103 protein-coding genes, 1 tRNA gene and 2 pseudogenes (2 of these 106 only partly in view) are annotated in these 112,894 nt (G+C 64.5%); 56 read left to right on the top strand and 50 right to left on the bottom strand.

Going from position 1 to position 112,894, the window contains the following annotated elements; translation table 11 throughout:
- The 3 genes in view from L1F06_RS01615 to L1F06_RS01605 are tightly spaced (at most 14 nt apart) and all read left to right on the top strand, a layout consistent with a single transcriptional unit that may run on beyond the window.
- Nucleotides 1-580: the 3' portion of a DUF484 family protein gene (locus L1F06_RS01615; RefSeq protein ID WP_011920559.1), read on the top strand. The gene continues 119 nt to the left of window position 1, outside the view; the window shows 580 of its 699 coding nt (coding positions 120-699); its start codon lies beyond the left edge, outside the window; the stop codon is at nt 578-580.
- A gap of 14 nt (nt 581-594) precedes the next feature.
- Nucleotides 595-1,542 (top strand): tyrosine recombinase XerC, encoded by a 948-nt coding sequence (gene xerC, locus L1F06_RS01610; RefSeq protein ID WP_129482020.1) that lies wholly within the window; start codon nt 595-597, stop codon nt 1,540-1,542.
- Nucleotides 1,539-2,240 carry an HAD family hydrolase gene (locus L1F06_RS01605; protein ID WP_003242368.1) on the top strand — a complete coding sequence of 234 codons (702 nt, stop codon included), beginning with the start codon at nt 1,539-1,541 and terminating at the stop codon, nt 2,238-2,240. The genes xerC and L1F06_RS01605 overlap by 4 nt, the downstream gene beginning before the upstream one ends.
- 133 nt (nt 2,241-2,373) lie before the next feature.
- Here L1F06_RS01605 and sutA read toward each other — a convergent pair whose 3' ends face one another.
- From sutA to glnK, 4 genes are all read right to left on the bottom strand, one after another.
- Nucleotides 2,374-2,697, bottom strand: coding sequence for a dormancy-specific transcriptional regulator SutA (gene sutA / locus L1F06_RS01600; protein WP_003242366.1), 324 nt, complete (start codon nt 2,695-2,697; stop codon nt 2,374-2,376).
- A 77-nt stretch (nt 2,698-2,774) separates the two neighbouring features.
- Nucleotides 2,775-3,200 carry a secondary thiamine-phosphate synthase enzyme YjbQ gene (locus L1F06_RS01595; protein WP_003242364.1) on the bottom strand — a complete coding sequence of 142 codons (426 nt, stop codon included), beginning with the start codon at nt 3,198-3,200 and terminating at the stop codon, nt 2,775-2,777.
- Between the two features lie 98 nt (nt 3,201-3,298).
- Nucleotides 3,299-4,549 (bottom strand): ammonium transporter, encoded by a 1,251-nt coding sequence (locus tag L1F06_RS01590; protein WP_011920556.1) that lies wholly within the window; start codon nt 4,547-4,549, stop codon nt 3,299-3,301.
- Between the two features lie 329 nt (nt 4,550-4,878).
- On the bottom strand, nt 4,879-5,217 hold the full coding sequence (gene glnK / locus L1F06_RS01585; RefSeq protein ID WP_003096476.1) for a P-II family nitrogen regulator: 339 nt from the start codon (nt 5,215-5,217) through the stop codon (nt 4,879-4,881).
- 410 nt (nt 5,218-5,627) lie between these two features.
- Here glnK and L1F06_RS01580 point away from each other — a divergent pair, with 410 nt between their 5' ends.
- Complete coding sequence (locus L1F06_RS01580) at nt 5,628-5,888, top strand: accessory factor UbiK family protein (RefSeq protein ID WP_003242360.1); 261 nt, start codon at nt 5,628-5,630, stop codon at nt 5,886-5,888.
- 34 nt (nt 5,889-5,922) lie between these two features.
- Complete coding sequence (locus L1F06_RS01575) at nt 5,923-7,416, top strand: YifB family Mg chelatase-like AAA ATPase (protein WP_129482021.1); 1,494 nt, start codon at nt 5,923-5,925, stop codon at nt 7,414-7,416.
- A 95-nt stretch (nt 7,417-7,511) separates the two neighbouring features.
- Here the strand turns inward: L1F06_RS01575 and L1F06_RS01570 are convergent, their stop codons facing one another.
- Nucleotides 7,512-8,429, bottom strand: coding sequence for a LysR substrate-binding domain-containing protein (locus L1F06_RS01570; RefSeq protein ID WP_129482022.1), 918 nt, complete (start codon nt 8,427-8,429; stop codon nt 7,512-7,514).
- 139 nt (nt 8,430-8,568) lie between these two features.
- On the opposite strand from L1F06_RS01570, the gene L1F06_RS01565 reads away from it, so the two are divergent.
- Nucleotides 8,569-9,960 carry a NorM family multidrug efflux MATE transporter gene (locus L1F06_RS01565; protein WP_129482023.1) on the top strand — a complete coding sequence of 464 codons (1,392 nt, stop codon included), beginning with the start codon at nt 8,569-8,571 and terminating at the stop codon, nt 9,958-9,960.
- 34 nt (nt 9,961-9,994) lie between these two features.
- On the opposite strand, the pseudogene L1F06_RS01560 reads toward L1F06_RS01565, so the two are convergent.
- A pseudogene (locus L1F06_RS01560) lies at nt 9,995-11,667 on the bottom strand (putative bifunctional diguanylate cyclase/phosphodiesterase).
- A gap of 270 nt (nt 11,668-11,937) precedes the next feature.
- Between L1F06_RS01560 and rep the strand changes: the two are divergent.
- The 3 genes from rep (at nt 11,938) to L1F06_RS01545 (ending at nt 15,309) form a co-directional block, all read left to right on the top strand.
- Nucleotides 11,938-13,947 carry a DNA helicase Rep gene (gene rep / locus L1F06_RS01555; protein ID WP_129482024.1) on the top strand — a complete coding sequence of 670 codons (2,010 nt, stop codon included), beginning with the start codon at nt 11,938-11,940 and terminating at the stop codon, nt 13,945-13,947.
- Between the two features lie 172 nt (nt 13,948-14,119).
- Nucleotides 14,120-14,602 (top strand): UPF0158 family protein, encoded by a 483-nt coding sequence (locus L1F06_RS01550; RefSeq protein ID WP_003242354.1) that lies wholly within the window; start codon nt 14,120-14,122, stop codon nt 14,600-14,602.
- 134 nt (nt 14,603-14,736) lie between these two features.
- Complete coding sequence (locus tag L1F06_RS01545; protein WP_003242352.1) at nt 14,737-15,309, top strand: xanthine phosphoribosyltransferase; 573 nt, start codon at nt 14,737-14,739, stop codon at nt 15,307-15,309.
- A gap of 60 nt (nt 15,310-15,369) precedes the next feature.
- Here L1F06_RS01545 and L1F06_RS01540 read toward each other — a convergent pair whose 3' ends face one another.
- From L1F06_RS01540 to dadA, 6 genes are all read right to left on the bottom strand, one after another.
- On the bottom strand, nt 15,370-17,505 hold the full coding sequence (locus L1F06_RS01540) for an acetyl-CoA hydrolase/transferase C-terminal domain-containing protein (RefSeq protein WP_129482025.1): 2,136 nt from the start codon (nt 17,503-17,505) through the stop codon (nt 15,370-15,372).
- Between the two features lie 413 nt (nt 17,506-17,918).
- The gene (locus L1F06_RS01535) at nt 17,919-18,338 is read right to left on the bottom strand and encodes a c-type cytochrome (RefSeq protein WP_003242347.1); all 420 of its coding nucleotides are present in this window, start codon (nt 18,336-18,338) and stop codon (nt 17,919-17,921) included.
- Between the two features lie 113 nt (nt 18,339-18,451).
- The gene (locus tag L1F06_RS01530; RefSeq protein ID WP_003242346.1) at nt 18,452-19,000 is read right to left on the bottom strand and encodes a cupin domain-containing protein; all 549 of its coding nucleotides are present in this window, start codon (nt 18,998-19,000) and stop codon (nt 18,452-18,454) included.
- A 103-nt stretch (nt 19,001-19,103) separates the two neighbouring features.
- Nucleotides 19,104-20,177 (bottom strand): alanine racemase, encoded by a 1,074-nt coding sequence (alr, locus tag L1F06_RS01525; RefSeq protein WP_129482026.1) that lies wholly within the window; start codon nt 20,175-20,177, stop codon nt 19,104-19,106.
- A 143-nt stretch (nt 20,178-20,320) separates the two neighbouring features.
- Complete coding sequence (locus tag L1F06_RS01520; protein WP_129482027.1) at nt 20,321-20,671, bottom strand: RidA family protein; 351 nt, start codon at nt 20,669-20,671, stop codon at nt 20,321-20,323.
- A 37-nt stretch (nt 20,672-20,708) separates the two neighbouring features.
- Entirely contained in the window at nt 20,709-22,007 is a 1,299-nt protein-coding gene (gene dadA / locus L1F06_RS01515) for a D-amino acid dehydrogenase (protein WP_003242341.1), read from the bottom strand.
- Nucleotides 22,008-22,164: 157 nt separating this feature from the next.
- Here dadA and dadR point away from each other — a divergent pair, with 157 nt between their 5' ends.
- The gene (gene dadR / locus L1F06_RS01510) at nt 22,165-22,653 is read left to right on the top strand and encodes a transcriptional regulator DadR (protein ID WP_011920545.1); all 489 of its coding nucleotides are present in this window, start codon (nt 22,165-22,167) and stop codon (nt 22,651-22,653) included.
- A 6-nt stretch (nt 22,654-22,659) separates the two neighbouring features.
- On the opposite strand, the gene aroE is transcribed toward dadR, so the two are convergent.
- Together aroE and hemF are read right to left on the bottom strand one after the other, a co-directional pair.
- Entirely contained in the window at nt 22,660-23,481 is an 822-nt protein-coding gene (aroE, locus tag L1F06_RS01505) for a shikimate dehydrogenase (RefSeq protein WP_129482028.1), read from the bottom strand.
- 107 nt (nt 23,482-23,588) lie between these two features.
- Nucleotides 23,589-24,503: an oxygen-dependent coproporphyrinogen oxidase gene (hemF, locus tag L1F06_RS01500; RefSeq protein WP_003242335.1), complete on the bottom strand. Its 915-nt coding sequence runs from the start codon at nt 24,501-24,503 to the stop codon at nt 23,589-23,591.
- A gap of 144 nt (nt 24,504-24,647) precedes the next feature.
- Here hemF and L1F06_RS01495 point away from each other — a divergent pair, with 144 nt between their 5' ends.
- Nucleotides 24,648-25,625: an NADPH:quinone reductase gene (locus L1F06_RS01495; RefSeq protein WP_003242333.1), complete on the top strand. Its 978-nt coding sequence runs from the start codon at nt 24,648-24,650 to the stop codon at nt 25,623-25,625.
- 50 nt (nt 25,626-25,675) lie between these two features.
- On the opposite strand, the gene tsaC is transcribed toward L1F06_RS01495, so the two are convergent.
- The 3 genes from tsaC to L1F06_RS01480 form a co-directional block, all read right to left on the bottom strand.
- Nucleotides 25,676-26,233 (bottom strand): L-threonylcarbamoyladenylate synthase type 1 TsaC, encoded by a 558-nt coding sequence (gene tsaC, locus L1F06_RS01490; protein ID WP_129482029.1) that lies wholly within the window; start codon nt 26,231-26,233, stop codon nt 25,676-25,678.
- A 66-nt stretch (nt 26,234-26,299) separates the two neighbouring features.
- Nucleotides 26,300-27,406 (bottom strand): DNA-processing protein DprA, encoded by a 1,107-nt coding sequence (gene dprA / locus L1F06_RS01485; protein ID WP_129482030.1) that lies wholly within the window; start codon nt 27,404-27,406, stop codon nt 26,300-26,302.
- 86 nt (nt 27,407-27,492) lie between these two features.
- Nucleotides 27,493-28,530 (bottom strand): LysM peptidoglycan-binding domain-containing protein, encoded by a 1,038-nt coding sequence (locus L1F06_RS01480; protein WP_003242328.1) that lies wholly within the window; start codon nt 28,528-28,530, stop codon nt 27,493-27,495.
- 153 nt (nt 28,531-28,683) lie between these two features.
- On the opposite strand from L1F06_RS01480, the gene def reads away from it, so the two are divergent.
- From def to L1F06_RS01455, 5 genes are all read left to right on the top strand, one after another.
- Nucleotides 28,684-29,190, top strand: coding sequence for a peptide deformylase (def, locus tag L1F06_RS01475; protein ID WP_003242326.1), 507 nt, complete (start codon nt 28,684-28,686; stop codon nt 29,188-29,190).
- A gap of 52 nt (nt 29,191-29,242) precedes the next feature.
- Nucleotides 29,243-30,187: a methionyl-tRNA formyltransferase gene (gene fmt, locus L1F06_RS01470; protein WP_129482031.1), complete on the top strand. Its 945-nt coding sequence runs from the start codon at nt 29,243-29,245 to the stop codon at nt 30,185-30,187.
- Complete coding sequence (gene rsmB / locus L1F06_RS01465; protein WP_129482032.1) at nt 30,184-31,497, top strand: 16S rRNA (cytosine(967)-C(5))-methyltransferase RsmB; 1,314 nt, start codon at nt 30,184-30,186, stop codon at nt 31,495-31,497. The genes fmt and rsmB overlap by 4 nt, the downstream gene beginning before the upstream one ends.
- A gap of 11 nt (nt 31,498-31,508) precedes the next feature.
- A complete protein-coding gene (trkA, locus tag L1F06_RS01460) occupies nt 31,509-32,882 on the top strand; it encodes a Trk system potassium transporter TrkA (RefSeq protein ID WP_003242320.1) in 1,374 nt (457 codons plus the stop codon).
- Nucleotides 32,883-32,970: 88 nt separating this feature from the next.
- Nucleotides 32,971-33,285 (top strand): tetratricopeptide repeat protein, encoded by a 315-nt coding sequence (locus tag L1F06_RS01455; protein ID WP_129482033.1) that lies wholly within the window; start codon nt 32,971-32,973, stop codon nt 33,283-33,285.
- A 216-nt stretch (nt 33,286-33,501) separates the two neighbouring features.
- Here the strand turns inward: L1F06_RS01455 and L1F06_RS01450 are convergent, their stop codons facing one another.
- Nucleotides 33,502-34,413 carry a LysR family transcriptional regulator gene (locus L1F06_RS01450; RefSeq protein ID WP_129482034.1) on the bottom strand — a complete coding sequence of 304 codons (912 nt, stop codon included), beginning with the start codon at nt 34,411-34,413 and terminating at the stop codon, nt 33,502-33,504.
- Between the two features lie 226 nt (nt 34,414-34,639).
- Here L1F06_RS01450 and L1F06_RS01445 point away from each other — a divergent pair, with 226 nt between their 5' ends.
- Both L1F06_RS01445 and L1F06_RS01440 read left to right on the top strand, forming a co-directional pair.
- The gene (locus L1F06_RS01445; RefSeq protein WP_129482035.1) at nt 34,640-35,092 is read left to right on the top strand and encodes a PaaI family thioesterase; all 453 of its coding nucleotides are present in this window, start codon (nt 34,640-34,642) and stop codon (nt 35,090-35,092) included.
- Nucleotides 35,089-36,105 carry a zinc-dependent alcohol dehydrogenase gene (locus L1F06_RS01440; RefSeq protein ID WP_129482036.1) on the top strand — a complete coding sequence of 339 codons (1,017 nt, stop codon included), beginning with the start codon at nt 35,089-35,091 and terminating at the stop codon, nt 36,103-36,105. Before L1F06_RS01445 ends, L1F06_RS01440 begins: the two co-directional genes overlap by 4 nt.
- A gap of 6 nt (nt 36,106-36,111) precedes the next feature.
- On the opposite strand, the gene L1F06_RS01435 is transcribed toward L1F06_RS01440, so the two are convergent.
- Nucleotides 36,112-36,579, bottom strand: a complete 468-nt coding sequence (locus tag L1F06_RS01435; protein WP_003242311.1) for a MarR family winged helix-turn-helix transcriptional regulator — start codon at nt 36,577-36,579, stop codon at nt 36,112-36,114.
- Between the two features lie 80 nt (nt 36,580-36,659).
- Here L1F06_RS01435 and L1F06_RS01430 point away from each other — a divergent pair, with 80 nt between their 5' ends.
- Both L1F06_RS01430 and L1F06_RS01425 read left to right on the top strand, forming a co-directional pair.
- Nucleotides 36,660-37,265: a glutathione S-transferase gene (locus L1F06_RS01430; protein ID WP_129482037.1), complete on the top strand. Its 606-nt coding sequence runs from the start codon at nt 36,660-36,662 to the stop codon at nt 37,263-37,265.
- 247 nt (nt 37,266-37,512) lie between these two features.
- Nucleotides 37,513-39,096, top strand: a complete 1,584-nt coding sequence (locus tag L1F06_RS01425; protein WP_129482038.1) for an aldehyde dehydrogenase (NADP(+)) — start codon at nt 37,513-37,515, stop codon at nt 39,094-39,096.
- 67 nt (nt 39,097-39,163) lie between these two features.
- Here L1F06_RS01425 and L1F06_RS01420 read toward each other — a convergent pair whose 3' ends face one another.
- On the bottom strand, nt 39,164-39,937 hold the full coding sequence (locus L1F06_RS01420) for an alpha/beta fold hydrolase (protein ID WP_129482039.1): 774 nt from the start codon (nt 39,935-39,937) through the stop codon (nt 39,164-39,166).
- 100 nt (nt 39,938-40,037) lie between these two features.
- Here L1F06_RS01420 and L1F06_RS01415 point away from each other — a divergent pair, with 100 nt between their 5' ends.
- The 3 genes from L1F06_RS01415 to L1F06_RS01405 all read left to right on the top strand — a co-directional run bounded on the left by L1F06_RS01415 (nt 40,038) and on the right by L1F06_RS01405 (nt 42,136).
- Nucleotides 40,038-41,462: an HD domain-containing phosphohydrolase gene (locus tag L1F06_RS01415; protein ID WP_129482040.1), complete on the top strand. Its 1,425-nt coding sequence runs from the start codon at nt 40,038-40,040 to the stop codon at nt 41,460-41,462.
- A 102-nt stretch (nt 41,463-41,564) separates the two neighbouring features.
- On the top strand, nt 41,565-41,864 hold the full coding sequence (locus L1F06_RS01410) for a YceK/YidQ family lipoprotein (RefSeq protein WP_049767415.1): 300 nt from the start codon (nt 41,565-41,567) through the stop codon (nt 41,862-41,864).
- Complete coding sequence (locus L1F06_RS01405; protein WP_041772777.1) at nt 41,861-42,136, top strand: hypothetical protein; 276 nt, start codon at nt 41,861-41,863, stop codon at nt 42,134-42,136. The genes L1F06_RS01410 and L1F06_RS01405 overlap by 4 nt, the downstream gene beginning before the upstream one ends.
- 95 nt (nt 42,137-42,231) lie before the next feature.
- Here L1F06_RS01405 and L1F06_RS01400 read toward each other — a convergent pair whose 3' ends face one another.
- From L1F06_RS01400 to L1F06_RS24900, 5 genes and pseudogenes are all read right to left on the bottom strand, one after another.
- The gene (locus L1F06_RS01400) at nt 42,232-42,417 is read right to left on the bottom strand and encodes a hypothetical protein (protein WP_041772778.1); all 186 of its coding nucleotides are present in this window, start codon (nt 42,415-42,417) and stop codon (nt 42,232-42,234) included.
- A 579-nt stretch (nt 42,418-42,996) separates the two neighbouring features.
- Entirely contained in the window at nt 42,997-44,268 is a 1,272-nt protein-coding gene (locus tag L1F06_RS01395; protein ID WP_252576722.1) for an IS4-like element ISPa45 family transposase, read from the bottom strand.
- A 274-nt stretch (nt 44,269-44,542) separates the two neighbouring features.
- A complete protein-coding gene (locus tag L1F06_RS01390) occupies nt 44,543-45,463 on the bottom strand; it encodes a cation diffusion facilitator family transporter (protein WP_129484230.1) in 921 nt (306 codons plus the stop codon).
- 403 nt (nt 45,464-45,866) lie between these two features.
- A pseudogene (locus L1F06_RS01385) lies at nt 45,867-46,301 on the bottom strand (transposase); the annotation flags it as partial.
- 348 nt (nt 46,302-46,649) lie between these two features.
- Nucleotides 46,650-46,772: a hypothetical protein gene (locus tag L1F06_RS24900; protein ID WP_047283398.1), complete on the bottom strand. Its 123-nt coding sequence runs from the start codon at nt 46,770-46,772 to the stop codon at nt 46,650-46,652.
- Between the two features lie 236 nt (nt 46,773-47,008).
- On the opposite strand from L1F06_RS24900, the gene L1F06_RS01380 reads away from it, so the two are divergent.
- The 13 genes from L1F06_RS01380 to L1F06_RS01320 all read left to right on the top strand — a co-directional run bounded on the left by L1F06_RS01380 (nt 47,009) and on the right by L1F06_RS01320 (nt 62,522).
- On the top strand, nt 47,009-47,476 hold the full coding sequence (locus tag L1F06_RS01380; RefSeq protein WP_047283399.1) for a hypothetical protein: 468 nt from the start codon (nt 47,009-47,011) through the stop codon (nt 47,474-47,476).
- A complete protein-coding gene (locus tag L1F06_RS01375; protein WP_252576721.1) occupies nt 47,473-49,920 on the top strand; it encodes a hypothetical protein in 2,448 nt (815 codons plus the stop codon). The genes L1F06_RS01380 and L1F06_RS01375 overlap by 4 nt, the downstream gene beginning before the upstream one ends.
- Nucleotides 49,917-51,245, top strand: a complete 1,329-nt coding sequence (locus L1F06_RS01370; protein WP_252576720.1) for a hypothetical protein — start codon at nt 49,917-49,919, stop codon at nt 51,243-51,245. Before L1F06_RS01375 ends, L1F06_RS01370 begins: the two co-directional genes overlap by 4 nt.
- A gap of 41 nt (nt 51,246-51,286) precedes the next feature.
- The gene (locus tag L1F06_RS01365) at nt 51,287-52,984 is read left to right on the top strand and encodes an AAA family ATPase (RefSeq protein ID WP_129483315.1); all 1,698 of its coding nucleotides are present in this window, start codon (nt 51,287-51,289) and stop codon (nt 52,982-52,984) included.
- On the top strand, nt 52,984-54,786 hold the full coding sequence (locus tag L1F06_RS01360) for a hypothetical protein (RefSeq protein WP_129483314.1): 1,803 nt from the start codon (nt 52,984-52,986) through the stop codon (nt 54,784-54,786). Before L1F06_RS01365 ends, L1F06_RS01360 begins: the two co-directional genes overlap by 1 nt.
- Before the next feature lie 819 nt (nt 54,787-55,605).
- The gene (locus L1F06_RS01355) at nt 55,606-56,433 is read left to right on the top strand and encodes a zinc-ribbon domain-containing protein (protein ID WP_129483312.1); all 828 of its coding nucleotides are present in this window, start codon (nt 55,606-55,608) and stop codon (nt 56,431-56,433) included.
- 24 nt (nt 56,434-56,457) lie between these two features.
- The gene (locus L1F06_RS01350) at nt 56,458-56,601 is read left to right on the top strand and encodes a hypothetical protein (RefSeq protein ID WP_168355687.1); all 144 of its coding nucleotides are present in this window, start codon (nt 56,458-56,460) and stop codon (nt 56,599-56,601) included.
- Between the two features lie 140 nt (nt 56,602-56,741).
- On the top strand, nt 56,742-57,512 hold the full coding sequence (locus tag L1F06_RS01345) for a YaaW family protein (RefSeq protein WP_043106517.1): 771 nt from the start codon (nt 56,742-56,744) through the stop codon (nt 57,510-57,512).
- Nucleotides 57,505-58,458: a hypothetical protein gene (locus L1F06_RS01340; RefSeq protein ID WP_043106516.1), complete on the top strand. Its 954-nt coding sequence runs from the start codon at nt 57,505-57,507 to the stop codon at nt 58,456-58,458. The genes L1F06_RS01345 and L1F06_RS01340 overlap by 8 nt, the downstream gene beginning before the upstream one ends.
- A gap of 248 nt (nt 58,459-58,706) precedes the next feature.
- Nucleotides 58,707-59,735, top strand: a complete 1,029-nt coding sequence (locus L1F06_RS01335; protein ID WP_129483311.1) for a radical SAM family protein — start codon at nt 58,707-58,709, stop codon at nt 59,733-59,735.
- Nucleotides 59,732-60,598, top strand: coding sequence for a histidinol-phosphatase (locus L1F06_RS01330; protein ID WP_129483310.1), 867 nt, complete (start codon nt 59,732-59,734; stop codon nt 60,596-60,598). The genes L1F06_RS01335 and L1F06_RS01330 overlap by 4 nt, the downstream gene beginning before the upstream one ends.
- Nucleotides 60,599-60,600: 2 nt before the next feature.
- Nucleotides 60,601-61,725, top strand: coding sequence for a hypothetical protein (locus L1F06_RS01325; protein WP_129483323.1), 1,125 nt, complete (start codon nt 60,601-60,603; stop codon nt 61,723-61,725).
- Nucleotides 61,722-62,522 carry a glycosyltransferase gene (locus tag L1F06_RS01320; protein WP_043105837.1) on the top strand — a complete coding sequence of 267 codons (801 nt, stop codon included), beginning with the start codon at nt 61,722-61,724 and terminating at the stop codon, nt 62,520-62,522. The genes L1F06_RS01325 and L1F06_RS01320 overlap by 4 nt, the downstream gene beginning before the upstream one ends.
- Here L1F06_RS01320 and L1F06_RS01315 read toward each other — a convergent pair.
- Together L1F06_RS01315 and L1F06_RS01310 are read right to left on the bottom strand one after the other, a co-directional pair.
- A complete protein-coding gene (locus L1F06_RS01315; protein ID WP_129483309.1) occupies nt 62,477-64,006 on the bottom strand; it encodes a glycosyltransferase family 9 protein in 1,530 nt (509 codons plus the stop codon). The genes L1F06_RS01320 and L1F06_RS01315 overlap by 46 nt on opposite strands.
- A gap of 499 nt (nt 64,007-64,505) precedes the next feature.
- A tRNA-Arg gene (locus L1F06_RS01310) sits at nt 64,506-64,582 on the bottom strand.
- Nucleotides 64,583-65,031: 449 nt separating this feature from the next.
- Here L1F06_RS01310 and gabD point away from each other — a divergent pair.
- The 5 genes from gabD to L1F06_RS01285 all read left to right on the top strand — a co-directional run bounded on the left by gabD (nt 65,032) and on the right by L1F06_RS01285 (nt 71,605).
- Entirely contained in the window at nt 65,032-66,483 is a 1,452-nt protein-coding gene (gene gabD / locus L1F06_RS01305; RefSeq protein ID WP_129483308.1) for an NADP-dependent succinate-semialdehyde dehydrogenase, read from the top strand.
- Between the two features lie 139 nt (nt 66,484-66,622).
- Nucleotides 66,623-67,903 carry a 4-aminobutyrate--2-oxoglutarate transaminase gene (gene gabT / locus L1F06_RS01300; RefSeq protein ID WP_003242299.1) on the top strand — a complete coding sequence of 427 codons (1,281 nt, stop codon included), beginning with the start codon at nt 66,623-66,625 and terminating at the stop codon, nt 67,901-67,903.
- A 263-nt stretch (nt 67,904-68,166) separates the two neighbouring features.
- Nucleotides 68,167-69,852, top strand: coding sequence for an HrpF/NolX family T3SS translocon protein (locus tag L1F06_RS01295; RefSeq protein ID WP_129483322.1), 1,686 nt, complete (start codon nt 68,167-68,169; stop codon nt 69,850-69,852).
- A gap of 92 nt (nt 69,853-69,944) precedes the next feature.
- The gene (locus L1F06_RS01290) at nt 69,945-70,472 is read left to right on the top strand and encodes a TetR/AcrR family transcriptional regulator (protein ID WP_011920539.1); all 528 of its coding nucleotides are present in this window, start codon (nt 69,945-69,947) and stop codon (nt 70,470-70,472) included.
- On the top strand, nt 70,469-71,605 hold the full coding sequence (locus L1F06_RS01285) for an MFS transporter (protein ID WP_129483307.1): 1,137 nt from the start codon (nt 70,469-70,471) through the stop codon (nt 71,603-71,605). Before L1F06_RS01290 ends, L1F06_RS01285 begins: the two co-directional genes overlap by 4 nt.
- Before the next feature lie 74 nt (nt 71,606-71,679).
- Here the strand turns inward: L1F06_RS01285 and L1F06_RS01280 are convergent, their stop codons facing one another.
- Nucleotides 71,680-72,039 (bottom strand): cupin domain-containing protein, encoded by a 360-nt coding sequence (locus L1F06_RS01280; protein WP_003242293.1) that lies wholly within the window; start codon nt 72,037-72,039, stop codon nt 71,680-71,682.
- A gap of 252 nt (nt 72,040-72,291) precedes the next feature.
- Between L1F06_RS01280 and L1F06_RS01275 the strand changes: the two genes are divergently transcribed.
- The 3 genes from L1F06_RS01275 to L1F06_RS01265 all read left to right on the top strand — a co-directional run bounded on the left by L1F06_RS01275 (nt 72,292) and on the right by L1F06_RS01265 (nt 76,275).
- Nucleotides 72,292-73,785, top strand: a complete 1,494-nt coding sequence (locus tag L1F06_RS01275) for an aldehyde dehydrogenase (protein WP_129483306.1) — start codon at nt 72,292-72,294, stop codon at nt 73,783-73,785.
- Between the two features lie 300 nt (nt 73,786-74,085).
- A complete protein-coding gene (locus L1F06_RS01270) occupies nt 74,086-75,234 on the top strand; it encodes an MFS transporter (RefSeq protein ID WP_129483305.1) in 1,149 nt (382 codons plus the stop codon).
- 87 nt (nt 75,235-75,321) lie between these two features.
- Nucleotides 75,322-76,275 (top strand): OmpA family protein, encoded by a 954-nt coding sequence (locus L1F06_RS01265; protein WP_129483304.1) that lies wholly within the window; start codon nt 75,322-75,324, stop codon nt 76,273-76,275.
- Here the strand turns inward: L1F06_RS01265 and L1F06_RS01260 are convergent, their stop codons facing one another.
- The gene (locus tag L1F06_RS01260; RefSeq protein ID WP_129483303.1) at nt 76,276-77,697 is read right to left on the bottom strand and encodes an aminotransferase-like domain-containing protein; all 1,422 of its coding nucleotides are present in this window, start codon (nt 77,695-77,697) and stop codon (nt 76,276-76,278) included.
- A 161-nt stretch (nt 77,698-77,858) separates the two neighbouring features.
- Here L1F06_RS01260 and L1F06_RS01255 point away from each other — a divergent pair, with 161 nt between their 5' ends.
- On the top strand, nt 77,859-78,077 hold the full coding sequence (locus tag L1F06_RS01255) for a DUF1127 domain-containing protein (RefSeq protein ID WP_011920543.1): 219 nt from the start codon (nt 77,859-77,861) through the stop codon (nt 78,075-78,077).
- 11 nt (nt 78,078-78,088) lie between these two features.
- Here L1F06_RS01255 and L1F06_RS01250 read toward each other — a convergent pair whose 3' ends face one another.
- Nucleotides 78,089-79,402, bottom strand: a complete 1,314-nt coding sequence (locus L1F06_RS01250; RefSeq protein WP_129483302.1) for an NAD(P)/FAD-dependent oxidoreductase — start codon at nt 79,400-79,402, stop codon at nt 78,089-78,091.
- A gap of 236 nt (nt 79,403-79,638) precedes the next feature.
- On the opposite strand from L1F06_RS01250, the gene L1F06_RS01245 reads away from it, so the two are divergent.
- Nucleotides 79,639-79,992, top strand: coding sequence for a YkgJ family cysteine cluster protein (locus L1F06_RS01245; protein WP_003242280.1), 354 nt, complete (start codon nt 79,639-79,641; stop codon nt 79,990-79,992).
- 26 nt (nt 79,993-80,018) lie between these two features.
- On the opposite strand, the gene L1F06_RS01240 is transcribed toward L1F06_RS01245, so the two are convergent.
- From L1F06_RS01240 to betC, 3 genes are all read right to left on the bottom strand, one after another.
- Complete coding sequence (locus tag L1F06_RS01240) at nt 80,019-81,590, bottom strand: SulP family inorganic anion transporter (protein WP_096824939.1); 1,572 nt, start codon at nt 81,588-81,590, stop codon at nt 80,019-80,021.
- Between the two features lie 115 nt (nt 81,591-81,705).
- Nucleotides 81,706-82,626: a choline ABC transporter substrate-binding protein gene (locus L1F06_RS01235; protein WP_129483301.1), complete on the bottom strand. Its 921-nt coding sequence runs from the start codon at nt 82,624-82,626 to the stop codon at nt 81,706-81,708.
- Between the two features lie 43 nt (nt 82,627-82,669).
- Nucleotides 82,670-84,178, bottom strand: a complete 1,509-nt coding sequence (betC, locus tag L1F06_RS01230) for a choline-sulfatase (protein WP_129483300.1) — start codon at nt 84,176-84,178, stop codon at nt 82,670-82,672.
- Nucleotides 84,179-84,292: 114 nt separating this feature from the next.
- Between betC and L1F06_RS01225 the strand changes: the two genes are divergently transcribed.
- Both L1F06_RS01225 and pbpG read left to right on the top strand, forming a co-directional pair.
- Nucleotides 84,293-85,246: a choline sulfate utilization transcriptional regulator gene (locus L1F06_RS01225; RefSeq protein WP_129483299.1), complete on the top strand. Its 954-nt coding sequence runs from the start codon at nt 84,293-84,295 to the stop codon at nt 85,244-85,246.
- Nucleotides 85,247-85,361: 115 nt separating this feature from the next.
- Complete coding sequence (gene pbpG / locus L1F06_RS01220) at nt 85,362-86,264, top strand: D-alanyl-D-alanine endopeptidase (RefSeq protein WP_036986992.1); 903 nt, start codon at nt 85,362-85,364, stop codon at nt 86,262-86,264.
- 95 nt (nt 86,265-86,359) lie between these two features.
- Here the strand turns inward: pbpG and L1F06_RS01215 are convergent, their stop codons facing one another.
- Nucleotides 86,360-87,268 (bottom strand): LysR substrate-binding domain-containing protein, encoded by a 909-nt coding sequence (locus tag L1F06_RS01215; protein WP_129483298.1) that lies wholly within the window; start codon nt 87,266-87,268, stop codon nt 86,360-86,362.
- A 210-nt stretch (nt 87,269-87,478) separates the two neighbouring features.
- Between L1F06_RS01215 and dkgB the strand changes: the two genes are divergently transcribed.
- On the top strand, nt 87,479-88,282 hold the full coding sequence (gene dkgB, locus L1F06_RS01210) for a 2,5-didehydrogluconate reductase DkgB (RefSeq protein ID WP_011920413.1): 804 nt from the start codon (nt 87,479-87,481) through the stop codon (nt 88,280-88,282).
- A 103-nt stretch (nt 88,283-88,385) separates the two neighbouring features.
- On the opposite strand, the gene madM is transcribed toward dkgB, so the two are convergent.
- The 10 genes from madM to L1F06_RS01160 form a co-directional block, all read right to left on the bottom strand.
- A complete protein-coding gene (gene madM, locus L1F06_RS01205; RefSeq protein ID WP_003242271.1) occupies nt 88,386-89,150 on the bottom strand; it encodes a malonate transporter subunit MadM in 765 nt (254 codons plus the stop codon).
- 5 nt (nt 89,151-89,155) lie between these two features.
- Nucleotides 89,156-89,557, bottom strand: coding sequence for a malonate transporter subunit MadL (gene madL, locus L1F06_RS01200; protein ID WP_003242268.1), 402 nt, complete (start codon nt 89,555-89,557; stop codon nt 89,156-89,158).
- 53 nt (nt 89,558-89,610) lie between these two features.
- Nucleotides 89,611-90,537, bottom strand: a complete 927-nt coding sequence (mdcH, locus tag L1F06_RS01195) for a malonate decarboxylase subunit epsilon (protein ID WP_129483297.1) — start codon at nt 90,535-90,537, stop codon at nt 89,611-89,613.
- Nucleotides 90,534-91,169 (bottom strand): malonate decarboxylase holo-ACP synthase, encoded by a 636-nt coding sequence (locus L1F06_RS01190; RefSeq protein ID WP_129483296.1) that lies wholly within the window; start codon nt 91,167-91,169, stop codon nt 90,534-90,536. The genes mdcH and L1F06_RS01190 overlap by 4 nt, the downstream gene beginning before the upstream one ends.
- A 95-nt stretch (nt 91,170-91,264) precedes the next feature.
- Complete coding sequence (gene mdcE / locus L1F06_RS01185; protein WP_129483295.1) at nt 91,265-92,071, bottom strand: biotin-independent malonate decarboxylase subunit gamma; 807 nt, start codon at nt 92,069-92,071, stop codon at nt 91,265-91,267.
- Between the two features lie 2 nt (nt 92,072-92,073).
- Nucleotides 92,074-92,925, bottom strand: coding sequence for a biotin-independent malonate decarboxylase subunit beta (locus L1F06_RS01180; RefSeq protein WP_129483294.1), 852 nt, complete (start codon nt 92,923-92,925; stop codon nt 92,074-92,076).
- Nucleotides 92,918-93,217, bottom strand: a complete 300-nt coding sequence (locus L1F06_RS01175) for a malonate decarboxylase subunit delta (RefSeq protein WP_129483293.1) — start codon at nt 93,215-93,217, stop codon at nt 92,918-92,920. Before L1F06_RS01175 ends, L1F06_RS01180 begins: the two co-directional genes overlap by 8 nt.
- A gap of 1 nt (nt 93,218) precedes the next feature.
- Nucleotides 93,219-94,097, bottom strand: coding sequence for a triphosphoribosyl-dephospho-CoA synthase (locus L1F06_RS01170; protein ID WP_129483292.1), 879 nt, complete (start codon nt 94,095-94,097; stop codon nt 93,219-93,221).
- A complete protein-coding gene (gene mdcA, locus L1F06_RS01165) occupies nt 94,097-95,764 on the bottom strand; it encodes a malonate decarboxylase subunit alpha (RefSeq protein ID WP_129483291.1) in 1,668 nt (555 codons plus the stop codon). Before mdcA ends, L1F06_RS01170 begins: the two co-directional genes overlap by 1 nt.
- Nucleotides 95,765-95,869: 105 nt before the next feature.
- Entirely contained in the window at nt 95,870-96,847 is a 978-nt protein-coding gene (locus L1F06_RS01160) for a GGDEF domain-containing protein (RefSeq protein WP_129483290.1), read from the bottom strand.
- A 309-nt stretch (nt 96,848-97,156) separates the two neighbouring features.
- On the opposite strand from L1F06_RS01160, the gene L1F06_RS01155 reads away from it, so the two are divergent.
- The 7 genes from L1F06_RS01155 to L1F06_RS01125 all read left to right on the top strand — a co-directional run bounded on the left by L1F06_RS01155 (nt 97,157) and on the right by L1F06_RS01125 (nt 106,825).
- Complete coding sequence (locus tag L1F06_RS01155; protein ID WP_096824954.1) at nt 97,157-98,968, top strand: DUF1302 domain-containing protein; 1,812 nt, start codon at nt 97,157-97,159, stop codon at nt 98,966-98,968.
- Between the two features lie 20 nt (nt 98,969-98,988).
- Entirely contained in the window at nt 98,989-100,350 is a 1,362-nt protein-coding gene (locus tag L1F06_RS01150; RefSeq protein ID WP_129483289.1) for a DUF1329 domain-containing protein, read from the top strand.
- A gap of 135 nt (nt 100,351-100,485) precedes the next feature.
- A complete protein-coding gene (locus L1F06_RS01145) occupies nt 100,486-101,409 on the top strand; it encodes a LysR family transcriptional regulator (protein ID WP_003242247.1) in 924 nt (307 codons plus the stop codon).
- Between the two features lie 126 nt (nt 101,410-101,535).
- The gene (locus L1F06_RS01140; RefSeq protein ID WP_003242245.1) at nt 101,536-102,831 is read left to right on the top strand and encodes an MFS transporter; all 1,296 of its coding nucleotides are present in this window, start codon (nt 101,536-101,538) and stop codon (nt 102,829-102,831) included.
- Between the two features lie 17 nt (nt 102,832-102,848).
- The gene (locus tag L1F06_RS01135) at nt 102,849-104,318 is read left to right on the top strand and encodes a CapA family protein (RefSeq protein WP_129483288.1); all 1,470 of its coding nucleotides are present in this window, start codon (nt 102,849-102,851) and stop codon (nt 104,316-104,318) included.
- Nucleotides 104,319-104,460: 142 nt separating this feature from the next.
- The gene (locus tag L1F06_RS01130; RefSeq protein ID WP_129483287.1) at nt 104,461-105,612 is read left to right on the top strand and encodes a M14 family metallopeptidase; all 1,152 of its coding nucleotides are present in this window, start codon (nt 104,461-104,463) and stop codon (nt 105,610-105,612) included.
- Between the two features lie 232 nt (nt 105,613-105,844).
- A complete protein-coding gene (locus L1F06_RS01125) occupies nt 105,845-106,825 on the top strand; it encodes a DctP family TRAP transporter solute-binding subunit (protein WP_129483286.1) in 981 nt (326 codons plus the stop codon).
- A 93-nt stretch (nt 106,826-106,918) separates the two neighbouring features.
- Here L1F06_RS01125 and L1F06_RS01120 read toward each other — a convergent pair whose 3' ends face one another.
- The 6 genes in view from L1F06_RS01120 to flgH are tightly spaced (at most 30 nt apart) and all read right to left on the bottom strand, a layout consistent with a single transcriptional unit that may run on beyond the window.
- Nucleotides 106,919-107,941: a hypothetical protein gene (locus tag L1F06_RS01120; protein WP_177491205.1), complete on the bottom strand. Its 1,023-nt coding sequence runs from the start codon at nt 107,939-107,941 to the stop codon at nt 106,919-106,921.
- 15 nt (nt 107,942-107,956) lie between these two features.
- On the bottom strand, nt 107,957-108,871 hold the full coding sequence (gene flgL / locus L1F06_RS01115; protein WP_177491203.1) for a flagellar hook-associated protein FlgL: 915 nt from the start codon (nt 108,869-108,871) through the stop codon (nt 107,957-107,959).
- 30 nt (nt 108,872-108,901) lie between these two features.
- Complete coding sequence (gene flgK / locus L1F06_RS01110; protein WP_129483283.1) at nt 108,902-110,269, bottom strand: flagellar hook-associated protein FlgK; 1,368 nt, start codon at nt 110,267-110,269, stop codon at nt 108,902-108,904.
- Nucleotides 110,270-110,272: 3 nt separating this feature from the next.
- On the bottom strand, nt 110,273-111,403 hold the full coding sequence (locus tag L1F06_RS01105; protein ID WP_129483282.1) for a lytic transglycosylase domain-containing protein: 1,131 nt from the start codon (nt 111,401-111,403) through the stop codon (nt 110,273-110,275).
- Nucleotides 111,404-111,406: 3 nt separating this feature from the next.
- Nucleotides 111,407-112,501, bottom strand: a complete 1,095-nt coding sequence (locus L1F06_RS01100) for a flagellar basal body P-ring protein FlgI (RefSeq protein ID WP_129483281.1) — start codon at nt 112,499-112,501, stop codon at nt 111,407-111,409.
- 9 nt (nt 112,502-112,510) lie between these two features.
- Nucleotides 112,511-112,894, bottom strand: the 3' portion of a protein-coding gene (gene flgH, locus L1F06_RS01095) for a flagellar basal body L-ring protein FlgH (protein WP_011920519.1). The gene runs 279 nt beyond the window's last position; only the last 384 of its 663 coding nucleotides appear in the window; its start codon lies beyond the right edge, outside the window; the stop codon is at nt 112,511-112,513.

Here is a 112,894-nt window from a genome sequence, read left to right as displayed (position 1 = left end):
GCACCAGCCCGGCAATGCCGTGTCGCTGGTCGAACGCCAGGTCAAGCTGCTGCGCGAACGCAACATCGAGATGCGCCACCGCCTCGGCCAGCTGATGGACGTGGCCCGCGACAACGACCGTCTGTTCGACAAGACCCGTCGCCTGGTGCTCGACCTGCTCGATGCCGGCAGCCTGGAAGAGGTGGTCGGCGCAGTGGAGGACAGCCTGCGTCGCGAGTTTCAGGTGCCTTTCGTCGGCCTGATCCTGTTCAGCGACAGCAAGCTGCCGGTGGGCCGCTCGGTTAGTTCGGCCGAAGCCCACCAGCAGATCGGCGGCCTGCTCAGCGGCGGCAAGACCATCTGCGGCGTGCTGCGTCCGCACGAGCTGGAATTCCTCTTCGGCAAGGACGAGGCCGCCCAGGTCGGCTCCGCTGCCGTGGTCAGCCTCAGTCACCAGGGCCTGCATGGCGTGCTGGCCATCGGCAGCGCCGACCCGCAGCATTACAAGAGCTCGCTGGGCACCCTGTTCCTCGGCTATATCGCCGAAGTGCTGGCGCGCGTGGTGCCGAGTTTTTCCACACCGCTGCGCTCGGTACGCTAGATCGTGTAGGGTGGATGGCGCACAGCTCATCCACCATCGGTCCGTTCGGAACCCGGCACGTGACACTTGAAGCCCATCTCGACGCCTACCTTGAACACCTGCGCCGCGAGCGCCAGGTGTCGGTGCATACCCTCGACGGCTACCACCGTGATCTCGGCAAGCTGCTGGCCTTCTGCGAAGCGGAAGGCCTGAGCGACTGGGCCGCGCTGGATACCCGCAGCCTGCGCCGCCTGATCGCCCGCCTGCATGCCCAGGGCCTGGCCAGCCGCAGCCTCGCACGCCTGCTCTCGGCCACCCGCGGCCTGTACCAATACCTGCTGCGCGAGGGCCTGTGCCGCCACGACCCGGCCGCCGGCCTGAGCCCGCCGAAACGCGAACGCCGCCTGCCGCGCACGCTGGACGCCGACCGCAGTGCGCAGCTGCTCGACGGTGCGGTGGAGGACGACTTCATCGCCCGCCGCGATCAGGCCATGCTCGAGCTGTTCTATTCCTCCGGCCTGCGCCTGTCGGAGCTGGTCGGCCTCGATCTCGATGGTCTCGACCTGCCGGCCGGCCTGGTGCGCGTGCGCGGCAAGGGCAACAAGACGCGCGAGCTGCCGGTCGGCAGCATGGCGCGCCAGGCCCTGGAGCAGTGGCTGCCGCTGCGCAAGCTGGCAGGCCCCAGCGATGGCGCCGTGTTCATCAGCCAGCAGGGACGCCGCCTGGGGCCGCGCGCGGTGCAGCTGCGCGTGCGCCAGGCCGGCGTACGCGAGCTGGGCCAGCACCTGCATCCGCACATGCTGCGCCACAGCTTCGCCAGTCATATGCTGGAATCCTCACAGGACCTGCGCGCGGTGCAGGAGCTGCTCGGCCACGCCGACATCGCCACCACGCAGATCTACACCCACCTGGACTTCCAGCACCTGGCCACTGTCTATGATCAGGCCCATCCGCGCGCCAAGCGCAAAGGCGGTTCCGAATGAGCATTGAACTGATCACCTTCGACCTCGACGACACCCTGTGGGACGTCACGCCGGTGATGCAGGACGCCGAGGCGGCCCTGCGCAACTGGCTGGCCCTGCATGCGCCGCGCCTGGGCGCGGTGCCGGTCGAGCACCTGTGGACGGTACGCAGCCGCCTGCTCAACGCGGAGCCCATGCTCAAGCACCGCCTGAGCGAGCTGCGCCGGCGCATTCTGTTTCATGCCCTGGAAGAGGCGGGTTATCCGCACGGTGAGGCACAGGCACTGGCCGAAGCCGGCTTTCAGGTGTTTCTCAACGCCCGCCATCAGGTCGAGCTATTCGCCGAAGTGCACCCGACGCTGGAAGCCCTGGCCGAGCGCTTCATGCTCGGGGTGATCACCAACGGCAATGCCGATGTGCGCCGCCTGGGACTATCGGAGTATTTCCGCTTCGCCCTGTGCGCCGAAGAGCTGGGCATCGGCAAACCCGATCCGAAACCCTTCCGCGAAGCCCTCAGCCGCGCAGGCGGCGTGGCCGCCGAACGCGCCGTGCATATCGGCGATCACCCCAGCGACGATATCGCCGGTGCCCAGGCGGCCGGCATGCGGGCGATCTGGTTCAACCCGCAAGGGCGCATCTGGGAAGGCGAAACCACGCCGGATGCGCAGATCGCCAGCCTGGCCGAGCTGCCGGCGCTGCTGGGCAGCTGGACACGCTGACTCCCGTAGGGTGCGCCGTGCGCACCGCCTGATAGACAAACAAGACCGGTGCGCACGGCGCACCCTACGCGACCCCGCACCACTGAACACAAAAAACCCGCCACAGGGGCGGGTTTCTTGTGGCGTGCCGTCCTCAGATGGGGCGGCTGCCGTATTTGCTGTCGGGCTTCTTGGGTGGGTCGGCGACCACGTTGGGCTCCACCTCCTGCACCTTGCCGCCACGGGCGAGGAACTCCTCCATCGCTCGAGCCAGGGCATCGCGCTCCTTCTGCTTGGCCTCGATGCTGGGCATCTCGTCGACTTCGACGGCCTTGGCCTTGCTCTTCTTGCCGCTGGCTACGATCTCGCCATCGCCGTCGTCGTCGCCACTGTCACCGTCGTCGGCGGCAGCCAGCTCCTCACCGTCGTCCTCGTCAGCCCCTTCCAGATCGTCTTGTTCCAGGTCTTCGTCGCTCATGTTCAACCTCATGACTTGCGAAAAGCAGGTTAGTTATAGCCCAGCCGTGCAGCCTTCACTGCCCGGCCGGAAAAAATTCAAATAGCCTCCCCGTACAGGGTCGCCACCACTCGCCGACTACCGCCATGATCGCGGTGCTCGCCCAGGTAGATGCCCTGCCAGGTGCCCAACGCCAAGCGTCCATCCTGTATCGGCAGCTGCAGCGCACAGCCCAGCAGACTGCTCTTGAAGTGCGCGGGCAGATCGTCCGGCCCTTCGTAATCGTGTTCGTAGCCCGCCTCACCCTGCGGTACCAGGCGGTTGAAGAAGCGTTCGAAATCGCGACGCACCGCAGGGTCGGCATTCTCGTTGACGCTCAAGGACGCCGAGGTGTGCTGCAGCCACAGATGCAACAGACCGACACGCACTTGCGACAGTTCCGGCAATAATTCCAGCACTTCCTCGGTCACCAGATGGAAACCTCGCTCACGCGGACGCAGACTGATAATGCGTTGCTGCCACATCCCAGGTTCACTCCCGTTGGCTCCAGCGCGCGCATTCTAGCGCGGCGCCGGAAAAAACAAAGGGCGCCCGAAGGCGCCCTTTGTGATTTACCGGCGTGTCACTTGTTGGTGAATTCCGGGTAGGCCTCCATACCGCACTCGGCGATATCCACACCCTCGTATTCTTCCTCTTCGCTGACGCGCAGGCCGATCACCGCCTTGATGATGCTCCAGACGATCAGGCTGGCGACGAAGACCCAGGCGAAGATGCTGGCGATGCCCAGCAGCTGAGCGCCCAGCGTGGCGTCGCTGTTGGTCAGGCAGACCGCCAGCAGACCCCAGACGCCGACCACGCCGTGTACGGAGATGGCGCCGACCGGATCGTCGATCTTGACCTTGTCCAGACCGAGGATGGAGAACACCACCAGCGCGCCACCGACGCCGCCGATCAGGGTGGCCTGCAGGGCGCTCGGGGTCAGAGGTTCAGCGGTGATGGCCACCAGGCCGGCCAGAGCACCGTTGAGGGCCATGGTCAGGTCGGCCTTGCCGAACAGGATGCGTGCCACGATCAGTGCGGCGATCAGGCCACCGGCGGCGGCCATGTTGGTGTTGACGAACACCTGAGCCACGGCGTTGGCATCCTCGATGGTGCTCATCTTCAGCTGCGAGCCGCCATTGAAGCCGAACCAGCCCATCCACAGGATGAAGGTACCCAGGGTCGCCAGCGGCAGGTTGCAGCCAGGAATGGCGTTGACCTGACCGTTCGAGCCGTACTTGCCCTTGCGTGCACCGAGCAGCAGGACACCGGCCAGCGCAGCGGAAGCACCGGCCATGTGCACCACGCCGGAACCGGCGAAGTCGAGGAAGCCGGCTTCGTTGAGGAAGCCCGAACCCCATTTCCAGAAGCCCTGAACCGGGTAGATGAAGCCGGTCATGACCACGGCGAAGGCGAGGAAGGCCCACAGCTTCATGCGCTCGGCAACGGCGCCGGAAACGATCGACATGCAGGTCGCGGCGAATACCACCTGGAAGAAGAAGTCCGAACGGGTCGAGTAGTAGGGGGCGTCGTCGCCACCGGCCAGAACGGCCTCGGCCGTGTTCTCGTCACCGATCAGGAAGCCCAGGCTCGGCAGGATGCCGCCTTCCGGGCTGGAATACATGATGTGGTAGCCGATCACCAGGTACATGACGCTGGCCACGGCGTACAGCGCGACGTTCTTGGTCAGGATCTCGGTGGTGTTCTTGGCGCGCACCAGGCCGGATTCGAGCATGGCAAAACCCGCCGCCATCCACATCACCAGGGCACCACAGATCAGAAAGTAGAAGGTATCGAAGCCGTACTGCAATGCAGTCAATGCTGTGTTATCCATTTTTCACCTCTTGCCGGCGCTTTTGTTGTGCGCTATTCGGTTGAAACGTCCAGGTTGGCGCCGGACGCGTTCCGCATGCTTTACAGGTAGTTGTCACGCTCGATCTGGATCGCTGAACCCCTTGCGCCGCAAGGCGACCAGGCGTTCCCATCATGGAGCGCGAGACCTGAGAGGGTCTGGCACAGCAGAGCGGCGACGGCATCGCCAGCTCCGGCATCCGCCCTCGAACACAGCGCATGGCCGGAATTCGAGGACAAAAGGGCTCCTAGCCCTGCGAAAGTTCGCAGAGTCATGGGTTTTACTCCTGGGGCTTGGGGTTCGGAGGCGGCTTAGATCGCGTCGGTATCGGTTTCGCCGGTACGGATGCGAATCGCCTGTTCCAGGTTGACCACGAAGATCTTGCCGTCACCGATCTTGCCGGTGTTGGCCGCCTTGGTGATGGCCTCGATCACGCGATCCAGCTGGTCGTCAGCGATGGCCACGTCGATCTTCACCTTGGGCAGGAAGTCGACCACGTACTCGGCGCCGCGATACAGCTCGGTGTGGCCTTTCTGGCGGCCGAAGCCCTTGACCTCGGTGACGGTAATGCCCTGCACGCCGATCTCCGACAGCGACTCGCGCACGTCGTCCAGCTTGAACGGCTTGATGATGGCAGTGACTAGCTTCATGAAACTCTCTCCCGTGTAAGGTGGACTTGCCCCAGGAATTACGAACCCGGCTCAAGTCTAAGCGCAGTGTCTGGCTTTTGTAATGCACCGGCCGCCCCAGCCTGGCGTGGCCGATACCCACCAACCGCTCCCGACGAAACACTCCCCCGCTTCGCCTGCCGCACCGGAACTGCATCGGTGCATGCGTCGCTGGGCTCCAAGCAGAAAGCTTGCCAGCTCCCGTAAAAGTGCCGCGTATCAAGCTTTTAACGGCAAACCGCGGCATCGGGCTCAGGCTGGAGGCAAGTCATACGCACAAATTTGGTGCGTCGCCCGTCTTGGCGATGCTCAAAAATTGTGCAGCTCGCCCCGGAACGTCTCATGTACAGCTGCGTGCTACACTGCCGGCCGTCTGTACTCGGAACCCGACCATGCTGCCGCCCAAAGCCCTGCTCGACACCCTCAGTAGCCACGCCTCGCGCCTGTTCAGCGGCGACAGCCCGCTGCCGCGCGCCGAACTGGAGGCTCAGTTCAAAGCGCTGCTGCAAAGCGGCTTCAGCAAGCTGGAGCTGGTCAGCCGTGAAGAATTCGACAGCCAGATGGTGGTCCTGGCCCGAACCCGCGCCCGCCTCGAAGCGCTGGAAGCCAAGGTTGCCGAACTGGAAGCCAAGCTGAACCCACCCACCGACTGATCCAACAGGAGGTGGGACCGATCAAGGAGCGATCATGTCCCTGGCCATCGTTCACAGCCGCGCCCAGGTCGGCGTCGAAGCCCCGGCCGTTACCGTCGAAGCGCACCTGGCCAACGGCCTGCCGGCACTGACCCTAGTCGGCCTGCCGGAAACCGCGGTCAAGGAAAGCAAGGACCGCGTGCGCAGCGCCATCCTCAACGCCGCCTTCGAATTCCCCAATCGACGCATCACCCTCAACCTGGCCCCGGCGGATCTGCCGAAGGACGGCGGTCGCTTCGATCTGGCGATCGCCCTGGGGATTCTTGCCGCCAGCGGCCAGGTGCCGGCAGCCAGCCTCGATGAATACGAATGCCTGGGCGAACTGGCGCTGTCCGGCGCCGTGCGTCCGGTACAGGGCGTACTGCCGGCTGCACTGGCCACGCGCGCGGCCGGCCGCACTCTCTTGGTGCCGGCGGCCAATGCCGAGGAAGCCAGCCTGGCCTCGGGCCTGAAGGTGATCGCCGTCGATCACCTGCTGCAGATCGCCGCGCACCTCAACGGCAGCGCCCCGCTCGCGCCCTATCAGGCGCAGGGGCTGCTACGCCAGAGCCTGCCATACCCGGACCTCGCGGAAGTCCAGGGCCAGCTGGCGGCCAAGCGCGCCCTGCTGGTCGCCGCTGCCGGCTCGCACAACCTGCTGCTCAGCGGCCCACCCGGCACCGGCAAGACGCTGCTGGCCAGCCGCCTGCCCGGCCTGCTGCCGCCGCTGGACGAAAGCGAGGCACTGCAGGTCGCCGCGATCCATTCGGTGGCCAGCCATACGCCTTTGCAGCACTGGCCGCAGCGCCCCTTTCGCACACCGCACCATAGCGCCTCGGGGCCGGCCCTGGTCGGCGGCGGCAGTCGCCCGCAGCCCGGCGAAATCACCCTGGCGCATCAGGGGGTGCTGTTCCTCGACGAGTTGCCCGAGTTCGACAGGAAGGTTCTGGAGGTGCTGCGCGAACCCTTGGAGAGCGGCCATATCGTCATCGCCCGGGCCCGCGACAAGGTACGCTTTCCCGCGCGCTTTCAACTGGTGGCGGCGATGAACCCCTGCCCCTGCGGCTACCTGGGCGATGCGAGCAACCGCTGCCGCTGCACCCCGGAGCAGATCCAGCGCTACCGCGCCAAGCTGTCCGGACCGCTGCTCGACCGCATCGACCTGCACCTGACCGTGGCGCGCGAAAGCACGGCGCTGGAGGTGCCGGCGCAGGATGGCGAAAGCACCGCGGAGGCGGCGGCCAAGGTGGCGCGGGCGCGCGAGTTGCAGTTGCAGCGCCAGGGCGTGGCCAACGCCTTTCTCGACCTGCCGGGGCTGCGCCAGCACTGCGCCCTGAGCGAGACGGATCGTCACTGGCTGGAAAATGCCTGCGAACGCCTCGGCCTGTCGCTGCGCGCCGCGCACCGGGTGCTCAAGGTGGCGCGCACCCTGGCCGACCTGGCCGACGAGCGGCAGATCGCACGCACGCATCTGGCCGAGGCGCTGCAGTACCGACCGGGGATGGGATGAGAGCTTGCCGGTGCGCACGGCGCACCCTACGGTTCCGAGCGCGGCCCATCCCGTAGGGTGGCCGTGCGCACCAGGGACCGACTAGGCCGCAGCCGTTACAGCCGCTCCACCTCCGGCAAACGCATCGCCGCCACCTCCGCCAGCAGGTAGTCGCGCAGCCGTTGCAGGCGCGCCTGGGCGCGGTGCGTCCTGGGCCATACCAGGTAGTAGCTGGCCCCGCTGAACACCGCCTGACGCCAGGGCAGGCCGAGCCGGCCGGCATTGACGTCCTCCGCCACCATCAGCAGATCGCCGATGGACACGCCATAGCCGCGCGCCGCCGCGACTATGCCCAGCTCGAGCATGTCGAACAGCTGACCGGTCTTCAGCGGTATGCGCTCGCCCAGGCCGGTGACCTGCAACCAGCGCCGCCAGTCGCGGCGATCCGGGGTCGGGTGCAGTTGCTCAGCCGCCTGCAGACGCGCCAACGACCAGGGGCCGGCTTCGGTGTCCGCGGCCGCGCACACCGGGGTCAGCCATTCCTCGAACAGCAGCACGCTTTCCCATTCATCCGGAAACTGGCCATCGGACAGCAGCACCGCGCAGTCGAAGGGCTCGTGGCGAAAGTCCACCTTGTCGACATCCATCCAGGCGCTGGTCAGCTGCACCTCGCTGTCGGGGTTGGCCAGGCGAAAGTGCGACAGGCGCGCCAGCAGCCAGCGCATGGTCAGGGTCGAGGGCGCCTTCAGACGCAGCACCTGATCATCGACGCGCAGCGCCGCACTGGCACGCTCCAGGGCATCGAAGCCCTCGCTCAGCCCCGGCAGCAGCGCACGCGCAGGGTCGGTCAGTTGCAGAACGCGGCCACGTCGCTCGAACAGGCGGCAGCCGAAGTAGTCCTCCAGCGTGCGGATATGCCGGCTCACCGCACTCTGGGTGATGGCCAGCTCTTCGGCGGCGCGGGTGAAGGACGCGTGGCGGGCCGCGGCCTCGAAGGCGCGCAGCGCATACAGCGGTGGCAGGCGACGATTCATGGCATCCATCCATGAGTTTTAGTCATGCCTCGCATGGCTTTTTTCCTTTTGTGAGCATCCGACTAAAACCACAGAATAGCTGTCATCACGCATTCCCCGACAGTCCGGGGCTGCTTATCCTGCCGAAGTTTTACTCATCATGAAGAATTCTCTTGGTCACGAGCTGGGCGCGCTGCTGCGCCTGGCCGGCCCGCTGATCTCCGCCCAGCTGGCCCACGCGCTGATGATCTTCACCGATACGCTGATGATGGCGATGCTCGGCCCCAAGCAGCTGGCTGGCGGCGCGCTGGGCGCCACCTGCTACTTCATCTTCTCGATCTTCTGCACCGGGGTGATCGCCGCCGTGGGCAGCCTGGTCGCCATCCGCCATGGCGCCGGCGATCCGCAAGGGGTCACCCGCCTGCTGCAGAACGGCCTGTGGCTGGCGCTGCTGCTGGGCATGGTCAGCGCGCTGTGCCTCAATGGCCTGGGCCCGCTGCTGCCGCATCTGGGCCAGGCGCCCGATGCCGCGGGTCTGGCCATGGAGTTCCTGCGCCCGCTGTCGCTGGCCCTGCCCGGCTACCTGTGCTTCATGGCCCTGCGCGGTTTCACCAGCGCCATCGGCCATCCCGGCCCGGTGATGGCCATCAGCATCGCCGGCACGGCGGCCAACTTCGTCATCAACTATGCACTGATCAAGGGCTGGTTCGGCCTGCCCAGCCTGGGCCTGGGCCTGGGCGGCATCGGCATGACCACGGCGCTGGTCAGCACCGGCATGGCCCTGGCCTTGGCGCTGTACATCCTGCGTGCGCCGCACTACCGCCTGTACGGCTTGCGCAGCGGCCTGGGCCGCCCGCAGCGCGCGCAGATGCGCTCATTGCTGCGCCTGGGCCTGCCCATCGGCGGCACCTACGCCGCCGAGCAGGGGCTGTTCACCTTTGCCACCCTGTGCATGGGCGCTTTGGGCAGCGTACAGCTGGCGGCGCATCAGATCGCCATGCAGACCGTGGCACTGGCCTTCATCGTGCCGCAGGGCCTGTCCTATGCCGTGACCTTCCGCGTCGGCCTGCACTACGGTGCCGGGCGTCTGCCGCTGTCGCGCCTCAGCGGTCATCTGGGCATGGGTCTGGGCGCGGCGCTGATGCTGCTGTTCGCCCTGCTGTTCTGGCTGCTGCCGGAATGGATCATCGGTTTGTTTCTCGACCGTCACGATCCGGCCTTTGCCGAGATCGTGACCCTGGCGGTCAGCCTGCTGGCGATCGCCGCCTGGTTCGAGCTGTTCGATGGCCTGCAGAGCATCGCCATGGGCGCCATTCGCGGGCTGAACGACGGTCGCACGACCCTGGTGATCGGCCTGGCCGGCTACTGGTGCGTGGGCGCGCCGCTGGCCTGGCTGCTGGCCTTCGCCCTCGGCTGGGGCGCACAGGGCGTCTGGTGGGGGCTGGCGGCCGGCCTGGCGGTGACCGCGAGCGGCCTGGTGCTGGGCTTCCAGTGGAAGACGGCACGCCTGCAGCGGCAGGACAGGGTCGACGGCGAAGTTTGCCTGTCCTGATGGCATGGGCGGTGCGCGCGGCGCACCCCTGGTGTCAGGACGGCGTTACCGCCAGCAGCGGCTGGCGCTGACCGAACACCAGGAAACGCGCCAGCTCGGCCAGCGGCACGGCCTTGCTGATCAGGTAGCCCTGAACCTGATCGCAACCGAACTGGCGCAGCATGTCCAGTTGCTCGATGTTTTCCACCCCTTCGGCCACCACTTCCAGATTGAGGTTGTGCGCCAGGTTGATCATCGCCCGCACCAACTGGCGATTCTCGGCGCGCGCGCCCATGCCGCCGACGAAACTGCGATCGATCTTCAACAGGGTGATGGGCAGGCTGTTGAGATGGACGAAGGAAGAGAAGCCGGTGCCGAAGTCGTCCAGCGAAAAACGCACGCCCAGCCGCCCCAGGGCCAGCATGGTCTGCTGCACCTGATCGCTGCGCCGCATCACCGCGGTCTCGGTCAGTTCGAACTCCAGCCACTGCGCATCCACCCCGCGCTCCTCGATCAGGCGGCTGAGGGTCGGCAGCAGCTGACTGTCCTGGAACTGGCGGAACGACAGGTTGATCGCCATGTGCAGGGCCGGCAGGCCACGCCCGCGCAGCCACTGCATGTCGCGCAGGGCGCGGGAGATGACCCAGTAGCCGAGCGGCACGATCAGCCCCGTTTCCTCGGCCAGCGGCACGAATTCGTTGGGCGAGAGCAGGCCTCGCTCGCCGTGCTGCCAGCGCACCAGCGCCTCCAGGCCGACGATGCGCCCGCTCTGCAGGCACAGGCGCGGTTGATAATGCAGCTCCAGTTCGTCGCGGCGCAGGGCGCGGCGCAGCTCGCCTTCCAGATCGGCCTGACTGCGCGCACTGCGGTTGAGGCGCTCGTCGTAGACATGGAACACGCAGCCCTGCTGACTCTTGGCCTGCTGCATGGCGATGTGCGCGTGCCACAGCAAGGGATCGGCCCCCTCGCCCGCACGGGCATGGGCCAGGCCCAGGCTGCAACCGATCAGCAGGCTCTCGCCATCGACCCAGTAGGGCTCGGCCAGCACCTCGGTGATGCGCTCGGCCAGGCTCTCGACCCGCAGCGGATCGCGGCGCACATCGAGCAGCAGGGCGAATTCGTCGCTGCCCAGGCGGGCGATCTGATCGCAGGGCTGCAGCAGGCTCTTCAGGCGCGCCACCACCTGCAGGATCAGGCGATCACCAGCCTGATAGCCGAGGGCGTCGTTGGCGTGGCGGAAGTTGTCCAGATCGAGATGGCCGAGCACCAGGCCGCGACCGTTGCATTCGGCCAGGCGCGCGGCGAGCAGGGTCTGGAAACCCTGACGGTTGGCGATGCCGGTCAGCGGGTCCTGCTCGGCCAGGCGCTGCAGGGTCTGACGCAGATTGCCCTGCTCGCGCACGTAGCGCAGGCAGCGGCGCAGCACGTCGAGGTTGAGGCTGCCGCGCACCAGCCAGTCACTGACGCCGCTGGGCTCTTCGACGGGTTCCTCGTCGAGCAGCAGGACGATCGGCAAGGGGCATTGATGAGGGTCGGGAAGGCGATCGGCGGTGGTCAGCAACAAGCCGCTGGCGTGGTCGTCGAACAGCGTGCTGGCAGCCGCCCAGACGGCGCCGTGATCAGCGGAGATGGGCTGCCCAGGGCGCTGAGTTGCTCGCGCAACAATTCGGCCCAATCGGACGTATCCGCCAGCAGGACTAACCGCGAGGGTTCGACGAGCGTGGACAAGCAACCTCCCCCAACAACACTGAAGTGATGGCGAATCGCGTCGCCTGAGCGCGTCGTAATCGACGTCTAATCAACCACATCCGTGTGAAAGGTAGAGCACATCCTGAGGTATAGCCAAAAAACCGGCAAGTGCCACCAGAGTACTGCAATCGGCTGAATAACCAAGCGCGCCGCCCATCAAATACGTGCACCAGGCCACAGTTCCGGACGGTCGCGGCACAAGCGGCCAGGCCTGTTAAAATGCGCGGCCTTTTCCCAGTGATCGATCCCATGTCCCGACTGAATCCCCGGCAACAAGAGGCCGTGAACTACGTCGGCGGCCCACTTCTGGTGCTCGCCGGTGCAGGCTCCGGCAAGACCAGCGTGATCACCCGCAAGATTGCCCATCTGGTGCAGAACTGCGGCATCCAGGCGCGACACATCGTCGCCATGACCTTCACCAACAAGGCCGCGCGCGAGATGAAGGAGCGCGTCGGCACCCTGCTGCGCGGCAGCGAGGCGCGCGGGCTGACCGTGTCCACCTTCCACAACCTGGGCATGAACATCATCCGCAAGGAGTACGCGCGCCTGGGCTACAAGCCCGGTTTCTCGATCTTCGACGACGGCGACATCAAGGCGCTGCTCACCGACATCATGCAGAAGGAATACGCCGGCGACGACGGGGCCGACGAGGTGAAGAACCTCATCGACAGCTGGAAGAACGACCTGATCCTGCCCGACGAGGCGCTGGCCAAGGCGCGCGGGCCCAAGGAGCAGACCGCGGCCATCGTCTACCTGCACTACCAGCGCACGCTCAAGGCGTACAACGCGGTGGACTTCAACGACCTTATCCTGCTGCCGGTCAAGCTCTTCCAGGAGCACCCCGACATCCTCGAGAAGTGGCAGAACCGCATCCGCTACCTGCTGGTGGACGAATACCAGGACACCAACGCCAGCCAGTACCTGCTGGTGAAGATGCTGGTGGGCATGCGCAACCAGTTCACCGTGGTCGGTGACGACGACCAGTCGATCTACGCCTGGCGCGGCGCGCGCCCGGAAAACCTGATGCTGCTCAAAGAGGACTATCCGTCGCTGAAGGTGGTGATGCTGGAGCAGAACTACCGCTCCACCAGCCGCATCCTCAAGTGCGCCAACATCCTCATCGCCAACAACCCCCACGTGTTCGAGAAGCAGCTGTGGTCGGAGATGGGCCATGGCGACGAGATTCGCGTGATCCGCACGCGCAACGAGGAGGCCGAGTGCGAGCGGGTGGCGCTGGAAATCCTCACCGAGCACCTGCGCACCCAGCGCCCCTACAGCGACTTCGCCATCCTCTACCGCGGCAACTACCAGGCCAAGCTGATGGAGCTGAAGCTGCAGCACCACCAGATTCCCTATCGCCTCTCCGGGGGCACCAGCTTCTTCGCCCGCCAGGAGGTGAAGGACCTGATGAGCTACTTCCGCCTGCTGGTCAACCCGGACGACGACAACGCCTTCCTGCGCGTGATCAACGTGCCGCGCCGCGAGATCGGCTCGACCACCCTGGAAAAGCTCGGCAACTATGCCAGCGAGCGCAAGATCAGCATGTACGCCGCGGCTGGCGAGATCGGCCTCGGCGAACACCTCGACGCGCGCTTCACCGAGCGCCTGCAGCGCTTCACCCGCTGGATGGACCGCGTGCGCCAGGAGTGCGCGCAGAACGACCCGATCGCCGCCATCCGCAGCATGGTCATGGACATCGATTACGAGAACTGGCTGCGGCAGAACGCCTCCAGCGACAAGGTGGCCGACGCGCGCATGGGCAACGTCTGGTTCCTCGTCGACGCGCTGAAGAACACCCTGGAGCGCGACGAAGACGGCGACATGACCATCGAGGACGCCATCGGCAAACTGGTGCTGCGCGACATGCTCGAGCGCCAGCAGGAGGAGGAAGAAGGCGCCGAGGGCGTGCAGATGATGACCATGCACGCCTCCAAGGGCCTGGAGTTCCCCTCGGTGTACATCATCGGCTTCGAGGAGGAGATCCTCCCGCACCGCTCCAGCATCGAGGCCGACACCATCGAGGAAGAGCGGCGCCTGGCCTATGTCGGCATCACCCGCGCCAAACGCAACCTGACCCTGACCTTCGCCGCCAAGCGCAAGCAGTACGGCGAGGTGATCGACTGCTCGCCGAGCCGTTTCCTCGACGAGCTGCCGCCGGAAGATCTGGTGTGGGAAGGCCTGGAGGAAGCGCCGGTGGAAGTGAAGGCCGCGCGCGGCAACGACGCCCTGGCCAACATGCGCGCGCTACTCAAGCGCTGAAACCGGCTCTTGCTGTCTGGTGGGCCAAAGCGGATCGCCACCCGGCCCACCCTACCGCGCTGGTGTATGGTCGCTGGTCGGTGGGCTTCGGCCCACCACTCCAATGCCGCTGGCACCCTCGTCGTATTTGCCAGTCAGAAGAAGACATCGTTCAGAAACAGGGGCTGGAACCATGCGCACATTCACGCTCGACATTGATGCCCTGACTCGACTGATCAACGGCCGCGAACAGCAGGAAAACTGGCTGGATCTGGAAAGCGGCAAGGTCCTGACCCTGCCTGCAGAAGACCAGTACAGCGAGGAGCGCCAGCAAGTGGAACTCGAGCCGGATCGCTATACGCGCATACCCAACCTCGACGTGCCGCAGCGCGTGGCCATGCGCGAGTCCTTCCTGTTCACCCTCGACGATGTGCATGCCCATCCCCTGCTCAGTGCCGCGCTGACCGGCCGCAAGCCGCTGCGCTCGTTCGACTACGAGATCGAGGCCTTTCCGGCGCTGCGTGAGCAATGGCAGGCCTTCGAGCTCAAGCAACTGCGCGAATTTGCGCTCAACTGGCTCTACGAACTGGGCCTGGAGCCAGCGCCGGACAAGCTGCCCCTGGATACGCGCGGCATTCCCAAGGACATCCTGCGCCGTCTGACCAAGAGCGCCTGACCGGGTCCCGCCGGCCCGGATAACCTGTCCGACCGATCAGATGCCTACGACTGTCGGGCAGCCTTAGGTATCACTACACATTGCCGGGCGTTTTGAGCGAAAATCCGCCGCTTTCAGCCGGCCGGGGAAGCGCCATGGAATCCTTGAAACAGAAGATACTCAGCGAAGGCATCGTCCTTTCCGATCAGGTGCTGAAGGTCGACGCCTTCCTCAACCACCAGATCGATCCGGCGCTGATGCAGCAGATCGGTCACGAGTTCGCCCAGCGCTTCGCCGGCCAGGGCATCACCAAGATCGTCACCATCGAGGCCTCCGGCATCGCCCCGGCGGTGATGGCCGGCCTCGAGCTGGGCATCCCGGTGATCTTCGCGCGCAAGTTCCAGTCGCTGACGCTCAAGGACGACCTGCTGATCTCCAAGGTGTTCTCCTTCACCAAACAGACCGAAAGCACCATCGCCATTTCCGCCCGTCACCTGACCGCTGCCGACAAGGTGCTGGTGATCGACGACTTCCTCGCCAACGGTCACGCCGCCAAGGCGCTGATCGACCTGATCCAGCAGGCCGGCGCCCAGGTGGCCGGCATCGGCATCGTCATCGAGAAATCCTTCCAGGAAGGCCGCAACCTGCTGGAGAGCGAAGGCTACCGCGTCGAGTCGCTGGCCCGGGTCGCGGCGCTGGAAAACGGCCAGGTACGTTTTCTCGACTGAGCGCCTGTCGATGCACATCGCTGCCCCGGCGCTCAGCATGACCAGGGCAGCCAAGCAAGCCTACGCCGAGGCGGTGGCCTGCAGGCCCGCCAGCAACAGCCGCTGGTAGAGGGTTTCGCGCACGCCGTCCGGCGCCTCCAGGCCCATGCGCCGCAGATGTTCGGCATAGGCGAGCGGCTCAGGCGCATCGAGCGTGGCCTTGCCCAGCTCGAGCGCCTCGCTCAGGTGCAGCTTGCTCTTGAGCCAGCCCAGCGCGCGCACCAGATCGGCCTCCACGCTGCTGAAATCACTGCCCAGCGGGTACTCGGGAAACAGCGCGGGAAAGTCCGCACGCACCTTGTCCAGCCGCTCCGGCAGGTTGTTGCTGAAGCGCGCATCCAGGCGGAAATCGGCCGCCAGCTTGCCCGCCTGCTGGGCCTGGGCGATCAGCTCGGGCTGGAAGCGCGAGTCGCTGATGGCGAGCAGCGCCTCGATCACCTGGGCATCGGTCTTGCCGCGCAGATCAGCGATGCCGTATTCGGTCACCACCATGTCGCGCAGGTGCCGCGGAATGGTGGCGTGGCCATAGTCCCAGACGATGTTGGAACTGACCTGGCCGCCGGACTCGCGCCAGCTGCGCAGCAGCAGGATGGAGCGCGCGCCCTCCAGCGCATGAGCCTGGGCGACGAAGTTGTACTGACCACCCACGCCGCTGAGCACCCGGCCGTCCTCGAGCTGGTCGGCGACGCCCGCACCGAGCAGGGTCATGGTGAAGACCGTATTGATGAAGCGCGCGTCGCGGCGCTGCAGGCGCTTGAGCTCTTCCTGGCCGTACAGCTCGTTGATGTAGCGGATACCGGTCATGGCGAAGCGCTGTCGCGCGGCGTCATCCAGTTCGCGCAGGCGGCTATAGAAGGCCCCCGGGCCGAGAAAGAAGCCGCCGTGCAGCACCACGCCGCCCTGCGCCGCGCCCAGGTAGGGCGCCAGACAGACCTGGGTCTGCGGATCGCTCAGATCCGCCACGGTTCGGCTGCCATCCGGCAGATACAGCCAGCCTTCCTCCAGTTGCAGGTCGCCCTGCAGCAACCCGCTGCCAGACAGCCAGCCAAGATCGCCAGGCTGCAGCCGCGCCGGCAACCCGGCATCGGCCAGCGCCTGCACGCTGTGCGGGCGCCCCGAGGCATCCAGCGCGCCCGCCAGGGCCAGGCGTTGCAGACGCAGGTCCGGATAGACCGCACGCCGCAGCAGGCCGGCCTCGGCCAATGCCAGCAAACCGTTGACGAACATCTCGCTGCAGCCGTATAGCCCCTGTTCGAGCGGCGCCAGGCCACCGTTGGCGGCGATTTCCCCGGCCCAGCCCTCGCCGCCGCGCAACGCCTGCAGCACCGCACGGTAGCGGGCATTGTCGGCTTGCCTGGCGATCAGCGCCGCCGCCAGGGCGTCGCCCATCGCACCGATGCCGATCTGCAGCGTGCCGCCGTCGCGCACCAGGGTGCTGGCGAACAGGCCGATGCAATGATCCTGGGTCGTCACCGGCATGTTCGGCGTGGAGAACAGCGTGGTCCGCTCGTCCTCGACGATGTGGATGTCGAAGGTGTCGCGCGGCAGCTGGGCGTCGCCTGCCATGTAGGGCAGGTCGTGGTGAATCTGGGCGACGCTGAGCACCTTCTCGCCAGCGGCGCGGCGGCGCTGCAGCAACGGCAGCAGGTCGAGGGTCACGTCCGGGTTGCAGCTCAGGCTGAAATGCTCCGGCCGCTGGTCATCGCCAGCCACCAGCTGGGCCACCAGGTTCAGACCCTTGGCATTGAGGTCGCGGGCGACGTGGCTGTAATTGCTGCTGATGTAGTCCTGCTGCGCCGGCTCGCAGTCGAGCAGACTGCCGGGCTGGAAGAAGAACTGCTCCACGCGCACGTTGGCCGGCAGGCTGTCGGCGTGCAGGTCGGCGAGAAAGTCCAGCTCGGGATAGTCGCCGTAGACCCGCGCGACGAAGGGGTCGAGCAGACGCCGCTGCAGCTCCTGCCCGGCCCGCGGCCGCCCCAGGCACAGCGCGGTGTAGATCGTCAGCTGCCGCTCGGGCATCTCGCGCACCCGCGCGTACAGGGCATTGACCCAGCGATTGGGCTTGCCCAGACCAAGCGGCAGACCGAGATGGATCGGCCCATCCAGCTCGCTGAGCACATGATCGACGGCTTGTTCGAGGGTACAGCTGTGCGGCATCTGGCGCTCCTCGCGGCATCCTTGACGAATGATGCTTGGACTGCCTGGCTACCAGCATGGTTGCATGCCATCGCCTTAAGAGCCTGCTCACGATCTGCTGCGCGTCGGCCCTACTGCGTTAAGAACAGGCTGGAGCGCCAGCCCGGTCGGAAGCCGCTTGCGGCTAACGCACTTTAGTGCGGCCCCGGAGGGGCGAGCGAAGCGAGTACTGCTCATTTACAGCTCGTAAAGTCGAGCGCGACTCCGGGCGTTCCTCGCCTATTTGATTCGCTGGCGCTCTCCCTTCGGGCCAGCCTTCGGCTGTTACTCCCGTGGGTCGTTGCGCCTTGTATGGCTCTAGCTCGCGAGCTCGTGAGCAGGCTCTAAACGAAAAAACCGCCCAGAGGGCGGTTTTTTCAGCGAAGCGTCGGGTCTTACAGACCGGACATCTTCTTGATCGCGTCGCGCAGTTCGTCTTCCGAGCAATCGGCGCAGGTGCCTTTCGGCGGCATGGCGTTGATGCCGGAGATGGCAGCGGCAAGGATGCCGTCGAGGCCGCCCTGATGGTCGGCACGCTCTTTCCAGGCAGCGGTGTCGCCGATCTTCGGCGCGCCCAGCACGCCGGCGGCATGGCAGGCGTTGCAGTGCTTGGCGATGATGTCGTCGGTGCTGCGTGCGCCGCCAGCGGCCACGGCAACGGCGCCGACGCCCTTGCATTCTTCACCCATGATGCACACTTCGCCCACCGGCTTGAGGCGCTCGGCGATGGCTTCATCGGTCGTGGCCTGAGCAGTCACTGCCCACAGGGCCAATACGGCAGCCGGTACTGCCAGCATTTTCTTCATCAGATTCACGGTACACCCTCTTCGTGGCTAGTCACGCCCGCGGCCACGGATTCGCGAGCGGGCGACAGTATAACGGCAAGCCGCCCCGGCCGAAACAACCCATATTGTCGCAGGGTTATTGATCAGAAGTTCGCTGGCGTGGTGGCACTGATCAAGCGTGCCGGCTCGTCGAACGGGTTGCGAAAGCGATGCGGCTTGCTGCTCTCGAAGTAGTAGCTGTCGCCCGGCTCGAGCACGAACACCTCGCTGCCGACGGTCAGCTCCAGCTTGCCTTCGACCAGCATGCCCGCCTCTTCGCCCTCATGGGCATACATCTCGTCGCCGGTATCGGCACCTGCCGGATAGGTCTCGTCAAGGAAGGCGATGGCACGGCTCGGATGCGCCTTGCCGATCAGCTTCATGGTGATGGCGCCACTGCAGATATCGGTGAGTTCGGAGGCCCGGTAGACCACCTGGGTCTGGTTCTCCTGCTCCAGATCGAGGGAGAAGAACTCCACCAGCGACATGGGAATGCCACCGAGCACCTTCTTCAGCGAACTGATCGAGGGGCTTACGCTGTTCTTCTCGATCATCGAGATGGTGCTGTTGGTGACGCCCGCCCGCTTGGCGAGTTCACGCTGGGAAAGGCCTTTGAGCTTACGGATCGATTGCAGTCGAACGCCGACGTCCAATGCTGGTGTCCCCCTTGGGATTGATGCGGAAAAGTGTCCGTATCATGGCATAGCGTTCGGAATTTACAACACTGGCGTTCACGCTCGCCCACAGCCGCCAATCTCAGCCCCCGAGATAGAGCAGCGGAGCCCGGCGCAGGTTGCAGAAGATCTGGTAGGGAATGCTGCCCGCAGCCATCGCCACGTCGCTAGCCAGCACCTGCTTGCCCCAGAGCTCCACGCGGCTGCCCAAGCCGGCCTGCGGCAGGTCGGTCAGATCCACGGTGAGCATGTCCATCGATACCCGACCGATCAGCCGGGTGAGCTGGCCATCCACCGCCACTGGCGTGCCGGTCGGGGCGTGACGCGGGTAGCCGTCGGCATAGCCCATGGCGACCACGCCGACACGGGTCGGCCGCTCGCTGACGAAGCGCGCACCATAGCCCACCGGCTCGCCGGCCGGCAGTTCGCGCACGCTGATGACCTTGGACTCCAGGGTCATCACCGGCTGCAGGCGCGCCGCCTGCTCCTGGGCCTGCTCGAAGGGGGTGGCGCCGTACAGCATGATGCCGGGGCGTACCCAGTCGCTCGGCACCGCAGGCCAGCCGAGCACGGCCGGCGAGTTGCGCAGGCTGACCTCGGCGGCCAGGCCCTGGCGGGCCTGCTGGAATACCGCCAGTTGCTCGACGGTGCGCTCGCACTCGGGCTCGTCGGCCCGGGCAAAGTGGCTCATCAGCACGATCTTGCCGACCTTGCCGCTGGCCAGCAGACGGCGATAGGCCTCCTGGTACTCGGCTGGGTGCAGGCCGACGCGGTGCATGCCGGAATCCAGCTTGAGCCAGAGGGTCAGCGGCCTGCTCAGGCGAGCCTGCTCGATGGCCTCGATCTGCCACTGCGCATGCACCACGCACCAGAGTTCGTGCTGGTCGATCAGCGCCAGCTCGTCCGCCTCGAAGAAGCCTTCGAGCAGCAGGATCGGCGCATGGATGCCGGCCTCGCGCAGGGCCAGGGCCTCTTCGATGCAGGCCGCGGCGAAGCCGTCCGCCTCACTCTGCAGAGCCTGGGCGCAGCGTACCGCGCCATGACCGTAGGCGTCGGCCTTGACCACGGCCAGGGCGCGGGCGCCGCTCAGTTCGCGGGCCAGTTGGTAGTTGTGACGCAGCGCGTCGAGGTCGATCAGGGCACGGGCAGGGCGCATGGTTCGCGGTCTCTCGATACTTCGCTGAAGGGCGATGTTTGGCGTAGCCAGTCAAAAAAATGCCCGGCGGGACAGCCGGGCGAAAAGCCAACACAAAAAATAGTCCGGAACGACTTTTGGCGTCGCTCCGGTGGGCGCTCACCTTACAGGGCAGCCACCACCATCATTTCCACCAGCACCTCGGGCTTGTACATCTTCGCCTCGACGCAGGCACGTGCCGGCGCGGCACCCTCGGCGATCCAGGCGTCGTACTCGACGTTGAGGCCGTCGTAATGAGCGTCCATGTCCTTGAGGTAGATGGTCACGGAAAGAATCTTGCTCTTGTCGCTGCCGGCCTCGGCCAGCATGCGATCGATATTGGCCAGGGTCTCGCGGGTCTGCTGGCGGATGTCGCCGCTGTAGTCGTCGGCGAGCTGGCCGGCGAGGTAGACGGTGCCGTTGTGGATTACCACTTCGCTGTAGCGCTTTTCCACATGCAGGCGCTGGATCGACATAGGGTAAAGCTCCTTCGATTACGGGACGCGCAGCCTATCAGGTGCGCAGCGGCTGCGGCGCGGCCTCGAGTTCGCGGTTCTTGCCCGAGTAGCGCGAGATATCCAGGCCCTCGGCGCTGATCTGCGGGCGCTTGCTGCCGATCAGATCGGCCAGCAGGCGGCCCGAGCCGCAGGCCATGGTCCAGCCCAGGGTGCCGTGGCCGGTGTTGAGGAACAGGTTGCGGTAGGCAGTGGCACCGACGATCGGCGTACCGTCCGGGGTGGCCGGGCGCAGACCGGTCCAGAACTCGGCCTGGCTCAGGTCGCCGCCCTGCGGGTACAGATCGGCAGTGATCATTTCCAGGGTTTCGCGACGACGCGGGTTGAGCGACAGATCGAAACCGGCGATCTCGGCCATGCCGCCGACACGGATGCGGTTGTCGAAACGGGTGATCGCCACCTTGTAGGTCTCGTCGAGGATGGTCGAGGTCGGCGCCATCTCGGCGTTGGTGATCGGCACGGTCAGCGAGTAGCCCTTGAGCGGATACACCGGCGCGCGCACGCCCAGCGGCTTGAGCAGCTGCGGGCTGTAGCTGCCGAGGGCGAGCACGTAGCGGTCGGCGGTTTCCAGCTTGCCGTCGATCCACACGCCATTGAGGCGGTCGCCCACGGCGTCCAGACGCTGGATGTTCTGCCCGAAGCGGAACTCGACGCCGAGCGCCTTGGCCATGTCCGCCAGCTTGGTGGTGAACATCTGGCAGTCGCCGGTCTGATCGTTGGGCAGGCGCAGGGCACCGGCCAGCTTGTGCTTGACCCCGGCCAGGGCCGGTTCGACGCGGGCGATGGCGTCACGGTCGAGCAGCTCGAAGGGCACGCCGGAGGCTTCCAGCACGGCGATGTCCTTGGCGGCAGCGTCGACCTGGGCCTGGGTGCGGAACAGCTGGGTGGTGCCGAGCTGGCGACCTTCATAGGCGATACCGGTTTCGGCACGCAGCTCGTCGAGGCAGTCGCGGCTGTACTCGGACAGACGCACCATGCGCTCCTTGTTCACCGCATAGCGGGCGGCGGTGCAGTTGCGCAGCATCTGCGCCATCCACAGGTACTGATCGACATCGCCGGTGGCCTTGATCGCCAGCGGCGCATGCTTCTGCAGCAGCCACTTGATGGCCTTCAGCGGCACACCCGGAGCGGCCCAGGGCGAAGCGTAACCGGGCGACACCTGGCCGGCATTGGCGAAGCTGGTTTCCAGGGCCGGGCCGTTCTGGCGATCGACCACCACTACCTCATGGCCCTGCCGGGCCAGGTAGTACGCACTGGCGGTACCGATGACACCACTGCCGAGAACCAGAACACGCATGCTTTTCTCCCCGCCGCGCCTTGAGGCACGGACGTTACGAACCAGGGTTGTTGATGCGCGCAGTATAGGGAGAGCCGTGCAGTGCTTTTCACCATATACACAGCTATATTTGGCGAGAATTCTTGGCAAAAAGCCGTTTTGCAGAGGCGGATTCCCCATGAGAACCCAGCATCAAAGCCGTCGTGAACTGGACAAGATCGACCGCAACATCCTCCGCATCCTGCAGGAGGACGGGCGCATCAGCTTTACCGAACTGGGCGAGCGCGTGGGCCTGTCCACCACGCCCTGCACCGAGCGCGTACGCCGCCTGGAGCGCGAAGGCATCATCATGGGCTACCACGCCCGCCTCAACCCGCAGCAGCTCAAGGCCAACCTGCTGGTGTTCGTCGAGATCAGCCTGGACTACAAGTCCGGCGACACCTTCGAGGAATTCCGCCGCGCCGTACTCAAGCTGCCGCACGTGCTGGAATGCCACCTGGTGTCCGGCGACTTCGACTACCTGGTGAAGGCGCGCATCAACGAGATGGCCAGCTACCGCAAGCTGCTCGGCGACATCCTGCTCAAGCTGCCGCACGTGCGCGAGTCGAAGAGCTACATCGTCATGGAAGAGGTGAAGGAGTCGCTGGCGCTGCCAGTGCCGGATTGAGCCGCCTCAGCCCGCCAGCTGGCGGCGCAATTCGGCCAGCACCGGCGCGGTGTTCGGGCGCACGCCGCGCCATAGCTCGAAGGCTTCGGCGGCCTGCTCGACCAGCATGCCGAGGCCATCCAGGCAGCGCGCCGCGCCCTGATCAAAGGCCCAGCGGTTGAAGGCGGTGGGCTCCTTGCCATACATCATGTCGTAGCAAAGCGTATGGCCCGGCTGGATCAGGCTCGGTGCGATCGGCGGCAGTTCGCCGCCGAGGCTGGCCGAGGTGCCGTTGACGATCAGGTCCACCGGCGCGTCGAGCCAGTCGAAACCGGCAGCGACCAGCGGGCCGAGGTCGGCGAATTCGCGCACCAGCTGCTCGGCCTTGGCCACGGTGCGGTTGGCGATCACCAGTACGGCCGGCTTCTGCGCCAGGAAGGGTTCGAGCACGCCGCGCACCGCGCCGCCGGCGCCGAGCACGAGGATGCGCTTGCCGGTCAGGGCGAAGCCGGCATTGTCCTGCAGGTCGCGGGTCAATCCGGCACCATCGGTGTTGTCACCGAGCAGGCGGCCGCCTTCCAGTTTCTTCAGGGTGTTCACCGCGCCGGCGCGACGGGCGCGCTCGCTCAGCTCGTCGGCCAGGCGAAAGGCCTCTTCCTTGAACGGTACGGTGACGTTGGCGCCCAGCCCCTCGGCGAAGAAGGCGCGCGCGTCACCGATGAAATCGTCCAGCGGCGCCAGCCGCGCTTCGTAGGTCAGCGCCTGGCCGGTCTGCTCGGCGAACAGACGGTGGATCAGCGGCGATTTGCTGTGGCCGATGGGGTTGCCGAAGACGCAGTAGCGGTCCATGGATGATCCTTGAAGGAAGTTGCCGGCTTTTCTCGTAGGGTGCTCCATGCGCACCGGATACTCTCTGGCGCGCGCAGCGCACCCTACGCAGGTTGCGTGGCCCGGAATCAGGCCCCCGAAAGCCAGTCACGATCAGTCAGAAAATACTCGGTCAGGCGCGCTTCCTCGCTGCCCGGTTCGGGCTTCCAGTCGTAGCCCCAACGTACCATCGGCGGCAGCGACATCAGAATCGACTCGGTACGCCCGCCGGACTGCAGGCCGAACAGGGTGCCGCGGTCGAACACCAGATTGAACTCGACATAGCGACCGCGGCGGAACGCCTGAAACTCGCGCTCGCGCTCACCGAAGGGAGTCAGCTTGCGGCGCTGGACGATCGGCAGGTAGGCCTGGATGTAGGCGTCGCCGATCGCGCGCATGAAGGCGAAGCAGGTGTCGAAGTCCCATTCGTTGAGATCGTCGAAGAACAACCCGCCGATGCCGCGCGGCTCGCCGCGGTGCTTGAGGTGGAAGTAGCGGTCGCACCAGGCCTTGAATTTCGGATAGACCTCGGCGCCAAAGGGCGCGCAGGCATCGAAGGCCACCTGATGCCAGTAGCGGCAATCGTCCTCGTTGGCGTAGTAGGGGGTCAGGTCGAACCCACCGCCGAACCACCACACCGGCTCCTCGCCTTCCTTCTCCGCGCTGAAGAAGCGCACGTTGGCGTGCGAGGTGGGCACGTAGGGATTCTCCGGATGGATCACCAGCGACACGCCGAGGGCCTGGAAGCCGCGGCCGGCAAGTTCGGGGCGATGGGCACTGGCCGAGGGCGGCAGGCTGTCACCGAACACGTGGGAGAAGTTGACCCCGCCCTTTTCGATCAGCGCGCCGTTCTCGATCACCCGCGTGCGGCCGCCGCCGCCAGCCGGACGCTGCCAGGCGTCCTCACGGAACAGGGCCTGGCCGTCCTCGGCCTCGAGGGCGGCGCAGATGCGATCTTGCAGGTCGAGCAGATAGGCCTTCACGGCCTCGGTACGGTCAGTCACGGCGGCACCTTGAGCGGGAGCGAATCGAAATCGGCGGGCAGCATAGCACTCACGGACGCGCCTTCGCAGTTGACGGCGGTCGATCAGGGCGTTTGGATAGACCCTTTCGCCGCCCCTCGGCGGCTCAAGCAGAAGGAATCCCAGATGGCCAAGCGTATCCAGTTCAGCCAGCACGGCGGCAGCGAGGTGCTGGAGTACCGCGACTATCAGCCGGCGGCCCCCGGCCCGCGCGAAGTGCGGGTGGCCAACCGCGCCATCGGCCTGAATTTCATCGACACCTATTTCCGCAGCGGTCTGTATGCCCCGCCGGCACTGCCCTCCAGCCTGGGTACCGAAGGCGCTGGCGTGGTCGAGGCGGTGGGCAGCGAGGTGCGCAACTTCGCCGTCGGCGACCGCGTGGCCTATGCCACCGGCCCGCTCGGCGCCTACAGCGAGCTGCACGTGCTGCCGGCGGACAAGCTGGTCAGACTGCCGGAGGCCATCAGCTTCGAGCAGGCCGCGGCGGTGATGCTCAAGGGCCTGACCGTGCAGTACTTGCTGCGCCAGACCTATGAGCTCAAGGGCGGCGAGACCATTCTGTTCCATGCCGCGGCGGGCGGCGTCGGCTCCTTCGCCTGCCAGTGGGCGCGGGCGCTGGGGGTCAATCTGATCGGCACGGTCAGTTCGGCCGAGAAGGCGGCGCGGGCAAAAGAGCAGGGCGCCTGGGCGACCATCGACTACAGCCATGAGAACGTCGTGCAGCGCGTGCTGGAGCTGACCGACGGCAAGAAGTGCCCGGTGGTCTACGACGGCGTCGGCAAGGACACCTGGGAAACCTCGCTGGACTGCGTGGCGCCGCGCGGCCTGCTGGTCAGCTTCGGCAACGCCTCCGGTGCGGTGACCGGGGTCAACCTGGGCATCCTGGCGCAGAAGGGCTCGCTGTACGTCACCCGGCCGACCCTGGCCGGCTACGCCGATACCCCCGAGCGTCTGCAGACCATGGCCGACGAGCTGTTCGGCATGATCGCCGGCGGCCAGCTGCAGGTGGAGATCAGCAACCGTTACGCGCTGAAGGACGCCGCCGCCGCGCAGGACGCGCTGAGCGCCCGGCAGACCACCGGCTCGACCATTCTGCTGCCGTGAACCGGGCCTGCGTACCCTACGGCAGGTAAATCATCCTGCGCAGCGCAGGATCAGGACGGGCGAATCACATCGCCCGTGCGCAGGTCGCGAATCAGGCTGGGGTTCTTGCGCCCGCCCAGGGCGCCGCCCAGCACCTTGTCCAGTTGGCGTGGGAAATACTGCTCGACGCGCAGCCGCGAGCGCGCCGCGGGGCGGCCTGCCGGATTGGCCGAGGTGGAAATCAGCGGTCCGGTGAGCCGGCAGAGGGCACGTACCAGCGGATGATCACTGACGCGCAGGGCCACACTGTCGTGCACGCCGGTGATCCATGCGGGCAGACGGTCCTGATGCGGCACCAGCCAGGTGTTCGGCCCCGGCCAACTGGCTGCCAGGCGCTCCTGCCAGATCTCCGGCAGATCATCGAGGAGAAAGTCGAACTGCTCGATGTCGTCGGCCACCAGAATCAGGCCCTTGTGCACGGGCCGCTCCTTGAGAGCCAGCAGGCGGTCCACGGCGACTTCGTTCCAGGGGTCGCAGCCCAGACCCCAGACCGCTTCGGTGGGGTAGGCGATCACGCCGCCTTCACACACCACCCGCGCCGCTTGCTGTACCTGCCAGTTGCTGGCCATTGGGTTGTCTCCCGCCACTCGAATGGGCGGCAGTCTATCCAAGCCAGACAGTGGCTGCCATGGCCCTTATGGACCGCGCGCCAGCCAGCGCCCGGCCTCGCAGCAGACCAGGCCGTCCAGCTCCAGTTCGGTCAGCGCCGCCAGCACCTGCGCGAGTGGCCAGCCACTGCTATGCGCCAAGGCCTCGCTACTGTGTGGCGCGGCATGCAGCAGCTTCAGCAGGGGATGCTGCTCGGCGCCAGGCTGCACAGCCGAAGCTTGCTGTCCGCTTGGTGTCTGCCAGCCGCGCAGGGCCTCAAGGATATGTTCGATACTTTCCACCAGCGTCGCGCCGTCGCGAATCAGCTGATGACAGCCGCGCGCCCCTGGATGGTGGATCGAGCCGGGAATGGCGTACACCTCGCGACCCTGCTCGGCAGCCAGACGCGCGGTGATCAGCGAACCGCTGGAAGGACTGGCCTCGACCACCAGCACGCCCAGTGACAGGCCGCTGATGATCCGGTTGCGTCGCGGGAAGTTGCTCGCCTGCGGCGGACAGTCCAGCGGCAGTTCGGAAACCAGAGCACCGCCCTGCTCGATGATCTGCGCCGCCAGCCGCTTGTGCCGTGCCGGATACAGGCACTCCAGGCCGGTACCCAGCACCGCCACGGTCTTGCCGCCACCATCCAGCGCGCCCTGATGCGCGGCGCCATCTATGCCCAGGGCCAACCCGCTGGTGATCACGAAACCGCCGGCGGCCAGGCTGCGGGCGAAGGCGTGCGCATTGTCCAGACCCGGCCGAGAGGCGCGGCGGCTTCCGACCATGGCCAGTTGCGGTGCCTCCAGCAGCAGCGGGTCTCCGCCCACGAACAGCAGCGGCGGCGCATCCGCCAGCTCGGCGAGCAGGGCCGGATAGCGTGGGTCATCCCACATCAGCAGGTGCTGATCTGTCTGGTCGAGCCAGTGCATAGCCGCGGCGGCGCGTTGCCGGATCTCGGCACTGCGTCGCGGCTCGGCGCACACGGCCGGCAGGCCCAGCGAGCGCCAGGCGCTGGCCGGAGCACTGAGCGCGGCCGAAGCGCTGCCGAAGGCACTGAGCAGCTTGCGAAAGCGCCGCGGGCCAAGCTCCGGCAGCAAATGCAGGCGCAGGCGGGCTTCAAGCTCGGCGGGAGAAGGCGAGGAAGGTAGGGGCATGGCAGATCGTCCTTGATCGTGCGTGTCACCGTCCTGGTGGCACAGGCAGAAAGCACGAGCCCCGCAATAGCGGGGCTCGTCGGGTATTACGGGTTGCGGACCTTGTCCATCACCGCCAGCTGCCGGGTCGCCCCAAGCACCAGGCCGTAGCTGAGCTTGTCGTAGGTGCGGAACACCATCAGCAGGCCGGAGCGCTCATCCGGAATCTTCACGCTCTCGCCAGTGATGCGGTCGCGCACGGTTTCGCCGGTCTTGTACACCGCCAGCACGTTACCGATTTCAAGGCCGTCGCGCGCGCCCTTGTTCAGGGTGACCACGTCGAACTGACCGATCTGCGTCACACCTCGCGGTACATCGAGGATCAGGCCATTGATTTCACTCGTCGGCTCGCTGGGCATGAAGGTGGAGTTGATCGCCCGCTCTTCGGTGGGGAACAGGCGGTCACCCAAGCGCACTTCCTGAGTCGAGCGGCTCAGCACCAACGTACCGATATCGCCTTCCTCGGCGACGATCTCGCCGGAGCCGATGTCATCGGCGTTGATGCCGAGGAATTCCTTGGTTTCCGGGTCCACGTAGGTCTTGCCCTGACGGAAGATGCCGTAGATCGGATGCTGTTCGTCGAACTGGCCGCGAGCGTAGACGCGGTCACCGGCGCCACTGACCACACGCTCGGCGTTGCCGGCAACGACGTAAGGCTTGCCGCTGAATTCCTCGGGGGTATCGACGATCCGGTTGCTCAGCAGGAAGCTGTTGATCGCCTCCAGCGGAATGGTCGGGATCGCCTCGGCCATCGGCGTGCTGCGCACCTGCGGCGACAGCTTGATGGTACCGCGCGACTCGCCGCGGTTGAGCATCAGGCGTGGCTGGCCGTCGACATAGACGAGATTGAGAGTGTCCCCGGGGTAGATCAGATGCGGGTTGGCCACCTGTGGGTTGGCGTGCCAGATCTCCGGCCACTTCCACGGCTGACGCAGGAACTTGCCGGAAATGTCCCAGAGGGTATCGCCCTTGACCACGGTGTAGCGGTCCGGGTGACCGTCCTTGAGTTGCACTTCGGCCTGAGCCAAGCTGGTCAGGGCCAGTCCGCCAGCTGCAAAGAGCAGGGCGAGTAGTGATTTCCTCATACGGTGAATCCCTTTATTATGTGTCTTCACGTGAAGCGCCCTAGCGCCGCGTGCCAAACCCGCTGATTACGCGGCGTGAAGCCGTTTTTCAATGCTGTTCATCATCTTAGCAGCGGATTTTGACTTTATTCCACAAGTGCATCACAAACGCATATGGCGATCCTGAATATCCTCGAATTTCCTGATCCACGCCTGCGTACCATCGCCAAACCGGTGGACGTCGTGGACGACTCCATCCGTCAGCTGGTCGACGACATGTTCGAGACCATGTATGACGCGCCCGGTATCGGCCTGGCCGCGACGCAGGTCAACGTGCACAAGCGCGTGGTGGTCATGGATTTGTCCGAGGACAAGTCCGAACCGCGGGTGTTCATCAACCCCGAGTTCGAATCGCTGACCGACGAGATGGACCAGTATCAGGAAGGCTGCCTGTCGGTGCCCGGCTTCTACGAGAACGTCGATCGCCCACAGAAGGTCAAGATCAAGGCGCTGGACCGCGATGGCCAGCCCTTCGAACTGATCGCCGAAGGCCTGCTCGCCGTGTGCATCCAGCACGAATGCGACCACCTCAACGGCAAGCTGTTCGTCGACTACCTGTCCAACCTCAAGCGCGACCGGATCAAGAAGAAGCTGGAAAAACAGCATCGCCAACGCGCTTGACGCCCCATCCAGAAGGCTTGCCACGGCAAGCCTTTTTCTTTAGCGAGCCCTCATGCCTGACTCATTGCGTATCGTCTTTGCCGGCACCCCGGAATTCGCCGCCGAACACCTCAAGGCCCTGCTGGCCAGCCAGCACGAGGTCATCGCCGTCTACACCCAGCCGGATCGTCCGGCCGGCCGTGGCCAGAAGCTGATGCCAAGCCCGGTCAAGCAGCTCGCCGTGGAACACGGCATTCCGGTCCATCAGCCGGCCAGTCTGCGCAATGAAGAGGCTCAGGCCGAGCTGGCGGCGCTCAAGCCAGACCTGATGGTGGTGGTCGCCTACGGCCTGATCCTGCCGCAGGTGGTGCTCGACACGCCGCGCCTGGGCTGCATCAACAGCCACGCCTCCTTGCTGCCGCGCTGGCGCGGCGCGGCGCCGATCCAGCGCGCGGTGCAGGCCGGCGACCTCGAGTCCGGCGTCACCGTGATGCAGATGGAAGCGGGCCTGGACACCGGACCGATGCTGCTCAAGGTCAGCACGCCGATCTCGGCAGAAGACACCGGCGGCAGCCTGCATGATCGCCTGGCTCACCTCGGCCCGCAGGCGGTGCTGCAGGCCGTCGATGGCCTGGCCGCCGGCACCCTGATCGGCGAAGTGCAGGACGACGCCCAGGCCAACTACGCGCACAAGCTGAACAAGGACGAGGCGCGCCTCGACTTCAGCCGCCCGGCCGTCGAGCTGGAGCGTCTGATCCGCGCCTTTCATCCCTGGCCGATCTGCCACACGACACTGGCTGGCGATGCCCTGAAAGTGCATGCCGCCGAACTCGGTGAGGGCAGCGGCGCGCCGGGCACCATCCTCGCCGCGGACAAGAACGGCCTGACCGTGGCCTGCGGTGAAGGCGCGCTGCGCCTGACTCGCCTGCAGCTGCCAGGCGGCAAGCCGCTGGCCTTCAGCGATCTGTACAACAGCCGCCGCGAGCAGTTCGCGCCCGGCCTGGTACTCGGTCAATGAATCCACGTCTGGCTGCGGCGCGTGCCCTGACCGCCGTGCTGTCCGGCAAGGCCTCGCTGGGCAGCAGCCTGCCGCCGCAACTGGACAAGGTCGAACACCACGACCGTGCCCTGGCGCAGGACCTGGCCTTCGGCGCCGCACGCTGGCAACCGCGTCTGCAACTGCTGGCGGACAAGCTGCTGGAAAAGCCCTTCAAGGCCGCCGACAAGGATGTCGAGGCGCTGCTGCTGATCGGTCTCTACCAGTTGCTGCACAGCCGCATCCCCGAGCACGCCGCCATCGGCGAGACAGTCGGCTGCGCCGGCGCGCTGAAAAAGCCCTGGGCCAAGGGCCTGCTCAACGCCGTGTTGCGCCGTGCCCAACGCGAGCACGAAGCCCTGACGGCTTCCCTGGATCGCGACCCGGTGCTGCACACCGCCCACCCACGCTGGCTACAGAAGGCGCTCAAGGCGCACTGGCCCGAACACTGGCAGGCCATCTGCGCCGCCAACAACGCCCATCCGCCGCTGATCCTGCGGGTCAATCGCCGCCATGGCAGCCGCGACGCCTACCTCGAGGAGCTGCGCGGCGCCGGCTTTGCTGCCGAGCCCTGCACCTTCAGCCGCGACGGCGTGCGCCTGCTGCAGCCCTGCGACGTGACCGCACTGCCCGGCTTCCGGGAAGGCCGCGTCAGCGTGCAGGACGAGGCCGCGCAACTGGCCGCCGACCTGCTCGAGCTGGCCCCGGGTCAACGGGTGCTGGACGCCTGCGCCGCGCCCGGCGGCAAGACCTGCCACCTGCTGGAAGCCGAACCGGCGCTGGCCGAAGTGATCGCGGTGGATCTGGAGGAAAAGCGCCTGGCCCGTGTACGCGAGAATCTCCAGCGCCTCGGCCTGGAGGCGCGCCTGATCGCCGCCGACGGCCGTGCGACCAAGGTCTGGTGGGACGGCACGCCATTCCAGCGCATCCTCCTCGATGCACCCTGCTCGGCTACCGGGGTGATCCGCCGTCATCCGGATATCAAGCTGACGCGCAAACCCGAAGACATCCCCGCCCTGGCGCAACTTCAAGGCGAACTGCTCGATGCCCTGTGGCCGACCCTGGCGCCCGGCGGCATCCTGCTCTACGCCACCTGCTCGGTACTGCCGACGGAAAACAGCGACACCATCGCCGCCTTCCTCGCCCGTACGCCCGACGCGCAGGAGGTCGCCATCGGTGGAGACTTCGGTCTGCAAGCGGCGCACGGTCGCCAGCTGCTGCCACAGCTGGACGGCCATGACGGCTTCTACTATGCCAAGCTGATAAAGAGCGCTGTGCCCAGCCACAGCTAACGGAGCGATCAGTGAAGATCATCATTCTCGGTGCCGGCCAGGTCGGCGGCACCCTGGCGGAGCACCTGGCCAGCGAGGCCAACGACATTACCGTGGTCGACACCGACGGCGACCGCCTGCGCGACCTCGGCGACCGCCTCGACATCCGCACCGTGCAGGGCAAGGGTTCCTTTCCCACCGTGCTGCGCCAGGCCGGCGCCGACGACGCCGACATGCTGGTGGCAGTGACCAACAGCGACGAAGTCAACATGATCGCCTGCCAGGTGGCCTACACCCTGTTCCACACCCCGACCAAGATCGCCCGGGTGCGCGAGTCGGCCTACCTGACCCGCGAGGCGCTGTTCGACAACGAAGCGATACCGGTGGACGTGCTGATCAGCCCCGAGCAGGTGGTGACCAACTACATCAAGCGCCTGATCGAATACCCCGGCGCCCTGCAGGTGATCGACTTCGCCGACGGCAAGGCACAGCTGGTCGCGGTCAAGGCCTACTACGGCGGTCCGCTGGTGGGCCAGCAACTGCGCCAGCTGCGCCAGCACATGCCCAACGTCGACACCCGGGTGGCCGCGATCTTCCGCCGCAACCGGCCGATCATGCCGCAGGGCGACACGGTGATCGAAGCCGATGACGAGGTGTTCTTCATCGCTGCCAAGGCCCACATCCGTGCAGTGATGAGCGAGATGCGCCGTCTCGAGGACAGCTACAAGCGCGTGGTGATCGCCGGCGGCGGCAATATCGGCGAGCGCCTGGCCGAAGCCATCGAAAGCCGCTATCAGGTGAAGATCATCGAGATGAACCCGGCGCGCTGCCGCTACCTGTCGGAGAACCTCGACAGCGCCATCGTGCTGCAGGGCAGCGCCTCGGATCGCGACCTGCTGGTGGAAGAGAACATCAACGACGCCGACATCTTCCTTGCCCTGACCAACGACGACGAAGCCAACATCATGTCGTCCTTGCTGGCCAAGCGCCTGGGCGCGCGCAAGGTGATGACCATCATCAACAACCCGGCCTACGTCGATCTGGTGCAGGGCGGCGAGATCGACATCGCCATCAGCCCGCAGCTGGCCACCATCGGCACCCTGCTGACCCACGTGCGCCGCGGCGATATCGAAAGCGTGCACAGCCTGCGCCGCGGCGCCGCCGAGGCCCTGGAAGTGATCGCCCACGGCGATGCCAAATCGAGCAAGGTCATCGGCCGCATGATCGAGGAAATCGCCCTGCCGCCGAGCACCACCATCGGCGCCATCATCCGCGACGAGGAAGTGCTGATCGCCCACGACGACACGGTGATCGAGTCCGGCGACCACGTGATCCTGTTCCTGGTCGACAAGAAGTACATCCGCGACGTCGAGCGCCTGTTCCAGGCCGGCCTGACGTTCTTCTGAACAAGACCGTAGCGCGGATGCGATCCGGGAGAGGCCTGGCGCAATTCATCCCCGGATTGCATCCGGACTACACCGGCGGAGAAGCTTCATGAGCACAGAGGCACTGGAAAAGATGCTGGCCAAGGGCATGGACAACGCCCTGCTGCGCTTCGGCCTGGGCAAGGCCCATCTGGATGCCGGCAACGCCGCCCAGGCTGCCGAGCACCTGCAACGCTGCGTGGCGTTCGACCCCGGCTATTCCGCGGCCTGGAAACTGCTGGGCAAGGCGCTGCAGGCCGAAGGCGACATCGAGGCAGCGCGCCAGGCCTGGCAGCAGGGCATCGCTGCCGCCCAGAGCAAGGGCGACAAGCAGGCCGAGAAGGAAATGAGCGTGTTTCTGCGCAAGCTGGACAAGGTGCGTTGAGCGTCACCTGACGCACCTAAAACCTGCGCGTCGATCGACGGGCTTTGTCGCGGGCCATGCCCCCATTGATGATCCGCTCATTTTTTGGCCGCACTGGCTGAAGCGATCTGGGTCGCGCGGGCTGCGGTACGCGAGCGGCTTGGCCTCCCTGCGTACCACAACCTTGGCAACCGCTGGGCTGTGCAGGGTTCATCACGATGAGCATCTACGATCCGCCTACGCCTGCCGGCTGTACATCCGGCACTCGGCCAGCAGTGCCAAGAGGTTCGGGTCGCGTTCCTTGGCCTTGAGAAAGACCACGCCGATATGCTGCTGCAGGTGGTACTTGGCCTGCAGCGGGATCAGCTTCACCCGATTCTCGTACACCGCCGCCGCGCGCCCCGGCAGCAGGGCGTAGCCGACACCGGAGCTGACCATGCTGAGCAGGGTGAAGATGTCCTTCACCTGCATCGCCACCTTGGGTTCGAAGCCGGCCTGCTGGAACACCCGCGCGCCGTCGCGGAAGGTGGCGTAGCCCTGAGTCAGAGTGATGAAGGTTTGGTCGCGCAGGTCTGCCAGGTCGACTTCGGTGTGATCGGCAAACGGCGAGTCGTTGGGCGCGGCGAGGAAGATGTCGTCGGAGAACAGCGCCAGCTGCTCGCAATCCGGGTCGCTGACGCTGTCGTCGAGGGCGATGAGGATGGCGTCCAGCTCCATGTTCTTCAGCTTGTACAACAGGTCGACATTGGAGCCGAGCACCAGGTCGATGTTCAGCTCGCTGCGGCGCAGCTTCAGGCCCATGATCAGCTGCGGCACGGTCTTTACCGTCAGCGAGTAGAGCGAGCCGAGCTTGAAACGCTCGGCGCCGAAGCCGGCCGCCTCGCGGGTCAGGCGCACCATCTCCTGGGCGTCCTGGATCAGCTTTTGCGCCTTTTCCTCCAGCATGTAGGCACTTTCCAGCGGAATCAGATTGCGCCCCTCGTGCTTGAACAGCGGGCAGCGCAGCGCGCTTTCCAGCGAATGGATGGCGCGGTGCACGCTGACGTTGCTGGTCTGCAGTTCGCTGGCGGCACGCGCCAGATTGCCGCTGCGCATGAAGGCGAGAAAGACCTCCAGCTTTTTCAGGGTCAGTTCTTCATCGATCAGCATCGTGCAGTTCCCGAGACGCGATGAGCCATTGTGCCGCATCCACAGGACCGAGCGGTGAGCAGTCCGTGCAACATTGCTGGCAGAGGGCGCGTTGTCTGAAATGGCCGGTCGTTTGTCATTTAAATAGTGTTGATATGAGTGGCGGGCAGGCACTACCGTAGAAGCAGTCCCGCATCGGCACAGGCAATGCCTGCGTCAGGCTCCCCCCTGCTCGAGGAGTACCGCCATGAACGATTTCGCTTCGCTGCCCGCGACTTCCGGCTTGAAGGCCCTGCAAGCATTGATCCGCGGCGAGCTGCCGGCGCCGTCCATTGGCGAGACCATGGGTATCCGCGCGGTGCAGGTGGAGGCAGGCAGCATCACCCTGGAGGGCCGTCCGGATCGGTGTCATCTCAACCCGGCCGGCGCCGTGCATGGCGGCTTCGCCGCTACCTGCTTGGACGGCGCCGCCGCGCTGGCGCTGTTCTCCATTCTGGAGGCGGACGTGCCGCATTCGACGGTGGATCTCAACGTCAAGTACGTGCGTCCCCTGCGCCCTGACGAGGTCTATCAGGTGCGCGGTTGGGTGGTCGAGCGCACGCGCAGCCTGGCGATCTGCGATGCGCACATCCTCGACGCGCAGGGCAAGCTGTGCGCCAAGGCCACCACCACCTTCGTCATCGGAGCGGCCAGATCATGAAGGCGCTCATGGTTCAGGGCCCCGGCCAGCTGGCCTGGGTCGAGGCGCCCGATCCACGGCTCACCACGCCAGGCAGCGCATTGGTTCGGCCCATCGCTTCGGCCTCCTGCGATCTGGATCGACGCCTGATCGCCGGCACCACGCCGTTCAAGCCGCCGTTCGCGCTGGGTCATGAATGTGTGGCCGAGGTGCTGGAGGTTGGGTCGGCCGTGCGCAACCTGCGTCGTGGCGATCTGGTGTCGGTGCCCTGGAAGATCGCCTGCGGCAGCTGCGCCCAGTGCCTGGTCGGGCGCTCCAGCGCCTGCACCGCGGTGCCGCGCATGGCCTGCTACGGCGTGCCGGCGGGCGGGCACTGGGGTGGGCTGTTTTCCGAGCAGGTACTGGTGCCCTTCGCCGACGCCATGCTGGTGCCCTTGCCTGCCGGGCTCGACCCGCTGGCGGTTTCCAGCGCCAGCGACAATCTCACCGATGCCTGGGTGGCCGCCAGCCGGCCGCTGGCTACACGGCAGGATGCCCGTGTGCTGGTGGTCGGCGGCACGGAAAGCCTTGGCGTGCTCGCCGTGCAGATGGCGCGGGCCGCCGGGGCGGCCAGCGTGGACTATCTCGATGAGCATCCACTGCGCCAGCAGCTCGCCGCGCGCAGTGGCGCCGGTGTCGATCTGATGGGGCGCGATCTCGACCGCAGCTATGACCTGGTGATCTCCGCCACCCGCGATCATCAGGCGTTGCGGCGTGGATTGCTGGCGCTGGCACCCGGCGGACATTGCTCGTGCATCGGCATCATCTTCGATGATCCGAAGATTCCGCTGTTCGACATGTATCTGCGCGACGTCACCTTCTCGGTGGGTGCCTGCAGCGTGCAGCAGCATATCCCCAAGGTGCTCGACCTGGTGCACAGCGGCTGCTGCGATCCGCTGCTGGTCGAGCCGCAGGTGGTGGGCTGGGAGGACGCGCCGCAGGCGCTGATTCAGCCGCTGACCAAGTGCATCGTGGTGCGCGAGCGCATCACCTGAGTCGGCTCAGTTGAGCTGCTCGGCCAGTGCCCGCATCACCCGACGCCAGGCCTCCTGGCCCTCGGCGTCGGTGGTGGCGAAGGCGTCACGTAGGGTTTGCCGCTCCAGTTCGGTGGCCTCGGCTTCCAGCGCCGTGCCCGCCTCGCTCAGCGCCAGCAGCTTGAAGCGATGCCGGCCTGGGTCGCGGCTGTACTGCACCAGCGCCTGTTCGAACAGGTGCGACAGCGGGCGATGTAGCGCCTGGTTGCTGACGCCCAGGGTGGTGGCCAGTTCGCCGATGCTGATTGCATCGGCACGGGCGATCACATACAGAATGCGGTGGTGGACACGGGACAGCCCACGCGCCTCGAGAAAGCGGTCGGCCTCCACCGTCAGCCCGCGGAAACCGAAATGCAGCAACTCGAGGCTATGGTCGAGCGGATCCAGCGACTTCAGCGTCACGGACGCCGTGTTGATCTTTTTCTCGATGACCATGGGACATTCACGCCGGTTGAGGTGCCCACAAGCCTAAGGCTTCGGCCGGCCCTCTCACAACACGCCACAGGAACATGCGCATGCAACTGATCTACGCCGCTGCCTCACCCTTCGCCCGCAAGGTCCGGGTACTCGCCCATGAAACCGGTCTGCTGGCACGCATCGAGCTGCTCGACACCATGGTGCTGCCGATCACTCTCAACGAGCAGGTCAACGCGCGCAATCCGCTGGGCAAGATTCCGGTACTGCTCACCGATGACGGTGAGGCGTTGTACGACAGCCGGGTGATCTGCGAGTACCTCGACACCTTGCACGACGGCCCGCGCCTGCTGCCGCAGGACGACACGCGCTGGGCGGTGCTACGCCTGGTGGCGTTGGCCGACGGGCTGATGGATGCCGCCGTGCTGGCGCGCTACGAAAAAGCTGCGCGCCAACCCGAGCAGCAATCCCCGGCCTGGCTCGATGGCCAGCTGGGCAAGGTCAAGCGCGCCCTGGCGGAGCTGGAACGCCAGACCGAGCGGTTGCAGGGGCCCATGGACATGGCGCAGATCGGCGTGGCCTGCGCCTTGGGTTATCTGGATTTCCGTTTTGCCGATCTCGACTGGCGCGCTGCGCATCCCCGCCTGGCAGCCTTCCAGCAGGCGTTTGCCCAGCGCCCCTCGATGCAGGCCAGCGCCCCGGTCTGACAGCGGCGCTGCGCCTGGCGACGATTCGAGTCGGGCGCAGCCGGCCTGCACCAGGCTATCCCTCTCTGCTTCAGCAGCTAGAGCGCTGCGTGAAATCCTTTCATGCCGGATGCGGGACAAAAGAGTCAGTTGTCACTTATCATACGTCCTACAACTGCGCAGGCGGTTGCGAAACCTCGGCGACCGCGCTGAGGGCTCATTGATCGTCCCGGGGCAATGTCCTCGCCCCAACTGACAGGAGAACGCAATGCTGAGTCTGACTGGCCACAACTACATCGGTGGTGAGCGCCGCGCCGCTGGCACCACCCTGCTCGAGAGCAGCGATGCCAGCAGCGGTGAAGCGCTGCCCTACGCCTTCACCCAGGCCACGCCGGTGGAGGTCGACGCTGCCGCCCAGGCCGCCGCCGCCGCTTACCCGCTCTACCGCAACCTGTCGGCCGAGCGTCGCGCCGAATTTCTCGATGCCATCGCCGATGAGCTCGACGCCCTGGGTGACGACTTCGTCGCCCTGGTCACCCGCGAGACCGCACTGCCGGCTGCCCGCATCCAGGGCGAACGTGGTCGTACAAGTGGTCAGATGCGCCTGTTCGCCAAGGTGCTGCGTCGTGGCGACTTCTACGGCGCGCGCATCGACCGCGCCCTGCCGGATCGTCAGCCACTGCCGCGCCCGGATATCCGTCAGTACCAGATCGGTGTCGGCCCGGTTGCCGTGTTCGGTGCCAGCAACTTCCCGCTGGCCTTCTCCACTGCCGGTGGTGACACCGCGTCGGCCCTGGCCGCCGGTTGTCCGGTGGTGTTCAAGGCGCACAGCGGCCATATGGCCACCGCCGAGTGCGTAGCCGATGCGGTGATCCGCGCCGCCGAGAAAACCGGCATGCCCAAGGGCGTGTTCAACATGATCTTTGGCGGCGGTGTCGGCGAGCTTCTGGTCAAGCACCCGGCCATCCAGGCCGTCGGTTTCACCGGTTCGCTGAAAGGCGGTCGTGCCCTGTGCGACATGGCCGCTGCCCGTCCGCAGCCGATCCCGGTGTTCGCCGAGATGTCCAGCGTCAACCCGGTGATCGTCCTGCCGGGCGCCCTGAAGGCGCGTGGCGCCACCGTGGCCAAGGAGCTGGCCGGTTCCGTGGTGCTGGGCTGCGGCCAGTTCTGTACCAATCCTGGTTTGGTCATCGGTATTCGTAGCGCCGAGTTCAGCGAATTCGTCGCAGGGCTTGGCGATGCCATCGCCAGCCAGCCGGCGCAGACCATGCTCAACGCCGGTACGCTGCGCAGCTACGCCAACGGTGTGGCGCAGTTGAGCAGCCATGCCAAGGTCAGCCGTCTGGCAGGCAACGAGCAGACCAGCAACCAGGCACAGCCGCAGCTGTTCAAGGCCGACGTGAGCATGCTGCTCGAGGGCGACCACCTGCTGCAGGAAGAAGTCTTCGGCCCGACCACCGTCGTCGTCGAAGTCGCCGACGGCGCCGAGCTGACCCGTGCCCTGCAGAGCATGCACGGCCAGCTGACCGCGACCCTGATCGCCGAGCCTGATGACCTCGCTGCCTTCCGCGACCTGCTGCCGCTGCTGGAAGTCAAAGCCGGCCGCGTACTGCTCAACGGTTACCCGACCGGCGTGGAAGTCTGCGATTCCATGGTCCATGGCGGCCCGTATCCGGCAACGTCCGACGCTCGCGGCACCTCGGTCGGCACCCTGGCGATCCAGCGCTTCCTGCGTCCGGTGTGCTACCAGAACTACCCGGACGAGGTACTGCCGGAGGCGCTGCAGAACGCCAACCCGCTGGGCATTCAGCGTCTGGTCGACGGCGTGCATACTCGCGATGCACTGAGCTGATCGCAGCGCTGCAACGAACAATGCCGCACCCTTGGGTGCGGCATTGTCCATTCAGGTGGCGGCATCCTTATTTGGCAGCGGCCTGGGTTTTCTCCACCGCCTGGATGATCACCTTGGCCACATCGCCCGGGCGCGACTGCTGCGGCACATGGCTGGCGGCGACCTCGGTGGTTTGCGCGCCGATCTTCTTGGCGAAGTCGCGCTGCATTTCCGGCACGATCATGCGGTCGTCGCTCGCAACGATGTACCAGGACGGCTTCTGCTTCCAGGCCGCGACGCTGGTGCGGTCATCGAAGGCGGCAGCGCGGATCGGACCCTGCGTGGCGGTCATGATCGCCGTCTGCTTGGCAGGCAGATCCTGAGCGAAGTCGGCGGCCATGCCCTGCGGCGTCAGGTAGAGAAAGCCGTTCTTGTCCGCCGCAATCTGGCTCGAGCCCGGCGCGGTGGGATAGCCGCCGTAGAGCTCGCCGGTGGATTGGCCCGCATTCGGCGCGAAGGCCGCGACATAGACCAGGCTGCGCACCTTGTCGTCGGTACCGGCCTGGCTGATCACCGTGCCGCCCCAGGAGTGGCCGACCAGCACCACGTTGCCGTCCTGGTTGTTCAGCACGCGCTGGGTGGCGGCCACGTCATCGGCCAGCGAGGTCAGCGGGTTCTGCACCACGGTAACCTTGATGCCCTTATCCTGCAGCAGCGGCACGACCTTGGCCCAGTCGGAGCCGTCGGCGAAGGCGCCGTGGACGATCACTACCGAGGGCTTGGCGTCGGCGGCCTGGGCGCTCAGGGCGAAGAAGGGGCTGGCGATGGCCAGGGCGAGGAGCAGCGGCTTGGCTTTGAACATGATTGAATCTCCTGTGCTTGGGGGAGTTCAGTGTCGATAATGCGCCGGTGTCCCGGTATCGGTCGTTTATCCGAGGCCTGCAAAAAAGGAGAGCTGCAAGGTGAATGACGCCGTCGCGCTGGAAGACGTCATGCTGGCACTGGCCATGGTCGGCGATCTGAGCATGGGGCAGCCCATCGATCAGTCGCGGCGTACCGCGCGCCTGGCGCAATGGCTGGCGCAGGCCGGTGGCGGTGATCAGGCGCAAATCGATGCGGCCCGGCAGGTGGCGCTGCTGCGCTGGTCCGGCTGTACCGCCAACGCCGATGGCTTCATGCGTCTGCTCGGCGACGACGTCGGCGGCCGCCGCGCCATGCTGGCGCAAACCCTGGATGCCGCTGGCCAGCGCGCCATGCTGCGCACCACGCCGCTGGCCCAGGTGCATTGCGAGGTCGCCGGCGATATCGCCCGCACCCTGGCGCTGGGCGTGGAGGTCGAGCGAGGTCTGCGCCATATCTTCGAGTGCTTCGACGGCAGCGGCCGCCCGCTGGGCCTGCGCCACCCCGATGTCCCGCCGGTGGTGTATCAGGTCGTATTGGCGGGCGATCTGGAAATCCTCTCGCGGGCCCACGGCCTGGATGCGGCGCTGGAGTGGATCGGCGCGCAGGGTGATCGTCGTTATCCCGCTGCTCTTGCCGACCTGCTCAGCCGCCATGCAGCGGATTGGCTGCAAGCGCTGCGCATACCCGAGGGCGCGCAGTCTGCCGCCGGGCCGGAGGTTTCCCTGACCCTGGTGGGCGATGTGATCGACCTCAAACTGCCCTGGCTGGCCGGCTATTCACGCCAGGCCGCGAGCCTGGTGCGCGACGCTGCTCGGCTCTGGGGCTTGCCCGAAGCGCGCATCGAACTGCTGGCCAAGGCCGCGCTGATCCATGGCCTGGGCCGGGCGGCCGTGCCCAATCGAATCTGGAGCACGCCCGGCCCGCTGCTCGACGGTGATCTCGAAGCGGTGCGCCTGGTGCCCTACTGGACGCATCGCGCCTGCAGCCAGATCGGCGGCCTGAACGAAGCCGGACAACTGGCCGCGCATGCCTACGAACGACTGGATGGCAGCGGCTATTTCCGCTCGTTGAGTGGCGAGGCGCTGCAGGCCGAGCATCGTCTGCTGAACGCAGCGCTGGCCTGGCTGGCGCTGCGTGGCGAACGCCCCTGGCGCGCTGCCTTCAGCGATGAGCAGGCCGCCCGCGTATTGCTGGATGAAGCCGAGCAGGGCCGCTTCGACCCACGCGCCTGCCAGGCGGTGATCAGCGCCGCGCATGGCGAGCAGGCACCGCTGGCCGGCAAGCCCGGCAACGGCCTGCTCAGCGAGCGCGAGACGCAGATTCTGCAGCGCATCAGCAGCGGGGCGAGCAACAAGGAAGTGGCGCGCGACCTGGGCATCAGCCCGAGCACGGTGCGCACCCATGTCGAGAGCGTATTCCGCAAGCTGCAGTGTTCGACGCGCGCGGCGGCGACCTTGAAGGCGCTGACGCTGGGCGTGATCTAAGCCGCGTCTTCAGGCTTGGAGGAGATAGTCGAGGTTGTGGCCTGGCATACAGATGCGTACCCTGCCTCGCGGCCATGATGGCCTCGAATGGAAAAGGATTTCATGCTCAAGCGTATTTATCGAATCTTCGCGCTGGCCGTTCTGGTGAGCGCACTGTCTGGCTGCGGCACTCTGTTCGGACGCTCCTCAGGCGGCTCTTACGGGCCCGATTACTATTCCGGCACTGCCTACAACTTTGGCCTGCTGTTCGGCTCCGATGAACTCAATCGCGGTTACTTTCCTGCCACCCTCTGGTGCTGGGCCTCGATAGCCTGCCCGGTGTTGACGGTTTATTCGATGCCCGTGGATTTCGTCGTCGATACCGTCATGCTGCCCCGTGATATCTACGAGGCAACACGATGAGCCCTGTCGTTTTGAAAAGCCTGCGAGTATTCAAGGCAGCTCTTCCCGTACTGCTGACGCTGGGTTTTCACGACCTGGCGCTGGCCAGTTTCGAATATGGCAATCGGCGTCTTGCCGCGAGCGCAACGGAACTGCTCGCCCAATTCGTGTTTGCCTTCGTTGCGCTCACCATCATTGGTGCCGTCGTGATGATCATCGGTGATATTCGCCGCTGGCTGCGTCGCAGGTCTGGCACGGATCAACGCGAGGGTGATCCTTCCAGGGACCTCTAGCTTGCCTGCGAATGCCCCGGTGCTGATGGGCAACTGCGAGAGCGTCGACAATGCACAAGGCTTGGGTTCGGCGCCTGGGCCTTGTACTTTACGGCTCAGTCTCCGCCTCCACCGCCATCACCACCGCCGCCGAAATCGCTGTTGCCGAAGTCGGTGTTGGAGTCCTGCCCGCTCAGGCCGCCTCTTCTCCTTTTACCCGCGTGTGACTTGGACCTTGAGCGTTGCCACGAATAGATGAAAAGCACCACGAATGCGATAGCGATCAGCGGCAGAATGTCCATGCGTTTCCCTCCATTGCCGGGCTCCGATGCTAAAAGCTCAGAGGGCACAGAGTAAGCTGTAACGGGCGCATGGAAACGAAAAAGCCCGCACAGTGGCGGGCTTCTAAAATGGCGCATCCGGCGGGATTCGAACCCACGACCCCTGCCTTCGGAGGGTAATGCGGTACAGGAATCTTGGTTGGTGGCAAGCGTTCAAAAATGCCTCTAAGTGCCGTCCCGCAAAGCTTTGGCCTTATCTAACTGCCTGCAGTTTATAGCTCTTAGCGATATCTAAGGGTGGTTATCTAGGGCACAAAAAAAGAAATGGGGCCCAGCGCTTTTTGACACCTAGCCAGCCCCCAATGTCATCAACTTAAGCCCCCAGCCCTGACCGGGGCAAGAAAACCCGGGGCTTGGACGCGCGGTTGCAGCAGTGCCTTCACCGGTTTTGCTCCCCAGTTCAGCGCATGTGCGACCCAGACGCCAGCTTAATGGATGCCGGTTCGCCTCGGCAGGTGGGATTTCTCGTTTTCCGGGCGAGCGCGTGCCGGCCGCTGTCTGGCCAGCTTTTTTGCGGTGCAGTTCGGGTGCTGCTTGTTCTTAGCGCGTCGGTTTGTAGCCCTCGCAGCCGCGACTGGCCAGGCGCTTACGCTGGCGCGGGAAGCTGCGGCCCGGGCGCACAGCGCTGAGGCTGTTGGCCATCAACTCCATCACGTTGGCCAGCCCCTGCACACCGGGGCGTACCAGCAGGTCGACCAGGGTGTTCTTGAGGCGTGACACCCCTTGGGTGAAGTTGACCTTCCAGCGCAGCTTGCGGCTTTTGTGGCGCTGCTCGATGACCGGTTGCAGCAGATGTTGCATCAGCAGCGCTAGGTTTTTCAGCAGTTGCCCGGCATGAAAGTCCTGCTTCACGGCCGTCACGCTACGGCCGCTAAAGTTGTCGAGGCAGAGGGTCTGCTTGAGGCGGCGGTAGTCCGTTTCGATGCCCCAGCGGCGGTGGTAAAGATCCGCGAACACCTCGGCCGGGAAGGCCTGTCGATCCAGCAGGGAGGTCAGCAGCACTTCGCTTTCACCGCTGGCTAGCTCGACCCGGATCAGGCGCAATTCGACCCGGCCCGCGGGATCGACGCCGGCCTCGGTACAGAACAGGCGCGCCTCGGGATGACTGGCAGAGAAGAACTGCGTGTCTTCTGTCTGCCCCGAGCGGAGAAACTGTTTGACCTGCTCGTTGTAGCCACACGGCAGGCGCATCAGGAAATGTCGCCGGTGCTGCTCGAGCAGCGCAAACAGCCAGTGTCCGGGGTAGCCGCGATCAAACAACGTCAGGCTGTCAGCGGGCAGATGCGCGAGGTGCAGATGGGCGCAATCGCGCTCGCCGACTGCGGATGGCACGATCAGGCTGTGTAGCGTCTGGCCGTCGGCGACGTCGTAGAGCATGGACAGACGGGCAACGGGAAACTCGCTATGGCAGCCGAAAAAGCGCGTCATGACCGACTCCAGCGGCAAATGGACGGTCGAGCCGTCCACGGCGAGTACCCGTAACCCGCGCCACGTCTGGCGCAGCCCGAGGCTGTCGAGCTGTTGCTGAAGGGTTTGGTTGAGGCTCTCGAAGACCTCGGGCTTGAGCTTGCCGCGCGCCTTGCCGAAGGCCTGCGCGGTGACCACCTGGGTCTCGGCCGAGGCCTGGTTGAGCACGCGATAGAACTGATCGAGCTCGGTTTGCAGGGCGGTGCGTGGCTGATTGAGCAAAAACAGGACGAGGTTCTTGAAGGTCAGTTGGCGTCGGCGGGTAAAGTCGTGAGGGCGCTGGCGGTGGGTATCGATGAAGTCGGGACAATCGAGCTGGCTGGTTATTTTTTGTACAATTTTCAAGCCAGGGTTTGCTGGGCGGTGTCAAACGGTGTGGAATGAGGGGCCAAAAGGGTTTCTCCTATGCGCTGAATTTAGCGCTAATTATATGATATTTATAGGAAAATTCCTTAAGTTGATGGCATTGGGGGCAGCACCGTACCGGAAAGGTCAGGTGTTGCACTCAGTTTTTGCCGCCGCCCTGAAATATGTCGCAGGTCGAGGGCATAGCGCCAATAAGTGATATTCGGCTATTCGCTCTGTTAATACCTTGTTTTAATTGTAGCGCATAGTAAGCTTATGCTTCGCTGCAGTGATTTTCGGTCTGCTTGGTGTCGAGACAAACACTGCCGTCTAGCTCCATCTCGAGTGTCGAGTGGCTGATTTTGAATTGCTCATGGAGTACACGTTTCAAATCAGTCTTCACTCGTTCGATCCCAGGCAGACTCGCCTTCTTGATGACAACATGTGCTTCCAGTGCAATTGTATGCTCAGCGATTTCCCAAACATGCACGTGGTGAACGCCCTCGACGTCGTTTACTTGTTCCATGACATTGATTATATCAGCGACGGAAACGCCTTCTGGCGCGCCCTCCATTAACAGATGGATGGTTTTAGGCAGCATGCTAAAGCCTTGCCAGAGCACGTAGCCAGCAATCATCAGTGTCAGTACAGTATCCGCCCAGTACCACCCATACAGAAGTATCAATGTCCCGGCGATAACAACGCCGACGGAGGCCAGCGCATCCGACACATTGTGCAAGAATGCCGCCTTTATATTCATGCTGTTCTTGGACATTGTGTAGGTGAGAAAGGCCGTGACGATATCTACAACCAAGGCTATTCCCGCGACCACGACCACTGTCCAACCTTCAATGGGCTGCGGGGAAAACAACCGGCCTATGGCCTCGTAAATAAGATAGAGACCGACGATGATCAGGGTGACCAAGTTGATCAAAGCCGCTATGGTTTCACTGCGTCGATAGCCAAAGGTTTTAAATGCATCTGGCGGTCTGCGACCGATCTTACGTGCGATCAGCGCAATAACCAGTGATGCAGCATCGCTCAAATTATGTAGCGCGTCAGCAATGAGTGATAAGCTACCAGAGAGTATTCCACCGACTATTTGTGCCAGTGTTAATGCGGCGTTAACGCCTATAGCAGCAATTAGACGCTTATCGCCTATAGCTTCGGTGTTATGGTTATGTTCGTGGCCCATTGGTTTTTAACCACCCTTAAAAATCTAAAAAAAGACTAACCCGGATTTCTCATGACCGCATAAACAAAAACGGCTGAAAGCCTTATGATTCTTGTCGCCAAAAAAAGCCCCATAAGTCTTCAGCCGCGCACAAAATGCTACCAGAAAAACTCCACTTTTCACCCCAATGTCATCAACTTAAGCCCCCAGCCCTGGCCGGGGCAAGAAATCCCGGGGCTTGGACGCGCGGTGCAGCAGTGCCTTCACTGGTTTTGCTCCCCAGTTCAGCGCATGTGCGACCCAGACGCCAGCTTAATGGATGCCGGTTCGCCTCGGCGGGCGGGATTTCTCGTTTTCCGGGCGAGCGCGTGCCGGCCGCTGTCTGGCCAGCTTTTTTGCGGTGCAGTTCGGGTGCTGCTTGTTCTTAGCGCGTCGGTTTGTAGCCCTCGCAGCCGCGACTGGCCAGGCGCTTACGCTGGCGCGGGAAGCTGCGGCCCGGGCGCACAGCGCTGAGGCTGTTGGCCATCAACTCCATCACGTTGGCCAGCCCCTGCACACCGGGGCGTACCAGCAGGTCGACCAGGGTGTTCTTGAGGCGTGACACCCCTTGGGTGAAGTTGACCTTCCAGCGCAGCTTGCGGCTTTTGTGGCGCTGCTCGATGACCGGTTGCAGCAGATGTTGCATCAGCAGCGCTAGGTTTTTCAGCAGTTGCCCGGCATGAAAGTCCTGCTTCACGGCCGTCACGCTACGGCCGCTAAAGTTGTCGAGGCAGAGGGTCTGCTTGAGGCGGCGGTAGTCCGTTTCGATGCCCCAGCGGCGGTGGTAAAGATCCGCGAACACCTCGGCCGGGAACGCCTGGCCACTTCACGATCGCTCATTTCCCCTGCGTATGATTTCCAGTCACTCATTGTGCTCGCTTCTAATCCGAGGCTGGCCTCGCTCGATTTGCATACGGCCTTGTATTAAGAGTGCCCCTTGAAATACCCCCCCTGATTACCAGATCGTATTGGCATAGCTTTCGGTTCCAGGTCCTGCCAAGGAAACAGCGCTAATGAAATTGCTTGCGGGAAGGCGGAGGAAATTCCGCGCATGCGCGGAATTTCGCAAGGGTGAGCAGGATTGGATTGGGGGTAGAGAGGGCTCAGGAGATAGGCCACCAAGCCGTCCGTTTCAGTTGGTGTGTGGTCAGCCGAAGGGCATTGATGCTCAGGGATGGTGTGCAACGAGTTGCTCTACCTCGTCGATGATTTCTGCTTCCGTGTAGCCCAAGGGTTTAGCCAGCTTGAGCAAGGTGGTGATGGTTGGCTGGTTGATGCCCCGTTTGGTCAAGAAACCCGTCCTGGCTGAATTCGTCGCTCAGGCTTCCATCGCGCCAGGGTGGTTTCCCGGTCAGAACATGAGAATTTTCCGCGCATGCGCGGAATCAGTAGAAACGGCTATTGGCATAGAGTGGGTATTTCACGCCATCCGGCCGAACCCAAACTCACGTGTCCATCAATTCACCCCTCAAACAGGGTACTAACGCCTCGCATTGTCTAGTAGTTCCCACACTAGCGAGAGGCGTCATGCTGACGATCAAATTAGGCGACATCCACGGAATTCATCCCGATTTTTCTCGTGTCGAGTGCGAGCTGGATCTGGCCCCGATAGGCCTTCCTGATCCAGCTCTGATACCCAAGGCGTTGGCCACTCGGATCAATGAGGTTTACCCATTGGTGATCTGTGGCCCAGATGCACTGTGTATCGGCCAAACGACGCTATATCGATGGCTCAAGGCGCACACGGATCCCGAAACACCAGTGCGCTGTATTGAGTGGCCGAAGGGGCGAATCAAGCAGTTTGCCTACCAACTCGTGCTGATTGAGCGCTTGGTTGCACCTGCCCTGGCTCAGATTACGCGGCAACAGGTACGAGATTTATACGCCAACATCGGATCTGCAAAGGAGCAGTGGCCTCACGAATATCGAAGTCACGCCCACCTAGCTCGGCTGGTCGGGGTAAAACCGCTCAGGGGCTGTGAGGGTGAGAAATGAGCAAGCGCGAAATCCTGTTGAGGCTCGCCTCTGAACAGGGACAGTCTCCCTGGATCGTCAGTGAAATTCTCAATTTGCTAGGTTCTCACCCCGAACTAATTGACCTGCCACGTGCGATTGATCAGCTCGTACGAGTGCTCCGCACATGCAGTGTTGGTGTGCCGATTGGTCTAGAAAACTCTGATGACATCGTTTTACATGAGGCCTGCGAGTGGCTTATCTCCTTATCCCGCCAACCCAACATCCGAGTGCTTTTGGGCGAGCAGTTTTGGCTGGGGAACAACAGGTCGGCAAGGAATCCTGTCCACCAGCGCGGTGTAAAAATTTTTGGATTTCCCTATGCCTCTTTTCTGCACATATTCAGAGACTACGAAAATGCTCAGGACTACGAGCGACTGCTCGCGCAGTTGCTCATTGCATCTCATAAAACAGGCACCGATCGCCTGATCAGTCAGCGCTACGAGGTTTACAAAGCGCTCGGCAACTTATGCGAACAGCGAAACTTCTTCATCCCACCTGAGTTAAAGGTCTGGGACACCTCCGAGAAGTTTGTGGTGAGCTGTAGAGGATTTTTGCCTGGAAAGTCGGGATCAGAGAATGCCGAGAGTTTTGCTGCAATCGCCCGATTTGTCCGTTACTGCAACGGCGAGTCGCCACGTGTGGGTGGCGGCGGAGGCGGACATAGAGGCCAGCGTAAGGAGCAGAGTCGACCAGAACTGATCAACTTAATAACAGAGGATCCCCGCGGATTTGTGCTGGGTGATCCCGATGATCCTGACCAGCTACCTGGTCACTACGACATCCTAGTGGGGCATACAGACACCGTTGATAGTGATCTGGCACCCGGTGAGATCAGCCCATCAACTGAGATTTGGGTGCTCGATGATGATGGTTGCGAGCGTCCGTATGTTGCTGATCTCCTAGGCCAACAAAATGTTGAGGCGCATATAGTACGAAGCAGACAGTTCCTGCCATTTTCGTACAACCAGCTCACCTTGGTGGAGTTGCGGAATTTGTTGTTTGGCGCCAGCGACCTATTCCACTCGTGTCTGCAAGAACTGTCCTGCACAAAAGACCCAGCTCGGATCCAGCTACGAATGGAGGCGATTGTTGCTCTGCATATCAGCCTGTGGCTGGGGCAGTCGATGACGCAGGTCGTCCAGTTATCCGTCGTTGATGATGAAACAGATGACGCCGATGGTCTGGCATTGATCCTAGGGGATTCGGCGCTGTTCAGTATGGTCGTCAGGCGCCCAGACCTGGCTGGCGACGATCGTTGGCAGGCCTCTTCTGGTGTCCGACTATCGTTGCTGCGAATTCTATTGCCCGATCTCGCTGGTAGTGCCCAGTTGGTAAAGCAGCTGCTCAAGGCATTTCCTCACTCTGCCAACCAGGTATTCACCTATCAAACTGAGCAGCTGGACGCCGAGATCAAAGCACTCCTGCTGGAATTGGGTGAAGACGACCGACGCTATACGCGAACCAAACTGCGCAGTTATTTGTTTCACCAAATAGTCACTGACACTCAGGACGTAGCAGCGGCATCCATGCTGTCAGGCGTTGAAATCCCCTCGGCGCAAACCCCGCGCTATTATCTGCAGCTCGATGCCAACCACCTCCGCAACATTTATACGACCTCACTGGTGCGAGTGCTGACGCAGGTTTATGCATGTGCTGGTCTGGCGTATGAACCTGCCGGCCTCAATCCTGATCAAGAGGGCGGGCTGGGAGCAACTCACTGCCTGCTGCCCGAAACCATTGCGTACAATGTAAGTGCAATGGCCGCGGTTTTGCGGAAGAAAGCGAAGGGACGTCTCAGCGATATGCTCGCTTGGCACAACTGTTACACCCTATGGTCAGTGCAGATGTTTTCGCTGATTACAGCCTGTAGGGCGATCCGCAACCCTCTGATGCTCATCGACGAGTTTGATTCTGTGTTGGGTATGGGCGCGCTGTCAGACAAGGATGCCGATGATCGTCATATGAGTCGGCTGATTTGCATGCCTCCGATGTTGAGGCGGCAAATAACAAATTACCTCGAGCACTGCGCATCTATCAGTAGGCAATTGATCGGCTATCTGTCACGGGATGATGATCGCGATAGATGGTCACGAGGTTTTTTCCTGTGGATTAGTCCGACTGGAATACGTCGTGCTGAAATTGCCCCGGACACAATTGTTCAACAGATGGTGCAGGTAGCCGGTTATACCTGCCATCGAGTCAATAGTTACCGGAAGTTCCTACGTACGGAGCTCACTGAGCGGGGCTGCCCTCCCGAGGCTCTGACTGCGCTCATGGGGCACTGGCTAAGGGGCGAAGAGCCGCAAGACGCCTATTCGTCGTTCTGCCCTGCGGCATATGCCAATGTTCTCGATGAATGGATTACCCCGCTACTGCGGGAACTTGGCTGGTCAGCCCTGAGCAGCCAGTGGGTGACCGAATGAACCTGCCCCGCCTAAACGATCAGCAGAGCAGTGTCATATGGTCGGCTCGGCTTCATGAGCCGGAATGGATGCCTGAGATGCGGGCACTTCTGAAATCGAAGGCTGCGGAGTCAGGCACAGCGTTCGGAAGATGGCTACTGAGTGAAAGTGGCATATCCGGGATTTCGAAGGCGCACGTACGTGAATTTGAGGCGTGGCTCGGCACGAATCACACGCTGCGTAACGTATTGCGTAGCATCACCCAACGAATCAGAGATCAGATTCCAGGGTTCCCGTTAGCGCGAATTGCTATTGCCATCAAGCGGGCAGCGAACCCGATCAATCCGGACGTCTACACAGCCGAGAGAATTCAACGCAGCGGCCAACTGGTTCAAGCTCTGCAACAGGGCCTGAAAATGGATCTCGACGCGCTGAGTAGAGAAGAGCGTATCGGTCTACTACTGCTGAGCGCAGCCTACAGCGGCGGATTGCTCGATGTGGCTCAGCTGAATGCGATGCTCGGCTCATCGTTGGAAAGCATTGAGTGGGTGGCGGGAATTCCCGAGATACGTCTGCGCCTATCAATCCGTGGCAAGACCGGCGCGGAATTTCGGCAGTGGTTCCCTGACCCCGCCACGCTGGCCCTGTTAATTCGCTGCGCGGATGATGTTCAAAAAAGCAGTTACAAGATGCATCGTAGGAATTGGCACATGCGCTGTGTGGATGCATTTCTGAGGAAGGTCGATATACCTGAACAGGATCAGCCACAAAATCTTAGTGAGCTGTTTGATCTGTTTAGGATGCAAATGCAACTGCGGCTTCCGCAGGTGCTGGTGAATTTTGCTTGCCGACAAGAGTTTGTCTCTCAATCCCTGCGCCCCTCATCGTGGGGCAATATCTGCGGCCAAGAGGATCTCGAGGATCCGGCGGGGACTTATGACGATGAATCTGTTTCGGATGGACCTGAGGATAGCCCTGACCCACCCGCATGGTTGCTGGAACTGCGCGATCGTGTCCGGGATAACCTGCCCATCGAGATGCCGTTGCAGGCAGAGGGTTCCGGAGAGCTTCCCGGCCTAATCCAGAGTTGGATTGCCTACATGCTGGGCGGCGCCTCTGCATACGGCCACAGTGCCGGGCGCCGCACCATAGATCGATATACCCGAGTACTAGGCGCAGCACTTACGTCGCAGCTAGATGGCACAAGTATTTTCGAGCTCGAAATTGGCGCGCTGGAAATCGTGTATGAATCCTCACTTGATGCTCAGGCCACAGATGGCAAACGGCGCACCCTGGCCAAGGCAATTCATGAGTTTCACACGTTCCTGCAGCGCCGCTACAGCTAAAGCAGCTCGATGATCGTGAACATGAAATCAAGCAGAGCAAGATGGAGCTTGATCGTGCGCGCAGTCGTATGGATCGCGAGTGGGCTGATATCAAAGCTACGCAAGCCAACCTTGAACAACGTGTTGCAGCTGAAATGGAAGCTGAGCGCGCAAGCCACGAGCGTGCAATAGCAAAACTTGAAAGCCAGCGCGAGTCGGCCTGGAATAAGGCCGATGAACTCAAAGAGAAACTCGCTGACCTGCAGGAACTGGCGCAGGCACTCGGAGATCAATCCGCTGCGGATATCTTGGGACAACTCGATGAGTTAAAGCGTGAGAACGCAATGCTGAAACGCAGTTTGGAGCAGTCGGATACTTCCGAGCTTCAGCGTGAAATCGACTATCTGCGCAGCAGCAAGGCGGATCTCGAGCGTGATCTTGCTGTGATAAGACCCGAGTTGGATGAGTCGCGGCGCGAGTTGAGTAGCAAGCGTGTTGCTTCAACTGAGCTTGAGGCTGTGGCTCGGGAAAAGCGTGTGCTTGAGCAGCATAAAAACACGCTGACTGTGCACATTGATGATCTGGAAAGCCGCATAGAGCAGTTAACCAGTGCCCAGAAGACTCAGACGCCTTTCCCAGCCATGTCGCTGATGGATTCTGGAAAGGAATATCGAGCAAGCATGGAGCACGAGTCCGTGCCTGGACTCAAACAGTTTGCTGAAGAGCTCCAGCATCGTATTGCTACGGCGGAAGAGCAGGTTGAGCTGTTTTATCCCCTTGAAGATATTCGCCTGCTGCTAGGCGGATTGGCTATGAGTCAGCTGCATGTCTTCCAGGGCATCAGTGGTACGGGTAAGACCAGTCTGGCGAAGGCTTTTGCCAAGGCCATGGGTGGCTTCTGTACCGATATTGCCGTCCAGGCGGGCTGGCGTGATCGGGATGATTTGCTCGGCCACTACAACGCCTTTGAGCGACGTTTCTACGAGAAGGATTGTCTGCAAGCCCTTTATAAGGCGCAAACACCGCGCTGGAGAGATACCTGTAATGTGATTCTTCTCGACGAGATGAACCTTTCTCGCCCCGAGCAGTACTTTGCAGAGTTTCTCTCGGCTCTTGAGAAAAACAATCGGGATGAGCGTCTGATCAGCCTTGCAGAGACGGCCATGCCCAATGCGCCTGTCATGCTGCGTGATGGGCGCAAGATTCTTGTGCCTAGCAACGTCTGGTTTATCGGTACCGCCAACCATGACGAAACAACCAATGAGTTGGCTGATAAAACCTATGACCGCGCGCATGTGATGACCCTGCCGAAGCAGGACCACCGCTTCAGTATCAAACAATACGACCCCGCAAGTTTCTCGTATGCCTCTCTGAACAAAGCCTTCGACGAGGCATGCAATAAACATCGGCAGGAAGTCGCTGAGTTGTTGGGGTGGCTCAGTAATGACGGCCTGACCACGCGATTGGAAAAGGATTTTGGCTTAGGTTGGGGTAATCGTTTCGAGAAGCAAGCGATGCGCTTTATTCCTGTGATTAAAGCTGCGGGAGGATCTGAGGCAGAAGCTCTTGATCACCTATTGTCCACGCGTGTGATGCGTAAGGGTAAGGTTACCGGCCGATACGACGTGAGCCTTGATGCACTAAAAAACCTCCAGGAAGGGCTGCTTACTTTCTGGGATGAAGCAGGTCTTGAAGGTGTACCGCAAAGCTGTGTTGAACTGCTAGAAAATGACATTCGTCGACTGGAAGGCGTTAGCTGATGTGGCTGGACAGGCTGACAGGTCAGGAGCTGAGTGAGCTTCCGGAAAAGGTGGTACCTGGTCGGTATTGGGCAGATACCACCGGGTTGACCCTGAATGGTCATACGCCCAATTTCTCGGGCATTTTGGTGGGCGATGACGGACAGCGCTGCCAGCTCAATGATCAGGTTCGCTCGTTCATCCTGCCCAACCAAGTCGATGCTGCGAGCAACGACCTTCTGTTCAAAGCCATAGCCACCATAGATGCCGATCTCCAGCAGGCTGGCGCATTGATATCCCCGCTTATGCCGGCTGCGATTGTCGATGATCAAGGGCATCTCCAACCGTTTGAGGAGAGGCTGCTGGAGGTACTACGTGAAGGCCATCTTCATCGAATTTCTCAACGCCCGCGGCTGGACATGCACTATGAGGATGAGGTCACCGATATTGCTCGTGCACGTAGGTTGTCCAGAGGAGCGCTGGTCCATCTTGCGTCCCATTCGGAGTGCTGGCAGCGACAGACGCTGAGTGGTGTTATCCCACGAAAGGTGATGGCTCGATTCAGTAAGGATGATTACGGTATTTACGAAAACCGTCTCTATGCAAGGCTACTCGACGAAGCAGATAGGTATGTGCGGGCCCGCCTTTCAACACTTGGCAGTTTGAAGGCGACGCTTGAGCAAGCGATGGAGTTTTACAAGTCAGCAGATATTGATCACCGGCTTGCCCGTGCTGTGTGCGATATCTGGGGTATGACCTTTGACCAGAGTTCTACAGGGAAGGCTTTCAAGGTATTAAATGAAAACCTACACAAACTAGAAATTCTGCATAAAACCATTTGTGGGTTGCGGCAAAGCGGCCTCTACACACTCGTTGATCGCAATGCTCGGGTTGCGAGTGCGTTACACCGTACCAACATCCTCAGCCACGACCCACATTACAGGCATGTGGCCACTCTATGGGAGCTCCTTGGCAAGACCCACGCCGGTGCTACTGTAGACGCAGAGGAGCGCTTTAAGCGGAACCAAAATCTTGCTCAAGCTTACTCACGTTACGCAGGGCTTGTCCTGCGCAGAGCACTGCATCCCTACCTTGGTGGCAGGGATCAAGGTATTTGGGCCGGTAAAACTCTGCAGCTCCGTCAGAAGAGATTGGAATGGGAGTTACTAATTCCACGCGCTTCTGGCGAAGAAGTACTGCTGACGGTTGTACCCTGGCTGACAACTGATCACGAACCAGAGGTGGAGGTACCTTCCAATCGGTATATCGCCTGGCCTGCTATAGGTCACGATCTTCAGGGAGATGCCTTTCTGGGGCAGTGGGTGCCACTTTCACCTTCAGATATGTACTGCGAAGAACGATTTGGCTTGTTAGTAGACCAAACTCTGCAACGCATTTTGCTGGAGAGCTATGGTCGGCTGCTAGAGAAAATTCCGACAGTAGCAATCAGCCTGACCAAGGGTGCGTCGGCATTGCAAGTCGACCTACAAACCAAAACGATGCAAGTTCGAGACATGCTAGGGGATGGCCTCCTTTCGGATCTTCATGCGGCATTGAAGTCCGCCAATGCAGTTCGGCTTGGTTCTGAGTTGCTCGAGCGCAACCAGGAACTTGCTTATTTGCAGTGCTGCCCCGTATGCAAAAAACAGGGGCGTTTGATTTTCCAGAGTCCGGCTGGATTCAGGGCAGAATGTGACTCGTGTGGGACGGTTCGCTACCTGCGTGGCCCCAAGGGGCGGCGCCAATATGAGCAGCTTTTGGGAGGAAAGTACGATTTCCGGACGCAGGGTCGTAGAGGCTGGGCGTTGCCGATTAAAGGCTGATTGAACTCACGGTGCGGGAATTGAACCAGTCATGGATGGAGTTGAAGCAATATTTTCGGAGCGCTGTCACTTCATTTTTTCTGCAACTGGAGCGTGCGCGCTCCTTCATGTGTTGTGATGGCTCTTTGCCGCATTTAGTCTTCCGTCATCGCTACACGGGAGATTTCTATGGAGAAAAACCAGCCAGATGGCTCGCCCAAAGCGTTGGGCCATCATTTCAGCGACAACCTTCGCGCTGTCCTAGCTGTTGCTGGCAAGCAGCGTGAAAACGGCACTGCTGGGCCAATGACCGCAACCCAGATACAACGTGAAACAGGTGTCGCTCGTAGCACTCTCCGCGCGTTGAAGTCCCCGTGTGGTGAGGCGGCAGCTAATCCAGACCTCGAAACTCTTGGGCGGATCGCTTATGTCCTGGGTGTCCCCCCTGCCTTCCTACTCATGCGGCCGCAGGATTGGGCTGAGCTGGCTCATGCCATAGGCAGCATTCGCGACTACTTGGAGGCGGCGGCGAAGCTAGAGCGTGATGGTCAGCTGGACTTTGGAAGCCCTGTGGAAAAGGTACTCCGCGAGTGCAAGGTGCACCCCGATACCAGGCCTATGGGTGTTGGGTCGACCCAAGAAGTGAAGCGCGTTGCTGCGAGAGATGAATGGCGGCGGCGTGCCTGTCTCAAGCTAAATGCTTTGATGCTCCGCACCGTCAGTGCAGCCCTACCTCGCGTCGCATTGGCTTCCGTCGCTGGTGCGCTGGTGAGTCGAGGAACGCCATATGACCCTAGCATCAGCGACTAGCCCATCCAAACATTCAAGAGGAATTGGAGTATGTCGGTCATTCAAGACGCTGACTTAGCAGACGTGCTCTTTAGTGCAAGCTCAGACGATATCAAGCTGCTGATCGACGTCATTACTGACAACGGTAAGGGGCGGATCTCGCTGTCCTCAGCGATTTGCCGCCAACTGACCGGGGCGAAGGATGGTGAAGTCGGCGACTACGAGCGCGCATTGGTCGCCGAAGAGCTCACACGGTTTGGCGGAAACTCGTTGATGAACCTGTTCCGGGGCGGCAGCGGCGTGTCTTATGTAGAACTGCTGAGCGATGTTGCCTCTCACGTGGGTGTCTCAACGGTCGGCCCGGGGGATTGCGCGCAGATGGAAATGGCCATCATCGCCAAGGTGGTCGAGCAGTCGCTTGGTCACATGAGCGAGGAAGACAAAGAAACCTTCTTTGAGTCGATGGGGACCAGCTACCGTCCGGGAATGGGTGCGGCTGCCCTGGCAGCGCTGATCACCAGCCTGAGTGCCAGCTCGACTGCCTACCGGCTTGCCGCAGTAGTTGCCAGCGCAACGATGAGCAGCCTGGTCGGCCGGGGTGTTGCATTTGCCGGGGGCGCGGCCATGGGCAGGGGGTTGGCGGTTCTCTCAGGGCCCGTCGGCTGGGCAATTACAGGCATCTGGACGGCCTTCGAGTTGGCCAGCCCGGCCTACCGTGTGACGGTGCCATGCGTCATCCAGATTGGCCACATGCGCCAGAGAATGCTGCTTAAGGACGGGTGCCCTGAATGCCACGCGTCGATTCCTGCAGGTAGTAAATTTTGTAGCACTTGTGGCGCACGGCTGGTGAATCGCCTAGCGCATTCCATTCACGATTAGTGTCCACGCCCGAAGGAGTCTCTCATGAATCCTACTATCTCCCCGTTGGAGTTCTTGCTCACCAATGCCATCTGCTTCGCTGCGGGTGCAGTTGTGGTTGTCGCATTGCAGTTAGCAGGTAAAGCGGCCTATTCCGCTGGGAAAAGCAGCTCAAACACTGATGCGTGAATGTGCTCCAGGTGAGTTGAGTAAACGATTAGGGATTAGCTATGTACGGTAATGAGCATGCGAGCCGACTGGCCGCGCTGACCCATAGAGCAGGACTGATTAGTCAGGATGCCTACCGGTAGAAAAAGGGAGTCTCTGTAGTGACCGTCATCGATATCAGCAATACCCGCCAGCTTCTGGAGCGTGCCAGCAATGATGATCTGGAGCCTTTGGTGGAATACATCCTCAAGGCCAATACCGAGTCGCTGTCGAAGCAAGTGGACTTCAAGCGTAACCACCCGGAACACCGCCGCTATGCCAGTTCAATCCTTGATGAGCTGCGGCTGTTCGGCGGGAACAGCTTCGTCAACCTGTGGCGTAAGAGCGGGCCTTCCTACACAGAGGTGGTCCGGGATGTTGCCAGCAAGCTCAAGGTCAAGGGGGCTGGCTCGATGGAGCTCATTGAACTGGAGGAGGCGATGGTGCAGTCGATCCTCCGTCAGGCGTTGGAGAAGTCGTCGGGCGAGGATCGGCGCGAGCTGGAAGTGATTCTGCGCGAAGCGGGGCTAGACAAGACCAAGATGACGGCTCTGCTGAATGGTTCAGCACTGAGTGGGCTGGTAGTGCCGGCCGTAGCGCGCCTTATCCTCTATCGCACTTCGACGGTGATCGTGAACTCGATGGCTCAGCAGCTGCTTGGGCACGGGCTGCGCAGTGCGGTGGTTGCAGGGGGAACCTTCGCTGGCGGTCGGGCTGTCGCCGCGCTAGCCGGGCCGGTCGGCTGGGTGATAGCCGGTATTTGGACCGCCATGGATCTTGCCGGCCCAGCTTACAGGGTCACCATCCCTTGCGTGTTGCAAATCGCCATGCTGCGTCTCAAGACTCGTGCCGAGGCAGCGACTGATTTCATGAATGGAGCTTTCGATGGCTGAGCTAAATATAATCTTCGATGTGCCGGAGGCGATTGCCGAGGGGCTGAGAAACGGTGTTTATGAACGTATCGGTGGCGTTATCCGCAGAGTGGGTGACAAACAGATCGTGATGTGGCTGCAGGAAGGTGTGCTGCTGGAACGCGATACTGCCGAACAGTTGCTCAAACAGGGAGCCGAGCACACCCAATTGCTGCGTCAGCAGGCTGAGCAACTGCAAATGCTCGGTGTGCAACAGCAGATGATCATGGGGCTACAGGTGGCCAACCTGGCGGTCAGTGTCGCGGGCTTTGCGCTCACGCTGTACAAACTGCAGGGTATCGAGAACCAGCTGAGACACATGGATAGCAAGCTCGACGATATTCGGCAGGGTGTCGAGTGGCTAGATGTCAGGCAGATGATCAGCCGGCTGGCTCCTTTACATGCCTCCTTGCAGCAGGTAAGTGAGGCTGGACTGTATCGTAATGCCGCGATGCAGCAGCAGCAGCTCGGTATTGCTAACAGCCAGCTCGCAGAGAGCCAAAGTTACTTTGGTGGACTATTGCAGCATGTGAGTGAGCGTTCGTTTGAGTATCTGCAGCCCGGCGAGTTCGCGGCCGCTTACCGGGGTTGGGTGATGTCTGCCCAGGGGCGGTTGCAGGTGCTGGCTCGCTTGGGGGAAATGGATCTGGCGGTGCATCTCGCCAATGAGTTCAAGGAACGTCATGCCAGGTTCGGTCAGCGGCTGCAGCAAAGCCTGAAAAATCCGGCGCTGCGGCTAATGGCGGGCCAGCAAGGCGAAACGAACCATGCTCGCTTGCTTAGCATCGCTGAGCAAGCCGTCGGTGCACACGAGATCATCCGCGGCAACGTTATGCAGCTGGAGTTTATGCGCGATGAACAATTGGATCTGCCAATTCTGAATAGTCCGGCCGGGTATCAAGGATTGGCGTTCTGCCGAGTGGGCTAATTGGCTCGCGATAGATACGGCGCAATTTACGGAATACTCGGAGTAGTCTGTGGTAAGAGCACCGGATACTGAACCGCCTCGTTCGTCCGCACTGGGTGCAGATCCAGTAATTGGAGGTCAATGTCCCGTCCTGGGGTTGGCCTGAATCCCCTTTTTGCATACGGAGCGCGGCCTTACGTGGCCAGCGTTACGCTTCCTTTAGGACAGCTCCTCGCGCTGCTGGCGCTGGGCTTACAGAGTCATCAGACATGGATCTCGAAGGTCATCTTCTTTACATCGACATCACCCAGATATGCGGAATCGGCTGTGCCTTCTGTATGTATGCCGACAAGCACAAGGTGGGTATCAGCATGGAGCTATCAACGCTGGCTCGGGAGAACCTTGCCAGGCTGATCAATGCTTCGGAGGTCAAGCGCATCTCCATCAGTGGTGAAGGCGAGCCACTCAACAACGCCAAAGTGTTCCATGAGATTCTCGGGTTATCCGAAGGCGGCAAGTGCTTCGAATTCATCACCAGCGGGTTCTATCCACATGACAAGATGGCGGATTTCTACGATACGACGAACCAAATTGTCATGGGCAATGGTGACACCTGCAACATCCGCCTCAGTGCCGACAGTCATCATATCGAGAAGCTCAAATGGCGGGCTCATGGTTTTAGTCTGGACTATTTGCGGCGTCGGCGACCGCCCGGGCTCAGTTTCTCGTTCCGCTCGATCGACACCGATCGCGACTTCACTCGCGCGTACTTAAGGTCCGAACTGCTCCACTGGGGCATTGAAGCAACCATTGAGCCACGCAGTGTGCTGGAAGACGTACTGGTCGCAGGCGGCGAGTGCTTCGGCATCGACTACAAGAACCTCGTACACCCTGCTCCGGGAACCGCCCCCGGCTATCTGGATATGTTGGGCTACATCGAGGCGATCGAGTCCAAGGTCAACAAGCCCTTCACCTTCGGCAGCCTGAACAAACCGCCGCAGGCCAACGGCTTGGATGTCACGGTGAAGCCTAGTGGTGACATATACCTTTATGGCATCGAGAATCAGTGCCTAGGCAACATTCACTTTGACCGTGTCGACTGGCAACGGCTGGTCGACCACGTGCGGGAAACACCCTTAACCCGAGCACTTTATACGCAACCCTTGACCGAGTTGCTGACGCGCCTTGATAACACCGAGCTGCTTCGTTCGATCATCGCCAAGGCGAACAACCCCTACTGGCTGGTGAAGGAGCTGGCAGGTCATGCCGGGTTGCTTGAACAGTGGGGCGCTGCATGATCGACTCACACAGCCACACCTTTTATTCAAAGCATGCGATCGGCACTGTCGACGAGTTAGTTCGCGCCTCGATCGCCGCCGGCGTGACCGTCCTAACCATCACCGACCACGCGCCGTTCCCCGTGGATATGGGCAATCGTCTGCTCGCGTCCGAACTTGATCGCTATTTCGCTGACATCGAGCGGGCGCGGGAGATTTTTCAGGGGCAGATCACCATCCTGTGTGGCCTGGAGCTCGACTACATGCCAGGCACCGACGCCTTCAATCGCGAGCTGCTTGCTCGGTACCCGATGGACTTCGTAATCGGCTCGATTCATTACGTGGAGGTTCCAGATGAAACGATGGTGAAGGTCTGGGAGCTGCCACGCCTTGCCGAGCAGGTGTTCCTAGATCGCTACTTCGCCAATCTCGAAGGTCTGCTAGACAGTGGACTGTTCGATGCCGTAGGGCACGCCGACACCTTGCTGCGCGGTGTGCCGGAAGACATCTTCCTGCGCCGTTTCGAACCTTTGCTGGAGCCGCTCGCCCGAAGCGGTATTGCATTCGAGCTCAATGCCTCAGGTCTTCGAAAGTCGAGCCTGGACCCGGCAACGGGGAGGGAGGTTCAGGGCCGTTGGTCTTATCCGTCTCGGGAATTGGTGGCGCAGCTCATCGCACACGAAGTGCCCTTCACGGTTGGGTCTGATGCCCATGACCCGAGTGACGCTGGTGCGGGCATTGCTGAACTGCTTGAGACCCTGAGGCCCATGGGGCTGAAGAGCATTAGTTACTACGAGAAGCGCCGTCGAATCGATGTCGCTCTCGACAGCCTGACGTTACCGGGCACACTGGCAACTTTGACAGCAGGACTTGAAGGGCCTTGAACATGATTTCCTCCGGAAATTCTCCGCTATGGTCCGAGGTACTTAATAGCCCGGCTGATGTCCAGTTGGCGATGTTTCGTCAGGCTTCCGCTCAGCCCTGTGCTGATGATGTGAAAACTGGTTTCCGCGCTTTCGCAGCCGACCTGTTTGCACGTGACCTGATCAGCATGACCGAGTATGTTTCGATTTTTGGCGGTACTGCCCTGCACTGCCTTACACCTGCCGAGTCGGGGTTGTTCCGCGACATGGCCTCGGGCAGCGATGCCACAGCGCTGGCTGGGATCTACAGCCGTGCAAAATACGGCGGTGTGCATGACATCCGGTATCTCGCAAGACAACTGATCGACTACCTCAGTGGCGAGCTGGATAGGCCAGACTCGCAATGGTCATACCTGTTCCAGAACGCCAAGGTCTGTGGTGACAACGTGGTGATGATGACCACTGGTTGGCGCAACGTGCCGTCCACGGCGAACGTGCTCTATGAGATCGTGGTAGAGGAGGTCAACGTCAAATTGGCGCATATGGCGTTGCCGACCATCATCAACGTCAAGCTGCCCAGGATTGCGCCGCCCTGCGAGGACTACGCCAGCCTCAGCACCGAGGAGCGGGAGCGCGTCAATCTGGTCCAGGACCATGTCATTCCGGCTGAAAATTTCTATCGTTGGAGCGGTGTGCATGTGATCTTCGGCGACGATGTGTTGGTTACCGGATCTACTGCCGACAAACTGCTATATGAATCCATGCGTAACGGTGCAAAGTCGTTCCGCGCAATCTATCCCGTGGCGATCGACCCTCGGGTGGCGCTGGGCGACGCCTCGGTTGAGGATCGGCTGAATAGTGTGGTGATCGAGCAACGGCTGGACGATACCGTTGCGGAGCTGTTGTCTGCGCGCGACTACCAACCAATCCTGCGCACCCTGCGCTTGTTGTTCGGGGAGGGAAACCGAGAGTCGCTCGCCACCTTCCTGCCGAAGGTGCCTGCGCTGACCTGGCTGCGCCTCTACAAGTCTGCCTTGGGTAACGAGTTTCTAGGTCAGCCGCAATGTGCTCCTTCCTTGGTGTTGCTGAGGGAGTACCTGACAAATGCCGGGTTGTTAAGTACCAATGGCAGGGCGACTCATCCGTGAACAGCTGCCTTCATGGTCCCGTTCGATATGTGAGCTATTGGGAAAATGCCCCTGGGCAGGTCATGCCAGCCTATGTCGCGCTGGCATTGGTCTCGATGCGTAGAGCCCTGGGTGAGCGCTTTCAATTGCTTACACCACGGACAGTCCCGGACTTGATCGACCCTCGAATCCTTGCTAAGCCATGGGCCTTTGAACCGTTGCCATTTACTCTGGCGGAGGGGGTCGAGGCCATAGTTGCCAAGAGCGACTTCATCCGCATGGCCTTCGTCCATCGATATGGAGGCGCGTGGGTGGATGCGGACACACTGTTCTTGCGCGACCCAACCAACTCGCTGTTTCCGGCAGGCCTCAGTCATAAGCTGCATTGGCATAGTGAATGTATTTTCGCGTCCCAACCGGGAAACCCCCTGCTTGCCCGCGCATTGGCTACTGGACTGGAAGGAGGTGCCCATGAGTGGGGTAATCCTGGGCGTATCAAGGACATCGTGGCGCAATTTGCTGACGAGTTGGTGCCTATTGCCGGAGATGTCGTCGACCCCGGCTATCATCCACGGTACAACTTCGCAAGCTGTGAGGTGATGCGTCGCCGGGATGTCAGCGTTGTAAATTTTCTTGTGAGAGATGCAGCCATGCTCAAGCTCTACAACACCTATTTTCGGCGCACGGCCAAGCGTATGGAGTCTGTTGAAGAGTTTCTCTCTGGCGGTACCTTGCTGGCCAAATTGTTCCTGCACATAGAGGCTGATCGTGGCTATTGGCTAGGAGAGAGCGAGCGGCTGATGGGTGCCGTTAGTTGATCTGGGAGTGTCAGCGTTACAGCGCTTGCGCGCAGATGAATCTGACATTCACGGACCTCGCTCAGGTTTAACTGCTGGGCTATCACCTCATGAACAGTCGGTGTGCCGCGGTGAGGGGAGGCGTGGGCAACGTACAACCATGCGGGCACGCGCGTTGGTAATGGACCGAACTCGAGCTCAATGCGTACCAGGTCGAATACTTCTGTCGTCCGTCCGCTAGGAGTCCAGGCGAGCGGAGCAGTGCGATGGTCGGGCTGCGTCACTTCGAGAGGACATTCAAGCTCCAAGTTTATGGTCCCTGGGTGACAGTCTGCGACTTCGGGGAAGTCCTTGCTGATCAGTGGCAACTGGCGAGCGAGGGTTCCCTGCGCGACGCCCAGACCGGGCACTATCCGCGCTCTGAGCGAATGGAGTTGCTCAGTTTCGGGTGTAGTGGCCAACAACTCGTGAAGGTTGTACAACAGAGTCTCTATTGAGAACGCATTCATGTCCTTCTTGCCGGTGCGCCGAATCTGACCAGTGTGTTGCTGGCTATAGACGACCCGAGTCAAAGGAGAAGGTGGGGGCAGCCACGGGTTGGCTTGTTCAGCCATGGCTGGGTAGATTGCCACCAGCTTGGTTTCTAGGCCGACCGCCAAGTGAACGATTGCCGTGTCGACACTGACCACGACCTGTGCGCAGCGGATGTACCCGGCGGCATCCTTGGGGGATGCCAGCCCATGGACGACGCGCACGTTTCGTCTAGCCGCCGCGACTTCCATACACAGCGCATCCTCTCGGGTCGCGGGGCTGCATAGGATGCCGACAGACCAGGCTGGATAAGCGTCGGCGACGGCGTGTAGTAAACTCACGGATCGGTCGAAGGCCAAGCTTTTATCTGGGCGGCTGGCGTAGGGGTTGAATAGGATTCTCGGGGCGGAGGTGGCGTTCGGCATCGTGTCAGGAAGGGGAATGATGTACTTCCTATCGACCATGCATGCACCCAAGTCCAAAAGCACGCGTCGGTAGCGCTCGGCCATGTCGAGACCGGCAGTTGTTTCACCGAACTTGCGATTGACGCAGCGTAAACGGTCATCGAGAGAGTACACGCGGGCCGGGCGCAGCAATCGCAGAAACAGGATCTCCGCAGGCTGGATTCTCCCTACAAGATGCACCACGACATCGACCTTTCCAATCTGCTGCGCCAGGCGACGAAGTTCGAGTAATCCGGGGTTGGCGTTCGTGATCACGACCTGATCCACACCAAAGTCCAGCGCGTGCATCTGGGCAAGCTCTACGACCGTCAGAACGGTCACGCGGGCATTGAGTTTGCGAGCCTCTCGAAAGAAGAAGGATGAAACGATAGAGTCGCCCAGCTTGGCATCCCAGCGAGGGATAAGAATGTGCAGGTTTCCTTTCGTAGGCCTGGGCTGCAGCGACCTATCGACCAGTAAGCGAAACACCACACGCATGCATGCTTTAGATGCGTTTCGCAGGAATGACATTTTATGTAGGCTCAATTTTCCACGGGACGGTGTGGACACTAAAGCAGAGCCGAAAGCTTGCCTATCAAAACAGGCTTGGTTCGATCCGGCTGCGGCCGTATCATTTGAGGTGGCTTGCCTGGCCATATATGAACGTCGGTCGTTTGCTATCGTACTTCTCTCAGAGCTGCTGGAGCAGCGAACAAGGCAACTCGCCTTCTACCAGTCGAGCGAATGTAGCCATGCAATAAGTGGTTGCTCTCAGCTCAGTAACGAGTTGCAGCCTAGACTCCAGCTTATGACTAGTACTCAAAATTCTGATGCGCCGAACGGGCGGGCCAGACTTGGAGGCACGGTTTAGGCACAGAATTGGCACAGCCGGAAAATCAACCTAAATCGAGCTGTTCAGGCAGTGCTCATTTTTCGCTTCAAGCAGGGCTGTTTGAATTCAAAGCGCAACTAGGATGAGAGCAGGTTGATTTATCGACTCTTATAGAATTCCTGATAAATCAATCAGATATGGCGCACCAGGCGGGATTCGAACCCACGACCCCCGCCTTCGGAGGGCGGTACTCTATCCAGCTGAGCTACTGGTGCGTATATGTTGCGGCGGTCTATTTGACCATTAGCTGACACCCTTCTCAACTCGATGAGTATTGCCTTCGGAGGGCAGTACTCTATCCAGCTGAGCTACGGATGCGTTGCGGGGCGCAATCATACGCATCTCGGCCTTGGGCGTCCACGCTCAGGGGCGTTCGCGATATTGAACGCTCGTGCAAAACCCTACGGCCCCTGTAGCGGTGCATCATGGCGCTGAATTTTTCGTCTGTTTTTTCGAACAGGCTATTGCCCTTTGCCCCCTTCGACCCTAGGATTCGTTTGAGATTTCAAACGGCGCGTTCGGTCATTCTGAACCCCCGCACGTTCAACGGCTCTGAAACCATTACCAGGCCCTCGCACGGCTCGCTGTCCAGCCTTGCGGGTTCTGCCCGTGACTCCAACGACTTTACGCCGACGCCCGGGTGTCGGAACTGAAGGAGACTGCCATGCAACTGAAAGACCCCCAGCTGCTGCGCCAACAGGCCTATATCGATGGCCAGTGGCTGGACTCCGACAGCGGTCAGACCATCGCCGTGAACAACCCGGCCACCGGTGAGATCATCGGTCATGTGCCGAAGATGGGCCGTGCCGAGACGCGCCGTGCCATCGAGGCCGCCGAGAAGGCGCTGCCGGCCTGGCGTGCACTGACTGCCAAGGAGCGCGCCAACAAGCTGCGCCGCTGGTTCGAGTTGCTGATGGAGAACCAGGATGACCTCGGTCGCCTGATGACCCTGGAGCAGGGCAAGCCGCTGGCCGAAGCCAAGGGCGAGATCGCCTATGCCGCCTCCTTCATCGAGTGGTTCGCCGAGGAAGCCAAGCGCGTCTACGGCGACGTGATCCCCGGTCACCAGCCGGACAAGCGCCTGATCGTGATCAAGCAGCCGATCGGCGTCACCGCCGCCATCACCCCGTGGAACTTCCCCGCCGCGATGATCACCCGCAAGGCCGGCCCGGCACTGGCCGCCGGTTGCACCATGGTGATCAAGCCGGCTTCGCAGACGCCGTTCTCCGCCCTGGCCCTGGTCGAGCTGGCCGAGCGCGCCGGCATCCCGAAAGGTGTGCTGAGCGTGGTCACCGGCAGCGCCGGCGAAGTGGGTGGCGAGCTGACCAGCAACCCCATCGTGCGCAAGCTGTCCTTCACCGGCTCGACCGAGATCGGTCGCCAGCTGATGGCCGAATGCGCCCAGGACATCAAGAAGGTGTCGCTGGAGCTGGGCGGCAACGCGCCGTTCATCGTCTTCGATGACGCCGATCTGGATGCCGCCGTCGAAGGCGCGCTGATCTCCAAGTACCGCAACAACGGCCAGACCTGCGTCTGCGCCAACCGTATCTACGTGCAGGACGGCGTCTACGACGCCTTCGCCGAGAAGCTGATCGCCGCTGTATCCAAGCTGAAGATCGGCAACGGTCTGGAAGATGGCACCACCACCGGCCCGCTGATCGACGAGAAGGCCGTGGCCAAGGTGCAGGAGCACATCGCCGATGCGGTGAACAAGGGCGCCAAGCTGGCCCTGGGCGGCAAGCCGCATGCCCTGGGTGGCACCTTCTTCGAACCGACCATTCTGGTGGACGTGCCGAAAACCGCTGCCGTGGCCAAGGAAGAAACCTTCGGCCCGCTGGCGCCGCTGTTCCGCTTCAAGGACGAGGCCGAGGTGATCGCCATGGCCAACGATACCGAGTTCGGCCTGGCCTCCTACTTCTATGCCCGCGACCTGGGCCGCGTGTTCCGCGTGGCCGAGGCGCTGGAGTACGGCATGGTGGGCATCAACACCGGCCTGATCTCCAACGAAGTCGCGCCGTTCGGCGGCGTGAAGGCTTCCGGCCTGGGCCGCGAAGGCTCCAAGTACGGGATCGAAGACTATCTCGAGATCAAGTACATGTGCCTGGGCGGCATCTGATGCCAAGACGGGGCAAGGTGCGAAAGAGCGTGCGGCGCCCCGGTTGTAAGTCGTAACCCTATTGAGTCCCTTGCGGCCCGGTTCAGTCGATCATCGCATGCTGAATCGATCACCCGCCGGGGACGGCCATGAGGACACCATGAGCAAGACCAACGAATCCCTGCTGCAACGCCGTGCCGCCGCCGTACCGCGCGGTGTCGGCCAGATCCACCCGATCGTCGCCGAGCGCGCCGAGAACGCCACCGTGTGGGACGTCGAAGGCCGCGAGTACATCGACTTCGCCGGCGGTATCGCCGTGCTGAACACCGGCCACCTGCATCCGAAGGTGGTCGCCGCTGTTCAGGAGCAGCTGACCAAGCTGTCGCACACCTGCTTCCAGGTGCTGGCCTACGAGCCCTACATCGAGCTGTGCGAAGAAATCGCCAAGCGCGTGCCGGGCAACTTCGCCAAGAAGACCCTGCTGGTCACCTCCGGCTCCGAGGCCGTCGAGAACGCCGTGAAGATCGCCCGCGCCGCCACCGGCCGCGCCGGCGTGATCGCCTTCACCGGCGCCTACCACGGCCGCACCATGATGACCCTGTCGCTGACCGGCAAGGTGGTACCGTACTCCGCCGGCATGGGCCTGATGCCCGCTGGCGTGTACCGCGCCCAGGCACCGTGCCCGCTGCATGGCGTGAGCGAGGACGAGTCCATCGCCAGCATCGAGCGCATCTTCAAGAACGACGCGCAGCCGCAGGACATCGCCGCGATCATCATCGAGCCGGTGCAGGGCGAGGGCGGTTTCTACGTCAACTCCCCGGCCTTCATGCAGCGCCTGCGCGCCCTGTGCGACCAGCACGGCATCCTCCTGATCGCTGACGAAGTGCAGACCGGCGCGGGCCGTACCGGCACCTTCTTCGCCACCGAACAACTGGGCGTGGTACCGGACCTGACCACCTTCGCCAAGTCCGTCGGCGGCGGCTTCCCGATCTCCGGCGTGTGCGGCAAGGCCGAGATCATGGACAAGATCGCCCCCGGTGGCCTGGGCGGCACCTACGCCGGCAGCCCGATCGCCTGCGCCGCGGCCCTGGCCGTGCTCAAGGTGTTCGACGAGGAGAAACTGCTGGAGCGCAGCCAGGCCGTGGGCGAGAAGCTCAAGGCCGGCCTCAAGACCATCGCCGAGAAGCACAAGGTGATTGGTGACGTACGTGGCCTGGGTTCGATGGTCGCCATCGAGCTGTTCGAAGGCGGCGACCACAGCAAGCCGGCGGCCGAGCTGGTGGGCAAGATCGTCGCCCGTGCGCGCGAGAAGGGCCTGATCCTGCTGTCGTGCGGCACCTACTACAACGTCATCCGCTTCCTGATGCCCGTTACCATCCCGGACGCGCAGCTGGAAAAAGGCATCGCCATCGTCGCCGAGTGCTTCGACGAACTGGCCTGAGCCCGATAGCGGGCACGCCGCCCTGGCGTGTCCGCACTGTTCTCCTGCACGGCCAGCTACGCGTAGCTGGCCGTGTCTCGTTCTGCAGCCGCGCTGGCTGTCCTTTCCTCGTCATCTCTGCCTAGGTCTACTGGCACTCGTCTTTCGTTTGGGTCGCGTAAGCACTTTCAGCGGTGATGTGCGACCGATCTCACCTGTCGTGGAACCGCAGGCGGCTGATCGCCACTCAGCGGCAACAGGCTACCCAGCGAAGGATTACGACGATGCGTGTTTCAGGTTTCTCGAATTCGATTCCTCCCGCGCTCGACGGCCGTGAGCCATCCCGTGAGTGTGCAAAGCCCCAGGCACCGGCGAACCCGCGGCAATCTGCCTGTGGTGGCGGTGGCGTTTCTTGGGCGCCGCAAGGTCAGAGTCAGACCACGCCGAGTCACTCCGCTGCCGCCGGCGATACCCTGCGCGGTCAGGGGCTGGCGGCATTGAGAGAGGCGGTGCTGAGGCTGTTTGCGCCGAGCGCCACTGAAGTCCAGTCGGCCTCGCAACCGGCCACCCAGCGCAATATGGCGGCGGAGGCGGCAAAGGAGAGCAGCGATGAGATGCCCTTCGAGGAAGTGGTCTCGGTCCTTGGGCGCAACGAGAACCTGCTAAAGAAGCCGCGTGATCGCGAAGGCCTGGAAAAGCTGCGCGACGACCCCAACACACCGACGGATGCGAAAAAGGCGCTGGATGCGGTGCTGAAGAACCCCGCGTACTACGAAGCTCTGGATCAGGCGAAGACCGGAAGCACGGACGGCAAGATCAGCGCCAAGGACGTGCAGAAACTGCAGCAGCACCCGTTGATCAGGCAGTACGCCGACGCCAAGGCGGAAACCTACACCCACAACTACGTGCCTTCCGACGCTGCGCCCGGTTCTGCCGCGCGGGAGATGACCGAGAACGATGCAATGCGCGAGCTGTATCTGTACTCGGAAAGCCTGCCCAAGAAACTCAATCTGGAGACCCTCGGCAAGATCGCCGATGGTTCCCAGTCGATGGGCAAGTGCCCGCCGCAGGTCGCGGCCGCAGCGAAGTTCTTTGTCCAGAACCCGGACAAATGGCAGCAATTCAGCGGCAAGGATGATCCCTCGGCGAAGATCTCCCGCGATCGCCTGTGCGACCTGGCGACCGAGAACATCAAGCTCTCACCCCAGGAGAGCAAGGCGCTGGAGACGCTCAAGAACAACCAGGACATCTTCTTCAAGGGCGGCGGCATCAAGCCGGACAAACTGGCCAAGATCGCCAACGACCCGCAAAACAGCCAGGAGGTTCGCGATGCCGCCAACCTGCTGAGCCAGCCCAATTCGATGCTGTTCTCCATGCTCGACAACGCCAAGCATGGTGCCGGCGGCAATTTCTTCAACAAGGCCAATGACCGCAACATCAGCAAGGGCGACCTGAATGCCTTCCTGCAGAAAGGCAGTAACGAGGTCGCGGGCCCACCGCAGCTCGCCAAGCCCGCCACCGGCGCGGCGCTTGCGGCGCAGAACGATATGCACATGGGGCAGGAAACCCAACCCGATCAGAAAAAGGAAAAGGGCGGCGGTATCTTCAAGTTTCTGGAAATCTTCAGCTATGTCGCCTCCGGCGTGATGATGCTGATTCCGGGCGCTGGCGCCGCCACCCTGGCCGCGACTGCAGGACGGGTCGCCGCGACTACCGTAGCGAAGGAGGCGGCCAAGCAGGCCGCCCAGCACACCGTGAAGGAGGTGGCCAAGGACACGGTCAAGGAAACCGCGAAACGAGAGTTCAAGGATGCCGCGATTCAGGGCACCAAGGATGGCTTGAAAGACTACGCCAAAGATCAGGCCAGGGACTTCGCCAAGGATGGCCTGAGCAATGCCATGAACCAGAACTCGCCCAGGGTCGCCTCCAATCCGCATGTCAACGAGCCGCGCGTGTGGGCGCAAAGCTGAGGACTGGCCGACATGGAAGTTGCCTTGGCATTCCGTTGGCCTGAATAGATATTATGGTTGACGAGGTAAAACGATGGTTTTACCTTGCCTCCATGAATATCGATTCAAAGCTGATATCAACGGCCGAAGAGCTGTTCGGCCGATACGGTTTCAACGCCACCGGCATGGATCGGCTGGCGCAGGCTGCCGGCATGTCGAGCCGCACGCTGTACAAGCATGCCGGCAGCAAGAATGAGCTTATCGCGGCCGTGCTGATGACGCGTGGGCAGCGTTTCCTGCAGCGTCTCGAGGTAGACAGCGTCGAGGCGCTGTTCGATGCACTGGCGAGCTGGCTGCGCGAGGAAGGGGCACGCGGCTGCCTGTTTCTGCGCGTGCAGGGCGAAACCGGCGGTCAGATACGCGAGATCAGCGAAGCCGTCGCCGCCTACAAGGCGCGTTTCAGCGACGCGGTTCACCAGGTGCTGACGCGCCAACTCGGCACCGGCGTCGAGGATGAGCTGGTCGAGCAGATCGTCATCCTCTTCGAGGGAGCCACGGCCGCTGCCAGCTACCGTGGCGTAGAGGCGGTGGCGGTGGCGCGCAGGGCTGCGACCTTGCTGCTGCGGCAGGTGCGACCTTGAGCCCCGCGCTGCGCCTAGGCATTACCGGGTTCGGCCTGATCGGCGTGTGCTACGGCTTCGCCCGCTTCGCCTTCGGGCTGTTTCTGCCACAGATCGATGCCGAGCTCGACCTGCCGGCGGCCGTGGGGGGCCTGATCGCCGGCGGCTCGTTCCTGGGTTACTGCATCGCCATCGTCGTCGCCGCGCAGCTGACCGAGCGGGTCGGCGCGCGAGCCGTGGCCATGGCTGCCGGGCTGATCGCCGCGCTGGGCATGCTCGGCATCGCCCTGGCACCCTCGGCGCTCTGGCTGGCCGCAGCGGTGCTGCTGGCCGGAATCAGCACCGGGCTGGTGTCGCCCCCCATGGCCGCCGCCGTGGCGGCCATCGTGCAGCCGCAGCGGCAGGATGCGGCCAATACCCTGATCAATTCCGGAACCAGCGCCGGGGTGATCCTCTCCGGGCCGGTGGCGCTGCTGATCGGTGCCGAGTGGCGGCTGGCCTATGGCGTGTTCGCCGCCTCGGCGCTGGTCCTGGCGGTGCTGGCCAGTTTCTGCGTGCCGAGTACGGCCGGGCCGCGAGCGCAGCCTTCGCCCGGTCGGCCCGCGCTCAATGCCATGCTCAGGCAACTGATCGTCGCGTCCTTGTTGATGGGCGCGGCCAGTACGGCGCTGTGGTCGTTCGGCAGCCAGATCCTGGCGCAGCGCCTGGACTGGGGCAGTGCCGGGGCCGGCCTGCTCTGGGTGGTCATCGGCGTTGCCGGCATCGCCGGCGCTGGCGCCGGCAGCCTGATCGGCAGGCTGGGTATCGATTGGGTGCACCGCCTGTCGCTGGCTGCGATGGCCTTGGCCATCCTTCTGGTCGGCATGGGGACCCAGCCGGCCCTGACACTGGTTGGCGGCGTGCTGTTCGGCGCGGCGTACATCATGCTCACCGGCGTCTATCTGGTCTGGGGCGTGTGCGCGCTACCCGAGCGCCCGGCCACCGGGCTGACCATCAGCTTTCTCAGCATCGCCATCGGCCAGATGCTCGGCGCGCCGGCCTTCGGTCTGCTGCTGAGCTGGCTGACCCTGGATCATGCGGTGATCGTCTTCACCCTGCTGGCGCTTGCCGGCGGCCTGGCGCGTTCGGCCGGCGCCCGTGCTCCAGGTGCGTGAATGGTCAGCGCGCACGCAGAAAAAGGCCCGCGCGAGGCGGGCCAAAGGGTGACAAGCAACAGGAACCGGGGCGTTTACTTGGGCTCGAAGATCACATAGACCTTGCGGCAGGCTTCCAGCACCTCCCAGGTACCGGAGAAGCCGGCAGGGATGACGAAGCGGTCGCCGGCACGTACGGTCTTGGCGTTGCCATCGGCATCGCGCAATACGGAAACACCCTGGAGAATCTCGCAGTATTCATGCTCGGTGTAGTTCACCGTCCACTGGCCCACCGCGCCTTCCCAGATGCCGCTGCTGAACTGGCCACAGGGGCTGCCGTAGTGGTTGCGCACGCTCTGCTCGGGGTCGCCCTTGAGCACTTTCTCCGGGGCGGGGCGATAGTGGTCGGCGGCCGTGGCGGCCTGGGCGAAGTCGACGATCTGCTCGATGTTCATCTGAGGGTTCCGTGGTGTTCGGTGGCGACGACAGTGCGGTCCGAAGGCCGCAGCAGGAAAAATCTGTTCGCAGTCTATGTTTAAAAAAACGAACGATACAAGGGGTTTTGCCAGGCTCTGTCAAAAATATTGAAAAGCCACAGCCCTCTGGTTTAGTGTGGCGCACAGGATTCGACCGCTCCGGCGGCCTTGCAGAATTATTTACAGTGCGCACCTCGACGAGGCGCCACGTTCACCCGAGAGGATGCCGCAATGACTAGCCTGACCCGTGCCGACTGGGAACAGCGTGCCAAGACCCTGACCATCGAAACCCGCGCCTTCGTCCACGGCGAATATCGCGCGGCAGAGTCCGGTGCGACCTTCGAATGCATCAGCCCGGTCGACGGTCGTCTGCTCGGCCTGGTGGCCAGCTGCGACCAGGCCGACGCCGAACTGGCGGTCAAGGATGCGCGCGCCACCTTCGAGTCCGGCGTGTGGTCGCGCCTGTCCCCGGTCAAGCGCAAGAAGGTGATGATCCGCTTCGCCGAGCTGATCGAGCAGCACGGCGAGGAGCTGGCCCTGCTGGAAACCCTGGACATGGGCAAGCCGATCAGCGATTCGCTGAGCATCGACGTGAGCAGCGCCGCCAACGCCATTCGCTGGAGCGGCGAGGCCATCGACAAGATCTACGACGAAGTCGCCGCCACTGCTCATGACGAGCTGGGCCTGGTCACCCGCGAGCCGGTTGGCGTGGTCGCCGCCATCGTGCCGTGGAACTTCCCGCTGCTGATGACCTGCTGGAAGCTCGGCCCGGCGCTGGCCACCGGCAACTCCATCATCCTCAAGCCCTCCGAGAAGTCGCCGCTGACCGGTATCCGCATCGCCCAGTTGGCCATCGAGGCCGGCATTCCGGCCGGCGTGTTCAACGTGCTGCCGGGTTTCGGTCACACCGTCGGCAAGGCCCTGGCCCTGCACATGGACGTCGACACCCTGGTGTTCACCGGTTCGACCAAGATCGCCAAGCAGCTGATGGTCTATGCCGGCGAATCGAACATGAAGCGCGTCTGGCTGGAAGCCGGCGGCAAGAGCCCGAACATCGTCTTCGCCGACGCGCCGGACCTCAAGGCCGCTGCCGAGGCGGCCGCCAGCGCCATCGCCTTCAACCAGGGCGAGGTCTGCACCGCCGGCTCGCGCCTGCTGGTGGAGAATTCCATCAAGGACACCTTCGTGCCCATGGTGGTCGAGGCGCTCAAGGCCTGGAAACCGGGCAACCCGCTGGACCCGGCGACCAATGTCGGTGCGCTGGTCGACACCACGCAGATGAACAACGTGCTGAGCTACATCCAGGCCGGCCACGACGACGGCGCCAAGCTGGTGGCCGGCGGCAAGCGAGTGATGGAAGAGACCGGCGGCACCTACGTCGAGCCGACCATCTTCGACGGCGTGAACAACGCCATGCGCATCGCCAAGGAGGAAATCTTCGGCCCGGTGCTGTCGGTGATCGGTTTCGACAATCAGGACGAGGCCATCGCCATTGCCAACGACACCATCTACGGCCTGGCCGCGGCGGTGTGGACCAGCAATCTGTCGCGCGCTCACCTGGTGGGCAAGGCCCTGCGTGCCGGCAGCGTGTGGATCAACCAGTACGACGGCGGTGACATGACCGCGCCGTTCGGCGGCTTCAAGCAGTCCGGCAACGGCCGCGACAAGTCGCTGCACGCGTTCGACAAGTACACCGAGCTGAAGTCCACCTGGATCAAGCTGTAACGCTGCGTCACGGGCGGCCGTTGGCCGCCTGAAGGTCCGCCCTTCGGGGCCGACTCGTCATGAGTCACACCTGCGGCCGGGTTTCCTTGGGGAAGTCCGGCCGTTTTGTTTGGCGATGGATCAATGCCGTGTAGGCCAGCTGTCATCGACGAGTGCGCGATGGTCCGGGAGCGTAGGGTGCGCCGCGCGCACCAGCGTTTGTCACCTGGTGCTGGCGCAGGCAGCGCACGCCACCCAGTGTCCTTGCCGAGCAGGGGCATGGTCATTTGTTTCAGGGCCACGACATAAAGGAGTCTGGCAATGCGTTGGGGAACCTATTTCGCAGTCTGCGCCGCGGTGATCAGCATCGGTCTGGCGCTGGGCGTGACCATGCCGCTGGTGTCGCTGCGCCTGGAGAGCTGGGGCTACGACTCCTTCGCCATCGGCGTGATGGCGGCCACGCCGGCGGTCGGGGTGCTGCTCGGCGCCTCGCTGGCCGGGCGCCTGGCCGCACGCGTCGGCACCACCAGGCTGATGCAGCTGTGCCTGCTGCTGGGTGCGCTGTCGGTGGCGTTGCTGGCGCTGGTGCAGAACTACGCGGTGTGGGTGGTCCTGCGTTTGTTCCTCGGCGTGGCCCTGACCGTGGTGTTCATCCTCGGCGAGAGCTGGATCAACCAGCTGGCCGTGGAGAAGTGGCGGGGGCGTCTGGTGGCCCTGTATGGCACCGGTTATGCGCTCAGTCAGCTCAGTGGCCCGCTGCTGCTGACGGCCATCGGCACCGCCACCGACAGCGGCTTCTGGACGGGCGTCGGCCTGCTGATTGGCGGCTCGCTGGTGCTGCTCGGGCGCAGCGGTGCGCCCCGCGTCGATGCGCACAGCGCCTCGGGCCGTGGCCTGCCGGCATTCTGCCGCAAGCTGCCGGCGATCGCCTGGGCGGTGGTGCTGTTCGCCGCCTTCGAGGCGATGATGCTCACCCTGCTGCCGATCTACGGCCTGCGCCAGGGCTTTACCCAGGAGGTGGCGCTACTGATGGTCAGCGTGGTGGTGGTCGGCGATGCGGCGCTGCAGCTGCCGATTGGCTGGCTGGCCGACCGCATGTCGCGGCAGACCCTGTTCCGCGCCTGCGGCGTGGTGCTGCTGTCGTCGAGCCTGGCGATCCCGGTGCTGCTGCACACGCCGGTGATCTGGCCCGTGCTGGTGGCCTTCGGCGCCAGCGCCGGCGGTCTGTTCACCCTGTCGCTGATCCTGATTGGCGAGCGCTATCGCGACGATGAGCTGGTGCGCGCCAATGCCCATGTCGCCCAGCTCTGGGGCATCGGTTGCCTGATCGGGCCGCTGGCTACCGGCGCGGTCAGCCAGTGGGTCAGCGGCCACGCCCTGCCGCTGATGATGGCGCTCGGTGCGGCCGGTTTCATCGTGCTGGCGTTTCGCGGCTCGCTCGGCTCCGATCTGGCGCAGGCCGAGCGCTGAAGCACGCCTGGCGCGCTCTGGCGTTGCCGGCTAGTTTTTCTGAACGTCAGCGGTCGACGATGGCCGGGCGCGCAAAGGAGAACGAGCATGCGCATCATCGCTGGGCTGTGCCTGGGAATGCTGTGGGCGGCCGGGGCCGCGGCGGACGTGGCCGGTAGCGCCGATCACCCGGCCATCCCCCGTTACGAAGGGGCGGAAATCTACGCCTACCAGACCCAGGCCTATACCGACTGGCGCTTCTTCAGAGCGCCGGCGACCGTCTATGGCGGCCTGCAGAAGAACCTCGACGCCACCGAGACGCTGGAAGGCAAGCTGACCCGCCTGAGCTATCGCGCGCCGGCCGAGCGCACGCCGCTGGAGGTGTTTCGCAACTACCAGCAGGCGCTGAGCGAGGCCGGTTTCGAGACGCTCTACAGTTGCGAACGCGAGGACTGCGGCGGGCGCAACTTCAACCACGCCATCACCCTGGACATGCACTTTCGCGAGTACCACCAGGATCAGCGCTATCTGTATGCCCGCCTGCCACGCCCCGAGGGGGATCTGTATGCCGCTCTCTACGTGGTGCTCAATCAGTCCGGCGGCGGGCCGAACAAGGGCCGCAGCCTGATCCAGCTGGACGTGCTCGAGCGCAAGGCGATGGAGCAGCGCATGGTGCTGGTCGAGGCGGGCGAGTTGCAGCGTGGCCTGGACGCTCAGGGGCGGGTGGCGTTGTATGGCCTGTATTTCGATACCGACAAGGCGGACATGCGCGCCGACTCGCAGCCGCAGCTGGCCGAGATCGCCAAGCTGCTGCAGGCCAGCGCGCAGTTGCAGGTGCTGGTGGTGGGGCATACCGACGCCCAGGGTGCGCTGGATTACAACCGCGACCTGTCGCAGCGCCGGGCGCAGTCGATCGTCGAAGCCCTGGTCAGCCAACACGGTATCGCCCGTCAGCGGCTGAGCGCGGTGGGCGTGGGCATGGCGGCGCCGGTGGCGAGCAACCGCGACGAGGCCGGGCGTGCGCTCAACCGGCGGGTGGAACTGGTGGAGCGCCTGCCCTGATCAGGCGTCTTCGGCCAGCAGCTGGGTAACGGTTTCGCCGACCTGACGAATCGCCGCCTCCATGCTCGGCTGATGGCTGCAGGCGAAGTTCAGGCGGATGCAGTTGCGGTACTTGCCCGCTGCGGAAAAGATGCTGCCGGGCGCCACCTGCAGCTTGGATGCGGCCAGGCGGCGATTGAGGCGCAGGCTGTCGAAGCCCTGCGGCATCTCCACCCAGAGCATGAAGCCGCCCTGCGGCTGGCTGACCCGAGTACCCGGCGGAAAGTAGCGGCTGACCCAACCGGTCATCTGTTCGCGGCCGCGGGCGTACTGCTTGCGCATCTGGCGCAGGTGCGGCTGGTACAGGCCGTCGCGAATGAATTCGGCGATCGCCAGCTGCGGCAGCTGGGCGCTCATCCCCGTGCCCATGTACTTCATGTGCAGCACCTGCTGCAGGTAGCGGCCGGGGGCGATCCAGCCGATGCGCAGGCCGGGCGCCAGGGTCTTGGAGAAGGAGCTGCACAGCAGCACGCGGCCGTCCTCGTCGAACGACTTGATGCTGCGCGGGCGCGGGTAGTGATAGGCGAGGTCGCCGTAGATGTCGTCCTCGATGATCGCCACGTCGAAGCGCTGCGCCAGCGCCAGCAGGGCGCGCTTGTTGGCTTCCGGCATCACGTAACCGAGCGGGTTGTTGCAGCTGGGGGTGAGCTGGATGGCCTTGATCGGCCACTGCTCCAGGGCCATCTCCAGCGCTTCCAGGCTGATTCCGGTAAGCGGGTCGGTGGGCAGTTCCAGGGCCTTCATGCCGAAGCCCTTGAGCGCCTGCATCACCCCGTGGAAGCTCGGCGAGTCCACCGCGACGATGTCGCCGGGCTGGCAGATGGCGCGCAGCGCCGCCGACAGCGCCTCATGACAGCCGGTGGTGATGACGATGTCCTCGGCGGCCAGCTGGCAGCCGGAGTCCAGCGTCAGGCGGGCGACTTCCTGGCGCAGGCTGATCTCCCCCTCGACTGCGCCGTAGCTCAGCTCACGCAGGCTCTGCCGTCGGCTCAGGCGCGACAGGCTGCGCAGCAGCGGCTTGAGCGTGGGCACGTCGATGTCGGGAATGCCCCGGCTGAGCTGCAGCACGTCGCTGCTGGGCGGCTCGCTGACCAGCTCCAGCACCTGCTCCCACTGCGAGACCTCCACCGGGCGTTGCGGCGCGCGGCTGATCTGCGGCAGCTCCGGCTGCTGGCGCAGCTGGTTGACGAAATAGCCGGACTTCGGCCGTGGCGTGGCCAGGCCCTGATCCTCCAGCTGGCGGTAGGCCTGCTGTACGGTGCTGAGACTGACCCCGTGCTCCTGGCTCAGGGTTCGCACCGAAGGCAGACGTTCACCGGGACGGAACAGCCCCTGCTCGATGCGGGCGGCCAGTTCCTCGGCGAGGTTCAGGTAGAGCGTCATGGGGCACCTCGGTGTGAACCAGTACAGATTGCAGCGAAAGCGACAATTCAGATGCAGATACGTCGTATCTGTACGGATTTAATAGAGGTTATTTGAATCTGTCATGGTTTTTCTTGCAGGCGCATTCTGGTCTCCCATGAGCGAACCAGGAGGACGGCGCCATGCGTACCTTCGATGAAATGGCCGGTGTGGCGGGCGGCAGTGCCCGGACTGTGCGGCCCTGCCAGCCCCGCAGCTTCGGTCGCGACTGGCCGAGCTTCTGGCGGCGCCTGCGCACCCGTCGGGCGCTGCTGCGTCTGAGCGATCAGGCTCTGGCCGATGTCGGCCTGACCCGCGCCCAGGCCGAGCGCGAGGCACGTCTGCCGTTCTGGCAGCTATGAGCGCGTAACCGCTACAGCACTTCCTTGAGTCGGTGCCAGAGCATGCCGAGCGCCAGCAGCGGCGAGCGCAGGTAGCGGCCGCCAGGGAAGGTCATGTGCGGCACCTGAGCGAACAGATCGAAGCCACGGCTTTCCTGCCCGGCGATGGCTTCGGCGAGCAGCTTGCCGGCCAGGTGCGTGGCGTTGAGGCCATGCCCCGAGTAGGCCTGGGCGTGGAACACGTTGGGCTGATCCTCGAGGCGGCCGATCTGCGGCAGGCGGTTGGCGCCGATGCCGATCATGCCGCCCCACTGGTAGTCGATGCGCACGCCCTGCAGTTGCGGGAAGACCTTGAGCATCTTCGGCTGCATGTAGGCGGCGATGTCCGCCGGGTCGCGCCCGGAGTAATGACAGGCGCCGCCGAACAGCAGACGACGGTCGGCCGAGAGGCGGTAGTAGTCCACCGTCACGCGCTGGTCGCACAGCGCCATGTTCTGCGGGATCAACTGCCGGGCCTGCTCCTCGGACAGCGGCTCGGTGGCAATCACGTAGCTGCCGGCGGGCAGCACCTTGCCGCTCAGGTGCGGGTTGAGGCCGTTGATGTAGGCGTTGCAGGCCAGCACCAGATGCCTGGCCCGTACCCGGCCGTGGGCGGTGTGCACGCGAACCTCGGGGCCGTAGTCGATGCGGGTCACCGGCGAGTCCTCGAACAGCCGCACCCCCAGTGACTGGGCGGCAGCCGCTTCGCCCAGGGCGAGGTTGAGCGGGTGCAGATGGCCCGAGCCCATGTCGATCATGGCGCCGTGATAGTTGTCCGAGCCGACCACCTCATGGATGCGCTCCTTCGGCACCAGGCGAAGCTCGTGGCGGTAGCCGAGGCTTTCCAGCTCCGCCTTGTCCTCGGCGAAACCTTGCATATGAGACGGCTTGTTGGCCAGGTCGCAATAGCCCCAGGTCAGGTCGCAGTCGATCTGGAACTGCGCCACGCGGCTGCGCACGATTTCCACCGCTTCCAGGCCCATCAGCTTGAACTGACGCACGCCGTCCTTGCCGACCAACGACTCGAACTGCTCGACGCCATGGCCGACGCCGCGGATCAGCTGTCCGCCGTTACGCCCGCTGGCGCCCCAGCCGATCTTGCGCGCCTCCAGCAGCGCCACCGACAGGCCCTTCTGCGCCAGCTCGATGGCGGTGTTCAGGCCGCTGAAGCCGCCACCGACCACGCACACATCCACCTGCAACTCGCCGCCCAGCGGCGGGTAGGCCAACTGGCGATTGACGCTGGCGGCGTAATAGGAGGCGGCGTGCTGCGGTCCATGGACGGGCTGGTGAACGCGGGCGTTCATGTGCGAAATCCTGATTTTTGTGTGTGGAAAATTCAACGCAGCATAAGCGCGGAATCCGTTCGCCGCCAAGGGGTGGAGGGGAAAAAAGCGCTCTCAGCAGGGTGCGTCGCGAGAGGTAGACACCTGCGTCAGGCTCCGCGCTCGCCCAACAGCTTCCGGATTGCATCCGGGCTACGTTGCCCGTGCATCACCGTCGCGCAGTAGACTGTCGGCATCGTTACCCAAGGCGTCCGAACATGAGCTGCACCGACCGCAAGATCGACCACCTGCGCCGGCAGATCCCACGTTTCGACTGCGTGCCCGGCTGCCACGACTGCTGTGGGCCGGTCACCGCTTCGTCCGAGGAGCTGGCGCGTCTGCCAGTCAAAAGCGATGCCGAGCACGACGCGGCGCTGGCCGAGTACAACTGCGTACATCTGGGAGCGAACGGCTGCGAGGTGTATGACCAGCGCCCGCTGATCTGCCGGCTGTTCGGCACCACGCCGAACCTGCCCTGCCCGCATGGGCGTGGGCCGGAGCAGCCGATCGAGCCGGCGGTGGAGCGTCAGGTGCACCGCCTGATCGCCACCACGCGGCAGCGGTTGGTGTAGCACCGAGCGCACCGCGCCCCTCTCGCTCAATCCTCGAACTGCACCGGGCAGCGCTCGGCGCCTTCGAGCTTGAGAATCTCCTCCACCACCTGCGGCCGGGCCTGGCGCAACACCAGGCTGCGCTGTCCGGCCAGCAGGCGGCGTGCCTCCTGGTGCAGCATTTCCACCCCGGCGTAGTCGATGAAGTTGATATGCCGCGCGTCGATCACCAGGCGCTGGCCGCGGCTGCGCTGCAGCAGCTGCTGGATGTAGTGGCAGGCGCCGAAGAAGATCGAGCCCTCGATGCGCAGCACCTCGTCGTCGCCGTCCTGCCACAGGCGCACGCGCGGTTGTGAGGTGCGCTTGAGGTAGAAGAACAGCGAGGCCAGCACCCCGGCGTAGATCGCCGTCTGCAACTCCAGCAGAAGGGTGGCCAGCAGCGTCAGCAGCATCACCGCGAACTCGGCGCGGCTGACGCGGCGCAGGGCGCGGATCGCCGCCAGATCGACCAGGCCCCAGCAGATCAGCAGGATGCCGGCGGCCATCACCGGCAGCGGAATATGCGCCAGCAGCGCGGCGCCGAACAGGGCGAACAGCGCCACCAGCAACGCCGAGAACACCCCGGCCAGCGGCGTACGCGCGCCGGCCTGCAGGTTGAGCGCCGAGCGGGTGAAGGAGCCGGCCGACAGCGAACCGGCGAACCAGGGCCCGAGCATGTTCGACAGCCCCTGGGCGCGCACTTCCTGATTGGCATCGAGGAACTGGTGCGATTTGACCGCCAGAGCGCGGGCGATGGACAGGCTGGTGACCAGCCCGAGCATGCCGCAGGCCACCGCCGCCGGAAGCAGCTGCAGCAGGCTGTTGAGGTCGAACTGCAGCGGCGTGAAGGGCGGCAGGCCGCCTTCGAAGGCGCTGACCAGGGCGATGCCGCCGACCAGGCGTTCCGGCAGCAGCCACACCAGCGCGCTGCCGGCGACCAGGCCGACCAGCAACGCCGGCGCCTTCGGCCACAGGCGCCGTACCGCCAGGCAGAGCAGCAGGGTGAAGGCGGCCAGGGCCAGGCTTGGCCAGTGCACGTCGTTCAGGTGCTGACCGATCTGCAGCAGGCTGGCCAGGGCGGTGGCCTGGCTGACGATCTCCACCCGCAGCAGATTGGGAATCTGGCCGATGGCGATGACCAGCGCCGCGCCCAGGGTGAAGCCGAGCACCACCGATTGCGAGACGAAGTTGACCAGGGCGCCGAAGCGCAGCAGGCCGAGCAGCCACTGGAACAGCCCGGCGAGGAAGGTCAGCAGCAGCACCAGGGCGATGAACTGCTCGCTGCCGGCCTTGGCCAGCGGGCTGACGCTGGTGAACAGGACGATGGAGATGGCCGCCGTCGGCCCGCAGATCAGGTGCCAGGATGAGCCCCACAGGCAGGCGACGATCACCGGCACTATGGCCGCGTACAGGCCGTACTCGGCCGGCAGGCCGGCGATCAGCGCGTAGGCCAGCGACTGCGGCAGGGCCAGCACCGCGCCAGTGAGGCCGACCAGCAGATCGTTGCCGAGGGTCTTGCGACTGGTGCCGGGCAGCCAGCGCAGGAAGGGCAACAGGGTCTGCAGGTCGGGTAGCGGCATCGTTGGGGCCAGGCAGGTTGGATTCGATTCGGGCAGTTAGCGGGAGCCTAGCGTAGCGCCGAATCGCATCCGGGCTACGCGCTGCGTCCCACCCTACGCAATTGCCCCGGCTATTTCAAAGCCGCGCCTTGACCGCGGCCAGGCCGTCGCCGCCGTCGCGGGTGGTGACCCCGTCCAGCCAGGCATCGAGCACCTGCGGGTTGGCCTGCAGCCAGTCCTTGATCGCCTGGGCGTTGCTGGCCTGCTTGCTGAGCACCCGATCCATGATGCTGTTCTCCATCTCCTGGGTGAATTTGAGGTTGGCGAGCAGCTTGCCGGCATTGGGGCACTGCTGGGCATAGCCCTTGCGCGCCAGGGTGTTGACCTGGCCGCTGTCGCCGAAATACTTCTCGCCGCCGCGCAGGTATTTCATGTCGTACTGCACGTTCATCGGGTGCGGGGTCCAGCCGAGGAACACCACGAACTGCTCGCGTTTGACCGCGCGGCCGACCTGCACCAGCATCGCCTGCTCGCTGGACTCCACCAGTTGCCAGTCGCCCAGGCCGAACTCGTCGGCGGCGATCATCTGCTTGATCGATTCGTTGGCCGGCGAGCCGGAGGCGATGCCGTAGAGCTTTTTGCCGAACTTGTCGGCGTGCTTGTCGAGGTCGGCGAAGGTCTTCACCCCGGCCTCGTAGGCATAGGTCGGCACCGCCAGGGTGTACTCGGTGCCGTCGAGGTTCTGCGCCAGTTGGTCCACCTCGCCGCTGGCGACGAACTTGTCGTAGTTGCTCTGCTGCGCCGGCATCCAATTGCCGAGGAACACGTCGAGCTGACCCTTCTGCAGCCCGGCGTAGATGATCGGCACCGCCAGGGTCTGGCTCTGCGTCTGGTAGCCGAGGCCTTCGAGCAGGAAGCTGGCGATGCCGTTGGTCACAGCGATGTCGCTCCAGCCCGGATCGCCCAGCTTGACCGTGGCGCAGGCCGCGTCCTCAGCCCAGACGTTGGCGCTGGCGGACAGCGCCCCGGCCAGCAACAGTGCGTTGATTCGGTTCATGGCGTATCTCCTTTGTTCTGATAGTAGTGGGAGGCAGTGCGTTTCAAACCTGTGGATAGCGGGCGCGACGTTCCAGGTCGTCGAGATCGATATGGTTGCGCATGTACTGCTGGCTGGCGTCGACCCAGGGCTGATGGTCCCAGCTGGTCAACTTGCCCTGGCTCAGAGCCTCTGCCACCAGGCGCCGACGGCGCTGGCTGGCCAGGGTGGCGGCGTGGATCGCCGGGATGTCCCAGCGCGCCCTTGCCTGGGCGAGGAACTCGGCCAGCACGCCCTGGTGGTCCGCCGAGCCGGCCAGATTCTCGCGCTCCTGCGGGTCCTGCTGGAGATGGAACAGCAGCAGCGGATCCTGCTCCGAGTAGACGAATTTCCACGGCCCGCGGCGGATCATCATCAGCGGGCTGGTGGTGCCTTCGGCCATGTATTCGCCGATGACTTCATCGTGGCCCTGGCGACCTTCAAGGTGCGCCAGCAGCGAGCGGCCCTCCAGCGCCAGGCCCTCCTCGACCCGGCCGCCGGCCAGTTCCACCAGTGTGGGCAGCAGGTCGAGGGTGGAAACCGACTGGCTGACCCGGTGCGCGGCGAAGCGCTGCGGCGCATGCACCAGCAGCGGCACACGGGCGGCCATCTCGAACCAGTGCATCTTGTACCAGAGGCCGCGCTCGCCAAGCATGTCGCCGTGGTCGCCGGAGAAGACGATCAGGGTGTCGTCTGCCAGGCCGCATTCCTCCAGGGTCTTCAGCAGCTTGCCGATGTTGTCGTCGATATAGCTGCAGGCGCCGAAGTAGGCGCGGCGGGCGTCGCGGATCTTGTCCTCTGGCAGCGGCTTGTCCCACAGGTCGATGACCTTGAGCAGGCGCTGCGAATGTGGGTCCTGCTCGGCCTGCTCGATGTGCTGGCGCGGCATGGGAATGTCCACGCCTTCGTAGCGCTCCCAGTACTCGGCCGGGATGGTATAGGGGTCATGGGGGTGGGTCATCGACACGGTCAGGCAGAACGGCTGCTCCGGCGTCAGGCGCACGTGGTCGTAGAGGTACTGGCGGGCCTTGAACACCACCTCCTCGTCGAAATCCAGCTGATTGCTGCGTACGCAGGGGCCGGCCTGCAGCACCGAGGACATGTTGTGGTACCAGCTGGCACGCACGTCCGGTTCGTCCCAGTTCACCGCCCAGCCGTAGTCGGCCGGGTAAATGTCGCTGGTCAGGCGTTCCTCGTAGCCGTGCAGCTGGTCCGGGCCGCAGAAGTGCATCTTGCCCGACAGCGCCGTGCGGTAGCCGAGGCGGCGCAGGTAGTGGGCGTAGGTGGGCACGTCGGCGGGAAAGTCGGCGGCGTTGTCATAGGCGCCGATCTGCGACGGCAGCCGGCCGCTGACCAGGGTGAAGCGCGACGGCGCGCACAGCGGGCTGTTGCAGTAGGCCGAGTCGAACACCACGGCCCGTTCGGCCAGTTTCATCAGGTTGGGCATCTGCACCGGCGAGGCGGCATCGTGCAGCGGCAGGATCGGTGCGGCCATCTGGTCGGCCATGATGAAGAGGATGTTCGGGCGTTTCATGCTGTGCCGGTGTCCCATATCTTATGTTTATGCGAGATTGCCTTGCCTCATGATGGTTTCAGCGTAAGACGCGGTAAACCCGCGGACTAAACATGGTTTGGATAAGCATGGCTTATGCGTAAAGTGCTCGATGAGATTTCCCTGGACAGCCTGCGGGTGTTCGAATCGGCCGCCCGCCTGCTGAGCTTCACCGCGGCGGCCAACGAGCAGGGCAGCAGCCAGCCGGCCATCAGCCAGCAGATCAAGCGCCTGGAACAGCAGCTGGCGGTACGCCTGTTCGACCGCGTGCATCGCGGATTGGTGCTGACGGAAGCGGGCGAACTGTTGCTGCGTTACGTGCAGGAGGGCCTGCACAGCCTGGACAGCGGCCTGCAGGCGGTGGTCGCGCGGCAGCAGCATGAGGTGCTGCAGGTGGCCACCGATTTCGCCTTCGCCGCCTACTGGCTGATGCCGCGTCTGCAGCGCTTCCATCAGCTGCACCCGGAGGTGGACGTGAGCCTGGTGACCACCGAGCGCGACTTGGGCGGCAACCTGCCGGGCGAGATCGACGTGGCCATCAGTTTCGGCGACGGCCGCTGCAAGCACGGCGAGAGCCTGCTGCTGTTCGGCGAGGAAGTGTTTCCGGTGTGCAGTCCGCACCTGCTGCACGGCCGCGAGCCGGTGGACTCGGCGGCATTGTTGGCGCGCCTGCCACTGCTGCATCTGCGCCCGGAGGCGCGCGCCAACTGGTTTGCCTGGGATGGCGTATTCCGCGCCCTGGGCATTGTCGAGCCCCCTTCTGCCGGCGCCCTGCGCTTCGACAACTACACCTTGCTGATCCAGGCCGCCATCGCCGGCCAGGGCGTGGCCATCGGCTGGCGCTACCTGGTGGACGAGCTGTTGGCCCAGGGGCTGCTGGTGCGCATGCTGGATACCTCGATCCGCTCGGCCTATGGCTATTACGTGGTGATGCCCGAGCGCAAGCGGCGTGCGCGGCTGGTGCGCTGCTTCGTCGACTGGCTGCAGGACGAGCTGGCCAGCCTGCAGCGGCAGCCGCCGCGAGGTGGCTGGGCGGGTGTCGCGATCTAGCCGCAGGTCGGCGCATGCCATGCGCAGGCCGCATCCTAGGGCGCCGCGCCTGTAACTTCCCTATACTGCTGAGAGTTCCACCCTGCAGTCCTCCAGCCAACTGGTGAAGTGAACCGTGAAACTCCGATATTCGATTTTGGGCCTGCTGCTGAGCGCCGGCCTTGTTGTCTCGAACCTTCAGGCCGCGCCGGCCCAGCCGCAACAGGAACTTGCCGCGGGCAGCGCATTGCTGATCGACCTGAAGACCGGAAAGGAACTCTATTCCAGCAACCCCGACCTGCGTCTGCCGGTGGCTTCGGTGACCAAGCTGATGACCGCCATGGTGGTGCTCGATGCCAAGCTGCCGCTGGATGAGGTGCTGCCCATCACCATCCGCGACACCAAGGAGATGCAGGGCGTCTACTCGCGCGTACGCATCGGCAGCGAGATCAGCCGGCGCGACATGCTGCATCTGGCCCTGATGTCCTCGGAGAACCGCGCCGCCGCCAGCCTGGCCCACCACTATCCCGGTGGCCACGCGGCGTTCGTCGCGGCGATGAACGCCAAGGCCAAGGCGCTGGGCATGCACAACAGCCATTTCGTCGAGCCCACCGGCATGTCCGAGCGCAACGTCGCCACCGCCCGCGACCTGGCGCTGATGATCAAGGCCACCCAGCAGTACCCGCTGATCGGCCAGTTCAGCACCGACTCCGAGGCGACCGTCACCTTCCGCAAGCCGACCTATACCCTGGGCTTTCGCAACACCAACGCACTGGTGCGCAAGCCCGACTGGGACATCGGCATGAGCAAGACCGGCTTTACCAACGCCGCGGGGCGCTGCCTGGTGATGCTCACCTCGATGAACCAGCGTTCGGTGGCCTTCGTCGTGCTCGGTGCGTTCGGCAAGTACACCCATATGGCCGACGCCAACCGCCTCAAGCGCTGGATGGAGACCGGCAAGGTGACGCCGGTGCCGGCCGCCGCGCTCAGCTACAAGCAGCAGAAGCTGACCGAATGGAGCATGCAGGCCGCGCAGTGACCTGGCGCTGATACAAAAAGGGCGACTCGATGAGTCGCCCTTTTTCGTTGTGCTGTCGTGTGACCGGATGCAGTCCGGGCTACCGTCGGTTGTCGTCAGTCGTGGGGCGTCAGCCCGGGCGAGCCTAGTCGTTCGCTGAGAAAATCGAGAAAACAGGTGATGCGCGAGGCCAGCGCCGTATTGCGGTAGTACACCGCGTTGATGGGCTGGCGCACCTCCACGCGCTGCTCGGCCAGCACCTCCACCAGACGGCCGCTGGCGCGGTCGGCGTCGGTCATGAAGTCCGACAGACAGACCAGGCCCTGACCCGCCAGAGCCAGCTCACGCACGGTGTCGCCACTGGAAACGTGCAGGCTGGGTGTAATGCGCCAGCGCTCGCCGAGGGCATGGCGCAGCGGCCATTCATTGAGGCTGTCCGGTTCGGTGAAGCCGATCAGGCTGTGCCCGGCCAGCTCCTCGGTGCGCATCGGCTGGCCATGCCTGGCCAGGTACTCCGGGCTGGCCAGCACGCGACGGCGGCTATGGCATAGCGGGCGTGCATGCAGGCTGGAGTCGGGCAGATGGCCGATCCGGATGGCCAGGTCGGTACGCCGTTCCAGCAGATCGATGATGCGGTCATCGCTGTTCAGCTCCAGCTCGATCTGCGGATAAAGAGCGCGAAAATCGCCGATCAGCGGGACTATCACATGCAGCATGAAGGGCGAGGCGGTATTGATGCGCAGGCGTCCGGCCGGCGCCTGGCGGCGCACGGCCATCTGTTCCTCGGCCTCCTCGACGCTGTCGAGAATGCGCCGCGCCTGGACGAGAAACACCTCGCCCTCCTCGGTCAGTTCCAGACGTCGGGTGGTGCGGCGCAGCAGCGTCACCGCGAGCTTCTCCTCGAGACGACCGAGGGCGCGGCTGACGCCAGAGGCGGTCTGCTCCAGTTGCTCGGCCGCCGCGCTGATGGAGCCGCTGTCGACCACGCGAACGAACGCGAGCATTTCTTCCAGGCTGATCTTCATCGTTGATCTTCAGTCAAAAGTCTTTGCCATGTTCTCGGCTTTTTTCCGCAGGAGTCTGGCGCGGATACTGCTCCCCATCAACCCTGCTAGCCACGTCAGCAGGCGGCCTGGCCCTGGACCTGCAACTTTTTTGCGTGTGCTCGGGCCGAACCTTTCTGTCCCGGTCCGCTCTGGCGGTCGGCCACCTGTTCGTCATCAAGGAGATTGCCCATGAAATTCATCCCTGCCTTCGGCCTTGGCACCTTTCGCCTCAAGGATCAGGTCGCCATCGACTCGGTGCGCACCGGCCTGGAGCTGGGCTACCGGCATATCGACACGGCGCAGATCTACGGCAACGAGGCCGAGGTCGGCCAGGCCATCGCCGCCAGCAGCGTGGCGCGCGACGAGCTGTTCGTCACCACCAAGATCTGGACCGAGAACCTCGGCCCTGGCCGGGTGATCGCCAGCCTGCAGGAGAGCCTGCAACGCCTGGGCCTGGAGCGGGTCGACCTGTGCCTGATCCACTGGCCGTCGCCGGGTGACGAGATCCCCGTGGCGCAGTACCTGGGTGAGCTGCTGGAGGCCAAGCGCCAGGGACTGACCGCGGCCATCGGCGTGTCCAACTTCACCATCGCCCATCTGCAGCAGGCTATCGAGGCAGTGGGTGCCGACGAGATCGCCACCAACCAGGTCGAGATTCACCCGCTGCTGCAGAATCGCAAGCTGGTCGACTTCACCCGCCAGCAGGGTATCCACCTCACCGCCTACATGCCGCTGGCCTACGGCAAGGTGCTGGCCGAGCCGGAGATCCAGCGCATCGCCGCCGCCCATGGCGTCAGCCCGGCGCAGGTCGCCCTGGCCTGGTCGCTGCAACAGGGCTATGCGGTGATCCCCTCCTCGACCAAGCGCGAGAACCTGGCTGCCAATCTGGCGGCTGCCGAGTTGCGCCTCAGCACCGAAGACATGGCCGCCATCGCTACCCTGGAGCGCGGCGAGCGGGTGGCCAACCCGGGGTTTGCGCCGCGCTGGGATTGAGCCCCTGGGGGATGCGCCGCGCGCACCGGGGTATTCAGACGGCACACGCCATGGCGCCCCGGTACTGCGGAATAAAAAGCCCGCCACAAGGGCGGGCAAAGAGTCAGCCCAGAAGGCCGCGCATCAGAAAGTAGAGCAACGACGGGCCGAGCAGGCAGCCCAGGGCGGTGTAGAAGGCTGCGGTCAGGCAGCCGTAGGGCACCAGCTTGGGATCGGTAGCCGCCAGGCCGCCGGCCACGCCGCTGGAGGTGCCCATCAGACCTCCGAAGATCACCGCGCTGCGCGGGTTGTTCAGGCCGATATAGGGGGCGACGAAGGGCGTGGCCACCATCACCAGAATCGCCTTGATCAGGCCGGCGGCGATGGACAGCGCCATCACGTCGGAGCTGGCGCCCAACGCCGCGCCGGTCACCGGGCCGACGATATAGGTCACCGCTCCGGCGCCGATGGTGGTCAGGCTGACCACGTCGGTGTAGCCAAAGGCCATGGCCACCGCGACACCGGCCACGAAGGACGACAGCACACCGACGAACAGCGCCAGTACCCCGGCGAAACCGGCACGCTTGAGCTCCTCCACACTGACACCGAAAGCCGTGGCGACGATGGCGAAATCGCGCAGCATGGCGCCGCCCAGCAGGCCCAGGCCAGCGAACAACGGGATGTCCACCAGGCCCTTCTGCCCGCCGCTGTAGAGGCCACCGATATAGGACAGCAGCAGCCCAAGCAGAATGGCGATGGCCGAGCCGTGCAGGCGGCCCTTGGTGAATTTGTCGGACATCCAGTACGACACCCACATGGTGATGCCGATGATGGCGAAACCGCTGAGCATCCCGTAGCCGGAGATGACTTTCATCAAAGATTCGTACATGGCGGTCACCGCGGTGCTTTGGTCAGGGAGGGGGCCGTTTCGCTAGCGGACTTCTTTTGTCCGACGCGGCTCAGTACCGGCACCAGCACGAAAGCCAGGGCAACGGCGGCGGTGCCGGCGAGAATTGCCATCGGGCCGCCGCTGAGGGCGCCGTAAACGTTCTGCTGGGCGGCCATGGCGACCACGATGGGGATGTAGATGGCGCTCCAGAACTCCACGCCCTGTTCCGACTTGCCGGTGAACAGGCCGCGTTTGCTCAGGTAGCTGCCGAGGAAGATCAGCAGCAGCATGGCGATGCCGACACCGCCGACGTTGGCGGGTACGCCGATGAGTTTGCCCAGCAGCTCTCCGATGAAGATGCCTGCCAGGGTGCAGAACGCCAGAAAGGCGACACCGTAGATGATCATTGTCGTTGTCCTCGTTTGAAGTTGTTGTTCTTGTGCTTCGGTAAAGGCCACGCTCAGCGGTCGAGGCTTACCTCCTGACGCAACATGGCGTCGAGTGTATGCAGCCGCGCGCTCTCGAAGGCGATCACCTGGCCGGGTTCGAAGACGCGCCGGGCAAGCCCGGTCAGTACGCCGCCGGGTGGCAGTTCCAGATGCAGGCGCACGCCGCGTTCATAGGCGGTGACAAGCGTGGCCTGCCAGTCGACGACGCGGCTCATGTTGTAAGCCAGGTCGTCGCGCAGGGCCTCGGGGTCACGGATCAGACGCGCCGAGCTGCCGCTCAGGTAGCGCACCTGTGGCGCGCGCAAGTCGATGTGGGCAAAGGCGGCAGCCAGCTCGCGAGCGGGCTCATCGAGCAGCTCGCAGTGCGACGGCACGCTCATGGCCAGCCGTTTCGCGGCGCCCGCTCCCAGCGCGCGGGCACGCTCGGCGACCTTGGCCATGGCGGCATCGCTGCCGGCGATCACCAGCTGGGTTTCGGCGTTGATATTGGCCAGGTACACCGGGCCTTCGGCTTCGGCCAGCAGGCGCTCGATGCGGGCCTGGTCGAGACCGAGGATGGCGGTCATGCCGTAGCCATCGGGATAGGCACGCTGCATCAGCTCGCCACGCAGGGCGACCAGGCGCACGGCATCGGCAAACTCCAGCGCGCCGGCCACCACGGCGGCGGCATAGGCGCCGATGGACAGACCGGCAACATAATCCGGGCGATGGCCGCGCTCGCAGAGCAAACGCGCGGCGGCGACGCCGGCAATCAGCAGGCACAGCTGCACGGCGCGGGTATCTTGCAGCGCTTCGGCCGAATCGAGCAGACGCACGTCCTCACCCAGCACTTCGCCGGCCTGCTCGGTACAGGCCTGCACCACCGGTGCCTCGGGCAAGGCATGCAGCATGCCGGGCTGCTGCGCGCCCTGGCCGGGGAAGGCCCAGAGCGAACTCACGCCGCCACCTGCTGCAGATGCCAGGGGTCGCCGACCAGCAGCGGGCCGTTTTGCGTTTTCAACAGCACGCGCGGCGCCTCGCCGGCCCATTCGCGCAACGCCACAGCGCCGTGCGGGGTTTCCAGTTGCAGGTCGATACGACCCGGCGCTTGATCCAGCAGTGCGCACAATGTCTGCGCCTCGGCGCGCGAAAGCTGATGGGGCGCACGTAGCGACAGGTCGAGATCGCTGTCCGGGTGCGCGGCGCTGATGCCGCTGGCCAGCTCGAAGCCCAGGCTTCCGGTCACGCCCCAGGCCAGGCCCAGATCGTCGAGCCGCGGCGCCACCTGGTTCAGCGCCCGCAATGCCGGCCACTGCGGCTGAGCGTGGCTGCGCCAGTGCCCGGCCCGGGCCACCGCCTGCGGGCTGACCAGACGGCTGATCTCGCTCACGCGCATCCAGGTGGCATGCCGCTGTTCGCGCGCCATACCGCGGATACCGACCGCCACCCAACCGGACTCGGCCGGGGCACGGCGCACCACCACCGGCACATGCCCGCTCAGGGCGGCACTAGCCCAGCCCGGCGCCTCCTGTGGCAGGCGCTCGGGGCGCAGGCCCCAGAGCAGATCATGTGGACGGGGGTTGTGATACATCAAATGATCCTCGGCCGTAGGGTGCGCCGTGCGCACCGGGCTATAAGCAGATACCGCTGTGGTGCGCACGGCGCACCCTACGGCGGCGTTCATGTTCACCACTGCGCGCGCAGGGCCTCGCGCACCTTCGAGGAAGCCGCGCGATTCGCGGCGCCCAGGCGGTTGCGCAGATCGCGCGGGGCCTCGGCGATATCGGCCAATGCCCGGCTCAGGGCGTCCTGCACGCGGGCCAGGTCGGCGGCCGTCGGCTGCGTCACCTGCTCGATGTCGAGCACCTCCGCCAGCAGGCCCAGCGAGGCATAGCTGTCCAGGTCGTAGGCCATGGGCGGCACGCTGGCGGCCAGCGCTTCCAGCTCGTCGACGCTGCGCAGGGTGATGCGCGCGGCGGCGGCCTTGCCCATGGCGTGCACCATCACCCCGGCGTCGCGCAGGGCGATCAGGCGGTTGGCCTGGTAGCCGTGGGCGAGAAAGGCGCCGGACATGGCCTTGCCCACCAGCAAGCCGATCACCGCATGGCCGGCCAGACGAGCACGGGCATAGGCGTCCACCGCGCCGGCCAGCGCCTGATGGATGCCATAGGCTTCCTCGCGGCGGCCATAGGCCTGGCTCGGCACATCGACGATGGCGATCAGCGCGCGCTTGTGCGACTGATCGCGATCCGCTTCGATGGCCTCGTCCACGGCTTGGGCCAGGCCCCAGCCTTCGAGCAGGCCGACCTCGCCATTGCGGGCGCGGGGGAAGGAATTGTTGGCATCGGCGATCACCGCCAGATAGCGCACCGCCTGCCCCGCCAGCTCGCCATCGGCCACCCGCAGCGAGGCAGGCAGTCCGGGGATCGACTGAGCATCGCCGGCCAGGGCCTGGAACCAGTGCAGGCCGCGTTGTTCCTGTGCTGTTGTCATGTTCATGCTCCTTGGTAGGCGCTGCGCACGGCAGCGGCATCGGCCTGGACCGAGGTATCGACGGCGCGCAGGCGCTCGAGGAACCAGGCATGGCGCCGGCTGCGCTCAAGCTCAGGTTTGCCCTTGGCGAACAGGCCGTGCAGTTCGCTGCGAATGGCCTCGACGTCATCGGCCACGTAGCCGTCGACCAGGCCGCTGGCATGGCGCTGCTCGCCGCCGGTCAGGCTCCAGATAAAGGGACGGTCGCGCGAGTCGTATTCATCCAGCCCGGCTTCCTGTTCGATCACCTGCGGGCCGTTGAGGCCCAGGCGCGCCTCGCGGGTGACCAGCAGGTAGCTGCACAGCCCGGCGGCGATGGACATGCCGCCGAAGCAGCCAACCGGCCCGGCCACCAGCCCGATCACCGGCTGATACTGGCGCAATTCGACGATGGCGGCCTGGATCTCGGCGATGGCCGCCAGGCCCAGGTTGGCTTCCTGCAGGCGCACGCCGCCGGTTTCCAGCAGCAGCACGGCGCGGGTCGGTGTGCCGCCCTTGTTATCCTCGGCGGCCAGCTCCAGGGCGCCGGCGATCTTTGCCCCGCCCACTTCGCCAAGGCTGCCGCCCTGGAAGGCGCCTTCGATGGCGATGACTACCGCAGGCGCGCCGTCGATCAGCCCCTTGGCCACCACCACGCCGTCGTCGGCCTGGGGCACGATGCCCTGCTTGGGCAGCCAGGGCGACATCAGCCGGGCGAAGGGATCGAGCAGCTCGCGGAAGCTGCCGGCATCGAGCAATGCGCGGGCCCGCTCGCGGGCACCAAGTTCGGTGAAGCTGCGCTGCGCCAGCAGACGCTGGATGTTCTGCTCAGCCATGGCTCAGTTCCTCCAGGCCCTGTTCCAGGCGCAGGCGCACCACGCCGGGCGTGGCGCCGAAATCATGGATGGCGATGTTCAGCGCCGGCAGTTGCTGCTCGCGGAACATGCGTTCGAACAGCAGTTGCCAACGCGGCGCGCTGCCGTTGACCGAGGTGATCACTTCGATGGCCAGGGTGCCGGCCTGGCCGGGTTCGAGCATCACTTCCAGATCGCCGGAACCGACGCAGCCCACCAGCGCGCGGCCCTTGGCCGGCTGCCCGGCGGGGAATTGAAAAGACAGGGTTTCCATTTCACAGACTCCCAAGCTGCGCCGGCAGGCCATGCTGCAGGCGGTCGAGGAACAGGGTGGCGGCGAGCAGATCGGCAGCGCCGCCAGGCGAGGCACGCAGGTGCAGCATGTCGCGCTCCAGCTCGCGCAGGCAGCGACGCCCGTCGAGGCTGGCGCAACCGCCGGCGGCGAGCACCGCGCGGGCGCCGCTCTGCATGCGGGTCAGCCCGGCCACGCCGGCACGGTACAGCACGCAGGTGTCGGCCAGTTGGGTCATGATCGCCAGCAGCGCATCCAGGCGGGCGTTCTGCTCCCCGGCCCCAGCGGCGCGGCTGCGCGCCAGTTGCGGCAGCGCCTGCTGGATCACCGATGGAAAGCCCAGCTGCGCTTCCTCGCGGGCTCCATGCACGCCGTACAGGCGGCAGACCTGGGCGCCATGGCTGTCGCCAGTGACGGGCGCAGCCCGGTCATTGAGCAAGGCCAGGCGGGCGGCGCGCAGGGCGACCTGGGCGGGAGCCAGTTCGCTGACGTCCAGTGCGGCCGCGCTGCTGAGCAGCCCCAACGCCCAGATCGCACCGCGATGGGTGTTGACGCCGCCGGTGACGCGCAGCATCTCTCCCTCGCCCTCGCGGCCGATACGGCCCACCGCTTCACGCAGGTGCAGATCGATCTCGCCACGTTGTTGGGCAGCCTCGGCCATGGCCTTGAAGCTCGGCCACAGGGCCAGCGCCGAAGCGTGCATCAGGCCCAGGTGCAGGTCGGTGTGCGCACCGCTGCCACGGCGGTCGACCAGCCCCGGCTTGGGCGACAGGTCGGCCTCGTCAATCAGCGCGTCGACGGCCAGATCCGCCAGCCAGTCGCCTAAAGAGAGCTGTGGCTGAATTGCAGTGAGTGCATTCATCACCAGCTCCTGAACTTGGCGGGCGGGTTGTACAGGCCGCCCGACCACTCGACCAGCTCGGCGATGCTCTTGGCCGCGAGCAGTTCGCGGCTGGCATCGGTGCGGCGAATGCCGAGGTCTTCGGGCAGAGCGATCAGCCCTTCGCGGCGCATGCGTGCGGTCTCTTTCGGGTCGTGGCGCAGGCCGATGGCAGTCACCCCGGCCACCGCGGCGATCATCGCCTGGCGCTCTTCCAGGGTGCGCGCCTTGTACAGGTAGGCGATGCCCTCTTCCGTGAGCAGGTGAGTGACGTCATCGCCGTAGATCATGATCGGCGCCAGCGGCATGCCGGCCTTCTTCGCCACGTCGACGGCATCGAGCTGCTCGACGAAAGTGGGTTTGCCGCCTTCCTGGAAGGTTTCGACCATCTGCACCACCAGCTTCTTGCCGCGCTCGAGCAGGGTCACCGGGCCTTCGCCGCCAGGCGTCGCCATGTCCAGCCAGGCCGGCGTGCTATGGCGTCGGCCGCGCGGGTCGTGGCCCATGTTCGGCGCACCGCCGAAGCCGGCCAGGCGCCCACGGGTCACGGTGGAGGAATGACCATCGCCGTCCACCTGCAAGGTGGCGCCGATAAACAGGTCCACCGCGTACTGCCCGGCCAGTTGGCACATCATGCGGTTGGAACGCATGGAACCGTCGCGGCCGGTGAAGAACACGTCCGGGCGCTGGGCGATGTAGCCCTCCATACCCAGCTCGGTGCCGAAGCAGTGCACGCTCTCGACCCAACCGGTCTCGATGGCCGGGATCAGCGTCGGGTGCGGGTTGAGCGTCCAGTTGCGGCAGATCTTGCCCCTCAGGCCGAGGGACTCGCCGTAAGTGGGCAGAATCAGCTCGATGGCGGCGGTGTTGAAGCCGATGCCATGGTTGAGCGACTGCACCTGGTGTTTTTCGTAGATGCCGCGGATCGCCATCATCGCCATCAGCACGTGCACCGGCTTGATATGGCGCGGGTCGCGGGTAAACAGCGGCTCGATGTAGAACGACTTGTCGGCCACCACCACAAAGTCGACCCAGGAAGCGGGAATATCCACGCGCGGCAGCTCGTCGACGATCTCGTTGACCTGGAAGATCACGATGCCGTCACTGAACGCGGTGGGCTCGACCAGTGCCGGGGTGTCCTCGGTGCTCGGGCCGGTGTAGATGTTGCCGTGGCGGTCGGCCTGAAAACCGGCGACCAGCGCGACATTGGGAATCAGATCCACCAGCAGGCGCGAGTACAGCTCGATATAGGTATGGATGGCGCCGACTTCCATCTGCCCGTCTTCCAGCAGCTGGCCGATGCGCAGGCTCTGCGGCCCGGCGAAGGAGAAGTCGAGCTTGCGCGCGATGCCGCGTTCGAACAGATCGAGGTGCTCGGCGCGGCTGACGCTGGGCATGATCATGTGCAGGTCGTGCAGACGGCCGGGGTCGGTCTTGGCCAGCGAGCGGGAAAGGAAATCCGCCTGCTTCTGGTTGTTGCCTTCGAGCACCACGCGATCGCCGGGGGCGATCAGCGCTTCGAGGGCTGCCACGATCTTGTCGCCGGGCAGTACCACGCCATCGGCGAGGTGACGCACCTGATCGAGTCGCCGCGCCTTTTCCGCGCGACGGCGCGACCACTGCGGCGGTGGGGATATTGTTGTTGTCATCGATGACTCCACGAGTTCCGCTGTCGTGGAGGCACCTTAGGAGCGTGACCCTCGGGTCATCAATCAAGCAGGACGCGCAATCGTTACGCTCAGGTTAACGATTGCTCAAACACGGGCGTCGGCGGCATCGCCCCCCGAGGATCGGGAGGTCATGCTCGCCACTTCCAGGCGGTCACGCCCGCGCTGCTTGGCCTGATAGAGCAGCTTGTCGACGGCGTTGAGGAAATCCAGCGCCCGATCCTGCGCGCCCGGCACCATGGTGCCGACCCCAAGGCTGATGGTGAGCAGGGACGACACCGCAGAGCGTTCATGGGCGATGCGCTGCTGGCGCACCTGCTGGCGGCAGCGTTCGGCGATATGCCGGGCGGCGGCCTCGTCGGTTTCCGGCAGCACCAGCACGAACTCCTCGCCACCGAAGCGCCCGACGAAGTCCCGCGGGCGGCTGGCAGCGCGGGTCAGGGCCTGGCCGACGCTCTTCAGGCAGTCATCACCCTGAACATGGCCGTAATGATCGTTGTACTGCTTGAAGTGATCGATATCCAGCAGGATCAGCGACAGCGGCTGCTGGCTGCGCTGGGCACTGGCCCACTCGCTGGTGAGTACCCGGTCGAACATGCGCCGGTTGGCCACGCCGGTCAGGCCGTCCTGGTAGGAATACTCCTCCAGCTGCTTCTGCAGGGTCAGCAGCTGCTCCTCGGTCTTCTTGCGTTCGCTGATGTCGAACATGAAGCCGATCAGCGAGTCCACCTCGCCCTTGTCGTCGCGCACCACGTGCACCACGTCGCGAATCCACACGTAGTCGCCGGCGGCGGTCAGCGCGCGGTAGTCGGCCTCGTGGTCGACACCGTTCTGCGACTGCGACACGCAGAAGCCCACCACTCGCTCGCGATCCTCCGGGTGCATGCGCGCGGCCCAGTCCTCGGCGCTGACCCAGCTGGCCTGCGACCAGCCCAGCAGCGTCTCGATCTGCGGGCCGATGTAGGCAAAGGTCATGGTCTTCCAGTCGATCTTCCAGGGGATCGCCCGGGTCGATTCGAGCAGGGTCTTGTAGACCGCGCTGTCGGTTTCGATGGCTTGGTTCACGGGCAATCCTCCGGCGGCGGATACGGCTGCCCGTCCGTTATACACCAGGCCCGGCCACCGGCGGCAAGCGCCGCGAAGCGGCCGTCCTGCCTATCGGGATAACCGGCGGTTATGCCGCCGGGTCCCTGCCAGGGGGTTCTCCGGCCGGCGCGCAGCGCCGCTCTCACCTTTGGCTATGGGCATAAGGATTATTCAGAGGTCAGCCGGCCGATCCCGCCCTTAGCATGGCCGCGCACCTGTTCCCAGGCTGCACGCCCTGCGGCACCAGAACCGCAGGCGGACATCGAGCAGATATCAGGGGAGTACGGCATGACAACAACAACCCGCCTCGGCGCCCTGCGTCCGACGGTCTTGAGCCTGGCCCTCGGCCTGGCTCCCACGCTGCCGGCGCAGGCCGCCAGCTTCAACATCGGCGAGATCGAGGCGCGCTTCGACTCCTCGCTGTCGATAGGCGCCAGCTGGGCGATGGACGCACCGGACAAGCGCTTCATCGGCCGCGCCAACGGCGGCACGGCCTCGACCCGCACCAGCGACGACGGCCGCCTCAACTTCAAGCGCGGCGAGACCTTTTCGAAGATCTTCAAGGGCATCCACGACCTGCAGCTCAGCTATGGCGACAGCGGCCTGTTCCTGCGCGGCAAGTACTGGTACGACTTCGAGCTCAAGGACGAGAGCCGCCTGCTCTACGATATCGACGACAGCGGCCGCGACCGCGCCGCCAAGGCCTCGGGCAGCGAACTGCTGGACGCCTTCGTCTACCACAACTACCAGCTCGGCGAGCTGCCCGGCAGCGTGCGCGCCGGTCGCCAGGTGGTCAGCTGGGGCGAGAGCACCTTTATCGGCAACGGCATCAACGCCATCAACCCGGCCGACGTCGCCGCCTTCCGCCGCCCCGGTTCGGAGATCAAGGAAGGCCTGATCCCGGTGAACATGCTCTACCTGACCCAAGGCCTGAGCGAGAACCTGTCGATCGAAGCCTTCTACCAGCTGCAGTGGGAGAAGACCGTGCTGGACAACTGCGGCACCTTCTTCGGCGGCGACGTCGCGCCCCAGGGCTGCGACCTGGGCATGACCACCTTCGGCAGCGACTTTAACCGCGACCCGGCGGTGTACGGCTGGGTGCCACGCCTGGCGGATAAGGAGGCGCGCGACGGCGGCCAGTTCGGCGTGGCGCTGCGCTGGCTGGTGCCGGCGCTGAACGACACCGAGTTCGGCGTTTACGCGCTGAACTACCACAGCCGCACCCCGGAAAGCTCGTGGCGCACCGGCCAGCCAAGCTTCGCCGCGATCAGCGGCGCCCCCGGCCCGGCCAGCGCCCGCTACGGCCTGGAATACCCCGAGGACATCCGCCTCTACGGCCTCAGCTTCGCCACCAGCCTGGCCAACGGTACGGCGCTGTCGGGGGAGATCAGCCATCGGCCGAACATGCCGCTGGCGCTCAACGGCACCGAGGTGTCCACCGCCGCCAGCGTCGGCCAGCTGAACGACCTGCTCGGCCTCGACGGCCTGGCCATCTTCGACACTGGCTGGGCTGCCACCGCCCCGGGCAGCCGGGTACAGGGCTACAAGCGCATGCCCTTTACCCAGGCCCAGCTCAGCGCGGTGCAGGTGTTCGATCAGGTGCTGCGCGCCGACCGTCTGACCCTGGTCGGCGAAGTCGGCTTCAGCCATATCGGCGACCTGGGCCCCAGCGACGGCTCCGACCTGCGCTTCGGCCGCAGCAGCGTCTACGGCTACGGCGTGCTGCCGGACTCGGCCAGCGGCCTGGGCTTGAGCGGCAACCAGTTGTGCACCGCGCTGCTCAACAGTGCCAACCCGGACCAGTGCAGCGACAAGGGCTTCTACACCCAGAACTCCTGGGGCTACCGCCTGCGCGCCATGCTCGAGTTCAACAGCGCCATCGCCGGGGTCAACCTCAAGCCCAACCTGGCCTTCGCCCACGACGTCGAGGGCTACGGGCCGACCTTCACCGAGGGCAACCAGTCGCTCAGCATCGGCATCGACGCCGACTACCTGTCCAGGTACAGCGCCAGCCTGAGTTACACCGACTACTTCGGCGGCGACTTCAACACCAACACCGACCGCGACTTCGTCGCCCTGAGCTTTGGCGTCAGTTTCTGATGCCCGATAAGGAGCACGCCATGATTCACAAGCAGTTGATCCAGGCCGGTTGCCTGGGCCTGAGCCTGCTCGCCGCCCAGGTACTGGCGGCGGTGCCGGCCGACCAGCTCGCCCGCCTCGACGGCGACCTTACCCCGGTCGGCGCCGAGCGCGCCGGCAACGCCGACGGCAGCATCCCGGCCTGGACCGGCGGTATCGGCCAGGACGCCGGCCAGCGCGACGCCGACGGTTTCCTCAGCGATCCCTTCGCCGCCGACCAGCCGCTGTTCGTCATCACCGCGGCCAATGTCGAGCAGTACCGGGACAAGCTCACCCCCGGCCAGCTGGCGCTGTTCCAGCGCTATCCGGCCACCTACCGTATCCCGGTCTACCCGACCCGGCGCTCGGTCGCCCTGCCGCAGAGCTATCTCGATGCCACCCGCGCCAACGCCGCCGCCACCCGTCTGGCCGAAGGCGGCAACGGCCTGCTCGACTACCGCAGCGGCGGCCTGCCGTTCGCCATTCCGCAGAACGGCCTGGAGGTGATCTGGAACCATATCGGCCGCTACCGCAGCCTGAGCTTCCAGCGCCAGGTGGTGCAGGCCTCGCCGCAGGCCAACGGCGCCTACACCCCCAGCGTGATCCGTCAGCAGCTGGCCTACCCGGCCGGGCTGTCCGACTACGCGCCGCAGGAGATGGCCAACGTCCTCTACTACTACCGCGAGGAGTTCCTCTCCCCGGCGCGCCTGGCCGGCGGCGTGCTGCTAGTGCACGAGACCATCAACCAGGTCAAGGAACCGCGCATGGCCTGGCAGTACAACACCGGCCAGCGCCGCGTACGCCGCGCGCCGCAGATCGCCTACGACAGCCCCGGTGCCGAGGGCATGCGCACCATGGACGACCTCGATCTGTTCAACGGCTCGCCGGATCGCTTCGACTGGCAGCTGCTGGGCAAGAAGGAAATCTACATCCCCTACAACAGCTACAAGCTCGGCTCGCCCAAGCTCAAGTACGCCGACATCATCCAGCCCGGGCATATCAACCCCGAGCACACCCGCTACGAGCTGCACCGGGTCTGGCACGTCAGCGCCACGCTGAAGCCGGGACAGCGCCACGTCTACTCGCGACGTGACCTCTACATCGACGAGGACAGCTGGCAGGCCGCCCAGGCCGATGCCTACGACGGCCGCGGCCAGCTGTGGCGAGTGTCCGAGGGCCACGCCAGCTTCTTCTACGACCAGCAGAGCCCGCAGTACAACGCCGAGACCCACTACGACGTGCTGTCCGGACGCTATGCGGTCAACGCCCTGTACAACGAGGAGAAGCAGGCCTACCGCTTCGACCAGACCTTCAACCGCAAGCAGTTCACCCCCAGCGCCCTGCGCGCCAGCGGTATCCGCTGATCCACCGACCTTGCATCGCGCTAACCTCACGGCGGCTTCGGCCGCCGCTTTTTTATCCTCGCCGCGCGAGTTCCCCCATGGGGCGTTTTTTGCTTTAAATTCCGTCCGTTACCCTCACGTTAGCGCGGATATCCGATGAAACTGCACCAGCTGCGCGCCCTGCTCGCGATCTGCGAAAGTGGCAGCATCCAGGAGGCCTCACGCCTGCTGCATATCTCCCAGCCGGCCCTGTCCAAAGGCATCAAGGAGCTCGAGGCGGAGCTCGGCGTACCGCTGCTGGTGCGCTCCAACCGCGGCATCACCGTCACCGAATACGGCGAGCGTCTGGTGCGCCGCGCGCGCCTGATCCTCGAGGAGGTGCGCCGCGCCCGCGAGGAGATCGAGAGCCTCAAGGGCACCATGGACGGCAAGCTGGCCATCGGCGTGTCGCCGGTCACTCCCGGCGCCCAGTTCATCACCAGTCTCAATCGCTACCGCAAGCGCTACCCCAGGGTGCAGGTGCAGATCCACGAGCTGCGCCCGTCCAAGCTGATCGAGGGTCTGCGCGAGGGCCAGCTCGACCTGGTGCTGACGTCGCTGCCGGCCAGCCGTTGCAGCGACGGTTTCCACTGGACCGAGCTGTTCTCCCAACCGGCGGTACTGGCCGTGCGCAAGGGCCACCCGCTGGGTGGCGCGCGGTCGTTGCGCGAGCTGCTCGACGAGGAGTGGCTGCTGCAGGATTCGCTGGAGCTGTCCAAGGTCGGCGTGATGTTCGAGCAGCACCGCATCGAGCCGCCGCGGCGCATCATCGAGTGCGCCTCGGTGGTGCTGTTCTCCGAGCTGGCGCTGAATACCGACGCGGTCAGCTACTGGTCACGGCGGCTGCTCGACCACGTGCAGAAGCTCGGCCAGGAACTGCAGGTGCTCGACCTGCAGGAGCAGGTGCCGCCGATGAACATTTCCCTGGTCTGCCGCGACCAGGAGCTGATGACCCGCGAGGCCAAGACCCTGGCCGACGAGCTGGTCTACGCCTATACCAGCCCGCACGCGACCAGGCCGGTGAGCAGCGACGCCCCATAACCAGGGGCGATAAGCATGCGCAGAGGTGATTATTCAGCCTCGGCGCCCTGCGGCATGCTGCACAGCACTGGCCGCCACCTCGCCCGCTGCGCACGTGGCTCGCCCCCAGCCTGCCACGGAGCCCGCATGACCCAGCCCAACCCCTCGCGCCGGATTCTGGTGGTCGCCCTGCTGATGGCAGTGATGATCATCAGCGTGCTGGACAAGACCATCTTCGCCTTCGCCGGCCCGCAGATCATCGACGAGCTGCAGCTGTCGCCGGAGCAGTTTGGCTTCATCGGCAGCGCGTTCTTCTTCCTCTATTCGATTTCCGGGGTGCTGGTGGGGTTTCTCGCCAACCGCCTGCCGAGCCGCTGGATTCTCTCCGGCATGTCGCTGGTGTGGATGGCCGCGCAGCTGCTCACCGCGCTGGCGACCAGCTTCTACACCCTGGTCGCCAGCCGCCTGCTGCTCGGCGCCGGCTGCGGTCCGGGCACCGCGGTGACCCAGCACGCCTGCTTCAAGTGGTACGCACCGCGCGAGCGGGTGCTGCCGGCAGCACTGATTCAGGTGGCGATCATGCTCGGCGCCATCGCCGGCGCCCTGGCCCTGCCGCTGCTGATCGAGCGCCTGGGCTGGCGCGCCGGCTACCTGCTGCTGGCCGGCGTCGGCCTGCTCTGGCTGCTGCTGTGGCAGCTGTGCGGCCGCGAGGGCCAGTACGACGACGCCAATGACGACAGCGGCGGCGCCGCTCTGCCGTACCGCCACCTGCTGCTCAACCGCACCTTCGTCGGCATCACCCTGATCGCGTTCTGCAGCTACCTGCCCAACGCCCTGCTCTACAGCTGGCTGCCCACCTACCTGCAGAAGGGCCTGGGGCTGACGCCGATGCAGTCCGGCTACCTGGTGCTGTCCACCACCCTCGGCGTGATCGTCCTCAACCTGCTGGTTTCCAGCCTGTCGCAACGGGCCCTGCAACGCGGCGCCAGCGTGCGCGCGGCGATGGTCATGCCGCCGCTGCTGGCCTGCCTGGTCGCCGCCCTGGCCTTCGCCCTGATGGGCCTGAGCGCCACCGGCCTGGCCGCCACCCTGGGGCTGTTCCTCGTCGGCGGCATCCTGGTCAACCTGCTCTCGGCCTTCGGCTACAGCATCGTCGCCTACATAGTCCCGGCACGGCAGCGCGGCAGCATGCTGGCCATCCATATCGGTCTGCTGACCAGCGCCGGCATGCTCGCCCCGCACCTGGTCGGCCAGGCCATCGGCTGGCAGGGCGGCGACCTGGCCGCCGGCTTCGAGCTGGCCATCGGCCTGTTCGGCCTCGCCCTGCTGGCCAGCACCCTGCTCGGCCTGCTGCTGATCGACCCGGAGCGCAGCCGCCGCGACCTGGCCGCCCACGCCGACACCCCCGAAACCATCCCCGCGCCGGCCCCAAGCCAGGCCTGAGTCAGGAAGCCTCTGCCATGCAGCACCGCGTCCCCACCCCGCAGCAACGCCCCGAGTCCCTCGAACTGCAGCCGAACTGGCGCCAGGCCGAGGTGGAGGACGGCTTCTGCGTGGTCGCCGTCGGCGACATCATCATCACCCACGCCATCGCCGCGAAGCTGGCGCGCAAGTCCCCGGAACTGCTGCAGATCCTGCGCCGCGGCGACGTGCTGGTGGGCAACTACGAAGGCACCGCCATCGATCTGAACAGCTTCGCCGGCTACCCCGAGGCGCTATCCGGCTTCTCCTGGCTGATCAGCGACCCGGACGCCCCGGCGGACCTGGCCGAGCTTGGCTTCAACCTGCTGGCACGGGCCAACAACCACGCGCTGGACTGGGGCGTGGCCGGCATGCGCATGACCGACGCGCTGCTCGATGCCGCCGGCATCGCCCACGCCGGCACCGGCGACAGCCTGGCCGCCGCGCGGGCGCCGGCCTTCGTCAATACCGCCAAGGCGCGGGTGTCGCTGACCTCCTACGCCACCACCTTCGAGGCCAACGCCCCGGCTGCCGACGGCCTCGGCCAGGTGGCACCGCGGCCCGGCCTCAATCCGCTGCGCACCACGCCGCACCGCCTGGTCAGCGCCGAGGACTTCGCCGTGCTCAAGCGCCTCAACGCCCAGGAGGCCTACCAGGACCACTACCTGCTCAAGGCCCTGCACGGCGAACACAGCCTGCACCTGGGCATGGCCCTGCACTACCGCGTCGACCCCGAAGCCGCGCCGGGCAGCCTGCGCATCCACTACCAATGCGACCCGCGCGACCAGGCCGAGATCCTCCGCCACCAGCGCCAGGCCAAGCAGACCAGCGACTTCAGCATCGTCGCCCAGCACACCCATGAGCCGGACAACTTCACCGCCGCGGTACCCGACTACCTGCCGGCGCTGGCCCGCCAGCTGGTCGACAACGGCGCCGACATGCTCTGCGGCCACGGCCCGCATCAGCTGCGCGGCATCGAGATCTACGCCGGCAAGCCGCTGCTCTACTCGCTGGGCAACTTCTGCTTCATGGACAACAGCATGCAGATCGTCCCGGCGGACAAGTGGGAGAGCCGCGAGTGGCAGGCCGCCGAGGCGCTGATCGGGCCCAAGGGCATCACCAACCCGCGCCTGAGCACCCCGGCCGAGTTCCTCGAATGGAAGCGCGTGGCCGGTCTGTTCGGCGCGCCGATCTGGTTCGAAAGCGTGGTCGCCGAGTGCCGCTTCCGCGCCGACGGCCAGCTGCGCGAACTGCTGCTGCACCCCATCGAACTGGGCCATGGCGGACGCGACGCCGAACGCGGCATTCCGCGCCTGGCCTTCGACACGGCGGACAACCAGAACCAGGCGCGGCGCATCCTCGAGCGTCTGGCCGGGCTGTCTGCCGAGTTCGGCACGCGCATCGAGATAGAGACGGTGGAGTACGCCGGCCGGGCCAGCAGCCTGGGCCGCATCGTGCTCGACGCCTGACCCCGGCCGGTCGCCCAAAAGGCCACCAGCGCCGCACCACCACCCACTCGCCGTCGCCCGGCGCAGGCCAACCGCCAGCGCCATGGGCCCGGCCATGCCCGCCCACCCGCGCGGGCGCCCTACCACCGACACGGAATGCGCCATGAACCTGTCCTGTTTCGCTCAGAGCTACGCCGAAGCCCGGCAGAAATTTCTCGCCAGCTGCGCCCGCCGCGGCCTCGCCGTGGAGAGCCACGTCCACCCGCTGCCCGGCCGCGACGGCGAACAACTGGCCATCGACGTGGCCCGCCTCGGTGCCGCCGACGCCGCCAACCTGCTGGTGCTGAGCAGCGGCTGCCACGGCATCGAGGGTTTCTGCGGCTCGGCCATCCAGATCGACCGGCTCGACGACGACGCCTGGTTCGCCGCCTGCCAGCGCGGTGACCTGGCGCTGCTGTACATCCATGCGCTGAATCCCTACGGCTTTTCCTGGGAGCGCCGGGTGACCCAGGAAAACGTCGACCTCAACCGCAACTTCCAGGACTTCGCCGCGCCGCTGGCGGACAACCCCGACTACCGCGCGGTGGCCAAACTGCTGCTGCCCGAGCGCTGCCCGCCGACCCTGGCGAGCACCCTGGGGCTGTACGGCTACGCCCTGCGTTATGGGCGCAAGGCGCTGCAGGCGGCGATCTCGCGCGGCCAGCACGGCGACCCGCGCGGCCTGTTCTTCGCCGGCACCGAGCCGACCTGGAGCAACCGCCAGCTGCGCCAGATTCTTCGTCAGCACGGCCGCCAGTGCCGGCGCATCGGCTGGATCGACGTGCACACCGGGCTCGGCCCCAGCGGCTACGGCGAGCGCATCTACAAGGGCCGCCAGGAGCCCGCGGACATCGCCCGCGCCCGTCAGTGGTGGGGGCCGCAGGTGACCAACAGCGCCGAGGGCAACTCCGCCTCCAGCGAGCTCAACGGCACCCTCGACCTGGCGGTGCTGAATGAATGCGCCCAGGCCCAGTACAACGGCCTGACCCTGGAGTACGGCACCCAGCCGGGACTCAAGGTGCTCACCGCGCTGCGCGCCGAGCAGTGGCTGGAGAACCGCCCGGACACCGACGCCGCCACCCGCGCACGGATCAAGGCGCAGCTGCGCGCCGCCTTCTACGTCGAGACCGACGCCTGGAAACGCCAGGTGCTGGAACAGGCCCGCGAGGTGCTGGAGCTGACCCGCCAGGGCCTGGCCACGCCGTTGCGAGCCCTGCACCAGAGCGAGAGCCAGGCAATTGCCGAGCAATACTCGGGAATGCGCGCCCGTTCATAAAACCGGCCTTGTGCCAGCACCTTCCTTCCGCAAGAATGCGCGCTCTCTGTCGCTGACCGATTGGTCAGCGACAGCATGCCAACAATAACCGGGCATCGATCCGGTAGTCCCCGAAGGGGCGAGGCCGGCGCCATCTGCCAGGCCGAACCCTGCAAGCCATCCCGATTCGCATCCAGGCCCGCCAGTTTCGGCGCAGGCCTCGCTATGCGTTTTTCCGTAAAAAGGTGTGTCGATGTTCAAGACCTCTCTGGCGGCTGCCCTGGCCGCCCTGCTGTGTTCCGCACAGGCTCTGGCCGAGCCGATCCTGATCAAGTTCTCCCACGTGGTGGCCGAGGACACTCCCAAGGGCAAGGGCGCCCTGATGTTCAAGCGTCTGGCCGAGGAACGCCTGGCCGGCAAGGTGCAGGTGGAGGTGTATCCCAACTCCACGCTGTTCGGCGACGCCGACGAGCTGCAGGCGCTGCGCGACAACAAGGTGCAGCTGCTGGCGCCGTCGCTGTCGAAGTTCGAGCAGTACACCACCCAGCTGCAGGTGTTCGACCTGCCCTTCCTGTTCGATGACCTGGAGGCGGTCAAGCGCTTCCAGAAGCGCGAGAAGAGCCGCGAGCTGCTGCGTTCGATGGCCGGCCACAACATCTACGGCCTGGCCTACTGGAACAACGGCATGAAGCAGCTCTCGGCCACCCGCGCGCTGCAAACGCCCGCCGACGCCGCCGGGCTGGCGTTCCGCATCCAGCCGTCGGAGATCCTCGAGCAGCAGTTCGCCCGGGTCGGCGCCAGCAGCCTGCGCCTGCCGTTCGCCGAAACCCAGGCCGCGCTGCAGGCCGGGCGCGTGCAGGGCGCAGAGAACCCCTGGTCGAACATCGTCAGCCAGCAGCTGGGCGCGCTGCAGCCCTACGTCACCGAAACCGATCACGGTGTGCTGAGCTACATGCTGGTGAGCAACTCCAGCTTCTGGACCAGCATTCCCTATCCGATTCGCGTGCAGCTGGAGGCGATCGTCGATGAAGTCACCCTGGCGGTGAATCGCGAGGCCGAGGCACTCAACGCCCGTGATCGCCAGCGTCTGGTCGCGGCCGGCAATCAGGTCGTCAGTCTTAGCAGCGAGCAGCGCGCAGCCTGGCGTGCGGCGATGCAGCCGTTGTGGCAGGAGTACGAAGGCAAGATCGGCAGCGATGTGCTGCGTGCGGCGCAGACGGTCAACCGCCGCTGAGGCCGCACCCTGGGCTGCCGCCGCTCAGGCGCAGCCCGGACATAAAAAAGACCGCCAGCCGCAGGAGTGGACGCGGCTGACGGCCGGCAAGCTTCAGGACAGCAGGCTGACCACGCTGGAGCGGCTGATGTTGGCCTGGGCCACCACGGTCTGGGTCACCGCGGCGTAGCTGCTGGGGCTGCGGCGCATCAGGTTGAACACCTCGCCGGCGAAGTCGCGCGCCCATTCGCGTTCGTTCTGCTCGGCATGGCGGGCGAGAAACTCGCGGATCTCTTCCTGGCGATGGCTGAGCTGCTCGCGCAGCGCGCCGATCTTGTCCAGCGCCGCCACCACTTCGTCCAGTGCCCGGCGCAACTCGCGCGCGCCGTCCAGGCGGGCGGCATCGGGCAGGCGCAGCAACTGCTCTTCCTGACTGACCACGGGCGCCGCGGCCTTGGCCGCCAGCTTGCCCTCGCCCTGCACGCGCAGCTCGCCCTTGAGCTGCTGCCAGTCGCTTTCGCGGGCACTGAATTTCAGCGCACCGCCGTTATCCACCTCGGCGCGGATACCGGCCGGGCCGAGGCCGGCATTGAAGCGGCGGAGGATCTGCTGCTCGCTCAGGCCCTCGTCGAGCACCACCGCCAGCGGTTCGGCCAGCTTGCGCCCGGCGCTGAACAGCAGGGTCTCCTTGCCGGCCTGCTGGATGGCGGCCATGGATTCCAGGCCCTGCAGGCTGAAGCGGCTGCGCACCGGCTCGGTGAGGCGCAGCTTGAAGCTGGCATCCAGCGCCTCGCCGGAGCGCTGACCGCGTTCGGCGAGCAACTGGCGCACCTGCTCCAGCTCGCGCTTGAGACCTTCGCGTTCGCCGGCCTGGGCATTGCTCAACTCGCGGCTGAGGCTGAGCTTGAGCTGACCGAGGCGCCCGGCCAGTTCGCCGAGGTAGCTGTCGGCGGCCTGCATCGAGGTCAGCTGCTGGTTGAGCTGCAGGTTGAAGCTGGTGCTCTTGCCGCGCGGCTGCGCCGCGGGCTCGGCGGGCGCCTGCTTGCGATGGCGCTGTACCGCCTGCTCGCCCTGCACCGGGCGCCGCGTCTGCGGATCGAGGGCGGTGACGACCGGCAGCTGTTTGTCGACCTTGATCACGGGCGCCACTCCTTACAGCAGGCTGAACAACGACATCTCGTTGATTTTCAGGTAGGTCTTCTGCGTCGCGCCGAGGGCCAGCTGATAGTTGTTCAGATCGATGGTGGCGCCGGCGTAGTCCAGCTGCGACAGCTCGCCCTCGATCTTCTGGTTGACCAGCGAGACGTCCTCGTTGCTGTCCTTGAGCAGGCTCAGGGCATTCTGCCGACCGCCCAGCTCGGTGATCGAGCCGAGCACCCGGCCATGGGTGTCATCCAGCGCCCCGAGGGTGTCGACGATCTGCTGGCGTACGGCCGGGTCGCTGGCGTCCAGCGCCGGGTCGCGCAGCGTGTTGATCAGCCCGCGCAGCTGGTTGAGCATGTCCACGCCCGCGCCGAAGACGCTGGCCGCGGTGACGTTCTCGTCCACCAGCACGCCGTTGGCCACGGCGGCCTGACGGTGCTTGTCGTTACCGGTCAGGCTGTAGGTCTGGGTCGCCGCGTCGAAGCTCAGCGCCGGGGTGTCGCTGAGGGTGCCGGAGAACAGGTAGCGGCCTTCCTCATCGCGCACGTTGGCGAAGCTGAAGATGGTGTCCTCGATGATCGACAGTTCGCCGGCCATGGCCGCCAGGTCTTCGCTGGTGTTGGAGCCGTTGGCCGCCCACAGCAGCAGGTCGCGCACGTTGAGCATGGAGTCGGAGGTGGACTTGAGGTTGGCCTCCTGGGTCGACAGGCTGCCGGAGACGTTGGCGATGTTCTTGCGGAACTGCTCCAGGCTCGCCTCCTCGCGTTGCACCCGCAGCACCCGCACGCTGGCGATGGGATCGTCGGACGGCAGCAGGATGCGCTTGCCGGTGGCCATCTGCTGCATCAGCTTGCCCAACTCGGCGGAACTGGCGTTCATCGAGTTGTGCATCATCGAGGTGATCTGCGAGTTGGTGATGCGCATCATGTCGGCTGGTTCTCTCTAGAAAGCGCCTCAGAAGGCGGCAAGCATGTCGTCGAACAACTGGTTGGCGGTGCTGATCACCTTCATGTTGGCCTGGTAGGCCTGCTGGTAGGTCATCAGGTTGACCGCCTCCTCGTCCAGGCTCACGGCGCTGACGCTGTCACGCTGCGACTGGGCCTGCTGGGTCACGGCGGTGGCGGATTTGAGGTCGGCCTGGTTCTGCCGGCTGTCGCTGGCCACCTGGCCGAGCAGGCCGGCGTAGGCGTCGTTGAGGGTGACCTGGCTGCCGTTCAGGGTGATGGTCTGGTTCTTCAGGCCGAGCAGATCGAGCAGCACCTCGTTGTTGCCGCTCTCGCCGGCGGCCGAGGAGAACGCCAGTTGCTCGGCGGTCAAGGGCTCGACACGCAGCAGGGCAGTGGTGCTGTTGGGGTCGTAGGCGAACAGCGGCTGACCGGGGTTGCCGGCCAGGTCGAAGCCGGTGGCCAGCACGTCGTTGACCATCTGCGCCAGCTGGCTGGCCATGTCGTGCAGGGCCTGCTGGTTCGGCCGCAGGCTGGCGTACTCGACGTCATGCAGACCACCGAAGGCGCCGCCGAAGCCGTCCTGGCGCAGCGGGAAACTGGTGCCGGCGAAGGCCAGGCTGACGTCCTGCTCGCCGCTTGCGGTCATCGCCACCTTGAGCTGGCCGGCGGTGGGCCCGGCCACCAGCGGCTGACCGTTGGCCAGGGCGACGCTGACCGAGCCGTCCGGGGTCTCGTTGACGCGCAGCTTGGCGAACTGGCTGAGCTGGCCGATCAGGCTCTCGCGGTGATCGCGCAGCGCAGTGCTGTCGCCCTTGACCGACTCGGTCTCGACGATCTTCTTGTTGAGCAGGGCGATGTTCTCGGTCAGGCCGTTGATCTCGTTGGCCATGGCACTGCGCTGCTCCTGCAGCGCCTTGATCTGCGCGTCGATGTTGCTGTTCAGGCCGTTGAAACGCTGCGCCAGGTTGCCGGCCTCGCTGATGATCTGCTGACGCAGGGCGATGGAGCCCGGCGTGGCGCTGGCCTCGCTCAGGGCGGCGAAGAACTGGTCGAGGCCGGCGCTGATGCTCGAACCGCTGCCGGACATCAGCGCTTCCAGCGCGGTCAGATACTGCTGCGACGCGCTGTAGAAGCTCTGCTCGGTGGTGGCGCGCCACAGCTGCTGGTTGTGGAAGTCGTTGGTCATGCGGCGGATGCTGATGACCTCGACGCCGCCGCCGACGCTCAGTCCGCCCTGTCCGGCCAGCGACCCGGTGATGGTCTGCAGGCGGCTGAAACCGGGGGTGTTGACGTTGGCGATGTTCTGCCCGGTGCTGGCCAGGGCGACCTGGCTGGCACGCACGCCGCTGTAGGCGATCTGGTTGAGGATGGTCACGGCTTAGGACTCCTGACGCTCGAAGCGCACCGGCTGAGCGAAGGCCGCCAGACGCGGCGCACGGGCGTCGTCGGCAGCGGATTGGGCTGTTACTGAGGACAGGGCGACGGAATCGGCGGCGGACTTAAATTCGCCGCGCACCAGCGCCTGCTTACCGGCGACGGCGCCGAGCAGCAGGCCGCTGTCGGCGCTCAGGGCGCTGGCCAGCTGCTGGCGGGTCTGTGCGCTGAGCGGACCGTTTGCCTGGGCATCGCGCGCGGGCGCGGGCGCCGCCTCGGTCTTGGCCAGGTCGCCGAGAATCTTGCGCGTGTAGTCGCGGGTTTCCTGGAAGGGAATACGCTCGATCCAGGCGCCGGTGGCGATCTCGCCGCGGCGCGGGTCGCCGTGCACCTTGAGCCATTCGTCGACGCGGCCGGGGCCGGCGTTATAAGCCGCCAGCGCCAGGGCCTGGTGCCCGTCGTAGCGCTGCAGCATCTTGTCCAGGTAGGCGCTGCCGAGGCGCCTGTTGTAGTCGGCATCGCTGGTCAGGCGGGCTTCGCTGAACGGCAGGCCGAGTTCGGCGGCCATCTCCCGTGCGGTGTCCGGCATCAGCTGCATCAGGCCGCGCGCGCCCTTGGGCGACACGGCATCGACGCGGCCGGCCGACTCCTGCTGGATGACCCGTTCGACCAGGGCGAGAAAGCCCGCCGAACCCTTGTCCCAGACCTGGCCGAGGCTGTCCACGCCACGTTGCCAGGTGCTGCGCAGCGGCTCCAGCAGGCTGCTGGAAGAGCGCTGCGGCAGTTCCGCCGAACGGGCGGCAGCTGCGGCCGCTTCCAGGTCAGGTGCGCTATCCCCACCACCGGACAGCTGCTTGACCAGCATGTCGGCGATGCCGGTCTGCTTGCGCCCGGCCAGGGTCTCGGCCAGCACCTCGTCGTAGAAGTCGCGCATGGTGTCCAGCTCGCGGCTGCGCATCGGATTGCCTTCGGCGAGCACGTCGCTGGCCTTGCGCATCTGCTTGAGGATCTGCTGCAAAAACAGCGCCTCGAACTGCTCGGCGGCGGCGTGCAGCTGCTGCTCGCGAGCGTTGCCGATGCCATCGGCGGCGCCGCGGTGGCTGTTCATGTGTTGGGCGAGGGAAACGATGCTCATGGCTCAGATCACGATCAGTTCGGCATTGAGGGCACCGGCCTGCTCCAGCGCCTGGAGGATGCTCATGACATCGTCCGGGGTGGCGCCGAGGCTGTTCACGGTGCTGATGATGCTGTCCAGGCTGGCGCCGTCGGGCCACTTGAACATGGCGTTCTTGTCCTGGCTGACGGCGACGTCGGAGCGCGGTACCACAGTGGTCTCGCCACGGCCGAAGGCATTGGGCTGGCTGACCTGGGGGTTCTCGCTGATGGTCACGGTGAGGGTGCCGTGGGCCACGGCGGCAGCCTTGACGCGCACGCCCTGGCCGACCACCACGGTGCCGGTGCGGCTGTTGAACACCACCTTGGGCCGCTCGCGGCCTTCTTCCACCTCCAGCCCCTCGAGCATGGCCATAAAGCCGATGCGCTGGGTGCTGGTGATGGGTGCGCGGATGGCGATCTTGGTGGCGTTGAGCGCGCTGGCGGTGCCGCTGCCGAAGCGGCCGTTGACCGCCTCGACCACCTTGGCAGCGGTCTGGAAGCTAGGCTGGCGCAGGTTGAGCATGACCTCGGCGCGCTCGCTGAAGTCGCTGGGGATCATCCGCTCCACGGTGGCGCCGTTGGGCACGCGGCCGCTGTTGGCCGAGTTGATCGCCACGCTGGAGCCGCTCTGGCCGCTGGCGTTGAGGCCGCCGACCACCAGCGCGCCCTGGGCCAGGGCATAGATCTCGCCGTCGACGCCGTGCAGCGGGGTCAGCAGCAGCTGGCCGCCGCGCAGGCTCTTGGCATCGCCAAGCGAGGAGACGGTGACGTCCACCGTCTGCCCCGGGCTGTAGGACGGCGGGATTTCCGCGGTAACGGTCACCGCGGCGACATTCTTCAGTTTGGGATCGACGTTCGGCGGCAGGTTGATGCCGAACTGCTTGATCATGTTGGCCACCGACTGGCTGGTGAACTTCACCTGGTTCTTGTCGCCGGTACCGTCGAGGCCGACCACCAGGCCGTAGCCGATCAGCTGGTTGCCGCGGATGCCTTCGATGTCCACCAGGTCCATCAGCGGCACGGCCTTGGTCGACAGCGGCCAGCTCAGCAGCAGGAAGACGAGGGAGCGTTTGAACATGAGCGGGCCTCAGAGCGGAAAGATCGGGTGGGTGAAGAAGCGCGTCAGCCAGCCCGCCGAGTTGCTGTCGTTGAGCACGCCGCGGCCGGCATAGGAGATGCGCGCGTTGGCCACGTTCTGCGAGGACACCTGGTTGCTGCGGTTGATGTCGTCGACCCGCACCAGGCCGACCAGGCGGATGTACTCGTCGCCCTGGTTCAGACGCAGGGCCTTCTCGCCCTTGATCAGCAGGGTGCCGTTGGGCAGCACCTGATGCACGGTCACCGCGATGGAGCCGCGTAGGGTGTTCTGTTGCGAACTGCGCGCCGAGCCCTTGAAGTCGCGCTCGGCCTCGGCGGAGCTTTCCAGCTGGTCGTACTGCTTGCCCAGCACGGTGGGAATGCCCACGGAAAC

Source organism: Pseudomonas hydrolytica, from assembly GCF_021495345.1.
Classification (GTDB): Bacteria; Pseudomonadota; Gammaproteobacteria; order Pseudomonadales; family Pseudomonadaceae; genus Aquipseudomonas; species Aquipseudomonas hydrolytica.
The sequence above is the reverse complement of the archived record's forward strand: the minus strand, read 5'-3'. Positions and strand labels throughout refer to the sequence as shown.

Bases quoted from the DNA above. Each gene is read 5' to 3' on its own strand.
- xerC (WP_129482020.1), top strand. From the start codon at position 595: ATGGCGCACAGCTCATCCACCATCGGTCCGTTCGGAACCCGGCACGTG.
- L1F06_RS01605 (WP_003242368.1), top strand. From the start codon at position 1,539: ATGAGCATTGAACTGATCACCTTCGACCTCGACGACACCCTGTGGGAC.
- sutA (WP_003242366.1), bottom strand. From the start codon at position 2,697: ATGAGCGACGAAGACCTGGAACAAGACGATCTGGAAGGGGCTGACGAG.
- L1F06_RS01595 (WP_003242364.1), bottom strand. From the start codon at position 3,200: ATGTGGCAGCAACGCATTATCAGTCTGCGTCCGCGTGAGCGAGGTTTC.
- L1F06_RS01590 (WP_011920556.1), bottom strand. From the start codon at position 4,549: ATGGATAACACAGCATTGACTGCATTGCAGTACGGCTTCGATACCTTC.
- glnK (WP_003096476.1), bottom strand. From the start codon at position 5,217: ATGAAGCTAGTCACTGCCATCATCAAGCCGTTCAAGCTGGACGACGTG.
- L1F06_RS01580 (WP_003242360.1), top strand. From the start codon at position 5,628: ATGCTGCCGCCCAAAGCCCTGCTCGACACCCTCAGTAGCCACGCCTCG.
- L1F06_RS01575 (WP_129482021.1), top strand. From the start codon at position 5,923: ATGTCCCTGGCCATCGTTCACAGCCGCGCCCAGGTCGGCGTCGAAGCC.
- L1F06_RS01570 (WP_129482022.1), bottom strand. From the start codon at position 8,429: ATGAATCGTCGCCTGCCACCGCTGTATGCGCTGCGCGCCTTCGAGGCC.
- L1F06_RS01565 (WP_129482023.1), top strand. From the start codon at position 8,569: ATGAAGAATTCTCTTGGTCACGAGCTGGGCGCGCTGCTGCGCCTGGCC.
- rep (WP_129482024.1), top strand. From the start codon at position 11,938: ATGTCCCGACTGAATCCCCGGCAACAAGAGGCCGTGAACTACGTCGGC.
- L1F06_RS01550 (WP_003242354.1), top strand. From the start codon at position 14,120: ATGCGCACATTCACGCTCGACATTGATGCCCTGACTCGACTGATCAAC.
- L1F06_RS01545 (WP_003242352.1), top strand. From the start codon at position 14,737: ATGGAATCCTTGAAACAGAAGATACTCAGCGAAGGCATCGTCCTTTCC.
- L1F06_RS01540 (WP_129482025.1), bottom strand. From the start codon at position 17,505: ATGCCGCACAGCTGTACCCTCGAACAAGCCGTCGATCATGTGCTCAGC.
- alr (WP_129482026.1), bottom strand. From the start codon at position 20,177: ATGCGCCCTGCCCGTGCCCTGATCGACCTCGACGCGCTGCGTCACAAC.
- L1F06_RS01520 (WP_129482027.1), bottom strand. From the start codon at position 20,671: ATGTCGATCCAGCGCCTGCATGTGGAAAAGCGCTACAGCGAAGTGGTA.
- dadA (WP_003242341.1), bottom strand. From the start codon at position 22,007: ATGCGTGTTCTGGTTCTCGGCAGTGGTGTCATCGGTACCGCCAGTGCG.
- dadR (WP_011920545.1), top strand. From the start codon at position 22,165: ATGAGAACCCAGCATCAAAGCCGTCGTGAACTGGACAAGATCGACCGC.
- aroE (WP_129482028.1), bottom strand. From the start codon at position 23,481: ATGGACCGCTACTGCGTCTTCGGCAACCCCATCGGCCACAGCAAATCG.
- L1F06_RS01495 (WP_003242333.1), top strand. From the start codon at position 24,648: ATGGCCAAGCGTATCCAGTTCAGCCAGCACGGCGGCAGCGAGGTGCTG.
- tsaC (WP_129482029.1), bottom strand. From the start codon at position 26,233: ATGGCCAGCAACTGGCAGGTACAGCAAGCGGCGCGGGTGGTGTGTGAA.
- dprA (WP_129482030.1), bottom strand. From the start codon at position 27,406: ATGCCCCTACCTTCCTCGCCTTCTCCCGCCGAGCTTGAAGCCCGCCTG.
- L1F06_RS01480 (WP_003242328.1), bottom strand. From the start codon at position 28,530: ATGAGGAAATCACTACTCGCCCTGCTCTTTGCAGCTGGCGGACTGGCC.
- def (WP_003242326.1), top strand. From the start codon at position 28,684: ATGGCGATCCTGAATATCCTCGAATTTCCTGATCCACGCCTGCGTACC.
- fmt (WP_129482031.1), top strand. From the start codon at position 29,243: ATGCCTGACTCATTGCGTATCGTCTTTGCCGGCACCCCGGAATTCGCC.
- rsmB (WP_129482032.1), top strand. From the start codon at position 30,184: ATGAATCCACGTCTGGCTGCGGCGCGTGCCCTGACCGCCGTGCTGTCC.
- L1F06_RS01455 (WP_129482033.1), top strand. From the start codon at position 32,971: ATGAGCACAGAGGCACTGGAAAAGATGCTGGCCAAGGGCATGGACAAC.
- L1F06_RS01450 (WP_129482034.1), bottom strand. From the start codon at position 34,413: ATGCTGATCGATGAAGAACTGACCCTGAAAAAGCTGGAGGTCTTTCTC.
- L1F06_RS01445 (WP_129482035.1), top strand. From the start codon at position 34,640: ATGAACGATTTCGCTTCGCTGCCCGCGACTTCCGGCTTGAAGGCCCTG.
- L1F06_RS01440 (WP_129482036.1), top strand. From the start codon at position 35,089: ATGAAGGCGCTCATGGTTCAGGGCCCCGGCCAGCTGGCCTGGGTCGAG.
- L1F06_RS01435 (WP_003242311.1), bottom strand. From the start codon at position 36,579: ATGGTCATCGAGAAAAAGATCAACACGGCGTCCGTGACGCTGAAGTCG.
- L1F06_RS01430 (WP_129482037.1), top strand. From the start codon at position 36,660: ATGCAACTGATCTACGCCGCTGCCTCACCCTTCGCCCGCAAGGTCCGG.
- L1F06_RS01425 (WP_129482038.1), top strand. From the start codon at position 37,513: ATGCTGAGTCTGACTGGCCACAACTACATCGGTGGTGAGCGCCGCGCC.
- L1F06_RS01420 (WP_129482039.1), bottom strand. From the start codon at position 39,937: ATGTTCAAAGCCAAGCCGCTGCTCCTCGCCCTGGCCATCGCCAGCCCC.
- L1F06_RS01410 (WP_049767415.1), top strand. From the start codon at position 41,565: ATGCTCAAGCGTATTTATCGAATCTTCGCGCTGGCCGTTCTGGTGAGC.
- L1F06_RS01405 (WP_041772777.1), top strand. From the start codon at position 41,861: ATGAGCCCTGTCGTTTTGAAAAGCCTGCGAGTATTCAAGGCAGCTCTT.
- L1F06_RS01400 (WP_041772778.1), bottom strand. From the start codon at position 42,417: ATGGACATTCTGCCGCTGATCGCTATCGCATTCGTGGTGCTTTTCATC.
- L1F06_RS01390 (WP_129484230.1), bottom strand. From the start codon at position 45,463: ATGGGCCACGAACATAACCATAACACCGAAGCTATAGGCGATAAGCGT.
- L1F06_RS01380 (WP_047283399.1), top strand. From the start codon at position 47,009: ATGCTGACGATCAAATTAGGCGACATCCACGGAATTCATCCCGATTTT.
- L1F06_RS01375 (WP_252576721.1), top strand. From the start codon at position 47,473: ATGAGCAAGCGCGAAATCCTGTTGAGGCTCGCCTCTGAACAGGGACAG.
- L1F06_RS01370 (WP_252576720.1), top strand. From the start codon at position 49,917: ATGAACCTGCCCCGCCTAAACGATCAGCAGAGCAGTGTCATATGGTCG.
- L1F06_RS01365 (WP_129483315.1), top strand. From the start codon at position 51,287: ATGGAGCTTGATCGTGCGCGCAGTCGTATGGATCGCGAGTGGGCTGAT.
- L1F06_RS01360 (WP_129483314.1), top strand. From the start codon at position 52,984: ATGTGGCTGGACAGGCTGACAGGTCAGGAGCTGAGTGAGCTTCCGGAA.
- L1F06_RS01355 (WP_129483312.1), top strand. From the start codon at position 55,606: ATGTCGGTCATTCAAGACGCTGACTTAGCAGACGTGCTCTTTAGTGCA.
- L1F06_RS01350 (WP_168355687.1), top strand. From the start codon at position 56,458: ATGAATCCTACTATCTCCCCGTTGGAGTTCTTGCTCACCAATGCCATC.
- L1F06_RS01340 (WP_043106516.1), top strand. From the start codon at position 57,505: ATGGCTGAGCTAAATATAATCTTCGATGTGCCGGAGGCGATTGCCGAG.
- L1F06_RS01335 (WP_129483311.1), top strand. From the start codon at position 58,707: ATGGATCTCGAAGGTCATCTTCTTTACATCGACATCACCCAGATATGC.
- L1F06_RS01330 (WP_129483310.1), top strand. From the start codon at position 59,732: ATGATCGACTCACACAGCCACACCTTTTATTCAAAGCATGCGATCGGC.
- L1F06_RS01325 (WP_129483323.1), top strand. From the start codon at position 60,601: ATGATTTCCTCCGGAAATTCTCCGCTATGGTCCGAGGTACTTAATAGC.
- L1F06_RS01315 (WP_129483309.1), bottom strand. From the start codon at position 64,006: ATGTCATTCCTGCGAAACGCATCTAAAGCATGCATGCGTGTGGTGTTT.
- gabD (WP_129483308.1), top strand. From the start codon at position 65,032: ATGCAACTGAAAGACCCCCAGCTGCTGCGCCAACAGGCCTATATCGAT.
- gabT (WP_003242299.1), top strand. From the start codon at position 66,623: ATGAGCAAGACCAACGAATCCCTGCTGCAACGCCGTGCCGCCGCCGTA.
- L1F06_RS01295 (WP_129483322.1), top strand. From the start codon at position 68,167: ATGCGTGTTTCAGGTTTCTCGAATTCGATTCCTCCCGCGCTCGACGGC.
- L1F06_RS01290 (WP_011920539.1), top strand. From the start codon at position 69,945: ATGAATATCGATTCAAAGCTGATATCAACGGCCGAAGAGCTGTTCGGC.
- L1F06_RS01280 (WP_003242293.1), bottom strand. From the start codon at position 72,039: ATGAACATCGAGCAGATCGTCGACTTCGCCCAGGCCGCCACGGCCGCC.
- L1F06_RS01275 (WP_129483306.1), top strand. From the start codon at position 72,292: ATGACTAGCCTGACCCGTGCCGACTGGGAACAGCGTGCCAAGACCCTG.
- L1F06_RS01270 (WP_129483305.1), top strand. From the start codon at position 74,086: ATGCGTTGGGGAACCTATTTCGCAGTCTGCGCCGCGGTGATCAGCATC.
- L1F06_RS01265 (WP_129483304.1), top strand. From the start codon at position 75,322: ATGCGCATCATCGCTGGGCTGTGCCTGGGAATGCTGTGGGCGGCCGGG.
- L1F06_RS01260 (WP_129483303.1), bottom strand. From the start codon at position 77,697: ATGACGCTCTACCTGAACCTCGCCGAGGAACTGGCCGCCCGCATCGAG.
- L1F06_RS01255 (WP_011920543.1), top strand. From the start codon at position 77,859: ATGCGTACCTTCGATGAAATGGCCGGTGTGGCGGGCGGCAGTGCCCGG.
- L1F06_RS01250 (WP_129483302.1), bottom strand. From the start codon at position 79,402: ATGAACGCCCGCGTTCACCAGCCCGTCCATGGACCGCAGCACGCCGCC.
- L1F06_RS01245 (WP_003242280.1), top strand. From the start codon at position 79,639: ATGAGCTGCACCGACCGCAAGATCGACCACCTGCGCCGGCAGATCCCA.
- L1F06_RS01240 (WP_096824939.1), bottom strand. From the start codon at position 81,590: ATGCCGCTACCCGACCTGCAGACCCTGTTGCCCTTCCTGCGCTGGCTG.
- L1F06_RS01235 (WP_129483301.1), bottom strand. From the start codon at position 82,626: ATGAACCGAATCAACGCACTGTTGCTGGCCGGGGCGCTGTCCGCCAGC.
- betC (WP_129483300.1), bottom strand. From the start codon at position 84,178: ATGAAACGCCCGAACATCCTCTTCATCATGGCCGACCAGATGGCCGCA.
- L1F06_RS01225 (WP_129483299.1), top strand. From the start codon at position 84,293: ATGCGTAAAGTGCTCGATGAGATTTCCCTGGACAGCCTGCGGGTGTTC.
- L1F06_RS01215 (WP_129483298.1), bottom strand. From the start codon at position 87,268: ATGAAGATCAGCCTGGAAGAAATGCTCGCGTTCGTTCGCGTGGTCGAC.
- dkgB (WP_011920413.1), top strand. From the start codon at position 87,479: ATGAAATTCATCCCTGCCTTCGGCCTTGGCACCTTTCGCCTCAAGGAT.
- madM (WP_003242271.1), bottom strand. From the start codon at position 89,150: ATGTACGAATCTTTGATGAAAGTCATCTCCGGCTACGGGATGCTCAGC.
- madL (WP_003242268.1), bottom strand. From the start codon at position 89,557: ATGATCATCTACGGTGTCGCCTTTCTGGCGTTCTGCACCCTGGCAGGC.
- L1F06_RS01190 (WP_129483296.1), bottom strand. From the start codon at position 91,169: ATGTATCACAACCCCCGTCCACATGATCTGCTCTGGGGCCTGCGCCCC.
- mdcE (WP_129483295.1), bottom strand. From the start codon at position 92,071: ATGACAACAGCACAGGAACAACGCGGCCTGCACTGGTTCCAGGCCCTG.
- L1F06_RS01180 (WP_129483294.1), bottom strand. From the start codon at position 92,925: ATGGCTGAGCAGAACATCCAGCGTCTGCTGGCGCAGCGCAGCTTCACC.
- L1F06_RS01175 (WP_129483293.1), bottom strand. From the start codon at position 93,217: ATGGAAACCCTGTCTTTTCAATTCCCCGCCGGGCAGCCGGCCAAGGGC.
- L1F06_RS01170 (WP_129483292.1), bottom strand. From the start codon at position 94,097: ATGAATGCACTCACTGCAATTCAGCCACAGCTCTCTTTAGGCGACTGG.
- mdcA (WP_129483291.1), bottom strand. From the start codon at position 95,764: ATGACAACAACAATATCCCCACCGCCGCAGTGGTCGCGCCGTCGCGCG.
- L1F06_RS01155 (WP_096824954.1), top strand. From the start codon at position 97,157: ATGACAACAACAACCCGCCTCGGCGCCCTGCGTCCGACGGTCTTGAGC.
- L1F06_RS01150 (WP_129483289.1), top strand. From the start codon at position 98,989: ATGATTCACAAGCAGTTGATCCAGGCCGGTTGCCTGGGCCTGAGCCTG.
- L1F06_RS01145 (WP_003242247.1), top strand. From the start codon at position 100,486: ATGAAACTGCACCAGCTGCGCGCCCTGCTCGCGATCTGCGAAAGTGGC.
- L1F06_RS01140 (WP_003242245.1), top strand. From the start codon at position 101,536: ATGACCCAGCCCAACCCCTCGCGCCGGATTCTGGTGGTCGCCCTGCTG.
- L1F06_RS01135 (WP_129483288.1), top strand. From the start codon at position 102,849: ATGCAGCACCGCGTCCCCACCCCGCAGCAACGCCCCGAGTCCCTCGAA.
- L1F06_RS01130 (WP_129483287.1), top strand. From the start codon at position 104,461: ATGAACCTGTCCTGTTTCGCTCAGAGCTACGCCGAAGCCCGGCAGAAA.
- L1F06_RS01125 (WP_129483286.1), top strand. From the start codon at position 105,845: ATGTTCAAGACCTCTCTGGCGGCTGCCCTGGCCGCCCTGCTGTGTTCC.
- flgL (WP_177491203.1), bottom strand. From the start codon at position 108,871: ATGCGCATCACCAACTCGCAGATCACCTCGATGATGCACAACTCGATG.
- L1F06_RS01105 (WP_129483282.1), bottom strand. From the start codon at position 111,403: ATGAGCATCGTTTCCCTCGCCCAACACATGAACAGCCACCGCGGCGCC.
- L1F06_RS01100 (WP_129483281.1), bottom strand. From the start codon at position 112,501: ATGTTCAAACGCTCCCTCGTCTTCCTGCTGCTGAGCTGGCCGCTGTCG.